Origin of the sequence: Serratia nevei (assembly GCF_024160145.1) — a bacterium.
GTDB lineage: Bacteria > Pseudomonadota > Gammaproteobacteria > Enterobacterales > Enterobacteriaceae > Serratia > Serratia nevei_A.
Window position 1 is genome coordinate 115,344 of the sequence record NZ_JAMYWQ010000002.1, and the last position, 115,343, is coordinate 230,686.

Sequence of the window (115,343 nt, forward strand, 5' to 3'; positions counted from 1 at the left end):
CGCGGGCAACGGCCAGCGAGGAGACACAGCCCGTGGCGGGACCCGAAACGCGCCGCCCTTATCAGGCACGTCCCGCGTTAAGCGTGCCTTTCGTGGCTGCGCAGTCGCCGGCCATGCAACATATCATCGGGCTGATGGAGCAGTTGCTGGAAATTGCGCCGGTCGGGTTGGACGACGACTTTTTCGAACTGGGCGGGCATTCGCTGCTGGTGACGCAGCTGACCTCCCGCTTAGAACGCGATTTCAATGTACATATCGATCTTTTGGCCCTGATGGAAACCCCCAATCCGCGCAGCATCTACGCGCATATCGCGGCACAACTGGGGGGCGAAGACAACCTGGAAACAGCCTGTCAGTAAAGGAGCGAAATGATGAATGTGGCGGTAATAGGTGCAGGCGTAATGGGAACTGGCGTCGCCCATAATATGGCGCAATACGGCATATCAACCACCGTTGTGGATATTTCCCAGGCTCAACTGGATAAATGCCGACAGATGATTGAAGCAAATTTACGCTTATATCATTTTCATCCGCAGCATAAAAAAAGCACCCGCAGTACGGCGGAGATAATGGGGAATATCCGTTTTACCACCGAGTTGGACGACATTGCAGAATGTGACTTGGTGATTGAGAATATCACCGAGGATATCGAGAGAAAAAACGCGCTGTACGCCAGGATGAACACCATCTGCGGCGAATCGACAGTGTTCGGTGTTAATACTTCCGCCATCTCTATCACGGCGTTGTCAAAATTAATTCAGCATCCGGAGAGTGTGGTCGGCGTCCACTTTATGAATCCTGTTCCGCTGATGCATACCGTCGAATTAATCCGCGGCGTGCATACTTCTGAGCGCACGCTGGAAATATTTCACCATTTATTTTCTCAGATGGGGAAAACCGGCATTGTGGTCAATGATTCACCGGGTTTTGTCACTAATCGCGCCATGATGATTTTTGTTAACGAAGCCATATTTATGGTACAGGAGCAGGTCGCTCGCGCCGAGGATATCGACACGCTGTTTAAAACCTGCTTCGGGCACAAGATGGGACCGCTGCAAACCGCCGATTTGATTGGCCTGGACACGATTCTCCAATCGTTGCAGGTGCTGTATGAAAGTTTTAATGATGACAAATATCGCCCCTGTTTCTTGTTAAAGAAAATGGTTGATGCCGGGTGTCTCGGCGCGAAATCGGGGCAGGGGTTTTATCGTTACCAACAGGCGCACGACTAGCAGTTATTCCAAATTAATCTGATAAGGATATGAATATGGAAACGCAAGACATGAAGGCCGCCATTCGGCAATTTCTCTCCCGCTCATTGCGTGGGTATACGTTGAATGACGATGACGATATTTTTTCTCTTGGGCTCGTGCACTCGTTATTTACCGTGCAAATCATTCTTTTTATCGAAAAAACCTTTCAGGTTGAGCTGGAAGTGAGTGAGTTGAAAATAGAGCAGATTGCTACCATAAATAAAATGGTGGAACTCATCCAGCGGCAAACCTGCCTGGAGTAATCTATGACCACTGAAAATTATGAGATTGTCCGGCACGAGGCCGCACTGTTCGCAAAAAAACATCTCGCCACGGTTGCTCAGGATATTGAACGTCAGCAGTTTATTGTGCCCGACATTATTTCGCGCGTGGCGCAGGCCGGGTATTTAGGCGCCTCAATCTCCCAAAAATATGGCGGCCGAGATTACGATTCTTACCAACTGTGCGCCTTGCATGAAGTGATGGCTGGGGTACACGGTTCGTTAGAAAATCTCATTACCGTGACCGGCATGGTCAGCACGCCGCTGCAACGCGCGGGCAGCGCAGCGCAAAAGGCCTATTACTTGCCAAAGCTTGCAACGGGGGAACTGATCGGCGCCATTGCCCTCACTGAACCGAATATCGGCAGTGACCTGATGAACGTGGAGACGGAATTGCAGCAGGACGGCGATGGTTGGCGGCTGAGCGGCAAAAAGAAATGGATCACACTAGGGCAGATTGCGGATTTCTTTATCGTTTTGACCCGTTGCGGCAATCAGTTAGCGACGGTGCTTGTCGATCGCGACACCGACGGTTTCACCATCACACCGCTCAGCGATATGTTGGGGTTACGCGGCAATATGTTGGCGGAGCTGCATTTTAATGATTGTCGTCTGAAAGCCGACGCGTTGCTCGGCTCGTTCACCTCAGGGGTGCCGCTGGCGGTGAATTTTGCACTCAATGAAGGGCGATTCACTACCGCTTGCGGCAGCCTGGGATTATGTCAGGCCGCGGTGGACGTGGCGGCGCGCTACATCCGCCAACGTAAACAGTTCAAGCGGCGGTTGTTTTCCCACGGCATTGTCCAGCACCTGTTTACCTCCATGCTGACCCAGACACGCAGCGCGCAACTGATGTGTTTCAGTGCGGCGGAATACCGCGAAACGCTGCACACGGCCATGATGAACCAAACGCTGATGGCTAAGTATGTCGCCTCTAAAGCGGCGGTGGACGTGACCGGGAATGCGGTGCAACTGCTGGGCGCGAACGGCTGCCATGCCGACTATGCCGTCGAGCGTTACTACCGCGACGCCAAAATCATGGAGATTATCGAAGGGACATCGCAAATCCATGAAATCCAAATTGCGACGAATTACATGATGGGGAGTAAAGCATGACGCAGGATGTCGCGCTGCTGTTTCCCGGTTCCGGTTCGCAATATGTGGGCATGGCACGGCGGTTGTATGAGCGCTATCCGCAGGTGCGCACGTTGTTTGACGAAGCCAGCCAGATTGCGGAACGGGACATGGCGGCGCTGTGCCTTTCGGGTACCTTGGTGCAACTTGCCGAGCCGACGGCGATGGCGCTCGCTATCTATACCACCAGCGTGGCCCACTTCGTCGCGTGGCAGCAGTTTTTGGCGCAAACCGGTACCGATGTCAACCTTCGTTATATGTTGGGTCACAGTTTGGGCGAATATGCTGCGCTGACCTGTAGCGGCGCGCTGAGCTTTTCCCAGGCGCTGGCCCTGGTGGCAATGCGCAGCCGTTTAGCCGGTGAGATCGCCCGCGAGATGGACGCGGGTACCACCATCATCAAGCAGGGGAATCAGGCGTTGGTGGAGGCTGCGTGCGAGGCGGCGGAGCGCGAAACCGGACAGCAGGTAGGCATCGCCTGTTTCAATTCGGCGCAACAGTTTATGTTGTCTGGGCAAAACGCGGCCATTATCGCCGCCGAGCAATACCTGCTGGATCATGATCGCCAGGTCGAAGTGGTGCCGCTGATTGGCGGTGTTCCTTACCACAGCCCGCTATTGCAACCTTACGGGCAGCAGCTGCGCCAGGCGCTGGAACGCTGCGACTGGCGGCGTCCGTGCTGCCCAGTGATCGCCAATGTCAGTGCTCAACCCTATCCCGATACGGCCACGCCAACGCAATGGCTGGAACAACAACTGTCCCAACCCGTGCAGTGGCAGCGTTCTCTCACCTACCTGACAGGGCAATCGGTACCGATCGCGATAGAGATCGGTCCGCAAAGCGTGCTGAAAAATCTGCTGTTGGAGAATCGCTATCCAGCGCAGGTTTACGCGTTTGACGACCGTCAGGATCGCGCGCGGCTGGCACAGGAACTGGGGGACGGCACGGCAGCGCAGACCGATCCGCAAGCCGTGCGCCGCCAGCGCATCACGCTGCTCACCAACGCCTTGACGGCCACACGCCACCACCGCGCCGCCGATGCGGCCGCCAGCGCGCAATTGAAGGCGTTGCTCAGCCGTTTTTTTGAGCGCATCCAGCAGATTGAACAGCGCGGCACCTCCAGCGAGGAGGACATCGCTTTTCTGCATGAACTTCTTGAACAGGGATTTCAACTCAAAGGCAGCAGTCAGGCGGAAATCGACGCCTGCCAAGCGCGGTTGGCTGCCGACAACGGCGGACTGGCATAACCCGTCACGCCATCCTACGCACTTATCTCGCTTTGAAGGCCAGAGTTATGGAACAGCAAGGGACAACGGGGCAGTCGACCACCGACGACCAAACGATAGTCGACTATCTGTATCGTATCGCCGGTGAATATGGGGAAAAGTCCGCCGTGTTGATGGACGACGCGGCGCTGACCTATCGCGAACTCAACGCACGCTCTAACCAACTGGCGCATTATTTGCGCGGGCAGGGGATCGGCGAAGACAGCGTGGTGGCGATCCACCTGCCGCGCGGCATGGCAATGCTGATCGCCATTTTCGCCATTGTAAAGGCCGGCGGCGCCTATTTGCCGCTGGCGCATAATGCGCCGCGTAGCCGCATTGAAAACATCCTGAGCAACAGCGCAGCCGCTTGTCTGATCGGTACGGACGATGGCGATCGCTGGCCGATTCCTCGCGTCGAGGTCGACAGCGCGGCGGTCAGTGCTATGCCGACGAGGGATCTGCGTTATCGGCCGCACGCGCGGCAACTGGCGTATATCATCTACACCTCCGGCTCCACCGGCGTCCCCAAAGGGGTGGCGACGGAACATGCCGCGCTGCTTAACCGCATTGTCTGGATGCAGAGCGTCTATCCCATCACGTCGCGGGACGTGCTGTTCCAGAAAACGGTGTACACCTTTGACGTCTCCGTCTGGGAAATGTTCTGGTGGGCGATGTATGGCGCATCTGTGGTGCTGTTACCGTCCGGATTGGAGAGCGATCCGCGTACTTTGGTGCGGCTGATTCAGCGTCACCGCGTGTCGGTTGTACACTTTGTCCCTTCGATGTTGAACCTGTTTGTCGAGTATCTGGAGATAAAACGGGATCCGCGCTTGATCGCCTCGTTGCGATCGGTGTTCGCCAGTGGTGAGAAACTCACTGTCCACAGCGTGGCGCGCTTTTATCAATCGGTGGCACAGGGCGACCTGATTAATCTCTATGGCCCGACTGAAGCGGCTATCGATGTCAGCCATCACCGCTGCCAGCGCGAGTACGACTACGAAGACATCCCTATCGGTCAGGCGATTGACGGTTGCCGACTCTACGTGCTGGATGAGCAAGGCAACCCGGTGGCGGACGGCGAAGAGGGAGAGCTTTATCTCGCCGGTATCGGGCTGGCGCGGGGTTATCTCAACAATGCAGCGCTGACCGATCGCTATTTTACCGTGCATCCGACCCTGTGCCATTTAGGGCAGCCGGAGCGGCTGTATAAAACCGGCGACCTGGTGTGGCGCGACGGACAAAGCCAACAGGTTTATTACATCGGGCGCAATGATTTTCAGATTAAAATAAGAGGGTTACGTGTTGAGTTGGGCGAAATCGAGGCCCATGCGATGCGTTTGCCGGAGGTGCGGCAGGCGGCAGTGGTGGCGGACCAGGACGATCCCGACAATCAGCTGATTTACGCCTTTGTCGTCAGTAGCGCGCGGCTCAATTTGGAGGCCTTGCTGGATGCATTGGCCAAAAACCTGCCGGCTTACATGCTGCCGAACCGTCTGTTGGCGTTGTCAGCGTTACCGCTCTCCGCCAATGGCAAGTGCTGTCGTAAAACGCTGCTCGGCTTGGCGCGCGCGCACTCAGCCAGTTGCGTCGATCTGTGTGAGACACCCGCAGTGCGCTACCTGCCGCTGTCATCGGCGCAAGCGTCTATGTGGTTTATGCAACAGTTGGCGCCGCACACCGCGCTGTACAATAACCCCGCCGCCTTGCTGCTTGAAGGGGAACTGGATCGCACGCGGATGGACGGCGCGATCCGTCAGCTGATGAGCCGGCATTCGCTGTTGCGCGCCATGGCGGAAACCCACAATGGGCAACCGGTATTGGCGGTGCCTCAGGCCGTTTCGTCGCCGGCGCTGCTGACGATAGTGCCGCTGCCTTCGGTGGACGATAATAACGCGTTACAGGCGTTGATTAACCAGCGCGCGGCACAACCCATGCTCTTGACGCCGGGCACACCGCTATGCCGGTTTGAACTGTTGACGATCGATAACGCGCGTAGCGTGCTGTTGATTCATTTGCACCACATCATCAGCGATGGCTGGTCGAAAGGCGTTCTACTACGCGAGTTGCAGGCAGCGTATAACGGCGAGTCCACGGCGCAAGAACCGCCGCTGGAGTATAGCGATTACCTGGCGCAACAAGAGGAATGGCGCCAGAGTGACGCGTATCAGGACGCGATGCGCTACTGGCAAGACACCCTGACGGGCACGCTGCCGATTCTCGATATCCCCACCGATCGGCCGCGTCAGACGGTGGCGCGCTACCGAGGGGCATTTGTCACCTTTGCATTGCCTGACAGCGCCTGCGAGCAGGTGGTGGTGGCAGCGCGTGCGCAGCGCGTGTCGTTGTATAACTATCTGTTGGCCGCCTTTGTGCTCCTGTTGCATCGTAATGCGCGTCAGCAGGAATATATCGTCGGTATGCCGATTGCCGCGCGGCTGGCGCAAGAACAGGAGCAGATGATCGCGCCGCTGGTCAACGTGCTGCCGCTGCGTTTGCCTCTTGACGAGGCGGCACCGTTTTCCGCGTGGGTGCAGACGGTCAGAGGTATTCTGTTCGCCGCTTTCAGGCACCAGCGCCTCGAATTCACCGACATCGCGCGTGCATTGAATGTGGAGCGTAGCGCCGGACATTTCCCGGTGTATCAATGCATGTTCCAACTCGACAATATGCCGCTGGCGATCCCGACGCTAAACGGCGTCAACGTCACTCCGCTACTGTTGGATACCGGTGCATCTCAGGTGGATATTTCGCTGAGTATGCAGCATATCGATGGGCGCATCACCGGTACCTTCGAATATGACGCCGGGTTGTACAGCGCGGAGCGTATTCGGCATTTGGTGGCGCAGTGGGGGGAACTGTTGGATGAAGCAAACCGCCAGCCCACGCTGTCAATCCGCGATCTGATCCGCGTCACCCCCCGGGAGCACGCTTGGCTGGCGCGGCACAACGCCACTGAAGTTGCGCTGCCGCCCGTGGATAATCTGCTGGCGCTGGTGCTGCCGCACTGCCGGCAGCGCCCCACTCACGTGGCGTTGCGCCACGGTGACAACGCCATGACCTATGGCGAACTGCAACAGGCCACGATGCAGATGCGTGCCTGGCTGAGCGCGCAGGGCATACAACGCGGAGAATCTGTCGCGCTGCTGCTGCCGTTTTGCTTCGAGTTGATAATCGCGCAATTGGCGATCCTCTCTCTTGGGGCGAGTTATGTGCCGCTGGATGGCGATGCGCCAGAGGCTCGCAACGCCCTGATTTTGGCTCAGGCAACGCCGCGCATGCTGCTGGTGGCGCAACCGCAGAAGGCCCCTCATGGGCTGACGATACCCTGGGCGGTGATGCCCGGTTGGCGCAGCCTGTTGGCAGAAATGCAGAGCTTGCCGGTTACCGTTGCGCCAGCGGCGTTGGAAAATGACGCGGTGGTGATCTTCACCTCAGGTACCACTGGGCAACCCAAAGGCGTCCGGCTCAGCCAACGTAATCTGGTCAACCTGGTGGCTTCCTTTATCTCCAGCTATCAGGTGATGCACCAGGATGTTCTGCTACCCATTACTTCCGTCGCGTCCGCCAGCTTTGTCGGGGAGGTGCTGCCGCTGCTCGCCGCCGGCGGTACCCTGATATTGGCGAAAAAAGCGCAGAGTCTGGACAGCGATGCGCTCATTGCGCTGCTGGCATCGCAGCGGGTGACGATCCTGAGTACCACCCCATCGCTCTCCGCCAGCCTCTCCGTCCTGGCTAAGGCGATGGGATCGCTGCGCCTGTTTCTGTGCGGCGGTGAGGCGCTGGAGTATGGGCAGATTGCGCCGTTGCTGCCGAGCATGACGGTGGTTAACGGTTATGGCCTGACCGAAAGCGGTATCTGCTCGACCTACTATCCCGTCGCACCGCGTACGGCGCAAGAAACGGGGCCACTGCCTATTGGCCGCCCGATCCAGAATACTCAAGCGTATGTGGTGGATGCGGATAACCGCCTGGTACCGCCGGGCGCCTGCGGCGAACTCTGTTTCTCCGGTCTGGGTATCTCCCCCGGCTACCTTAATGCACAACAGGATCCCGCGCGTTTTGTTGAGTTGCCGGAACATGCCGGCGTGCGGGTGTTGAAAACCGGCGATCGTGCCCGTTGGGCAACAGACGGGATGTTGTTCTATCTCGGCAGACAGGATCGCCAAGTGCAGATCCGTGGGCACCGGGTGGAGCTGGGCGACATCGAAAGCCTGCTGAAACAGCATCCGGATATTGCCGATGCGTGGGTCGATGTGCGCAGCAATGCGGCAGCGACGCAGCTGTTGGTGGCCTTCTATTGCAGCATCAACGGTGTGGCGCTGGATGCGCAGCAACTGCGCGTGTGGCTTAGCCTGCGGCTACCGTTGCATATGCTGCCGTTGCTCTACGTGCCGCTGAGCGCCATGCCGCTTGGCGTGAACGGCAAAATCGATCCCCACCGTTTGCCGCAGGTAGACCTGCGACAGGTGGCAGGGCCGGGCGAGTATGTCCCTCCGGCGACCGAACTGGAACAGCGTCTGGCGGCGATCTGGCAGCAATTGCTTGGCATCGAGCGTGTCGGCACCACCACCAATTTCTTCGATCTCGGCGGACACTCGCTTCTGCTGGTACAGATGCAGCAGCACATTGGGCAGCAGTGCGGCCAGCGCGTGGCGTTGGTCGATCTGTTGCGCTTCACCACCATCAAACGCTTGGCGGAATTTCTGCTGGCCCCGGACGCAGCGCAAGGGACCACGGGAGATCAGACGCAGCAACGTGCGGCACAACAGCGTTCGGCCTTTGGTCGGGCGCGCTGGGCTGCCACAACCGATAGTCATCACTGATCCCGCTGAATGGAACGCGTGACAAACCTGAATACAGGGGAAAGCAACATGGCAGAGAATGATTTTGGTGTGGCCATCATTGGGATGGCGGGGCGTTTCCCTCAAGCCGATACCGTACAGGCGTTTTGGGAAAATCTGCTGGCGAGCCGAGAGTGTATCTCCTTCTACAGCGATGAGGAGCTGCTGAAGATGGGGATCAGCCCCGAATTTGTTCAGCACCCTGACTACGTCAAGGCCAAGGGGGAGGTGGCGGACATCGATAAATTTGATGCCGCCTTCTTCGGTATCGCGCCCCGAGAGGCGGAGCTGATGGATCCTCAGCACCGCGTCCTGTTGGAAACCGCGTGGGCAGCCTTCGAGGATGCGGGCTATGTGGCCGCCGATTATCCGGGGGATGTGGGCATTTTCGCCGGCAAAAGTATGGATTCCTACTTGATGCTGAACTTGATGCCGCACTTCAAACGCGTTTTTTCTTCCGGCAGTTTGCAGGCGGCCATTGGCAACGACAAAGACAGTATTACCACCACCATCGCCTATCACCTCAATCTGCGAGGCCCGGCGATCACAGTACAGACCTCCTCGTCGACATCCCTGGTGGCGGTGTGTGTGGCCTGTCAAAGCCTGTTGACTTGGCAGTGCGACATGGCGATTGCCGGCGGTGTGACGCTGGGGCCGCCGGCAAAAACCGGCTACTTGTCGCAGGAGGGCGGGATCACCGCCGCCGATGGCCACTGTCGGGCGTTTTCCGATAACAGCAGCGGGTTCGTGCCCGGCACCGGCGCAGGGCTGGTGGTGTTGAAGCGCGTCGACGAAGCGTTGCGTGATGGCGATAACATCTATGCGGTCATCAAAGGGTTTGCCGTTAACAACGACGGCTCGGAGAAGATCAGCTATACCGCGCCGAGCGTGGACGCTCAGGCGCGCGCCATTGCTCAGGCACAGCGGTTGGCGGGGTTGGCGCCGCAGGATATCACTTACGTGGAAGCCCACGGTACCGGGACACGTCTGGGCGATCCGGTTGAGTTTTCCGCGCTGAGCCGTGCCTTTGCGGGCGCGCCGCAAAAGCAGTACTGTGCGTTGGGGTCGGTAAAAACCAATATCGGCCATCTGGATACGGCGGCGGGCGTCACGGGTTTGATAAAAACCGCGCTGGCGGTGCAGCAGGGCAAAATTCCCGCCACGTTGCACTTTGAGCGGCCCAATGCACAGATCGATCTGACCAATAGCCCGTTTTACATCAATACCACCTGTCAACCGTGGCAGCCGGAAAACGGCATGCGTCGCGCGGGCGTCACCTCGCTCGGCATGGGGGGCACCAATGCCCACGTTGTGCTGGAGCAAGCGCCCGCCGTTGACCTGCAAGCGCGAGCGCCTGTACCTGCCTACAGTATATTGCCGTTCTCCGCCAAAACCGACAGTGCCTTATCCTCGGGACTGGCGCGTTTTGCCGATTTTCTGCAACGTGAATCGCTGCCGGATCGGCGGGACATGGCCTGGACGCTCACCCAGGGACGCAAAACCTTCACACACCGCGCCGCGCTCGTAACGGACGATCTGCACGCTGCCGGGACGCTGTTGCAGCAGACCGCGACAGCACCGTTCGCCCGTGGCGTGGCACAGACGCAGTCTGGGCTGGGGATGCTGTTTTCCGGGCAGGGCAGCCAATATCAGCGCATGGGCCATCAGCTCTATCAGGCTTGGCCGGTCTACGCAGAGGCCTTCGACCGTTGCGCGGCGTTACTTGAGCGTGAATACCGACTGGATATCCGCCATGAACTGTTCAGCGCAGAAATCTCGTTAGCCCAGGGCGAACGCCTGGCGCAAACCCGCCTCACGCAACCGCTGCTGTTCAGCGTCGAGTATGCCTTGGCGCAATTGTGGCTCAGTTGGGGCATCACGCCGACGGTGATGATCGGCCATTCGCTGGGTGAATGGGTGGCGGCGACGTTGGCTGGCGTGTTCTCTTTGGAGGATGCGCTGCGCTTGGTGGCGCGTCGGGCTGAACTGATGCATCAAGCGCCAACCGGTGCCATGTTGATGGTGGCGCTCCCGGAAGCGCAGATGAGCGCCCTGATTTCTGCCCCGCTGGCGCTCGCCGCGGTTAACGCCCCTAACTATTCGGTTATCGCCGGGCCTGAGGCGGCGATCCTCGCTGTTAGCCAGCGTCTGACGCAGCAGAACATCATCAACAAACGGTTGCACACCTCCCACGCCTTCCATTCCAGCATGATGCAAGACGCGGCGCAGGCGCTACGTCAGGCATTTAAGAACGTGCGTCTGAACCCGCCGACGCTCGCCATCATCTCTACCGCAACCGGCGAACTCGTCAGCGCTGACACCCTCACTACGCCGGACTACTGGACGGAACAGATGTTGATGCCGGTGCAGTTTTCCGCGGCACTGCGGCTGGCCCAGGCGACGTTTGATGTCGACTTTCTGGAGATTGGGCCGGGGGCCACCCTGACCCGGCTGGCCAACGGTCATGAATTGGGCGATCGCCTCGCGGTCAGCGCGCTGCCGGCAGGCGCCCACAACGGCGAGGAGCACAAACATATCTTAGATACCGTGGCTTCGCTCTGGGTGCGAGGCCACAACATAGACTGGTCTGCGTTTGCAGGCGACCAACCGCGCCGTGTCTCGTTACCGACCTACGCCTTCGACAAAACCCGTTACTGGGTCGACAGCCCGGAAGAGCAGGGGCTCACCGTAACGCCGGTGGCGGACGCGGGGGATATCGCCTCTGCTGAACAGCCGGCGCACCGTCAGCCGCGTCCAGCGTTTGCGGTGCCTTACGCGGCGCCAGAGAGCGAGACGCAGCGCGGCTTGGTGGCGATCTGTGAAGCATTGCTGGGGATTGACGGCTTGGGCATTGACGACAACTTTTTCGAAGCCGGCGGGCACTCGCTGATGCTGGGCATGTTGCTGGCGCAGGTGCAGGAACGGTTCGCCGTCACGCTTTCCTTTATCGACCTGATGGAGGATGCCAGCGTGCGCGCTTTAGCGCAGTTGGTCGAGCGAGAGCAGCAGGACGATGGGGAGTCCACGCTTGCCGCGCTGGTTAACGACATGGTTAACGAGTGATGTCGGCAATGATGTTCAACGCAGCGATAAGGAAAGGACGGTCATGACGATACAGCATGCCGCGTTAGCGCGAACGCTCCCGGCGGATAAAAAGGAGAGGTTACTACGACAGTTGGCGCAATCCGGCGTGTCGCCTAGCCGTATTCCCATCATCAAGGCGGATCCGGCGCAGGCGATCCCGCTGTCGTTTAATCAGGAACGGTTATGGTTTTTGCAGCAATACGACAACGCCGCCATCAACTACAACCTGTATGTGGTGTATCGTTTGCACGGCGTGGTGGATATACCGAGGCTCACGCAGGCATTGCGCCGTGTGCAGGCGCGCCACGCCATCCTGCGCACCCGTATAGTGGTGCGCAACGATCGGCCTTGCCAGGTGATCGATGATGCGCCTGCGCTGATCTTCGATACGGTCACGTTAGCAGCGCAGGCTCCGGATTCAGCGCGAGACGCGGCGATCCAGCGGGTGACAAACACTCGGTTCGATCTGGCGCATGGCCCGCTGTGGGGGGTAACACAGATCGTTCAGCCCGGACAGGATAGTCATCTGGTGTTTTGCGTGCACCATATCGTCATCGACGGTATCTCGCTGCGGCTGTTGTTTGATGAGTTACAGCAGCAGTATGCACGATTGCTCGCCGGTGATGAGACGTCGTTGCCGCCGTTGCCGCTGCAATATGCCGATTATGCCTGCTGGCAGCGCGAATGGTTCCAGGACACCCTGCTGGCGACCGAACTTGCCCACTGGCGCGCGCGTTTGCAGGATGCGCCTCTCCTGTCGACCTTCCCGTCGCTGCATCCGCGCCCGGCGCAACCCTCTGCGCATGGCGCCCGGTTCAGCATCACCCTGGATGCAGCATTAAGCCGCGCGTTGAAACGGGTCGCCAGCGCGCAAGAAACGACGCCGTTCGTACTGATGCTGACCGCCTTCCAACTGGTGCTGATGCGTTACGCCCAGCAACAACGGCTGGTGATGGGCACGCCGGTATCGGGACGCATTCGCCCGGAGTTGCAGAACAGCATCGGCTACTATGCCAGCACCGCGGTTATCTGCACCGATTTTAGCGGGGTTGAGGTGGGGCGCGACGCGCTCCAGCGCGTGAAGGCCAGCGTGAAAGAAACGTTGGGACGCCAGCAACTGCCGTTTGAAAGCTTGGTGAATGCGCTGGATCTCCCGCGCAGTCTTTCCCATTCGCCGTTGTTCCAGATCCTGTATATCTATCATAACCACGTGACCCCACGCGCTTTTCCCTTGGCCGGCGCGCACTGGGAGCAGGTGACGTATCACAATCAGGCCGTCAAGTACGACATGACGGTCGAGGTGTTCCAAAACGATGCCACGTTCGACGTCGCCTTTGAGTTCAATCTGGGGCTTTACGATGCCGACGTGGTTCAGCAGATTGCCGAGGCGCTGCGCCAGCATTGTTTGGCGCTGACCTCCTCACTGGAGGTGCCGATCGCGGCGATCCCTCTGCAGGCACCGGAGGCCGCAACGCCCCAACGCGACCCGCTCAATGCCACTGACGTCCTGTGGCCCGCGCCGCAGGATGTGCTGCGCATCATCGAACAGCGCTGCGTGCAACACCCAACGCAACTGGCTATACAGCAGCACAATGGCACACTGACGTACGCCGCACTCTGGGCGCGCGTGCAGGCCATCGCGGCGCGTTTTCAGGCGCAGGGCATACAACCGGGCGATCGGGTCGGCGTACTGTTGCCGCGCCACAGCGATGTCATTGCCACCCTGTTGGCGACGTGGTACGTGGGGGCGTGCTACGTGCCGTTCGATCTCCGTCAGCCCCCGGCGCGTTTGCAACGCCTCATGCAACGCGCTCGTCTGGCCTGTCTGGTGGTGCGTCAACCGGGAGAATGGGGGGAAACGGCACAGCTGTCGTTGCCGGAATCGATGCAGGACACGCCGAACGTGGCCCTGCTTCCCGCACCTTGCGCTCTGTTGCCGGATACGCAGGCCTATCTGTTGTTTACCTCCGGTAGCACCGGCGAACCTAAAGGCGTGCGTGTTGTTCACCGCGGATTGCTGAACCTGCTGTTGGATATGCAACGTACCTTTGCTGTAGGCCCGAACGATCGGCTGCTCTCTGTGACGACGCCCACGTTTGATATTTCGTTCCTGGAGTATCTGTTGCCGCTGATCTCCGGCGCGAGCCTCTACCTGACGGAGGCTGAACGCGCGGCGGACAGCTTCCGTATGATTTCGTTGATTGCCGACTATCAACCAACGTTGATGCAGGCGACGCCCTCATTCTGGCACGGGCTGCTGACGGCGGGGTGGCGTGGCGACCCGCAACTGTGTGTACTGGCGGGCGGTGAAGCGCTGCCGACGAAGGTGGCGGAAGAACTGCTGCGCGGTTGTGGCGCGCTGTGGAACCTCTACGGTCCCACCGAAACCACCATTTGGTCGCTGAAAGCGCAGATCACCCAAGCCGAATACATCACCCTCGGCGTGCCCATCGCCAATACCCGTGTGTACATTCTGGACGAGGAGGGCCATCCGGTGCCGCGAGGCGTTGACGGCGAGCTTTATATCGCCGGGGATGGGGTGGCGCACGGCTATGATGGACAGCCTGAGCTGAGCGCACAGCGCTTCTTGTCAGAACCGGGGTATCACGGCGGCAGGATGTTCCGCACCGGCGATCTGGTCAGGTGCGATGTGCGGGGGCAGCTGTGTTTTGTGGGGCGCAAAGATAGTCAGATCAAACTGCGCGGTTATCGTATTGAGTTAGGCGAGATCGAACGGACGCTGGCGCGACACCCGCACGTGGACGGTGCGGTGGTGGCCTGCATTGAAAGCGCGCCGTTACACAAAGCACTGGCGGCGTTTATTGTCACCAGCGCGCCCCTCTCGCTGTTCGAACAACTGAAAAACGATCTCCGGCAGCAACTGCCAGATTACATGGTGCCGACGCTGTGGCAGAGGGTGACCGCTTTCCCGAACACCGCCAATGGAAAAATCGATCGTAAGCGGTTGGCGGCGGATTTCGTGGCCGAGGAGCCCCTCGCGCCGCCGCCAGCGCTGAGCGACGCGGAACAGGCGTTGTTGGCGCTGTGGAGGCGCTATTTACCGATAACAAACGCAGGACCTGAGTGCGATTTCTTCCGTTTAGGGGGGCACTCCTTGCTGGCGGTGGCGCTGGTGGCCGAGGTCAACCGTACCTTTCACTGTGCCTTGACCCTTAAGGACATTTTCCATTACTCCACGCTGCGGGCGTTGAGTGCGCGTATCGTACAGCAATCTACGACAGACGCAGCCGCGCCTCAGGATGGCTGGGTGATGGCGCACGATCCCGAGCATCGTCATCAACCTTTCCCGTTGACGGATGTTCAGCGCGCTTACTGGCTTGGACGACAGGCGGGTGCCACCTCGGTCGCGACCCACGTCTACCATGAGTTTGACGTCGAGCACTTTGACGTTGCGCGCTTTACCCAGGCGGTGAATGCGCTGATCGCCCGCCATGAAATGCTGCGTGCGCGGGTACTCCCCGACGGTACTCAGCAGATTCTGGCGCAGGTGCCGACGTATCAGCTCGAACAGCGCGATCTGCGTGCCTTGCCCCCCGGCGCGCATCATGATGCCTTGATGGCGATCCGCGATCGACTATCGCACCACGTGCATCCTGCGGAGCATTGGCCGCTGTTTGATTTCAGCTACTCGGCTTGCACGGCGCGGCAGGGCCGCTTGCATTTCAGTCTCGATCTGCTGATCGCCGATGCCCTGAGTATGCGTACGCTACAGCAGGAGTTGATGACGCTGTACCGCGATCCCCATGCGTCGCTGCCGCGGCTGCCGTTCTCTTTCCGTGATTACGTGCAGGCGCTGTTGGCAGAGCAGGCGGGTGAAGCCTATGCGCGCGATCGGGCCTATTGGCAACAGGCGCTGCCGCAGCTGTATGGCCCTCCAGCACTGCCCGTTCAGGGCGATCTGGCACAGTTGCCGGCGATCAGGTTCGTGCGTCGTCATCATCGGTTGTCGGCCCACGATTGGGGCGCGTTGAGCGCGCTGGCCCAGCGCGCGCGCATCACCAAGACGGCGCTGTTGCTGACGGTCTTTAGCCAGGTATTGGCGCGTTGGAGCCTTAGCCCGACATTTACGCTCAATCTGACGTTGTTCAATCGCCCACTGGGCTACCCCAACGCTGAGGCGGTCATTGGTGATTTTACCGCTGTCAGCCTACTGAATGTCTGTTACGACAGTCAGCAGGCTTATGCCCACAACGCCCAGCGTATTCAGGCGCAACTGTGGGAAGATCTCGAACACCGTCGTTTCAGTGGGATCCGCGCCAGCGAGGCGCTGATCCGCAGCGGCCGTTTCCCCGCGCCGATGCCGGTCGTGTTCACCAGTATGGTGGATACCCACGAGGAGACGCCTGCGCAGGCCGCGCAGGACACAACCCGCTTTACCCTGTGTCCGGATGCCAATATTACCCAAACGCCGCAGGTGTGGCTCGATCATCAGGTGATGGAGCAGGCCGGGGAGTTGCATTTCAACTGGGATGCGGTCGCACAACTGTTTGATGCCTCGCTGCTGGATCAGATGTTTGGCGCCTATTGCCATGCGCTACAGGCGCTGGTTACTGCGCCGCAAGGTTGGCGGGTGCCGAACAGTTCGCTGGCGCTGCCCGCCGTTTGTGCACCGGTCACGCAGGCCCCTGCGCCGACGGCGCTGTTACATCACGGGCTTTTGCGTCAGGCGGCACTGACGCCACAGGCGACCGCGCTCATCAGCCCTGCCCGCGAACTGACCTACTGCCAACTGTCGACGGCGGCGGATAATGTGGCCGGCGCCCTGTTCGCGCTGGGCGTACGGCACGGCGATCGCGTGGCGGTGGTGATGGAAAAAGGCTGGCAGCAGATCGCCGCCGTGCACGGCATCTTGCGACTGGGAGCCGTCTACCTGCCGGTGGACCCGGCGCTGCCGCCACAGCGTCGCCAGCTGTTGCTGACGGCGGGCGAGGTGCGGGTGCAGGTGACGCAGCCGGGCCTTGCCGCGCTGGCGCCGTCGCTGCCCGCGCTGGCCATCGACGACGGGATGCTGGACGCGCCCGCCACGCCGCTGCCGTCAGTGGCGGCGGAGGCCACGGATCTGGCCTATATCATTTTCACTTCCGGCTCCACCGGTACGCCGAAAGGGGTGATGCTCGACCACCGCGCCGCCATGAACACGCTGGAGGACATCAACGAACGCTTTGGCCTCAACGCGCAGGATCGGCTGTTCGGGCTGTCGTCGTTGAGTTTTGACCTGTCGGTGTACGACGCCTTCGCACCTTTTATGGTGGGCGCGGCGCTGGTGCTGCCGGAGGCGGGGCGAGAGAAAGATCCGCGTCATTGGCAGGCGGTGATGGCGCATGGCCGCGTGAGCGTCTGGAACGCGGTGCCTGCGCTGATGCAGATGCTGTGTGAATACCACGGCGGCGATCGGGCGTGCTATCCGACGTTGCGTTTGGCGCTGCTGAGCGGCGACTGGATCCCGCTGACGTTGCCGGGGCAGATGCGCGAGCGGCTCAATGAAAAGATGGCGATCATTAGTCTGGGCGGTGCGACCGAATGCGCCATCTGGTCGGTGTACTACCCGATAGCTGAGGTGGAGCCGGCGTGGAGCGGCATTCCCTACGGCCGTGGACTGCGCAACCAGCCAATGTACGTGTTGAATGCGCAGTTGGAGGAGTGTCCGGTCGGCGTGGAAGGGGAGATCTGCATCGGTGGTATGGGGCTGGCGCAAGGCTACCTGAACGACGCGGAGAAAACCGCGGCGAGCTTTGTGTGGCGGGAGGCGAGCGGCGAGCGAGTGTATCGCACCGGGGATCGCGGGCGCTATTTTGCCGATGGGCAAATTGCCTTTTTGGGGCGCAACGATACCCAAGTGAAGGTGAACGGTTTCCGCGTCGAACTGGGCGAAGTCAAAAGCCATCTTGAACGGCTTGACCGCGTGGGGAGCGCAGCCGTGGTGTGCCATCAAGGGCAACTGCACGCCTTTATCACCGCTGCAGAAAATGAAGATGTCGACGACCTGTTGGCGCACGTCCGCGCGCAGTTAGCCGCGCAACTGCCGTACTACCTGTTGCCCCAACATCTCTTTCTTCTCAACGTGCTGCCGATGACCGGCAACGGCAAAATTGACCAGGCGGCACTGGCCCACGAGGTTACCCAACGTATGTCGCAATCTACACCACAGGAGACGGCAACTCTCGCGCACGCCTCGCCCTGTGAACAGCAGGTGGCCGCACTCTGGTGCGAGGTACTGCAACGAGAGCGGATCGGACTGAACGACAACTTTTTTGAAGCGGGGGGCGGCTCGATTCAGATCGTGCTGTTGCACCGCCGCATCGAGGAAATTTTCAAGGTCACGGTACCCATTGCCGAGCTGTTTCGCTTAACCACCGTGAAAAAAATCGCCGGTTATTTGCAGGCTACGCTGGACGGTGCACAGATGGTGAATCAGACGCAGCAGCGTGACGTCTCCCAATCCCGCGCCCAACAGCGGCTTGTACGCCGTCACCAGCGTCAACGTTAAGGAAAAACTGATGACTTACAGTGAAAGCGATATCGCCATCGTCGGCATGAACTGCCGCTACCCCGGCGTACACAGCGTTGCTGAGTTCGAAACGGTGCTGCGTACCGGACGCAACATTTTGGCGCCGAAAGTGACCCCGTGTGACGGCTACAATCAGATCACGCTGAACAATGTGTATGAGCGTATGGCGGAGTTCGACGCCGGCTTTTTCGGCTACAGCCGCGCGGAAGCGGAAATCATGGATCCGCAGCAGCGTGTGTTTCTGACCTGCGCTTGGGAGATGTTTGAACAAAGCGGTTACCACCCGCAGGAGCATGACGTGCGCGTCGGCCTCTATGCGGGCGTGAGCACCAGCTTCTATTTGCTTACCCACCTGATGAGCAACCCGGACAAGCTCGCGCAACTCGGCGGTCTGCAGATCATGGTCGGCAATGACAAAGATCATTTGACGTCCCAACTGGCTTACCGCCTGAACACCACCGGTCCTTGCGTGACGGTTCAGGCCAGCTGCGCCACCTCGCTGGTGGCCGTTCATCTGGCCTGCGAGGGCCTGCTGAGCGGACAGTGCGATATGGCGCTGGCGGGGGGCGTCACGTTCCGCATGGAGGATCAGCGCGGCTATGACTCGCGTGGCGATGGACTGCAAGCGGAAGATGGCCTGATCCACACCTTCGACGCGCAGGCTAGCGGTACGGTGTACAGCAGCGGTTTGGGCATGGTGCTGCTCAAGCGGGCTACGGACGCGCAGGCGCAAGGGGATAACATCCTTGCCGTCATCAAGGGCAGTGCCATCAACAACGACGGCGGCGCGCGCGGCGGCTATACCGTGCCGGGCGTTGAGGGTCAGGAAGCGGTGATGATTGAGGCGCAAAGCCTGGCAGGGGTGACGCCGCAGCAAATTCAGTATCTGGAACTTCACGGCAGTGGCACCCCGTTAGGCGACGCTATCGAATTTGCGGCCATCAAACGCGCGTTTGGAGCGGCAGCGCCGAGCGCGACGCCGTGGCGTCTGGGGGCGGTGAAACCCAACGTGGGCCACGTGGAGATGGCATCCGGCGTCACCGGACTCATCAAAACGGTGCTGAGCCTCACTAACCGGGTGTTTTATCCCACGCTGAATTTTCAACGGGCCAACCCGCAACTGGAGCTGGAGCGCAGCCCGTTTGAGGTGGTTTCCCGTTTGACGCCTTGGCCGGAAAGCGCCACGCCACGCACAGCCGGCGTGAGCGCGTTCGGATTGGGCGGCACCAACGCGCATTTGGTGGTGCAAGCCCCATTGCCGATGCCGCAGACTTTGGCGCAGCAGGCGGGGCCTGTTGCCGTCTCGCTCTCGGCAAAATCCCCCGACGCGTTGGAACAGCTGCAGAACGCTTTGCTGGCGGAGCTGGCCGCGCATCCGGAGACGCGCTTACAAGACGTGGCTTACACCTTGCGTCACGGGCGCCTCTCCGCCCCGGTACGCAAGTGGGTCATCGCGGAGGATTGCGCCCAGTTAGCCCGACAGTTCCACGACGCACCGGCGGTGACGGCAACCTCCGGCAGCACGATTAGCTGGCGGTTGGGGCACCGTTTTTCTGTCGAACCCGATACGCTCAGTGACTGGCTGGCGTGTTCTGAGGCGTTGTCCCGGACCGTGGGACAACTGTTGGACCATTTTCCGCTCGAAGCGGCCCGCCTGCGCGATCTCACGCCCGCGCAACGGACGTTTATCAGTCAATATGCGCTGATCGCGCTGATTGAAGAACGGGAAACGTTGAATGCGGCGCCGCACGGCGTCGGCGACGGTTGCTATGCAGCTGCCGTACTGCGTGGTGACTGTACGCTGGCGCAGGCATGGCGCGGGTTGAATGCGGGCCAACCGCCTGACGATGGGCCGACGGTTCCCTCTGCGCAACCCGGCGTTTTGTCTCTGACGCTGGACGACGCGGCGGGGGATGCCAACCGCGCAGTGTTACAGGCGCTGGGGCAGCTATGGTTGGCGGGCGTTAGCCTGGATTGGCGCTGGGTGGATGCGGCGGAGCGTATGCGGGGCAGTCAACGAATCGTCCTGCCGGGGACGGTCTTTGCGCCGCAACGCTATTGGGTCGAGGCCGTGCGGCCTGCCACGTCTCTTCAGGTATCGTCGAACGCCGTATCCTGCACCTCAAAATCCGAGATTGTCGCTGCGGTGACGGCGATGTGGGAACGCACGCTCGGCGTCAGCATTGACGATCCCCATGCCAGCTTCTTCGAACTGGGTGGGCACTCGCTGTTAGCTTCAACCATTTTGTATGATATTCAGCAACATTACGGCACCACCTGCACGCTAAGCGCATTCTTTGCCGATCCCACCATCGAGGGATTAAGCCGTTATCTGCTCGAACAAGACGGCAGTGAGGTAGAGGTTTCCGCGTTGCCTGACCCGGTATTTGCTCCTGACCAGCAGCATCTGCCTTTTCCGCTGACGGACGTGCAGCAAGCCTATTGGGTTGGGCGGCGCAAATCCCTGGGGCTGGGCAATATTTCGACCCATATCTATGTCGAATATGAACTACAAGGGCTGGATGAAACGGCGTTCAACCGTGCGCTCAATGCCGTGATTGCGCGGCACGGCATGTTACGCGCCATTGTCAGCGATGACGGTATGCAGCAGGTCTTGCCAGACGTGCCGGAATACCACGTTGCCTTCCATACCACTCCGTGCGAGGACGCGTTTCAACAGCGTTGCTGCGCACTGCGTGACACCCTCTCGCATCAGATCATTGATTGCAGTTGCTGGCCCCTGTTTCAAATGGAAGTCGTGGTCGATCCGCAGCAAAAAGCCCGGCTGCATGTCTCTATCGATCTGCTGGTGGCCGATGCGTGGAGTCTGGAGCTGTTTATCCGGGAACTGGCGTATCACTATCGCCATCCGCAGGCGGCGTTGCCTGCGCTGACGTACAGTTTCCGCGACTATGTGCTGACCTTGAAATCCTACGAGAAAACGCCGCAGTTTGAACGGGCGCGTGACTACTGGCGCGCCCGCGTCGAGACCCTGCCGCCGGGGCCACGCTTACCGCTGCGCATCGATCCCGCGAAGCTGGATAACCCCACGTTCGTGCGCCGTAGCCATCGCCTGCCGCGAGCCATCTGGCAACGCTTGAAAACGCAGGCGGGCCAAATGGGTATCACGCCTACTACGTTGCTGCTCACGGGGTTTGCTCAAGTGCTGGCGCGCTTTAGCGCCTCGCCGCACTTTAGCCTTAACCTGACGCTGTTCAATCGTTTGCCGCTGCATGCGGATATCAATCACCTGATGGGTGACTTTACGGCACTGACGCAGCTGGAGATTGACCTGTCGCAGGGAGAAACCTTGCAGGCACGGGCCAACGCGATCCACGCCCAGCTGTGGCGCGATTTGGATAACCGTTTGTTTGGCGGTATCCAGGTCTCCCGCCTGCTGGTGCAAACCCATCGCGATCCGGCGAAATCGGTGATTCCTATCGTGTTCACCAGCCTGCTCAATCAGGACGAGGCGCGCTGGGAAACGGACGATACGCTGTTCAGCCAGTCGCAGGATGATCAGTACAGCGTCTCGCAGACGCCGCAGGTGTGGCTCGATCATCAGGTGATGGAGCGCAACGGAGAATTGCATTTCAACTGGGACGTCGTGGAGCAGTTGTTTGAACCGGCGCTGATGGATCAGATGTTCCAGTGTTATCGCCAACTGCTGCACACACTGGCGCAGCGACCACAATGCTGGCAAGAGACGCAAGACGTGCTGGCGCTGCCCGCCGTTTGCGCACCGGTCACGCAGGTTCCCGCGCCGACGGCGCTGTTGCATCACGGGCTTTTGCGTCAGGCGGCACTGACGCCACAGGCGACCGCGCTCATCAGCCCGGCCCGCGAACTGACCTACTGCCAACTGTCGACGGCGGCGGATAATGTGGCCGGCGCCCTGTTCGCGCTGGGCGTACGGCACGGCGATCGCGTGGCGGTGGTGATGGAAAAAGGCTGGCAGCAGATCGCCGCCGTGCACGGCATCTTGCGACTGGGTGCCGTCTACCTGCCGGTGGACCCGGCGCTGCCGCCACAGCGTCGCCAGCTGTTGCTGACGGCGGGCGAGGTGCGGGTGCAGGTGACGCAGCCGGGCCTTGCCGCGCTGGCGCCGTCGCTGCCCGCGCTGGCCATCGACGACGGGATGCTGGACGCGCCCGCCGCGCCGCTGCCGGCAGTGGCGGCGGAGGCCACGGATCTGGCCTATATCATTTTCACTTCCGGCTCCACCGGTACGCCGAAAGGGGTGATGCTCGACCACCGCGCCGCCATGAACACGCTGGAGGACATCAACGAACGCTTTGGCCTCAACGCGCAGGATCGGCTGTTCGGGCTGTCGTCGTTGAGTTTTGACCTGTCGGTGTACGACGCCTTCGCACCTTTTATGGTGGGCGCGGCGCTGGTGCTGCCGGAGGCGGGGCGAGAGAAAGATCCGCGTCATTGGCAGGCGGTGATGGCGCATGGCCGCGTGAGCGTCTGGAACGCGGTGCCTGCGCTGATGCAGATGCTGTGTGAATACCACGGCGGCGATCGGGCGTGCTATCCGACGTTGCGTTTGGCGCTGCTGAGCGGCGACTGGATCCCACTGACGTTGCCGGGGCAGATGCGCGAGCGGCTCAATGAAAAGATGGCGATCATCAGTCTGGGCGGTGCGACCGAATGCGCCATCTGGTCGGTGTACTACCCGATAGCTGAGGTGGAGCCGGCGTGGAGCGGCATTCCCTACGGCCGTGGACTGCGCAACCAGCCAATGTACGTGTTGAATGCGCAGCTGGAGGAGTGTCCGGTCGGCGTGGAAGGGGAGATCTGCATCGGTGGTATGGGGCTGGCGCAAGGCTACCTGAACGACGCGGAGAAAACCGCGGCGAGCTTTGTGTGGCGGGAGGCGAGCGGCGAGCGAGTGTATCGCACCGGGGATCGCGGGCGCTATTTTGCCGATGGGCAAATTGCCTTTTTGGGGCGCAACGATACCCAAGTGAAGGTGAACGGTTTCCGCGTCGAATTAGGTGAGATCGAGCGCTGCATTGCTCGCCATCCTGATGTAGAGCAGTCGGTGGTGGTGGCGGTGGGCAATGCGCAACATCGTCGGCTGGTCGCTTTTGCCAAACTGCACGATCGCCACAAAGCGCAGGCATTGCACGCCAGGGAGGCCGAGGCCGCAGCGCTGGAGCAGGGCATTATTGTGAATCCGGCGCAGCGCCTGGCGTTCAAGCTCAAGGAATCGCATATTCGCGTGCTGAATGGTCCGGGCATTGCGTTGACGGTACCTGCGGATAGCGCACGTTACATCAAACGCCGCAGTTATCGCCATTTCAGCGGACAAAAAACCACGCTGGCACAGTTGGGGCAACTGCTGTCGGGCTTGGGGCAGATGCGTTTGCCTGGTCTGCCTTTTGCCAAGTATGCCTATGCGTCCGCCGGGGGGTTATACCCGGTGCAAACCTACGTGTACCTGCATCCTGAAAAAATCGAAGAAGGGGTTTCCGGTATTTACTACTTCAACCCGCGTGAGGGCAGCCTGATGCCGGTGGCGCCAGAGGTGGTGTTGAACAGCGCTTTCCACGCCGGTCCCAATCAGTCTATTGCCGATCGGGCGGCATTCACGCTGTTTATGGTGGCCGATATGGCGGCGATCGCGCCGCTCTATGGACAAGAGGCCGGTTGGCACTTCTCAGTGATGGAAGCCGGCACCCTTTGCCATTTACTGGAGGACGATGCGCCGCGTTACGGATTGGGGCTGTGTCAACTGGGGATGGCGGACTTTTCCGCGGTGGCATCGCACTTCCAACTATCGCCGCACCATCGCTATGTCCATTGCACCGTGGGGGGCGCGCTAGGGCAAGATGCGGGCAGTGCCGCCGCCTTGATGCGCGATTTCTCCACCTATGAGAAACCGAGCGAAACTGCCGCGCCGGTGGACATGCAGGGCTACAAAGACGCCATGCTTCACAGCCTGCGTCAGCAACTGCCTGACTATATGCTGCCGAGCAACGTGGTGCTGGCGACCGATTTTCCCTTGACCGCCAACGGCAAGTTGGATCGGCAAAAGTTGCAGCTGCAGGGCGAACAAATCGCCCACCAGCGCGACGGCGTGGCCCCTATTCAGGCGGACGGCGCGCTGCAACAGCGGCTGGTGGCGCTCTGGCAGGAGGTGCTCGGGGTGAGCGACGTGTCGGTCGAGGACGATTTCTTCTCGCTGGGGGGCAGTTCTATCGAGTTAGTGCGTATTCAGCAGGCGCTGGAGGCTCTTATCGGGCAGGAGATCCCCATTGTCGACCTGTTCCGTCTGCCAACCATTGCGGATGTAGCGCGTTATCTCAATGACCAACGGCACAACCTGCCCGAAGCCAGCGATGTCGTGCTGGCACAGGCCGAGGCGTCGCAGGTCGGTGCCGCGCGCGAGAATCTGGCGCGGCGGCGTAAGCGCGCTCAACAGGGAGGAAAGGGCGATGAGTGAGCAGAGCTACCGTAGTGCAGGGACGCTGTTGGCGCAGTTGGCGTCCGGGGAAACAACCTCCGTGGCGTTGGTGAATCACTATTTTGCTCGCATGGCGCAATTTAACGAGCCGTTGAACGCGGTGGTGCAGCATCACCATGCGTTGGCGCTGGAGGCCGCCGCGCGCGCCGATCGCGAGCGGCTGGAGGGGCGCGCGACGGGCGTGCTGCACGGATTGCCCTGCACCGTTAAGGAATCGTTTGATGTACAGGGGTGGTTAACCACATCCGGCGCCCGCCATCTGAAAGATAACCGGGCGACGCAGGATGCTCCTTCTATCGCGCGCCTGCGCGCCGCCGGGGCGATCCTGATGGGCAAAACCAATGTGCCGATGATGACCGCAGATTGGCAAACCTATAACGATCTGTACGGCACCACCCATAACCTGTGGGATAGGCAACGTTCACCTGGCGGATCGTCCGGGGGGGCGGCGGTGGCGCTGGCGGCGGATTTCACCCCCGTGGAATTTGGCAGCGATCTGTTTGGCTCAATGCGCATTCCCGCACACTACACCGGCGTTTATGCCCATCGCTGTAGCCTGGGGTTGATGTCGGTCAGAGGACATGTGCCCGGCGGTGGCCCGCAAGCGACGAATGAGCCGGATCTCTCGACGGCGGGGCCCATGGCGCGCAGCGCGGCGGATCTGCGTCTGATGATGCGCGCGCTGAGCGCATTCTGGGTGGAACCGCCGCGTATTCCCGATTTTAGCCGTTATCAGGCCAAAGCAAACTACCGCGTGTGCACGTGGTTTGGTGCACCCCACCATGAGATAGACCAACAGGTCGCACAGCGTTTTCAATCATTTATCGACAGGTTACGCGCACAGCCAGGCGTGGAGGTTGATGACGCTATGCCCGCCGACATCGATCCCGACGCGCTGTTTGATATGGCTGTCAAACTCAGCGGCCGACTGGTAGGCACGGCGCTCAATGGACGCCAGCGCCTGACCGCCGGGCTGGCGGCGCTGGGCTTCAAGCTGGTGGGCAAGCTGGCGGATGTGCCTGAGGGGATGGCGAGCTATTACCAGGGCATGCTGAACGACAGCGACGAACAGCTGCACACAGACAAACTCCGCCGCGAATACAGCCGGGTGATAGAAACCCTTTTCGCCCGTTATGACGTGTTGTTGACACCCGTCAGCCCGGTGCTGGCCTTTGCGCACATGCAGCAGCCGGTGCGTAAGCGCAAGCTTATCGTCAACGGCGAACCGCAGGATTACAACGAACATCTGTTCTGGAACATGTTGGCAACGGTTTTTGGTTTGCCTGCCACCGTCTACCCATTGGCGAAAACGACGGATGAACTGCCGTGCGGCATACAAATCATCTCCGGGCATTTTCACGATGATGTGACGATTAACTTTGCGGAGTTCTGCGAAAGCATCAGTGGCGGATTCACGGCGCCGGATGGGTATTAAAGGCAGATATCGGTGACTGCGTCGCTAAAGGTGCGGCGCTTTTAATGAATAAGGAGCAGGTATGACGGTGAATAAGCTTGAGCCAGACAGCGGCACGCCGAACGATGAGCGGTTCGCGGTGGCGGGGATGTTTGACGGCTCGCTGTACAGATTACTCCTGCGCATGGCGTTGCCGATGTTTGTCGGTATGTTGACGCAGGTGACCTATGCCATTGCCGATATTTTTTGGCTGAGCCACATTGATGTCGCCAACAGCGGCATCATTGCTGGCGTGGGGCTGATTTTTCCCGTGGGGATGGGGTTATTTGCCATCGCCAACGGCATTCAAATCGGTATGGGATCGTTGCTGTCCCGCACCATCGGCATGCAGCGGTTGGATCGGGCGCAGCAGATTTTGTCGGTCGGTATCACCATCGCGCTATTTTTCGCGGTCGTGATCGCCGTGCTCGGCTATGTTTATGCGCAACCGCTACTGCGCGCGCTGGGGGCCACGGAGAGCATCATCGGCTACGCGGCGGACTTCTATTACTACTCGCTGCCGACCGTGTTCAGCATCATGTTGATTGGCGTCATGATGGGGTTGTTTCAGGGCGCGGGCAAGATCATGGTCATCATGAAGGCCTCGTTGCTGGGGGCGCTGGTGAATATCGTGCTCGATCCCATCATGATCTTTGTGTTCGATTTTGGCGTGAAAGGGGTGGCGTTGGCGTCGTTGCTGGCGCAACTGAGTGTGGTCGTCTATTTCCTCTACGCATTGATGGGGCTGCGCCTCGGGCTGAGCGTACGCATTGCATTACGGCCATTCTCCTGGCAAACCTACCGGGAGTTTCTCTCCGTCGGCTTGGCGCAGATGCTGATGCAACTGATCATTTCGATCGGCATCGTGATTTATAATTTTTTCATTGTCAGGTTGGACGTCAACGCGATGGCGGCATTTACGCTGACTGGTCGTATCGACTATTTCATCATGACGCCGATGCTGGCGATCGCCGCCGCGCTGCTGACCGTGGTGGGGCAGAACTGGGGGCGCGGCAATGTTACCCGCACGCTGGATGCCTATTGGGCCGCCGTCGCGCTGGCCTTCTCGATCGTACTGGTACTGGCCGTCGCGCATATTGTGCTGGCACCCTGGATCTATCCCCTGTTTACCCACGTTGGCGCCGTCAGTGACTACGCGGTGCTGCAAACTCGCATCATGGCGCTGGCGCTGCCCTTTATCGCTGTCAGCATGTTGGCCAGCGAGTATTATCAGGCTATCGCCAAGCCATGGTATTCGGTGTTGCTGACGCTGATGCGTCACGTGTTTATTTCTGTCCCCGCCGTATACCTGCTGGCGTTTGTGTTGGATATGCGTATTACCGGCGTCTATTTTGGGGCGATGAGCGGCACTTTCGTGGCTGCGTTGTTGGCATGGCGTCTGCTGCGGATTTCACCGCGCCTGCTGCGATGGAATCAGGAGACAGTACGCGCCCAGCACCCTGATATGGAGGTGGCGCCATGACGCTGGGCAACCCGTTGTTGTGGCCACAGCAACAGTGCCACATCATTGACCAACTGTATCCTCATAGCGGCGTAAACACCATTGGCGGTGTGGTCGCCATTGAGGGGATTGTCGATCTGCCCCGGCTGCACGCGGCCATCCAGTCCGCCATTCGGCAATTTGATGCGTTGCGCATGTGGTTTGTCATGGGTGAGGGCGGTGAGGTGGTCAGTCAGGTGCAGCCTTATCGCTGGCGTGATATCCGCCATTTGACCTTTGCCCCGGACAGTGCTGAGCAGCGCTCACGCTCGGCGGCGAGCGAGGCATTCGTCGATAAATGGCTCAGCCAGCCGTTTACGCCGCTGGACAACGATCTGTTTGAGTTCGTCACCTTTACGTGCGGCGAGCAGCACAGCGGCTATTTCTTTAAAGCCCACCATGGCATTGCCGATGGTTGGTCAATGGCGCTGTTGTCAAACCACGTCAAAAGAGCGTATGAACAGCCGGACACAGCGGATGATGCGCCGCCAGCCTATAGTGCATTTTTGGCGCAGCAGCAGTCTTATCAAAGGTCGTCGCGCTTCGCCGTCGATCGCGACTGGTGGCGTGGTTATATCGACGAATACCGCGACTGCTTTCCGGACAATTCCCCCATCGTCGCTACTGAGGGCATCATTTGTTCCACCTGGCTCGAACCGGCCATGATTAACCGCCTCTACGGGCTGTGCGATCGTTATCGGTGTACGCTTAACACACTGTTTATCGCGCTGTTCGCCCTCTATCGCGCCAGAGTATGGGGGGAAGAAAAAGGCGTGTTAGGCGTGCCGTTAGCCAACCGGCATTCTCGCGAGGCGCGACGTTGCTTTGGCATGTTTACCAATCATCTGTCGCTGGCTTATCGACTGACGCGTACGGTTCGCTTCAGTGAACTGGTCGCCTTTTTCCAACGCGAACTGGAACGCGGTTTTAAACACAGTAAATACCCCATTACCTTATTCAATCAGGATTTGGCGGAACGCGGTGGCGGACAGCTGCGGGCATTTGATTATTGCGTTAACTATTATAACTTTACCTATGAACGCCACATCGCGGGAGCCGCGCAGTACGTGGAGAGTTACTACAGCGGCGCGCAGTCCTACAAACTACAGATTGTTTTGCAAACTGTTAATAATCATAAAGAAAGCCTTAGGTTAAGTCTGGAGGCACTGCGCAGCGCCTTCGCACCGCGCCAACTGACCGCGATAAAAAATGGCCTGCTGGATTTGGTCACGGCACTGGATGCACAGCCCGACGCCCGTTTAGGCGAGCTCGACGTCTATCCTGCACCGCGCATCGCGTTGGTGGGCGGCGCAACCCGGCCCTTGTTTCCGTCCCTGTTTGCGGCACAGGTTGTGGAACACGGCGATCGCACGGCGTTGTTCGATAATGAACAGTCTTTGACCTACCGGCAACTGGACGAAGGCGTTGAGCAGGTGGCGCATTATCTACGCCAGCTCGGGATCGGGCGCGGTCAGGTGGTGGGGATTGCAGCCGAACACAGCGCACAAACGGTGATGGCCATTTACGGTGTCTTGCGCTGTGGCGCGGCGTTTCTGCCACTCAATCCCGGGTTGCCAACGGCGCGCCTGCACGCCATGTGCTGTAAAGCGCAGGTGGCGCATATCCTTTACGATCCGGCGATGCAGGAACTGGCGCAGGCACTGGCGTTTCCCGCGACCAGTTTGACCGTGGCCTCAATGACCCCGGTGCTTGCTAGCGAGCCTTGGTCCGTCATTGAGCCGCAGGATCTGGCCTATGTGCTGTTTACCTCCGGATCGACCGGCGAGCCTAAAGGAGTGCAGGTCTCTCATGGCAATCTGGCTAACTATCTCCATTTCGCCGCCGAACGTTACTTTACAGCGCAGGACCGGGCTGCGCTCTACTCTTCGTTGTCCTTCGATTTGACCATCACCACGCTGTTCGCCCCCTTGTGTGTGGGCGCGAGCATCAGCGTTTGTCGTCACGCTGAGAGTGAAGCACTGCTGCGTATGGCCGTGGCTGAACAGCCCAACTCGGCTATCAAACTTACACCTGCGCACCTGCAGCTGTTGTGTGTGGCTGGCATCGGCAGCGATCGGATTCGTACCCTAGTGGTAGGCGGGGAGGATTTCAAACGGGATCTGGCGCGTAAGGCGGCCGATCTCTTTCCTCAGGCCGCGATCTATAACGAATATGGGCCGACAGAAGCCACGGTCGGCTGCATGATCTATCGCTACACCGGGCAGGAAGCTGAGTCTTCGTTGCCCATCGGTGTGGCGATCGACGGCTGTCAGGTGGCGATTTGCTCCCCCTGGGGTTGCCCGGTGCCGGAAGGCGAGGCTGGCGAATTGGTGATTTACGGCGCGTCAGTGACGCAGGGATATATCGACGCGCCGCAACAAACGGCCGCAGCCTACCTTAATGATGCCAATGGGGTGACGATCGGTTACCGCAGCGGCGATATCGGCTACGCCATGGCCCCCGATATGCTGGCTTATCAGGGGCGCGATGACGATCAGATCAAAATCAACGGTTACCGCATTGAGCTGCGCGAAATCGAACAAGCGCTGTTGAGCGCGCCTCAGGTGGAAAGTGCGGCGGTGGCGGTGATTGATGATGCGCAGGGGCTGCACAGCGGGTTGCTGGCCTGCGTGACGCCGTCATCCGTTGATGTGGCGGCCGTGATGCAACACCTGCGGCAACAATTGCCTACCTACATGCAGCCCCGGCAGTGTTGCGCCATCGCCCAACTGCCGCTGTCGCTCAATGGCAAGGTGGACGTGCGCCAGATAGCCGCCGTGGCCCGAAGCGCCGCGCCTGCGCCGGGTGGCGAGCCGCAAGGGGACACGGCGATAAGGCGTGCGGTGCGGGCCTGCGTGGAGGGGGCGCTGGAACAAACCGCGTTCGAGGATGACGAAAACCTCTATGTCCTGGGATTGGACTCCATCAAGAGTATCCAGATTGCGGCGCAGCTCAGACGCCACGGCAGGACTATGCCGGCGGTACAGGTGATGGAGTGTGGCACGGTGAACGCCATCTGCGTCTTTCTCGCCAATCATGCAACGGCACCTCAATCCACGCAGCATGACCCCAACACCCGCATCGATCTGCCCGCGTTGCGTTGGTTTGAGCAGTTGGCGTTGCCTGTGCCTGATGTTTATAACCATGTCATTGTGCTGCAAGCGTTGCCAGGCTGCCCGATTGAACAGTTACACAACAGGCTGCATGCGTTAATCCAGCAGCAGCCCGCCTTGCGCAGTGCGCTCGACGCTGATGGACGGTTGCGGGTATGCGATCCTGATGCGTGCTATCCCAACGGGGCGCTAACGGAATACCCGCCGGGGCAGTGGACGTTGGCGGCGGTGATCGCTCAGTGCAATAGTGCGCTCGATGTGACAAGCGGCCGCGTCTTCACGGCTGCCCTGCTGCGGGCCCCGCAGCCGGCGTCCAGCCGATTGGTGCTGTGTGCCCATCACCTGTGCGTGGATATGCACTCTTGGTATCTGATCCTCAGCGCGCTGGATGCCGCCAACACCGTCAATGGCGTCAGCAACAGCGGCCTCCTGCACTGGAACGACTATCTGGCGAGCAAAACGGTAGACGTCGGCACGCACGACAACTGGCGCGCGGTATGCCAAACGCCGCCGCCGCATTTCCCGTCCGTGTCACCGGTGGATGACGCATTGCCTCGTACGCGCGCCTGGCGTGAAGACTTTCGTCACCCCTGCGTCGGCAGGCTGTTTGAATCCCGTGGAGATACCGCGTACAGCGCTGAAACCTATGTGCTGACGGCGCTGGCGCTGGCGCTGCGTCACTACAGCGATGAGGCGTGTTGCCGCATCGAGATGGAAGGGATGGGGCGCGGTTGCTGGCCCGATGAGCCTGATGTTGCGGACACGGTTGGGTGGTTCACCATGTTTTATCCTTGGGTGATCCCACTGCATGGCGATGTGGCGACACTGTTGCCTGCGATCGCTGCCGATTTGGCAACACGCACGCACGGCGGGGGAGATTATGGCCTGCTGCAAATGCGCCATGCGCCGGAGAGCCTTCATGCGCAAGGCGTCCGAGTGAACTACATCGGCGTACAGGCGCAACCTCCACTCCGCCATTTTCATATTGATCATTTGCATAGCGACATCTATACCGCGCCGGAGAACGCACTTGGCTGCGCGCTGGAGTGGAATATTGCGCGCTCGGCGGCGGATGGCCTCTCCTTCCACTGCCGTTACGATCCTGCGCGCATTGCGTTAAATGACGTGCAACTGCTGCTGACGCGTTACAAGAACAGCCTCACTGCGCTGGATGCCTGGTTACGCCAACACTGCGCCACGCCGACGGGCACACCGACGCTGTGGGCGCTATGAACACGATGCCAACCCTTAAGGAACAAACAATGGCAAAGGACGAATTTACCTGCGGCCCGTTGGACGTTGCCATTATTGGCATGAGCGGCCGTTTTTCCGGTGCGGAATCAGTGCCGGAGTGGTGGGACAAACTGTTGGCAGGCGAGGCGCTTACCCAGCCGACATACACTGCAGATGACAGCGGGAACCCTTGGATTAGGTTGCGCAATATGATTGCCGATCCCTATGACTTCGATGCGGCATTCTTCAATATTCCGCCCGGCGAAGCCCTGTTGATGGATCCGCAGCAACGGGTGTTTCTGGAGTGCTGTTACAACGCGCTCGAGCATGCGGGCTATATTCCCACGCAGCTTAAGCGGGTTGGCGTCTATGGAGCGGCCTATGCCAATAACTATTTTATCGACCGCGTCTATCCGTACCTGAAGAAGAGCGGAGATCGCCGCTATCTACAGGCGCAGATTGGCAACGAAAAGGATTACCTGTGCGCCCAGGTTGCCTACAAGCTGGGGTTTACCGGACCGGCGGTGAGCGTACAGACCGCTTGTTCCAGCTCGTTGGTGGCGGCGCATCTGGCGTGTGAAGGACTATTGGCTTTTCAAGCCGATGTCGCGTTGGCAGGTGGTGTCACCCTGGGCTTTTTACAGGCGGATGGCTACAGCCCGCAAGGCGATAAGCTGGTGTCGCAAGACGGACACTGCGCCCCTTTTAGCGCCGACGCGACCGGCACCGTATACAGCAGTGGTGCGGGCGTGGTGGTGCTGAAACGTCTCGAGGATGCGCTGCGCGATCGGGACAGGGTGTATGCGGTGATCAAGGGGGGCGCGGTGAATAACGACGGCGCGCGCCGATTGGGGTTTGTCGCCCCCAGCGTTGAGGGGCAGGTGGAGGTGATCAACACGGCGCTTGCCGCCGCCGAAGTCGCGCCGACCGATATCGCACTGATCGAAACGCACGGTACCGGCACCCCGTTGGGCGATGAGATTGAGTTGGAAGCGCTGTATCGGGTTTTCGCACCGGCATGTGCGCCGCACAGCATTCAACTGGGTGCGGTAAAAGCCAACCTGGGGCATTTGGGGGTCGCCTCCGGTATCGTCAGCTTAATGAAAACCGCACTGACGCTGCATACCGGCGTAGTTCCCTCGCAGATCAACCTGGTACATAAGCATAAAAGGCTGTTGCAGCCGAGCTCGCCATTTTATCTCAGTGATTTAGTGACATCTGTACCGCAAACGAAACGGATTCATGCTGCCGTCAGTTCATTCGGGCTGGGGGGAACCAACGCACAGTTGATTTTGCAAAACTGGTGTGAGACGCCTGCACAAGTGGCGCAATGTAATGAGCGCCGCCTGTTTTTCTTTAGCGCCAAAACGGCATCGGCACTTAGACAACAGCTGGATGTTCATCACCATGCGCTGGCGACCTATGCCGAGGAAGATAAGGATCGCGTCGCCTACACGCTCTCGCAGCGTCGGGCGCATTTTCCGTATCGCTGCGCGTTGGCAGCGCACAGCCTGGCGGCGTTGTGCGCAAGTCTGGCGGAGCGGCGGCATGCCGACATGCCTTTTACGCCCATCAGTGCGGAAAACACCGTGGTGTTCCTCTATCCGGACCGGGACGATGCGCTGGAGAGTACCATGGCATACCTGCTTGCACGTCAACCTGACTTGCGCCGACGGCACCAGCGCTTATCCCACGACGTTGCGCAAATCTACGTGCCGGCAGATTGGACACCCGCGTTGCGCCAGTTTATCCAGCAGGTGAGCCTTAGCGAATGGCTGATCGGACAGGGGATCTCGCCGGTGCAGCACATCGGCTACCAGACGGGCGCAGCGGCGGCGCAGTATGTTGCGCGCACCCTATCACTGGATAACGTCGTTCAGCAGGTGATCGCGGCTGAGACGACACCGGGACAGATGTTGGCCGACAACAGCGACCTGCGCGAAACATTGGCCAATCTGGCGCTGACAGCGGGAACGCTGATGCTGGAAATCGGTCGTGCGGGGACGTTTTCCGCGTTGTATCACCAGCATGCGCAGTGGGTGGGGCAAACGGTGTTTTTCCCCGTGCTGGATACGGATACGCCTGAGGATGTTTTGCCGTTGTTGGCGGCGCTGTGGCAGCGAGGTGCAACGGTTCGCTTACCGGAAATGCATACCGCGCAGACTATCGGTTTACCCGGTTATTCGTTTGATCGCATCCGGTACGAAATTCAGGCCAGCGAAGCGGAGGAAAGCGCTACGTTGCCGGTGAGTTATTTATCAGTCAGCGATTTTGTGGAAAAAACCTGGCGTTCGTTGTTATGCATCGATCGTTATGACGAACAAACGGTCATTTTCGAATACGGTGCAACCTCGATGCACATTATTTCTTTCGTCAATAGCTGCAACCACATTTATAAAATCGGACTGTCCGCCGCCGATATCTACGCCAGACCCGGTATCCGCGAGCACAGTGAATATATCTCCAAATGTGTTGATGATGTTTTATAGGGCGTTCACAGGATGACAACGATGGGACACATTAAACGTAAAGTGTTATATCGCCTCGGGTGCTGCGTGCTGCTGTTTATTTCTGCCATGGGCGCGCTGGCGCAAGAACATGATCCCGTCGGTGCGCAAGATGAGCGCCTGGCGGCATTAATTCACCAGCGGATGCTGGAGGCCAAGGTTCCGGCGCTTTCCGTGAGTGTGACCATTGCGGGGGCGCGTGAGCGATTTGTCTACGGTTTTGCCGACGTGGCCGGCAAAAAAGCGAATGCGCTCGACGAGGTGTATGAGCTGGGATCGATGAGTAAGGCGTTCACCGGGCTGGTTTTGCAATCGCTGATGCGGGAGGGCAAACTCCGGCAGGAGGATGACATCGCTACTTATCTTCCTGGTATGCGTTTGAATTATCAGGGAAAACCTATCACCCTGACCGTGGCTGATTTCCTTTATCATACGTCGGGCTTGCCCTTTTCGACACTGGCCAGGTTGGAAACGCCTATGCCGGGGATCGCTGTGGCGCAGCAACTGCGCGACGAGAATTTGCTGTTTGCGCCAGGTACGCAGTTTTACTATGCCTCTGCTAACTATGACGTGTTGGGGGCGGTCATTGAAAAAGTGACGGGAAAAACGTTTGCAGAGGCCATTGCAGAACGCATCACGCTGCCGCTGGGAATGTCCTCCACTGTGGCGGCGAGTGGCGACGTGACCATCGCCAACAAGGCGAACGGCTATAAACTGGGATTCGGCAAACCCGTTCTGTTCTCTGCCCCCCTTGCCCGTAATCATGTTCCTGCCGCCTATATTCATAGCACGCTACCGGATATGGAGATATGGATAGATGCATGGTTGCGGAGAAATGCCGTGCCAGCCACGTTGCGTGACGCGATGGATAACAGCTGGCGGGGTAATAGCGATGTCCCTTTCACCGCAGATAACCGGATATTATATGCCAGCGGCTGGTTTATCGACCAGAATCAAGGCCCTTACATCAGCCACGGAGGGCAGAATCCGAATTTTTCTTCCTGTATTGCATTGCGGCCGGAGCAGCAGATTGGCATTGTTGCGCTGGCAAATATGAATTCGAACCTGATATTGCAACTCTGTGCGGATATCGATAATTATCTGCGCATTAACAAGTACGCTGACGGCACCGGTGATGCGATTGCCGCCGGCGACACCCTCTTTACCTACCTCGCGTTGTTGCTGTGTTTCTTGGTGGCGGCGGCGGTGGTGCGCGTGGCTTACCGTCTTTATCGCGCAACTGCCCGCAGCGCTGGAAAACAGCGGCGCCTACGCTTACGCGTGCGCGACTACGCCATCACCTTGGCGGTGCCCGTGTTCGTGGCCGCCGTGCTCTGTGCCGCACCGGGCGTATTTTCTCCAGGACTCGACTGGCGTTTTATCCTGCTATGGGGGCCATTGAGCGTGTTGGCGCTGCCAATTGGGATTGTTCTGTTGGCTTTCGTCTTGACATTAAATCATCAAATTAAACGAATTTTATTACACAGCAAGGAGCGGGGTGATGAGTAATATCAGTTTGTATTGTTTGCCATATTCAGGCGGATCTGCCGCCATGTACTATAAATGGCGTAGCGTGCTGTCGGACAATATCACCTTGCGGCCTTTAGAGCCTGCGGGGCGGGGTACGAGAATACGCCAGCCGCTATGCTCTACGATGGCGGACGCTGTCGCTGACCTCTATCAGCAATTTGCGAAGCACGATACGGGTGTGGAGTACGCTATTTTCGGACATAGCCTGGGCAGTATTATGGCTTTCGAATTGGTGCATTATATTCTCGAACATGGGCATGATATGCCACGCGCGCTGTTTTTTTCCGGCTGCCGCCCGCCCGATAGGGTCTCTCACGAGACAATACTGCATACCTTGCCCGATCAGGCATTTATGGAAGAGATCGCCAAACTCGGAGGAACGCCGGTTGATGTCTTTCGCAATAAAGAGTTGATGGCGATTTTCACACCCATTATCAAAAATGATTATCGGCTCTATGAACAGTATGCCTTTCAGACCAAAGCACGTACGTTAACCTGCCCGATCGTGCTATTTCACGGCGATGGTGACAGCCTGATCATGCAGGATGAATTACCCGCGTGGAAAAAATTCACCACGCAAGAGACGCGGACTATTATATTTCCTGGTGCCGATCATTTTTTTGTCGATAAACAGTTTAAACAGGTAGTGGATTATGTTAATCAGACCTTGAATCACTAGAAATAGCTGTGTAACCGATTTTTAACTATATAGGGAGTATGGTATATGGCTGTGCCGGAATCAAAAGATGAGTTAATTAAAGCCATTAATAATAACTACTCGTTATTAAATAAGAAACTGGAGTCTATTGCGCCCAAGCTTGCCTTTGAATCTCTGTTGGAGGGGCACGTCAAGGGAACTACGATCAGCGTGGCGAATCTGGTTTCTTATCTGATTGGTTGGGGAGATCTGGTGCTGCACTGGCATGAGCAGGAGGCAAAGGGGGAAACCATCGTTTTTCCTGAAGAGGGGTATAAATGGAATGAGTTAGGGCGTTTGGCACAGAAATTCTACCGCGACTATGGGGACATCACGGAATATGGCGCCTTATTGTTACGGTTAAAGGAAAACAAACAGCAACTCGTGACTTTGATCGAGCAGTTCAGTAACGACGAACTTTACGGTAAGCCTTGGTATAATCAATGGACGCGAGGACGAATGATTCAATTTAATACTGCATCACCCTATAAAAATGCTACCGGAAGAATAAATAAGCTGAAAAAACAATTGGCTATATGATTAGGCTGGGGACTTTGATGGGCCCCGGCTATCTTCAACGGCCAAAAGATGCGTCATGCTTAGAGCGCACCTTATGTGATAGATGATCAAGCCTTATATTTGAATGGACCGAACCCGGCTATCGGGTTCGGTTTTTTCCGCATTAATCATTCCACCGCTGTTGATTCTGGCCGCCTTATGCTGCCGCGGAAAAATTTCGCGTTGGATAAAGAGGTAGGCTGGCCATTCCATTATCGAACTGAAATGACCTCAACTCACAACACCAGTTACGCCGGATGTGGATCGAAAGGCAGCAAAAAGCCCGCTCGGGTTTCCCTGAGCGGGCTTCTCTAAATATGGCTCCTCTGACTGGACTCGAACCAGTGACATACGGATTAACAGTCCGCCGTTCTACCGACTGAACTACAGAGGAATCGTTGGAACGGGGCGAATAATAGCGGGGCGGTTGCGGCTTGTAAAGCGTGAAAACGCCTGATGCGTTCGTTTGCTGCAAGATTGCCCAACCTGCTGCTTTTTCTCGCTTTTGTCGCTTATCCCGCGCGCAGTGCCCCCGGATGGCCCGTTGTTCGGGGCCGTTGCTTGCCTGTGGTGCAACGCCTGCCCTGCGTTGTGGCGCGCGCCGCCCGGCGAACGGCCGTTGACCACCTGATATCCCGTCTCCGTGGCCGTTTACCGACTCTGGCCCGGATCTTGCTGCGGTGCCTGACCGGATTTCGGCATTCTCAATTTAGCGGCTCGCTGGAGGCACTATGAATTTCAGACGTCTGAAGTACTTCGTGAAAATCGTTGATATCGGCAGCCTGACCCAGGCGGCGGAGGTATTGCACATCGCCCAGCCGGCGCTCAGCCAGCAGCTGGCGACGCTGGAAGGGGAGCTGAAACAACAGCTGCTGATCCGCACCAAGCGCGGGGTGCAGCCGACCGAGGCCGGCAATATTCTCTATGCCCACGCGCAGACCATTCTGCGCCAGTGCGAGCAGGCGCAGAGTGCGGTCAACAGCGCCGGGCAGGCGATGAGCGGCCAGGTATCTCTCGGTTTGGCGTCGGGCAGCACCGCGGCGCAGCTGGCGCTGCCGCTGCTGCAAAGCCTGCGCGATCAGCAACCGGGTATCCTGCTCAGCCTGCATGAAAACAGCGGCGCGGCGCTGGCCGGCCAGGTGGCCAATCAGATGCTGGACATGGCGATGGTCTACGGCGCCAAGATGCCCGCCGGGCTGCACGCCATCGCGTTGATGCGCGAAGATCTCTATCTGGTGGCGACGCGCGCGGTGCCGCATCCCGGCAACAGCGTCGAGTTGCTGGACGTGGCGCGGCTGAACCTGTTCCTGCCGCGCGAGGGCGATGCGGTGCGCAATCAGCTGGAAGAAGCGATGGCGCTGCGCAAGCTGGCGATCAACGTGGTGGGGGAGATCGAATCCTCGGGCGCGCTGAGCGCCGCGATCGCCGGCGGGCTGGGGGCGACCGTGCTGCCGGAATCGGTGGCGCGCGCGATGATCGGCCCGGCCAAGGCCTGGATGGCGCGCATCAATGCGCCGACGATGTCGGTGCCGCTGGCGCTGTGCATGTCGGGTCAACAGGCGCTGTCCGCCCCGGCGCTGCTGGTCAAAGACCTGCTGCTGTCGATCGCCGGCGGCCGCAGCCAGGAGAAACGCGCGCTGGCGCTGGTGCGTTGAGGAAAAAACGGCCCGCCGCAGCGGGCCTGAGAACCGTTATCGGAACGGCGGTTCGTTGAAGGTGCGCAGCTTGCGCGAGTGCAGACGATCGCCCTCGGCGCGCAGCAGATCGATGGCGCAGATGCCGATCTGCAGGTGCTCGGAGATCGCCCCTTCGTAGAAGCGGTTGGCCTGGCCCGGCAGTTTTATTTCGCCGTGCAGCGGTTTGTCGGAGACGCACAGCAGCGTGCCGTACGGCACCCGGAAGCGGTAGCCCTGGGCGGCGATGGTGGCGCTCTCCATGTCGACCGCCACCGCGCGGCTGAGGTTGAAGCGCCGCGCCGAAGCGGAATAGCGCAGCTCCCAGTTGCGATCGTCGGTGGTGACCACGGTGCCGGTGCGCAGGCGTTGTTTGACCTCTTCGCCGGGCATGCCGCTGACCATTTTGGTGGCATCGTACAGGGCGCGCTGCACTTCGGCGATGCTCGGGATCGGGATATCCGGCGGCAGCACCGCATCCAGCACGTGATCGTCGCGCAGATAGGCGTGGGCCAGCACATAATCGCCGATCGACTGGCTTTCGCGCAGGCCGCCGCAGTGGCCGATCATCAGCCAGGCGCTCGGGCGCAGCACCGCCAGGTGATCGCAGATGGTTTTGGCGTTGGACGGGCCGACGCCGATGTTGATCAACGTGATGCCCTGGCCGGTGCGCGAAATCAGGTGATAGGCCGGCATCTGGTGGTTTTTCCACGCCAGATCGGACACCGCCTGCTCCGGGGCGCTGGTTTCCGGCGTGATGTAGGTGCCGCCGGCGCTGGAGAGCGCGATGTACGGGCTGGCCGGATCGGCGATCTGGGCGCAGGCCCAGCGCACGAACTCATCCACATAGCGGGTGTAGTTGGTGAACAGCACGAACGGCTGGAAGTGTTCCACCGGGGTGCCGGTGTAGTGCCGCAGCCGCGCCAGCGAGAAATCCGCGCGCAGCGCATCAAAATGCGACAGCGGGAAATGGTTGTCGGTGGTGTGGTACAGGCCGTCGGCGGTTTCGTCACCGATCTGCGCCAGCTCGGTGGTGGGGAAATGCTGCGCGATGCCGGCGCTCATCGAGCGATCGAGCGCCAGGCTGGAGCCGTCGATCACGTAAGGGAACGGGATCTCCTGCTGCGACGGCGCCACTTCGATATGGGCGGCGTAATCGTGCTCCAGCATCGCCAGCTGTTCGGCCAGATAGTGGCGGAACAGCTGCGGCCGGGTCACGGTGGTGCTGTAGCTGCCGGGATGGGTGAAGCGGCCGTAGGCGCGGGTTTTGCTCGGGCCGGATTGCTGCCCGTCCCAGCTGACGCGCAGCTCGGGATACACGAACAGCCCGGCGGCGCGCGCCTGCGCATCCGGCAGCGTGCCGTGGCTGATAAAGTCGCCGACCGCCTGACGCAGCGCGTCTACCGCGGCGTCATACAGGGCTTCCAGTTGATCGAGTGCCTGATCGGCGCTGAGGCCGCTGCGAGGTGGGGCATAGCTCATACTTTCTCCTTGGATGTCCCGGCTCGGTGGCGGGGTTGCGGCGTTTTACCGTCACAGGTTAGCCGAAGAAGGGCGTAAAAGCTTGGTCGAAATGACGGGCGCGGCAAAGAAAATACCGCGCCCGTGGAGGCGTGGGGATCAGGAGGCGGGGTCGGCCGCCTCGACCTTCAGCGACACCAGGCCGATGCCCAGCATCTTCGGCGTGAAGCCGCCGCTGGCGCTCTCTTTCGGCTCGGTGGGGGCCGGCGGGGTAATGCTGATCTTCTGCGCGCCGCGCGGGTTGTCGAAGCGCAGGGTGACGGTGCTGTCCTGTTCGCCGAGCGACACGAAGCGCTCTTCGTCGCCGACGCGCACCGAAATCGGTTCGCCGACGTTATTGCCGTAGGCGCGGGCGCGCAGCACCAGATCGAAGCGCTTCGGCAGCGGATCGACGTAATCGATGTCGACCGCCGGCGCCAGGTTGGCGTCGGACCAGCGGCCCCACTCCTCGACGCCGGAAACGCCGGTGATGGCTTTCACCTGTTCCGGCATGCCGGGCAGCATGAACTCGATGCTGTCTGCCCGGTACTTCATCGCCGCGTCGTCCACCTGCAGGCGAGCGACGGCGTTTTGATAATCGGCGACGCTGTCCGCCGCCGGGGCGGTAAAGCTCACCTTGCCGCGCAAGCGTTCGCCGCTGGCCTGCACGATCTGCGGCGGCGAGGCCAGGGTGCCGGAGGCCACGCAGATGTCGGTGCTCAGCGCCAGCTGCGGCGCCCAGACCCGCCCGATCTCATAGCATTTATCGACCCAGACGAATTTTTCCCCCGCGCCCAGCCCGGCCAGCTGTTTGCGCAGCGGGGTGGAAAGGTAGACATTGAACATCGGTTCGATGCGGTTATCGCCCACCCGCAGAATGAACGGCACCTTGTAGGTGACGCCGGAGAAGCTGAAGCTGCGCCGGCGCGTATCCACGCTGTAGTCGCTGATGCGGTTCGGCAGGCCCCACTGGTTGATCACCGCCGGTTTCCAGCCGTTGATCTTCTCTTCGATGTTCAGGAACACCGTGGACAGCGACGGCGCCGACAGGCTGCTGCGGCCGAGGCCGATGTAGTTGTCGCCGCCCATCACGTCCAGCACCGTGGCGCCGTTGTCCAGCGTGCTGCGCTTCTCGTTGCGCGGTTCCGCCAGCGGCCGGGTGCCGTCGATGATAAAGAACAGGTTGCGGCGCTTCTGTTTGGTCAGGATATCGTAGGCGGTGTTGTTCATCGCCAGATGATCGGAGGACACCACGATCACGGTGTTGCTGAAATAGGGCGAGCGTTTGATCTTGTCGATCAGCGCGGCGATGTGTTGCTGGCTGCAGGCCACCGCGCTCAGCGAGCGGTTTTCTTTATTCTGCCAGGCGTAACTCTTTTTGCTGCAGCCGGCGGAGATAAAGCCGTCCGGGTGATGGGTGTCGACGGTCAGGGTAAACAGCGAGAAGGGTTGGCGCTGCTTGGACAGTTCGACGAACTTGCCGTACACCACGTCCAGCACGCTGTCGTCGTACCAGCCCCAGTCGTTTTTGTAGCTCGGATCGGCGACCTGTTCGCGCAGCTCTTTGAAGCCGTAAACGTGGTCGAAGCCGTGGGATTTCAGGAAGGTGTCTTTACCGGCGAACGCCAGCTCGGCGCCCTGATAGAAATAGTTGCTGTAGCCGGCGGCCTTCAGCACGTCGCCCAGACAGATATTCTCCGGGTAGAAGGTGGAGACCGCGCTGGAGGCGTTGCCGTCGAAGGGCGCGAACAGCGGAATGCCGCACTGCGAGGCGACCATGCCGGCGATGGTGTAACCGGTGCCCGGCAGCTGCTGGGTGTTGCTGAAATCGATGCTGTCGGCGCGCAGGGCGTTCAGCTCGTCGGCCAGGCCGGGAAACAGCTCGGTATCGAAGTAGGTGCGCTCCAGGCTCTCGGCATAGATATACACCAGGTTCGGTCGCTTGCCCTGTACGGTCTTTTTCGGCGCCTTGTAGTAGGTGGTGAAATCGGCGGTATCGCCGACGATCTGGCTCTTGACCAGCAGCGAGATGTCCTGAAACGCCGGGGTGGTGCCGACCGAAAACAGCGCCAGCAGCACGGCGACGACGCTGTAGGCCACGCTGCTGCCTTTGGCCTTGCGGCGCAGCAGGCTGCGGGCCAGCACCGCGAAGATAAGCCCCAACGCCGCCAGCAGGCCGATAAACGGCAGCACGTATTTGCTGATGCCCGCGCCTTTGAGGCTGCTGGTGACGGTGTAAATCACCGCGTCGGTGATGCCGTCGCCGGTGAAGTAGTTGCTGGCGATCAGGATGACGTTCAGCACCAGATAGCTGCCGAGCAGCGTCAGCAAAATGGAGAACCACCAGCGGTTGGCGGCGGCCCGGGTGCGATAAATCAAAATCGACGCTAAGAAAAGCACAAACGACACTACTGCAGAAACCATCCGTCGAACCTTGTCTGGAGGAGGAAAAACGTGACGTCATGAGGGCTTGCGCCGTCAGATAACGCGATATAGCGTGTTGAATGCGGCAGGGGCAATGCGACGGCGCCGCGATATGCGCCGGGAATACCTAGCTTTATGACGATACTGTGACAATGCCCCATTATAGAGGCTTCGCGGGGTAAAAAAAGCAAAAAGCCCGCCAGAGCGTGCTCTGCGGGCTGGCGGCCGTTTTACGAAGGCAAAGGCGGCGCGTGCGGTTCTATTAGACGCGGCGCGGGCCGTCGCCGATCAGGACGCTGAGCACTTCTGCGGCTTCGGCGTTTTTCGCGGCGGGTTTGGCCAACTGGGCCGTTGTCAGCGCCTGGATGCGGCAGGAGTAGGATTCTTTGTCTGTTAAGGTAATAAAGAGTACCCGTTCATATTCTTTATTGACTTCAATGGTTAACCCCATCGGGCAGGTTAACAGCACCAGCCCGGTCGGGCCGGCTTCGACAGAGAAAGTAATATTATATTGGTAAGTGGTTTTCGTGTCTTTTTTCTTCTCCCAGAAGATCCAGGCGCTGTCTTTGGTTTCGTTCAGCCCGACGTAGGCGCCTTCAATGGCTGATTGAAGCTGTTGGGCTGGGGCGGGAGCCAATACGATGCCCAGAACCGTTTTGATCGTCGACAGCACCATTTCGGTCATGACGGAGGTTTTTGCGTCAGACGTTTCTTTTTTAATGTCGGTATAATTAGTGACTGAAAGCTCAGGGTGTTGTTTGACCAGCTCGATGGCTTTCTGCACATCGAATCGTAGCGAGTCGTTTTCGGCGGGAACCAGCGCGCCCTGGAAAAGGGATGCCGTTTTCAATGCCAAAGTTAAAACGGCCGGGTCGGTAATTGAAATGATATTGTCGAAATTATTACCATCGGCAACCAATCGAATAAACAGATTTCTGGTTATTACCGGGCTGCTGATTGACGTTTTCTTTTTATCCAACATGTTAATTTCCTCTCGCATAGGGTTGATGGTTTCACGAAATATTTCGTGAAACAGATGCTGTCTATTTTCAAATTTCAACTTCATAGATTTATTGGCTTTTCAGCATGAGAGCGGGAGATTGCGTTATGAAATAATTATTTTCTCACATAAGCGAGAAAACCGTGCTGCGTATATCACTTCGGGTGTCGAAATAATGGCGTGAAATCTCCTTGCTCGGACAGTAAGTATTAATTGTTGGTGCGAGTTTATTCAACGTTAGCGGGTATTATATTTTGGTATATAAGAACGCGGTTTGTCTGTGGGATATTATTAGTAGATAAAACAATCGTGGTTTTTTAATCAAAATTAATTATTAGTGTGGATGGTTTTTTGCAGGTGATTATTTTAACGGATACCGTTTCGACGATTACGTTTAATCGTCGAATGCTGAGAGAATCATTTTTCGAGGCGGGTATTTTCAGGTGAGCGCATGTGACCGTGAAACGGCGTTTTACGGGCGCCTGGCCCCGTCGCTCGGTTTTAGCGGAGCGATGGGGTCACCGCCGGCGGGCACCGCGCGCCGGCGTGACAATCTCAACGCAATTCGACGGCGTATGCTTCGACCGGCGTGATTTTCTTGATCAGCTTGTTGTCGAACAGGAACTGTTCGTAAGCCTGGTAGCGTGCCCGATCCAGCTTGGCCGGATCGCGGGCGAACAGCGGCAGGCTGGCTTGCCACGCCTGTTTGTTCAGCTCGGTATTCAGCTCCGGGTGCGCCTTGGCGAACGCCAGCCAGGTCTCCTGCGGGTGCGCGTGCAGGTAGTCGCTGCCTTGCTTCAACGCGGCGAGGAACTTGCGGATTTTCGGCTCGTTCACCGCATCGCGGTGGGCGACGATGATCAGCTCGTCGTAGGCCGGCACGCCGTAATCTTCAACGTTGAACACCACCGGCGTCTTGCCCTGCAGCTTCAGCTCCAGCGCTTCGATGTTGCGGTAGCCGCCGATCACCGCATCCACCTGGCCCGCCAGCAGGGCGCTGGTCAGCTGGAAGTTGACGTTGATGAGCTTGATGTCCTGCGGCTTGAGGTGTTCGTGTTCGACCATGGTGGCCAGCGTTGCCTGCTCGATGCCGCTGACCGAGTAACCCACCGTTTTGCCCTTGAGATCCGCCGGTGAGGTGATGTTTTTATCCAGCGCGATCACCGTATTCAGCGGCGTGTCGATCAGCGTGCCGACGCGCATCAGCGGCAGGCCCTGATCGGCGAAGAAATGCAGCTGCGGCTGATAGGTGATGGCGAGGTCGGCCTGTTTGGCGGCCACCAGCCGCGGCGGCAGCGCCGGATCGGACGGCGGCACGATCTTGACGTCCAGCCCTGCGGCCTTGAAGGCGCCGATCTGCTCGGCCACCATAATCGGCGCGTGATCGGGGTTGATGTACCAGTCGAGCACCAGCGTCAGCTTTTCGGCCGCGCCGGCCGGGCCGGTGATGGCGGCGCCGAGCAGCAGCCCGCAAACGGTTTGTTTGATCATGGTCGTTCCTTTATCCCTGGTTATGGTTGCAATCATCAGTCGTTTTCCGGCGCCCAGGCGATCAGGCGCCGCAGCAGCGCATCCACCGCGGCCCACAGCAGCACGGTCATCAGCACCAGAATAAACAGCGCGGCGAAGCAGACCTCGGTCTGCATGCGCGCGTTGGCGTTCAGCATCACGTAGCCCAGCCCTTCGGCCGAGCCAACCCATTCGCCGATGATGGCGCCGATCGGCGCGACGGCGGCGGCCATGCGCAGGCCGGAGCCGAAGGCCGGCAGCGCCGCCATCAGCCGCACGTGCCGCAGCTGCGCCCAGCGCGAAGCGCGCATCGTGCGCGCCAGATCGAGATAGTCGTTGTTGACCCGGCGCAGCCCGTCGAAAAAGGCCGACACTACCGGGAAGAAGATCACCAGCACCGCCATCGCTACCTTGGCGCTCATGCCGAAGCCGAACCACAGCACCAGCAGCGGGGCCAGGGCGAACACCGGTATCGCCTGGCTGGTGAGCACCAGCGGCATCAGCCAGCGTTGCAGGCGCGGCGAGAAGATCATGCACAGCGCCAGCGCCGCGCCGAGCAGCACGCCCAGCGCCAGCCCGCTGACGATCTCCGAAGCGGTGACCAGCGTGTGCCAGGCGAGATAGCCGCGTCCGTCCCACAGCGCCTGCGCCACCGCGCTCGGCGTGGGCAGCAGAAAGGCCGGAATGCCGCTTTGCGCCGCCAGCCACCACAGCAGCAGCAGGCCGACGAACACCGTCAGCCCGCGCCGCAGGCGGGTGAGGCCAGGTTCCTGGTTGAGGTTCATTGTGCCGCCCTCACCAGCTGCTGCAGCAGTTCGGCCTGGCTTTTCAGCAGGTCGGCGTCATCCGGCGCGCGCGGCGGTTGCCCGCTGATGCGGTGGGTATCGTCGAGGCCCAGCGGCCAGGGCGACAGCACCAGCAGCCGGTGGCTCAGGCGGCAGGCCTCCATCGGATCGTGGGTGATCAGCAACACGGTGTTTTGCGCCAGCAGTTCGGCGGCCAGGCTCTGGATCTCGGCGCGGGTAATGGCGTCCAGCGCGGAAAAAGGTTCGTCCATCAGCACGATCGGTTGGCGTTCGTAGAGCGTGCGGGCGATGGCGGCGCGCTGGCGCATGCCGCCGGACAGCGCGGCGGGCAGGCTGCGGCCATGCGCGGCCAGGCCCACGCGCTCCAGCAGGTGCGCCGCCCACGCCCGGTCCGGCGTTTCGCCGCGCAGCCGCGAGCCGAGGGCGACGTTCTCTTCGACGGTCAGCCACGGATAGAGCAGGTCTTTTTGCCCCATGTAGGCGATGCGCCCGGCGATCGGCAGGCCGTCGCTGCCGGTCACCGTGCCCGAGCTGGCCCGTTCCAGGCCGGCGATGATCTTCAGCAGGCTGGTTTTGCCGGCGCCGCTGGCGCCGAGCAGGGCGACGAAGCTGCCGCCGGCGATGTCGAAGCTCAGCCGGTCGAAGACGATTTGCTGACCGAAACGCAGGCTGAGATCCCGCACCTGGATGCCGGGCGGGAGACGCGGGGAGGTCATGAGGCGTTCAGCCCCATCTGCCAAAATGCCGATTCCAGCTGGGTGGCGGTGGTGAAAATCTGCGCCAGCTCGGTGAAGCGGCCTGGTGCGCCGCGCTGGTGGCCGACGGTTTCCAGCAGCTCGATGGCGGCACGCACGCCGGCCAGATAGCCCTCGTCGCCGTAGTTGCGGATCCAGGAGGCATAAGGATTGCCCTCCATCTTGGTGGCGGGGTCGTGCAGCAGCCGCAGGCCGATTTCGGCATAGCCGGCCACGCAGGGCAGCAGGCTGGCCAGCAGATCGAGGGCGTCGCCGGCATGGCCGACATCCAACACGTAACGGGTGTAGTTCATGGTCTCCGCCGCTTCCGGCTGGGCGGCGATCTGCGCTTCGCTCAGCCCCCATTCGGCGCAGTAAGCCACGTGCAGCGGCAGTTCGGCGACGATGCCGTTGAGCGAGGCGGTGGCGGCACGCATCTCCGGCAGAGTGCGCAGCTTGCTGACCAGCAGCGCGTAGGCGCGGGCGAAGTGCAGCAGGAACAGGTAGTCCTGGGTCAGGTAGCGGCGAAAAGCGCGTTCGGGCAAGGTGCCGGCGGCCAGCTGCTGCAGAAACGGGTGATCAACGTAATCTTGCCAGTGGCTGCCGGCATGTTGGCGCAGCCGGCCGTAAAGACCGCTTTCGAACAGGGTGGTGATGGACATGGGACCTCCTTGAGTCAGTGGAGATCCGGGCACGCTGGGGTATGAACAGGCAACGGGTGAGAGCGTTGTTGCCTAACCGTCCCTTCGCTGGCATGACCCAGATCAGGTTCAAAGGGTTCGGCTTGCGCCATCTCAGCCCGTAACAGGACACCCCTCGGAGCTGCTTGTTATACGACATTTGTTTTTTGATTACAATCGCCGGGCGCTGCGGCGGCAATCGGTTCGTTTAGTGCGATCGGGGGCGATTTTGCTGGCGCAGAGCGCGCGATTTTTGTCACTGTAGGCCGATGATTTTGCCTTTGAGGACGATTCCCGATGAAAAAGATTGGTTTTCTCTCGTTTGGCCACTGGTCGCCTTCCGCCCAGTCCGGCACCCGTTCCGCGGCGGATGCACTGCTGCAGTCCATCGATCTGGCGGTCGCCGCCGAAGATCTGGGGGCGGACGGCGCCTATTTTCGCGTGCACCACTTCGCGCGCCAGCTGGGGTCGCCGTTCCCGCTGCTGGCCGCCATCGGCGCCAAAACCCAACGCATCGAAATCGGCACCGGCGTGATCGACATGCGTTATGAAAACCCGCTGTACATGGTGGAAGACGCCGGTGCGGCGGATCTGATCGCCGGCGGGCGGCTGCAGCTCGGCATCAGCCGCGGCTCGCCGGAGCAGGTGATCGACGGCTGGCGCTATTTCGGCCATGCCCCGGCCGACGGCGAGAGCGACGCGGACATGGCCCGCCGCCATACCGAAGTGTTCCTGGAAGCGCTGCGCGGAGAAGGGTTCGCCGAACCCAACCCGCAGCCGATGTTCCCGAATCCACCCGGGCTGCTGCGGCCGGAGCCGTTTTCCGCCGGGCTGCGCGATCGCATCTGGTGGGGCGCGGGTTCGAACGCCACCGCCGTCTGGGCGGCGAAGCTCGGCATGCACCTGCAAAGCTCGACGCTCAAGAACGACGAGACCGGAGAACCCTTCCACATCCAGCAGGCCAAGCAGATCCGCGCCTACCGCGCCGCCTGGCAAGAGGCCGGCCACACGCATGAGCCGCGGGTTTCCGTGAGCCGCAGCATCTTCGCGCTGGTGGATCAGCGGGATCGCAACTACTTCGGCGGCGGCGGCAAGGAGGGCGATCAGCTCGGATATATCGACGCGCAGACCCGGGCGATCTTCGGCCGCAGCTATGCCGCCGAGCCGGACGTGCTGATCGAGCAGCTGGCGCAGGACGAGGCCATCGCCGAAGCGGATACGCTGCTGCTGACCGTGCCTAACCAGCTGGGCGTGGATTACAACGCTCACGTCATCGAATCGATTTTAACCCATGTCGCGCCGGCGCTCGGCTGGCGCTAAACGGAGGAGTGGCATGTCACGCATTTTCATTACCGGCTCGGTTGACGGGCTGGGCCGCGCCGCCGCGCAAACGCTGTTGGACGAAGGGCATCAGGTGATTTTGCATGCGCGTGAGCCCGGCCGTTTGGACGCGGTGCGCGATCTGCTGGATCGCGGTGCGCAGGCGGCGATCGGCGATCTGTCCGATGTGCAGCAGATCCGGCAGCTTGCCGAGCAGGTCAACCACCTCGGCCGCCCGGACGCGGTGATCCACAACGCCGGTATGTTTACCGGGCCGCAGGTGATGCCGGTGAACGTGATTGCGCCCTACCTGCTGACGGCCCTGATCGAACGCCCCAAGCGCATCGTCTACCTGAGCAGCAGCATGCACTTTGACGGCGTGCCGCAACTGAACGGCGTAGACTGGCTCGGCGGCGCAGCGGGTTCCTATTCGGACAGCAAGCTGTTCGTTACCGCGCTGGCCGCCGCCGTGGCGCGCCTGTGGCCTGACGTGATCAGCAGCGCGGTCGATCCCGGCTGGGTGCCGACCAAAATGGGCGGCGCGGATGCGCCCGACGATCTGGCGCTGGGGCATGTGACGCAGGCGTGGTTGGTGACCAGCGATGAGCCGCAGGCCCTGGTGTCCGGCGGCTATTGGCACCATCAGCAGCGCCTCGAACCCCACGCGGCGGTACACGACGAGGCGTTTCAAACGGCGCTGCTGGTGCAGTTGGCGCGCGCCGGCGGGGTGAAGCTGCCGCAGGCTTGAGGGCAGTGCTTGGTTGGCCCGTCGGCGCTTGCCGGCGGGCTTTTTTATGCCCGCAGGGTGAACCGGCGAGGCTTTTCTTATACAGTGGCTGTCTGGCCTGTTTTGTTCGTTCTTCTTATTATCGCCATGCATACATTCCTGATTATCGTCCCTGAAGGGGGCATGCTGTTCGAAGCGGCGGGCATCGCCGATATCCTGATGCAGGCCAATCGCCTGAGCCCTGCCGAAGCGCCGCTGTATCAGATCGCGGTCGCCACCACGCAATCCCATCGGGTGGTACACGGCCTGTCCGGGCTGAGCCTGTTGGCCGATCATCGTCTGGCGGATCTCGATCCGGCCCTGCCGCGCGATACCGTGATTGTTGCCGGTAAAGGGGCGAGCGAAGAAGAGGGCGCCCTGGTGGCGGATTGGCTGCGCCGCGCGGCCCCGCAGGTGCGCCGTATCGCTTCGGTCTGCGGCGGGGCGCTGCTGCTGGCCGAAGCCGGATTGCTGGACGGGCGGCGAGCGACTACCCACTGGCGGCTGGCGGAAACGTTGCAGGCGCGCTTTCCGCGGGTGCAGGTCGAGAACGGCCCGATCTACGTGCAGGACGGGCCGATTTGGACCTCCGGCGGCGTCAGCTCCGGCTTCGACCTGACGTTGGCGCTGGTGGAGGATGACTACGGCTTCGTGCAGGCGCGCGAAGTGGCGCAGGATCTGGTGATGTTTCTGCGTCGCCCCGGTGGGCAGGCGCAGTTCAGCCGCTACCCGCTCAACCAGGCCAAATCGCCGGGCCCGATCCGCGACCTGCAGTCCTGGATCCTGGAAAACCTCGCCGACGATCTCAGCGTCGATCGGTTGGCCGAACGCGTGGCGATGAGCCCGCGCAACTTTACCCGGGTGTTCACCCGCGAGACGGGCATTTCTCCCGCCAAATTCGTCGAAGAAGGGCGGTTGCATACCGCCAGGCAGCGCCTCGAGCAGAGTGCGGAGGGCATCGAACAGATCGCGCTGGCCACCGGCTTCGGCAACGGCCTTAACCTGCGGCGGGTGTTTGAGCGCAAACTGCAGCTGACCCCGAGCGAATACCGCGAACGCTTCCACGCGCGCAATTTGGCGTAAATTGATCGTTAAACGTCATTTACGCCGCCGCGGGGCAGGGCTAGATTTGAGGCAAAGCCCAAAACGAGGAGAGCATCATGGTGAAAGTAGGCATTAACGGCTTCGGCAGGATCGGGCGCAACGTGCTGCGCGCGGCGCTGGGGCGCAGCGATTTTGAAGTGGTGGCGATCAACGATCTGACGGACAGCAAGACGCTGGCGCATCTGCTGAAATACGACACGCTTTCCGGCACGCTGGCGGCCAGGGTGGAAGCCGGCGACAACCAGCTGCTGCTGGACGGCCGGCCGATCCAGGTGTTTTCGCAGCGCGATCCCGCCGAGATCCCCTGGAGCAGCGTGGGCGTGGACGTGGTGATCGAAGCGACGGGCTTCTTTACCGACAAGACCAAGGCGGAAGTGCACATCACGCACGGCGGCGCCAAGCGGGTGATTATCTCGGCGCCGGCCAAGAACGACGACATCACCATCGTCATGGGCGTTAACGACCAGCTCTACGATCCGGCGCTGCATAAAGTGGTCAGCAACGGCAGCTGCACCACCAACGGGCTGGCGCCCGCCGCGCAGGTGCTGCATCAGGCCTTCGGCATCGAATACGGGCTGATGAACACCACCCACGCCTATACCAACAGCCAGGCGCTGCACGATCAGCCGGAAAAGGATCTGCGCGGCGCGCGGGCGGCGGCGGAGTCGATCGTGCCTTACTCCAGCGGCGCGGCCAAGGCGCTCGGCAAGGTGATCCCGGATCTGGACGGCCGCCTGACCGGTTACTCGCTGCGGGTGCCGGTGCCGGTCGTCTCGATCGTCGATCTGACGGTGACGCTGAAACGCCCGGCGACGGTGGAGGAAATCAACGCCGCTTTCCGCGCGGCGGCGGCCTCCGGCCCGCTGAAAGGAATTTTGGGCTACAGCGATGAACCGCTGGTGTCGAGCGACTACCGGGGCGATGCGCGCTCGTCGATTATCGATGGTTTGTCTACGCTGGTCATCGGCGGCAACCTGGTGAAAGTGCTCGCCTGGTATGACAACGAATGGGGCTTCTCCAATCGCTTGGTCGATTTGGCGCTGCTGATGGAAAAACGCGGGCTGTAAACGCCCGATAGCAAAAAGCCCGCTTAAGTTTCCTTAAGCGGGCTTCTCTAAATATGGCTCCTCTGACTGGACTCGAACCAGTGACATACGGATTAACAGTCCGCCGTTCTACCGACTGAACTACAGAGGAATCGTGTGAACGGGGCGCATGATATCCAGCGGCCCCGGGTGTGTCAACGCTAAATTGCCTTGAGTGGTGCGACTGCTCGGTATCTGAGCAATGCGCCCGTCAATCAGCCCATTGCGCGTCGTTTTCTGCCTGGCTGCGCAGCAGGCGCGCCAGCGGATCCTGGCGGTAGAAGCGGCAAAAGTGCTGATACAGCGCCGGGAAGCGCTCGGCCAGCAGCTCGGGGGCGCTGAAGAAATACTCCGACAGCACGGCGAAGCACTCGGCCGCATCGGTGGCGGCGTAAGCATCCATGCTGGCGGCCTCTTCGCCGACCATGTCGATCTCGTCCTGCAGGCTTTCCATCGCGGCGTGCAGATCGTGCTCCCAGGCAGCCACTTCGCGCAGCGGGATCGGCGGCACGCCGGTGGCGACGCCGCCGTTGCGCATATCCAGTTTGTGCACCGCTTCGTGGATCACCAGATTGAAACCGGAGAGATCGAAAGAGTCCTGCACGTCTTGCCAATTGAGCACGATCGGCCCCTGTTCCCAGCTTTGGCCGGACTGCACCACCGGCCCCGAGTGCACCAGGCCAATTTCGTCCTGCCATTCGTCTTCCACCACGAACGGGGTGGGGTAGAGCAGAATTTCATTGAAGCCGTCGAGGCACTCCGCGCCGAGCTCCAGCACCGGCAGGGCGAACAGCAGGGCGATGCGCGCCTGCATTTGTGAAGTGAGCTGCAGCCCCTGCAACGGCACGATGCGCTTTTGCTGCAAAATCTGCCCGGCAACGGCCACCAGCCGCTGCCGCTCCTGCTCATTCAGCGGCGAGAGCAGCGGGATCGCCAACGCGTCCTGCCACTGGGCCTGAGTGTCTGCCTGGGGTTGAGAGGGTTGAGTCGCTTTCCACGGCCATTTAATCATCAGGTTGCTCGTAAAGTCGTCACTTGAACGTTCAGCGGTATGCTAATGCTGTAAAAATGCCGCAAAAGCGGGCATGATAGCAAGCGTTGTCAGGAGAGATGCCGGAGCGGCTGAACGGACCAGTCTCGAAAACTGGAGTAGGGGCAACTCTACCGGGGGTTCAAATCCCCCTCTCTCCGCCATTATTCAATCACTTACGAATAAATCTTTCAACGATCCCCATCACAGTAAAACCACCGTTGTTATCGGCTGTTGTCCCTCATTTCCTTTTCCCGACCCTTTTCCGATGTTATCAAACCGTCTCTTCGTCTTACCGTTTGTCATGTTGCGAACGATAGGGCGGATTTGACGCCGCCCGTTGCTGACAGGATTGACTCACTCACTAAACCCGATGCCCACTTGATATTTCGCGTGCCTGATTACTTGTCCGGTAGCGCATAGGCAATAATGTAGTCGCCGCGCATCGTTGATTGGCGTGCGCCCCCTGCATTAATGACAATGTACTGTTTGCCGGTTTTCGGCGAGAGGTAAGTCATCGGGCCGGATTGGCTCCCTACCGGCAAGCGCGACTTCCAAATCTCTTTACCGTTGGCGGTATCAAAGGCGCGTAAATAGAAATCCTGCGTGCCGGCGAAAAACAGGAGGCCCGACTGCGTCGACAGCGGCGCGCCCAGCGTTGGCATGCCGATAGGGATCGGCATATGCATGCTGATGCCGAGCGGCCCGGTATCCTCGACGGTTCCGACAGGGACCTGCCACACCAATTTGCCGGTAGTCAGGTCAACGGCGGACATCGTGCCGAACGGCGGTTTCTGGCAGGGGATCCCCAGCGGGGAGAGGAACCGTTCTCGCATGGCCCCGAACGGGGTACCCTCCATCGGGACTATCCCCATTTCAATACCGCTGGCGTTGGTCGGAACCTTATCCCTCGGCACCAGATAATGCGCCAACCCCAGACGCATGTCGTTAACGAACATCAGGTTATTGTGCGGATCCACGGAGACGCTGCCCCAGTTCATCCCTCCCAGGGACCCCGGATATTGAAGGGCGCGGTCTTCACCCGGCGGGGTGAAAATGCCTTGATAGCGCATTTCTTTAAACTGAATGCGGCATAGCAGCAGGTCAATCGGCGTAGCGCCCCACATATCCGACTCTTTCAGTTGTTCATTGCCAATCATCGGCATTCCCACCGAGTACGGCTGGGTGGGGGAATAGCGTTCACCCTTGATAACCCCCTTCGGCACAGGGCGTTCCTCAACTTGTGCGACGGGCTCGCCGGTCACGCGGTTGAGCATGAAAATCATGCCTTGCTTGCTGGTTTGCACCAGAACCGGCGTAATACCGCCGTTGCCGTTGGGCAAATCGAACAAGAGTGGCTGTGAGGGCAGATCGAAGTCCCACAAATCGTGGTGGGTCGTCTGATAGTGCCAGCGAACTTTGCCGGTAGCGGCGTCCAGGGCGACAACGGCGGAGCTGTATTTGTCGTCCAGCGCGCTGCGAGCGCCACCGAAAAAATCTGGCGTCGCATTGCCTGTGGGTAAATAGATTAGGTTCAACTGCTTGTCATAGGACATGGCTGACCAGACATTCGGCGTGCTGCGAGTATAGGTTTGCCCCTCCGGCGGCAGGCCGCTCCGTTCAGGATTGCCCGGATCCCATGCCCACACGAGTTTGCCGGAGTGGACATCATAAGCTCGCACAACACCGGGAGGTTCGTCAGTGGAAAAGTTATCCGCTACGCGTCCCCCCACAACGACGACTTCTCCGGCCACCAGCGGCGTGGAGGTTTGTTGATAATAGCCCGGTTTGATTTCGCCCATGCCACTGCCGAGATCGACGGTACCGCGATCGCCAAAGGTATCGCACAATTTCCCCGTGTCGGCATCAAGGGCGATGAGCCGGGCGTCAATCGTGGGCAGGAACAAACGGCGCGAACAGCGCGCGGGTGGGCGACTCGGGGGGGATATCTCTGGTGTGGCGTGATTCTCATGGTAACCCAGGCCCCGGCAGCGCTGCCAATTCGGCGAGGCGGCTTGCGGATCGAAACGCCATTTTTCTTTTCCGCTATCCACATCTAAAGCCAGCACTTTACTGTATGGGGTGCAGACATAAAGCGTGTCGCCGACCTGCAAAGGCGTATTCTGATCTTCCGCACCCGAACCCTTGCTTACGGGAATATCGCCGGTATGGGCAGTCCAGGCCACCTGCAATCGGGCAACGTTCCGTTTGTTTATTTGGTCAAGTGCGGCGAAGCGATCGCCGTAAGGGGTATTTCCCCAGTGCTCCCAATTCTTTTGTTGCTCGCCGGCGGCTACCGGAAACACGGGGATGGCTTTCGTCGCGCTGACCAGCGGTTGGGGTCTGAACATCCACCCAAAGCTGACGCCCAGTCCGATCGCCAGGATTGCCGCTAAACCGCAAGCCGGGCCTGTGTTGGCCGAAGGACCGGGCATCAATGGCCAGGCGATAGCGCAAAGAAACGCTAAAACGCCGAGGGTGAAAAGGCGCGAGAACAGCGGCCAGTAATGCCAGCCGGCATCGGTGAGCGCCCAAAACAGGGAGGCGGCGAAGGCGATCGCGTACAGGATGAGGCCGCTGCGACGGCGGCGGGCAATCAGTATGGCGGCGATAGTCATCGCCAGACCCATCGTCACGAAATAAAACGTTCCGCCGACGAAGGCCAATCGGGCGCCGAGAAGGCAGATTGCCAAGCCGATAATGAACATCAATCCGGCAAGAAACCACAGGAGGTACTTTTTCCCGTCCCGGGTCCTATGCGCTTTTTGCATATGAGCTCCTTAGTGACTGTTCTCTGAGGTGGTTGAGTAAGGGGAATGAGGTGGCGTTTTTCGTCGGATGGTGGTGCGTCTTCCGGCTCAGGCGTCGTGCGCTTGCAGCCGGAAAGCCTCTGTTCCGGAGAAGGGAAGGGAGGACATGCCATCCCTGTCCAATCATCGCTTTTCAAACGGGGGCGTTCAGCGAATATCATTTGAACGCGCGTCAAGGCAGGTCGTATACCTATGCCCTGCCGTTTGTCGAACTTGATGACGTCCTTTGGCGACGATCATCGCCACCGTCAGCAACGCCGGCAGCGCCAGGACGGTGAAAATGGTGCTGAAGCTCCAGCCGAGCGCCAGCATTTCAGCCCCGGCCAGCGCGCTTAATATGGCGCCCAAACGACCGATGCCGTGCATCCAGCTGGAGCCGGTGGCCCGCGCCTCGGTGGGATAAAAACTGGCCGACAGCGCGTTCATGCCGGTGTTGGCTCCCCCGATGCAGAATCCAATAGCCATCGCGCAGCCTCCCATCAAAACGGGGTAGCCCATCGCCGGCCCCATAAGCAGAGTGAACAGCGCCCCCATCCCATAAATGGACGCCAAAGCGCGATGCGGTTCGGATCTGTCCATCAGCCAGCCGGAGAACAGCGAACCCAGCGTGCCGCCGGCCTGAAACAGTGCGGTGATGATCGCCGCTTGCGTGACGTTGAAGCCGCCGTCTTTAATGAGCAGCGGCAGCCAACTGCCCAACGTATAGAACAGAAACAGCGCGGCAAAATACGATCCCCACAGCATTAAACTGCCGAAGCGGTACTGCGTGCTCACTACTAATTTGATGGGAGGTGCGCAGGCCTGGTTTGGCGCGGGCAGTATGACTGTGCTGTATCGAAGATCGAGGTCGGGTGCCAGTTTCGCCAAAATTCGCTGAATTCCGCCGTTTGCTGCCCGTTTCGCCACCAGGAAGCAAACCGATTCGGGTAACGCCACGATCAGCAAGGGAACGAACAGAACCGGCAAAACGCCGCCGAGCAGCAGCACGGCGTGCCAACCAAAACGCGGCATCAGCCAAGAGGCTGCAAACCCGCCGAACGCCGCGCCGAAGGTGAATCCGCAGAAGACGACGGTGATTAAGAAAGCGCGGCGCCTGGCAGGCGCGAATTCCGCGACCAGCGTGCCGACATTCGGCATGGCGGCCCCCAACCCCAGCCCAGTGAGCAGGCGGAATATCATCATCTGCTCCATGTTTTGAGAAAATGCCGTCGCCAGTGTCCAGATGCCAAAAAAGAATACGCTGTTAATGATGACCACTTTGCGGCCGAATCGGTCTGAAAGCGGGCCGGAAAGCATCGCGCCCAACGACAGGCCAATCAATGCCGCGCTGATCACCAGGCCCAGCTCGCGGTTAGTAATCTGCCAGTCCGCTTTCAGCTCGGGAGCAATGAACCCCATGATGGCGATATCGAATCCATCCAGAGCAATGATGCAAAAGCCGAGCAACACGACCCTCTTTTGCCATTTTCCTAAGGGACGACCGTCGATCAGCGCCCGTACATTGATTGCTTTGTTTTCCGCCATGAGGATGCTCCGGTGCAAGAGTTGAGAGCCATCACTATAGGCAGCCGCTGGGGAGACGATAAATGGCGATTATCGAAATAATGTGCGTTTATCGGTCACTTTTGGGGCGGTGTGACGCCAAATGGATGTTAACATTTTGTTGTGAAAAGGGATTGGGATGGGAAATACGGCGTTGGAGGCAGATGAGGAGTGTGAGCAGGATCATTAACCTTTTCAGTCATATGACACAATAAGCGGGCCACAATGGCCCGCAGAGGCTAACGCATGGCGGTCAGTCGCACCGGCGCATTGGCGGCGCCGAAGCCGCGGTAGCCGCCCCGACGTTCCAGTAGCTCGAAGAAGAAGCGTCCTTTCTCATAGGCGACGGTATAGACGTGGAGTAACTCTCCACCTTGATCGTCGCGATCGTAGAGCACATTGAACGCTTGCAGCTGCGAAAGGAAAACGGGATCAAGATCGAAACGCGCTCTGAGATCTTGATAGTAGTTATCGGGGATGCGCAGCGTTTTTAATCCGCGCTGCTGCGCCGCTTTCACTACGCTGAACAAATCCGCGCAGCCAAAGGCGACATGCTGTAATCCCGCGCCCTGATAGGTGGTTAATGCATGGGCGATTTGGGTTTCCTTGCTCACCGACATATTCAGCGGCAGCCGGATGGCGTCGTTGGGGCTGCGCAACACGCGGCTGCGGACCAAACCCAGCGGATCGGGCAATTCCCATTCGTTGTCCTGCACAAAACCCGGCACGCTGCGCAGAAACATGATCCAGTTGCCGCAAGAGTCGTCCGACAGCGCTATCGCCAGGTGATCGATGCTCTGTAGCCCGGGTTGTGGCGCGCTGCGATGGGTCAGATGAAAGTCGTTATGATAAATATCGTGCCTGGGGTCTTCGTCCGCTTCCACCAGATAGATTAGGCTGCCGTCCGGCGCGCACAGGGCGGGAATCTGCCGCTCGTTGGGGCCGGTGTCTCCTTGCCAGAGGGCATAACCATAGTCTTGCGCCCGCCGCAGTAAACGTTCTACGCCGCGAACCCGCCATGCAACGGCGCAAAGGGAAATGCCGTGCAAATGATAATAGCCGCTGGCCTGACTTTCCGGCTGGGCATTCAGAATGACGTTCACTTTGCCGCTGCGATAGAGGGTGACGCTTTTGGTGCGGTGTTCTCCGGCGTGAACCAAGCCCAGCTGGGTCAGCCATTGGCCCATCGCCAGCCCGTCGTTGTGTGAGACGGCAAATTCGATAAACTCCAGCGCCAGCAAGGGGGGATGCGCCTCTGAATGAAATAATGAACGTTCTATGAGCGAAGCCATCGCGTTGGGCAGCAGAGGCTGTTTGGCCAGCCAGTCATAGGTTTGTTCCTCCAGCCACAACAACGACCGGAAACCGTCCTGTGCCGTGGGCAGCACCGGCGAGGCGCGGAAACCATCGTTAAATATCTCCAACGACCAGGCGCCGCGGTAGCCATGAGCGGAAAGCTGAGTCATAAACTGGGCCAGATTCAGTTCTCCTTGTCCGGGGAAACAGCGAAAATGGCGGCTCCAGGCGAGCACGTCCATCTTCAAGAGCGGCGCATCCGCCAGTTGGACAAACACAATTTTTTCGGGTGGCACTTCATCGAGGCCGTCAAGGTTATCGCCGCGCGACAAGATGTGAAAACTATCGAGAATGAGCCCCAACGCCGGATGGTCTACGGCCTTAACCCGCGCCCAGGCGTCCCGCCACATATTCACGTGACGTCCCCATGCCAGTGATTCATAACCGACAGTAATATCATACTCGGCGGCCAATTCCGCCAACGCGCGCAGATCGCTCACTTGAGTGGCCATGTCGTCGCTGCTGTCGGGTGAGACATTGCTGCAGAGCAACATGCGCGTGCAGCCCAATTGCTGCATGACTTCAAATTTGCGAGCCGCCCGGGAAAGGTTCTGCGCCAGCTTTTCGCGCGGGCCTCCTTCGAAGTCCCGAAACGGCTGAAACAGTAAAATTTCCAGACCCAGCTCGGCGCACAGATCACGAATTTGCGCCGGTGAACCAGGGTAATAGACCAGATCGTTATCGAAGATTTCGACGCCATCAAAGCCTGCGGCGGCAATGGCCCGCAGTTTTTCCGGCAGCGAGCCCGATACCGAGACCGTAGCGATAGAACGTTTCATTATTGCCTCCAGTTAAGCGGTCATGGGTTGACCTTAAAGCGACCATTCAGTGGTGAGGCGAACCACCGACGGGAATTGAAACCTGTTATGGACCAAATGAAATGTTTCGTCAATTCGCAACATTACATGATTTTTAGTTATATAAAGCGATCAATTTTATCACTTTACTTTTACATATTGCGCTTCCTACACTCTGTCGTCATGTACCCGAAAAAAATAAGGATACCAGGATGAAAAGTGAGTGGACGGCTCGTGAACTGGTGCATCGCGATTACAGCCATCATCCGCCGGCGCTGGCGCCGCTGTACAAAACCAGCGTGCTGCGATCGCCGCGCAATGCGTTAATCTCATTGCAAAACTCGCTGTCTGAACTGACTGCTCCCGTCTTCACGCCAGGGGATGTCAGCCCGATTGATAACGATCTGATCCTGAACTACGCCAAAGACGGCTTACCGATCGGCGAGCGGATCATCGTGCATGGATTTGTGAGAGATGCCTTCGGCGCGCCGGTGCGCAACGCGCTGGTCGAGGTCTGGCAGGCCAATGCGGGAGGGCGCTATCGTCACAAGAAAGATCAGTATCTGGCGCCCATCGATCCCAACTTTGGCGGCTGCGGCAGAATGTTGACGGACGAGAAAGGGTATTATTGCTTCCGTACGATCAAGCCGGGCCCGTATCCCTGGCGCAATCAGGTCAGCGACTGGCGTCCGGCGCATATTCACTTCTCGCTCTCCGGCGAGGCGTTTGCGCAGCGGTTGATCACGCAGATGTATTTCGAAGGCGATCCGTTGCTCGTTCGCTGCCCCATCTTGCAGTCGGTAGGCAGTAATGATGCGATGCGCACGCTGATTGCCGAGCTGGATATGCACGCCGCCGTGCCGTTGGACAGCCTGGCTTACCGCTTCGATCTGGTGCTGCGGGGCCATCGGGCCACGTGGTTTGAAAACCGTACACAGGGAGCGGAGTGATGAAAACATATTTGCCTGAAACGGCCTCGCAAACCGCCGGGCCTTATGTGCACATCGGTTTGGCGCCGCATGCCGCCGGCTTTGATATTTTCGAGCGTAATTTCACCCATGTGTTGACGCAACCGGAGACGCGCGGCGAACGCATCGTGGTGGAGGGGCATGTCTATGACGGCTCCGGCACGCCGGTTCGGGATGCGTTGGTTGAAGTCTGGCAGGCCAACGCCGCCGGTCGATACCAGCATCCCGCCGACGGCCAACGAGATAAACCCGACGATCCCGCTTTTCGCGGCTGGGGGCGAACCTGTTCGGATTTCACCAGTGGCCTGTGGCAATTTGAGACGATTAAACCGGGGCGAGTGATGGGGCGCGACGGTCGCCTGATGGCGCCTCATCTCAATTTATGGATCGTGGCCCGCGGTATCAATATCGGGTTGAATACGCGCCTTTACTTTGCCGACGAGCAGGCGGCGAACGCCGAAGATCCGGTGTTGAATCTGATTGAGTGGGAAAAACGGCGCGGCACGTTATTGGCGCAAAGGCGTCAGCGTGGTGACCAGACGGTATACCATTTCGATATCTGGTTACAGGGCGAGAACGAGACCGTTTTTTTTGATATTTGACCTCCGTTCGCCCTGAGAATGGGCTTGCTGCGGCGGCGGCAAGTTAATACTATAAATCATGAACATGACCTCTCGGTTTAGCCAACGCATACGTCTGCGTCACCTGCACGCCTTTGTCGCTACCGCGCAGCAGGGGACGTTGGTGCGCGCCGCACAGCAATTGGGCCTCACGCAGCCCGCACTCTCCAAAACGCTCAACGAACTGGAAAACTTAGCCGGCGAGCGCCTGTTTTCGCGCAACCGGCAGGGGGCGGAACTGACCGCCGCCGGGGCGCGTTTCCTGCAGGATGCGGAGCGCGTTTTGGATGCGCTGAACGTGTTGGGGCGTACGGTCGCATCGGACAGCGAGACGCTGCCGGCACCGTTGCATATCGGCGCACTTCCTACCACGGTGGTGAGTCTGGTCGCGCCGGTCGTGGTGGGTTTGCAACAGCAATCCCCAGGCTGGCGCATGCAGGTCTCGACGCTGGCCAACGATGCGTTGATCATGGCGGTGAGGTCCGGGCAATTAACCTTAGGGATAGGGCGCATGTCAGATCCCTCTCGCCTGGAAGGGCTCAATTTCGAGCTGTTGTACCATGAAACGCTGCGGCTGGTGGTTTCTCCCCACCATCCGCTGCTGCATGCGGATGTCACGCTGGCGGAGGCCTTGAGTTGGCCATTGGTGATCTCACCACGGGGGACCGTACCACGCCAGAATGCGGAGGCGCTCATTGTCAGCCAGGGTCTGACCGTGCCCGAAGGATGCGTCGAGACCTTGTCGATCACCCTGGCGCGCTGCCTGACGCAGCAGTATGGCTATGTTTGGCTGGTGCCTTACGGCGCGGTGCGTGACGATCTGTTCAGCAATTACCTGCGTGCGCTGCCGTTGCCTACTCAGGGAATGGCAGAGCCGTTAGGCATCATTACCCGACAAGAGGCGTTCACGCCCCCTGAGCAGCAGCGCCTGGTCGCAGCGCTGCGTCAGAGAGTACTGGATGTGCCGGTATAAACGACTGTTTTATTCGACCGGTGGCTGCCCGGCATCGTGTTCGGCAAAGACGGATTGCGCCAGATGAAAGGCGGCGTTCGAGGCGGGTAAGCCGCAGTAAAGCGCTGCATGCATCAGGACTTCTTTGAGCTCTTCGCGCGTAACACCGTTGTTGAAGGCGGCACGTATATGCATTTTCAGTTCAGCTTCGCGATTTAAGGCGATCAACATCGCGATGGTGAGCAAGCTGCGGGTATGGCGCGACAGGCCCTGACGCGTCCACATTTCTCCCCAGGCGTAGCGAGTGATGAAATGTTGAAACTCCTCGTTGAATGGCGTCAGCGCCGCGAGGGTATTATCGACATGCTCATCGCCCAATACGGCTCTGCGCATCGTCATGCCTTGCTGATAGCGCTGCCGCTGCGTGAGCTGTTCCTCCAAAAAGGCCCGGAAAGTGCGATTAAATGCCCGCCAGGCCTCGACGCTGGAAAGGTGGGAGGCGGGCAAGATGACGAATTGAGCGCCGGGAATGCCCGCCACTAACGCTTTTGCATCATCGACAGTGGTTACCGCGTCGTCATGTCCGGCGATAATCAGCGTCGGAACGAGAATACCTTCCAGCTCGGCGCGCAAATCGGCGTTTGCCAGCGCTTCGCAGCAAGCAGCATAACTGTCGGGATCGCACGCGGTGAGCTGTTTCAACAATGTTTGCACCCTGGCGTGGGCGGATTGGCAAAATGCCGGCGTGAACCAGCGTGATGCTGCGCCATCGCTGACGGCGGACATCCCGGACTGGCGCACCTGCGCGGCGCGTTGTCGCCAATTCGCCGCCGTCCCGATTTTTGCTGCGCTATTGGCGAGGGTCAACGTCAGCAAGCGCTCGGGATGAAAACGCGCCAGCCATAATCCCGTTAACCCACCCATAGAGATACCGCAAAAATGGACGCGCTCAATCGCCAGCGCGTCCAGCAATGACAGAACCTGGCTGCCCAGTTGCGCCAACGAGCCGGGTTGTTCACCGGGCGGTGATGCGCCGTGGCCGGCAACGTCGTATCGCAAGATACGATAGTGAGAGATGAGTGCGTCGCGCTGCGGTTGCCACATTGCCAATGTCGTCCCCAGCGAATTGCTAAACAGAACGACCGGGGCGTTTTCGGGCCCTTCCAGGACATAATTCAACATCATTGCTCCTTCTCGGCCATTGCCAGAACTTGTTGAATGAAACGCTGTGCGCTGCCTGTGGCATTGGCCGGATCGAGTAACGTCTCCAGAGCTTCCCGGCTGAGTCGGGAAGAGACTTCCGCATCGGCGCACAGTAGGGTTAACAGGGATTGCTGCGTTTCCTGAGCCTGGCGACAACATTCCGCTATATGCCGGTGCGCCTGTTGGCGGCCGAGAAGAGGGGCTAAGGCCAGGGAAACTGATTCGGCCATGTTCAGCCCCTGGGTCAGCGCCAGATTGCGCCGCATAGCCGCTTCATGCACCTCCAGGCCGTTGATGAGGTCAAGGCTTTGCGCCAATGTCGCTCCACTCAGCACCAGGAGTTGCGGCAGACTTTGCCACTCGGCCTGCCAGCCTCCCAGCGCGCGTTCGTGCTCTTGCACCAGGCCGGCATATAACCCCGACATCAGGGCAGGCAAGCGGTTAGCCGCGCTGAGAATGGCGGCGCAAAGTACCGGATTACGCTTATGCGGCATGGTAGAGGAACCGCCGCGACCCGGGGCGGACGGCTCGCTGATTTCAGCGACCTCGGTTTGCATCAACAGGGACATGTCGCGCGCCAGCTTGCCAAGCGTTCCCGTGAGTCCGGCATACCAACTTGCCAGTTCCAGCAAGCGGTCGCGTTGGGTATGCCACGGCGTGGCGCTGCGCGGCAGCGCCAGCGCTTCCGCCAGCGCCTGCTCGACGCGCTCTCCCTGCTTACCGAGTGAGGCGAGCGTGCCGGCGGCACCGCCGAATTGCAGCGTGAGCACGCGTGGCCGCATCTCGGCCAGACGCACCCGAAAGCGCAGCAGGGCATCCAGCGTGCCGGCCAACTTCAGTCCCAGCGTTGTGGGTAACGCGTGTTGCAGCCAGGTGCGGCCGACCATTAACGTTGCGCAATGCCGCCGGCATTGCGCCGTCAGCGCCGCAATCAACTGATTGAGCAGCGTTTCGGTTTGGCTGAGCGCGCTGCGCAGTTGCAGCACCAGCCCGCTGTCCATCGCATCCTGACTGGTTGCCCCCCAGTGAACGAAACGCGCTGCCTCCGGCGAGCTTTGAGCCACCAGCGCCGTCAACTGTTTAACGAGCGGAATCGCTAAATTGCCCGCCAATCCGGCGGCCTGCGCCAGCGCGGCGGCGTCGAGTTTCTCCGCCCGGCAGTGGCTGCGTATGATTCGAGCCGACTCGGCATCGATCAGTCTGGCCGAGGCCAGAGCCTGCGCCAGGCCGGCTTCGAAATCGAGCATGCCCTGTAGCAGGGCCGTATCGCTGAAGCAGGGCGTCAAGGGTGACGTCATAAACATTGCGCTATAGAGTGACATTGTTATACCCGTTCCAGAATCAAGGCGACGCCTTGCCCAACACCTACGCACATGGTGCACAGGGCAAAGCGCCCGCCGGTGCGACGCAGCTGATAAGCGGCGGTCATGGCCAGCCTGCCGCCGGATGCACCCAAGGGGTGGCCCAGCGCGATGGCGCCGCCGTTAGGGTTGACCTGTTCCGCGTCATCCGGTAACCCCAGGGTGCGCGTCACGGCCAGCGCCTGGGCGGCAAAGGCTTCATTCAATTCGATGACGTCCATTTGCGCCAGGCTCAAACCGGTTTGCGCCAGTACCTTGCGGACCGCGGGTACCGGCCCGTAACCCATGATGCGCGGTTCTACGCCGCAGGCTGACATGGCGACCACCCGCGCCAGCGGGGCGAGTCCATACTGCACCGAGGCCTGCTCGCTGGCAATGAGCAGGGCGCTGGCGCCGTCGTTGATGCCCGATGCGTTGCCGGCGGTGACGCTCCCCTCGGCGTGTACGACGCCCTTCAGAGCAGCCAGCGCAGCCAAAGAGGTGCTGCGGGGATGTTCGTCGCGCATGATGCAAAGCGGTTCGCCTTTGCGCTGGGGAATGCTGACGGGGATCAGTTCCTCATCAAACAGGCCCAGCGCCTGAGCGCGGGCGGTGCGCTGTTGGCTGCGCAACGCGAAGGCGTCTTGATCGGCGCGGCTGATGGTGAAATCGCGAGCCACATTTTCGGCGGTTTCAGGCATGGTGTCGACACCGAACTGAGCGCGCATTTGCGGGTTGATAAAGCGCCATCCCATGGTCGTATCTTCCATTTTCAACGACCGACTGAAAGCGCTGTCCGCTTTGCCTGTGACAAACGGCGCGCGTGACATGCTTTCCACGCCGCCCGCGATGATAATCTCCGCTTCGCCGCATTTAATGGCGCGTGCCGCGGCTCCTACCGCGTCCAATCCCGAGCCGCACAGGCGATTGAGGGTGGTGCCCGGCACGGAGTGGGGCAACCCTGCTAACAGCAGCGCCATTCGCGCCACGTTGCGGTTGTCTTCGCCGGCCTGGTTGGCGCAACCCAAGATAACGTCATCAATGGCCTGCGGTTCCAACTGTGGCAGTCTGGCAAGCAGCGCCTTCAGGGGCAGGGCGGCCAAATCGTCGGCGCGCAGAGCGGATAAGGCGCCACCGTAACGGCCAAAGGGCGTACGAACAGCATCGCAGATAAAAGCCTGTTGCATGGCGATTTCCTCAAGCGGGGGTCAATTCGGATTGCAGTAAACGTATCGGGGTTAACGCTTGCAGCGCGTTAAAGGTGAGCCCCGGACACAGCTCCAGCACCAGCGGGCCGTCCCGCGTAATCTCAACGATCGCCATATCCGTATAAATACGGCTGACGCAACCTAGCCCGGTCAACGGATAGCTGCACCGTTCCACCAGCTTGCATTCGCCGGCCTTGGTCAGGTAATCCATCATCACATAGACTTTGCGCGCGCCGATGGCCAGATCCATGGCGCCGCCCACCGCTGGGATCGCGTCTTCGGCGCCGGTGCTCCAGTTGGCCAGATCGCCGCTGGCTGACACCTGATAAGCCCCCATCACGCAGATATCGAGATGGCCGCCGCGCATCATGGTAAAAGAGTCGGCATGATGGAAATAACAGCCGCCGGGCAGCAGTGTCACCAGCTCTTTACCGGCGTTGATGAGTTCCGGGTCCTCTTCGCCCGGTGCGGGCGACGGCCCCATGCCGAGCAGGCCGTTTTCGCTGTGCAGGATCACTTCCTTGTCGGCGGGCAGGTAGTTGGCGATCCGCGTGGGCAGCCCGATCCCGAGGTTGACATAGGATCCTTCCGGAATATCGTGCGCTACCCGTTGGGCTAGCTGGTCACGGGTTAATTTTTGCATGTAGAACTCCTCAGGCTGAGATGGAAATGCTCGCGGGGTGTGCCACCGCCACCAGGCGCTGTACGAAGATGCCCGGTGTTATCACGTTTTCCGGATCCAGCGTGCCCAACGGAACCAATTCAGCGACCTGCGCTATCGTTGTGGCGGCGGCCATCGCCATTACCGGACCAAAATTACGTGCGGCTTTGCGGTAAACCAGATTGCCCCAGCGGTCGCCCCGATGGGCCTTTATCAAGGCGAAATCAGCCTTCAAGGGCGTTTCAAACACGTAATGGCGTCCGTCGATTTCACGCGTTTCTTTGCCCTGCGCCAGCGGCGTGCCAAAGGCCGTTGGGGTGAAAATGCCGCCTAATCCGCTGCCGGCGGCCTGCATGCGGGCGGCAAGGTTGCCCTGCGGCACCAGTTCCAGTTCGATCGCGCCGCGGCGATAAAGATCGTCGAAGACCCACGAATCGACCTGGCGCGGGAAGGAACAAATCATCTTTCGCACGCAGCCGGCCTTGAGCAGCGCCGCGAGGCCGCTGTCGCCGTTGCCGGCGTTATTGCTGATTACCGTTAGCTCGCGGGCACCGCGTTCAATCAAGGCACCGATCAGTTCCAGCGGCTGTCCCGCAGGGCCAAAGCCGCCAATCATGATGCTCGCGCCGTCCGGGATGACAGACACGGCGTCTTCCAGGGTGGACACACTTTTATCGATCATCGTTTGTTCCTTTCATTCAGCGCCCGCGGGGGACTGCTTATCGTTAATGGGAAAGTAGATCGTCCTTCTCAGGCAAACAATACCGATTATCGAAAAAGTGTGCGATTATCGGCTATTGTTCGAGGGGTATGCACAGGGTGTGATCGTCGGCACACCGATATTTCAGGCAAACAGTGAGGTAGCGAGAATGGAAAAAGAACAGGAAATTACGCGCAGCAGCACCGATCCCTGGAAGGGGGATCCCGACTTTATGGCCTCTTTGGCGCGTGGATTGGAAGTCTTGCAGGCTTTTACGCCGCAACGGCGGTTGATGTCGGTATCGCAGATTAGCCAGCGTACCGGCATTCCGCGCGCGGCGGTGCGCCGCTGTCTTTATACGCTGAGTAAGCTGGGCTTTGTGTTCGCGGAAGACGGTAAGAACTATGAGCTGCGCCCGCGCGTTTTATCGCTGGGTCATAACTGGCTGGCGGCTTCTCCATTGGCCAACGCCGCGCAGCCGGTGTTGAGACAACTCAGCCAAACGCTCAATGAATCCTGTTCCATGGCCATATTGGACGGTGATGATATTCTTTATATTGCCCGCGCATCGACTTCGCGGATCATGACCATCGATTTGCACGTCGGCAGCCGTTTACCTGCCAGCACGACGTCGATGGGGCGGGTGTTGCTAAGCGGGCTCGCCAATGAGCCATTAAATGACTATTTGGCGCGGTTGACGCAACTGCGCTACACCAGTCATACCCTGGTGAGCGTCAGTGCGCTGCGAGAAGAGCTTGCACGCGTACGTCAGCAAGGATACGCCATTAACGATCAGGAGCTGGAGATTGGCTTGCGTTCACTGGCGGTGCCGCTCACCACGCCGGACGGCCGCATCGCCGCAGCGTTGAACGTCGGTGTGCACGCCGGCCAGGTTTCCGCCGAGAGGTTGTATCAGCACCACTTGCCGTTGTTGCGCATGGCCGCTGCCGAGATATCGTTGCTGTTACACGACTAAGTGACGGTGGATGCCGTCTGATTGGGGTAATGGCCGGTTTTTTATCGCTTCAGGAGAGTAGTGCAGTGTTGTACTGTTGCCCGTGGGTAAGGTAATTTGCTGATGGCAATGATGACTGACGTGGGGGCCAACGGACATGAACGAAAAAATCGACTATCACATCGAGAAATACCATTTCGCGCCGTTGGATGAGGCCCCCAGGCTCGCGCACCAGTGGCGCGAGGTGCTGAACGAGTGCCGCGAGACGCAGGCCGGGGCGGAAGAACGCCTGCGCATTGCGCTGCTCAACGTGGATTACGTGACCAGTTTTGAATTGCCTTTCCGTTTATTGCTGGTGCGGGCACCGCAGCTGATCGCCGACCTACGCGACGAACTGCAGCTCAGCCAAAAAAATGTGGTGTTCAACGGCAAACGTTTCGGCTGCGTCTACAGCTTGAAAAGCGATTTGAGCGGCGTGCCGGAGGCCTTTCAGTACAGCCTGTCGACCCGCATTCACCGCCGGGCGCCGTCGGGCGCGGACGCGCTGCCATACCGGGAAATCGCCAAAACGCTGAAGGCGCCGCGTGAGCGTCTCAGGCTGGCGCTGGAGCAAGGGCTGCCGGTCACGGCGCTGGATGGATTGTTCTGGTTCGGCATCCAGCGCATCGCCGCAGAAGTGCGCAGGCTAAGAAAAGCCGGCATGGCGATCGTGACGGCGGAAACCGAGATCTTCGACACCCTGACCGGCACGACGCGCAAGGTTCCGGTATACCACCTGGCCGAGCGTTAATTGTCGTTTCAGCAGAGAGGAGGTTCACATAGGAACTTCCTTATCATGGTGCCGCTTAGCGATAGGCTTCATTGCGCGCGATCGCGTATCTGCCGCTGCCCAGCAGCAGGATGGCGAGCCCGCCCATAAAGAACACCAGTTCATTTTCAATGCCCCAGGCGCCGACGTCGGTGACGCTGAATACCTTGCCGGTGCCCACCATCAAAAACGCCACCACCAGCGTAAAGGCGTAAACCAGCGCGGCAGGGCGGGTGAACAGCCCCAAAATGATCAGTATCGGCGCCAGGATCTCCCCCACATACACGCCGTAGGCGATGAAGGCGGGTAGCCCGTGATCCTGCAACGCTCCGGCGATCCAGCCGACGCCGTGCTGAATTTTCGCCACGCCGTGAAACAGCATCAGCCCGCCAAAGGTCAGTCTGAGCGCCAACTTGCCGACGTCCGGGCGATCAAAAAGGCGCGTGAATGCCGCATTCAGTGACTTAACCATGGCCTTTTCTCCTGAATAGGAATGATTTTCAATCAATATATCAGCAAGGCGAATGCGAAATATGTCCTGGATCAGTAAAACGGCGGGCTTTACGCCGAATCACCGGGCGAGGCTTGCACGGCAACCCAGGTTGTCCCTGTGGCCAAAATCGCGGTAAAATGCAGCAGTTGACCTTATCGTACGCTATCAGGCCGCCGTACTCGCTATGAAAATGCGCAAACCGCGCCGCCCACCCGGGCGGTGGATCTATTACATCCTGCATGAAGACATGCTGTGGCCCTGCCCGGTCAAATGGGAGTGGGAGAGCGGCTATAACGCCTGGCTGCCGTTTTACTATTCCCCCACGCTGGAGTTCGTTGCCGGCAACCCTGCCCGCGCCACCAAGGTCAGCAACGGCCGGCGTTAAGCGTGCTGCTCACCTTGCCGCCCGGCATCCGCTCACCTAAGATCATCTCATTACCCACAGTTTTTCCGGGAGCTCCCATGGCTACTCTGTTTCGCACTTCTCTTTGCGGCGCGGTGGCGTTACTGCTGCTTGCGGGTTGTCAGCAGACGGCGCATAAGCCGGTGCCGCCAGTGCAGGCGCAGTTGGATCATATCGCGTCGATGCTGGCCGGCGGGCACTTCCTGCGCGTGGACTGCGGGCGCAGCGATGTGCCGGACGATGTGAAACTGCAACGTACCGCGATGCGGGCGGCACAGCACCGCGGCTGGGATACGCAGGCGGCAGGGTATCGGCAGCTGCCGGCGCTCACCCAGGCGCGTTATCTGACTCTGCAACAGGATAATCAACTGCTGACGGACAAATGCGCCACGCTCAGCCGTAGCACCGCGCGCTTTATCGCGGCGGCGCAGGCCGATCAGGAAGACTACATGAAGTAACGCTGCGGCTCGCCTTCCGGGCGCTCGCCATGGGCGCCCAAAAATTCTTTGCAGGATAACGATTTATCGCTCATCATTTGAAATGATGTTTCACTTTCATCCATCGAGCCCACCTTGAATCTGTATGCCGCCTTGCGCCGGCGCGTGGAAAATACGCGCTGGTACGCCAAACGGAAAAGCTACCGCGTGTTGCTCTGGCGCGAAATCACGCCGCTGGCGGTGCCTATTTTTTTGGAGAATGCCTGCGTTCTGCTGATGGGGGTGCTCAGCACCTTTCTGGTGAGTTGGCTGGGCAAAGAGGCGATGGCCGGAGTGGGGCTGGCGGACAGCTTCAATATGGTGCTCATCGCCTTTTTCGCGGCGGTGGATCTTGGCACCACCGTGGTGGTGGCCTTCAGCCTCGGCAAGCGGGAGCGCCGGCGGGCGCGCGCGGCGGCGCGCCAGTCGCTGGTGCTGATGACCGGCGTGGCGCTGCTGTTGGCGCTGGGCATCCATCTGGCGGGCGAACCGATCATCGATGTGATCGCCGGGGCGGCCTCGCCGGAGGTGAAGGCGCTGGCGCTTTCTTACCTGCAGACCACGGTGTGGAGCTACCCGGCGGCGGCGATTGCGCTGATTGGCAGCGGTGCGTTGCGCGGCGCGGGCAACACCAAAATCCCGCTGCTGATCAACGGCGGCATGAATATTCTTAATATCATCATCAGCAGCATCCTGATTTACGGCATGCCGGGCTGGCACGGGTTGGGTTTCGTCGGTGCCGGGCTGGGGCTGACGATTTCCCGCTATATCGGCGCCATTGCCATTCTCTATGTGCTGGCGATCGGTTTTAACCCGGCGCTGCACATCACGCTGAAAAGCTATTTCACGCCGCTGAAGATGAGCATCCTGTGGGAAGTGCTGGGGATCGGCATTCCCGCCAGCGTCGAATCGGTGCTGTTCAACGGCGGCAAGCTGTTGACGCAGATGTTCGTCGCCGGCATGGGCACCAACGTGATCGCCGGTAACTTCATCGCCTTCTCTATCGCTTCGCTGATCAACTTACCGGGCAACGCGCTGGGATCGGCCTCGACCATCATCGTCGGCCGGCGGCTCGGCAAAGGCGAGATAGGCCAGGCGGAAAGGCAGCTGCACCATATTTTCTGGCTGTCGACCCTCGGGCTGACCGTCATCGCCTGGGGCACGGCGCCGCTGGCCGGCGTCTTTGCCGCGTTTTATACCTCGCAGGATGATGTGAAAACGGTGGTGAAAACCCTGATTTGGCTCAACGCCGCCTTTATGCCGATCTGGGCCGCTTCCTGGGTGTTGCCCGCCGGGCTGAAAGGCGCGCGCGACGCCCGTTTCGCCATGTGGGTGACGATGCTTGGCATGTGGGGCTGCCGCGTGGTGGCCGGTTATGCGCTGGGCATTGAACTGGGCATGGGCGTGGTGGGCGTCTGGCTGGGGATGTTCCTCGATTGGGCGGTGCGCGGCGCTTTGTTTTACTGGCGCATGGTCAGCGGGCGCTGGCTGTGGAAATATCCGCGGGTCAGGCGCACGGACGCCGGATAGTCTCGCCCGCGCGAAGCCTGCCGGTAGCCTGAGGGACTCCGGCAGAAAAAGCGCGTTCAGAGGGAAGGGTACCAGCGCAACGACTTATTGACCGGCCCCGGCGTGACCAACACTTTGCCCCGGCCGGCCAGATTCAACAGCAGGTTGCGCGCCTGATAGATGGTGATGTCGTTAGACTCGGCCAGCTGGCGAGTGGTGGGCCACTCGCCGGGGGGCGGAGGGGCCGCGCCGTTGGCCACAGGGCAGAGACGGTGCAGCGTGGTTAATAAATGCTGCTGCAGGTTTTGTAATTCTTGTTGTTTTGGCGTGCGTTTTATCATGTCAGCCTCCCTTAAGCTTCAGCCGAGTTTTGATATAACGGTAAGCGTCTCTCGGAAAATAATGCCCTGTTCCGGCAATATCCATCTTGAACCGGTCGCGAACGCCTGACTGAACCCGATATTTCCGCTGCGATAAACCCGCGGCGTTCACGTATCGGGAGCGGTAACGGGGTGGCCAAATGCTCAGCCTGCTGTATGTAATGGCTGTAATTCATCTCTTTTCTCCATGGTTTACTGCCCGGCGCCGGTTTTTACCAGACCGAATTGATAAGCCTCCCTTTCCTTTTCCGAATCATTATAACGCAAATAGAAAAAAGGAGATCAATAATGTCGTGTGATATATATTTTACGAGATAATTGACTGACGTTGTTAATTTTACGATCTGTTGTCTCGCAAAAATATATTTGCTCTGGGGTTTTTGGGCTTATATTTCGTATTTATTGCTTTTGCCGGAAATGACTTTTCAAGTTGCCGCGGTTTTTGTAACAATATTTGGGCCAAGACAAGCGAATGAGTTAAATCTTAGTGTAATTTCCATGATGGGTAGTAAATTTTCACGGAAATTTACAGATTTGATTTTTTTCTTTCTCGCCAGCGTGATTTTCGCTGAGTACCTAAAATGGGTGATGATGAAATAAAATCCACGATTTAATTGTCGTGAGGGTTTGCTTTGGCTGCGGGTAATACCGTTTTAATTCTGGATTGTATAAATAACTGTTAAAGGAACGGGAGCGATCCTGCGCTTTTTACATAAATTAAAGGAATAAGTGAATTATGAAACTGAACAAAATCATGCTGGCAGCGGCTCTGGCGTTTGGCGTTTCTTCTCTGGCGCATGCCGCCGACCAGGGGCATGGCAAAGTGACGTTTACCGGTTCCATTATTGATGCGCCTTGCTCCATTTCTCCTGAGACCGTGGATCAGACTGTGGATATGGGGCAGGTTTCCAACGTTGCGTTGAAAAATGGCGGTAAATCAGCGCCACGCCAGTTCGATATCAAGCTGGAACAGTGTGACAACTCGACGCTGAAGACCGTCACGACCACCTTCGAAGGCAAAGCCTCTGCCGCCAACAAGGATCTGCTGGGCATCGTCGGCACCGCCAGCGGCGCCAGCATCGCCATCACCGACACCGCCAGCAACCCGATCAAACTGGGCACCGCCACGGCTCCGCATAACCTGGGCGCCGGCACCAACACGCTGCGCTTTGCGGCTTACCTGCAGGGCGACGGCGCTTCCGCCAGCGTGGTTCCGGGTGATTTCACCGCCGTGGCCGACTTCAAGCTGGCTTACCAGTAAGCCTGCGCCATTGGCGTGATTTTTTGCATGCGGGGGGCTCCCCGCATGCATTTTCCCAAGATGGAAGGGCCGTTGTCAGGAGGTTCAGTGCGCCGATTTATTCACCCTTTAGTGTCTCCTTGCATATTGATGGCCACGCTGATGAGTCCGGCCGTACCAGCGGTGCCCGGCTCTCAAGGATGGGGGCGCGTAAATATGCAAGGAGCCATTATTGATACCGCTTGCGCGATCGCCGCCGGCAGCCGCGAACAGACTATCGATATGGCCGTGATGCCGACGGGAAATATGATGCGTGATGGTTTGGGCAATACACATGCCTTCACCATTGAATTAATCAACTGCACGCTTGAACGCCCGAAACCGAATTTACCGGACTGGCGGCAGTTTCAGGTGGTTTTCGACGGTGATGCCGAGGGCGATTTATTCGGCGTACACGGCGAAGCGAAAGGCATTGCGCTGCAAATATCCGATGAGCTGGGAAATATTGCCGCGCCCGGCCGGCCGTTGCCGCTTGGCGATATAACGCCAGGCAGTATGTCGCTTAATTATTCCATAAAGCTGGTTGCCAATAATCAACCGATACGCGCAGGGGATTATTTTTCTGCCGTGCGTTTTAAGCTGGATTATTACTGAGCGCTGCGATTGCGGCGAGCCGCAACGCCAGAATTATACGATATAAGGTTAGGGATATGATGTTGTCGCCTGCTGGGAAGCTATTTCGTTTTCAGGTGCTGGGGTTATGTATCACGCTGGCGCTGGGAAGTTCATCAACGTGGGTATATGCCGAAGACGGTATTCAGTTTAATGCCGACATTTTGGACGTGAACGATCGCAAAAATATCGACCTAAGCCAATTTTCCCGCAGTGGATACATCATGCCAGGAAGTTACGGCATGGTGGTTCATCTCAATAAAAGCGAGTTACCCGAGCAGAAAATCCCTTTTTATCCGCCGGACAACGAACCTGACGGCAGCCGCGCCTGCGTCGGCAAAGCGCTGGTTGATCAGTTGGGGCTGAAATCGGCGGCGATGCAAACGCTCACCTGGTGGCATCAGGGGGAGTGCCTGGATGAGTCCAGCCTGAAAGGCATGGTGTCGCGCGGCGATCTGGCGACGGGCGCGCTGTATTTAAGCGTGCCGCAGGCCTACCTGGAATACAGCTCGGAGGACTGGGATCCGCCGTCGCGTTGGGATGAGGGCATTCCGGGCCTGCTGTTCGATTACAACGTCAACGCCCAGAGCCGGCAGCAGCAGCAGGGCGGCACGCGCGGGTACAGCGTCAGCGGCAACGGCACCGCCGGCGCCAACCTCGGCGCCTGGCGCCTGCGCGCCGATTGGCAGGGGCAGGTGAACCATCAGACCGGCAGCGGGCAATCGACCGACAAACGGTTGGACTGGAGCCGCTACTACGCCTATCGGGCCGTTTCCGCGCTGCGCTCACGCCTGACGTTGGGCGAGGATTATCTGGATTCGGGCATTTTCGACAGCTTCCGCTTCTCCGGCGTGAGCCTGGTGTCGGACGACAATATGCTGCCCCCAAACCTGCGCGGCTATGCGCCTGAGGTGGTCGGGGTCGCCAAGACCAACGCCAAGGTGACGATCAGCCAGCAGGGGCGGGTGATCTATGAAACTCAGGTGGCTGCGGGGCCGTTTCGCATTCAGGACATCAACGACGCCATCAGCGGCGAGCTGGACGTGCGGGTGGAGGAGCAGGATGGCAGCGTGCAGGCGTTCAAGGTCAACACCGCCAGTATTCCGTACCTGACGCGCCCCGGCTCGTGGCGCTTCAAGCTGGCCGCCGGCAAACCTTCGGACTGGCAGCACCATTCGCGCGGGCCGCTGTTCGGCACCGGCGAGTTCTCCTGGGGCGTCAGCAACGGGTGGTCGCTGTATGGCGGGGCGCTGCTGGGCGGCGACTATAACGCGCTGTCGCTGGGGATAGGCCGCGATCTGATGATGTTCGGCGCGCTGTCGTTCGACGCCACCCAGTCGCGGGCGCGGTTGCCGCAGCGGGATGAGACGCTGAGCGGCGGCTCTTATCGCGTGAGTTATTCGAAAACCTTCGACGAGCTGGACAGCCAGGTCACCTTCGCAGGCTATCGCTTCTCGGAGGAGGACTTCATGAGCATGGGCGAATACCTCGATGCGCGCTATTACGGCAGCCGGGTCGGCAACAACAAGGAGATGTACACCATCACCTTCAACAAGCAGTTCCGCGACTGGGGGCTGAGCAGCTATCTCAACTACAGCCACCAGACCTATTGGGATCGTCCGTCCAACGATCGTTACAACCTGACGCTGTCGCGCTATTTCGATCTCGGCGAGATAAAAAACCTGAATCTGTCGCTGTCGGCCTACCGCAACCGCTACAACGAAACCAACGACGACGGCGTGTACCTGTCGCTGTCGATGCCGTGGGGCAACGGCGCCACGCTCAGCTACAACAGCACGGTGAACCGCAACGATAACACGAACCGGGTGGGGTACTACCAGCGAGTCGATGAGCACAACAACTATCAGCTGAGTGCCGGCAGCTCGCGCCGCGGCGCCAACCTGAGCGGCTACTACAACCACGAGGGCGATGCGGCGCGCCTGAGCGCCAACGCCAGCTATCAGGAAGGACGCTACAGCGCCGTGGGGCTGTCCGCGCAGGGCGGCATGACGCTGACGCCGGAAGGCGGCGCGTTGCACCGCGTCGGCATGATTGGCGGCACGCGCCTGCTGCTGGACACCAACGGCGTGGCCGGGGTGCCGGTGCGCGGCTACGGCAGCACCGTCAGCACCAACCGCTTCGGCAAGGCGGTGGTGGCGGACGTCAACAGCTACTACCGCAACAAGGCCAGCATCGATCTGGACAAGCTGGGCGACAACGCCGAAGCCACCCGCTCGGTGGTGCAGGCCACCCTGACCGAAGGCGCGATCGGCTACCGTCAGTTTGACGTCATCGCCGGCGAGAAGGCAATGGCGATCGTCAAACTGGCGGACGGCAGCACGCCGCCGTTCGGCGCCACGGTGCTGAACGCCCGTAAACAAGAAACCGGCATCGTCAACGACGGCGGCAGCGTCTACCTGAGCGGCATCAACGCCGGCGAGATCATGACGCTTCACTGGAGCGGCGCGGCGCAGTGTCAGGTGCAGCTGCCTGCCACGCTGCCGGCCGACATGCTCACCCGTACGCTGCTGCTGCCTTGCCGGCCGATCGCCGCGGCGCCGGCGGAGCCGGTTGAATAAATTCATCATCCTGAATTTGGAGTTATCGACAACATGCAAACTTTTTCTCTGAAAACCGCGGCGGCGCTCGTGCTGCTGGGCGCCACGGTGTCGCAGCACGCGCAGGCGGCGATCGCGCTCGACCGCACCCGGGTGATCTTCGACGGCGGCCAGAACTCGGTCAGCCTCAATCTCAGCAACCAGAACAAACAGCTGCCGTACCTGGCGCAGGGCTGGCTGGAGGACGAGCAGGGCAACAAGATCCAGAGCCCGCTGGTGGTGTTGCCGCCGGTGCAGCGCATCGAGCCGGGCAAACCGAGCCAGATCAAGATCCAGGCGCTGCCGGCGGCCAAACAGCTGCCGCAGGACCGCGAGACGCTGTACTACTTCAACCTGCGCGAGATACCGCCGAAGAGCAACAAGCCCAATACGCTGCAGATCGCGCTGCAGACGCGCATCAAGCTGTTCTACCGCCCGGCGGCGATCGTGCCGAGCCGTACCGACATGGCGACGCCGTGGCAGGAGCAGCTGACGCTGACGAGGCAAGGAGAGCGTTACCAGGTCAATAACCCGACGCCGTACTACATCACCATCGTCGATGCGGGCAGCAAAAAGGGTGGCGAGGGCGTGAAGGGGTTTGAGCCCTTCATGATCGCGCCGAAAAGCCAGGCGCGCCTGACCGTCGGCGCAGCGGCGCTGGGCGGCAGCCCGGTGCTGACCTACATCAACGATTACGGCGGCCGGCCGCAGCTGAGCTTCAGCTGCAGCGGCACGAGCTGCAAGGTGGTGCCGGAGAAGCGGACGGCTTCATAACCCGCGCTGTGAGCCATTCAGGGGTAAAGGATGAAACGAGAACGGAAAAAAACCGGCGCAGGCGCGTTGCTGCTGGCACTCAGTCTGGGCGTGATAGCGATGCCGCCAGCGCAGGCCGACGAGGTGGACAACTGGCAGGTAGAGGGCGCCAATGGCGTGCTGCAGGTGTACGGCGCGCTGACGGAGAGCGCCTGCCGGCTGGAGATGACCAGCGCGCGGCAGGACATCTGGCTGGGTGAAACCGGCACCGCACGGTTGCGGCAGGTCGGCGATCGCGGGCAGCCGGTGGCGTTCGAGCTGCGCTTGCAGGATTGTCTGCGCACCCCGGGCGGCCAGCGTGATGCGCGCACCGGCGCGTTGACCTGGGCGCCGAATCAGCCGGCGGTGACGGTCAGCTTCGGCTCGACGGCGGACAGCGACAACCCGCAGCTGGTGAAAGCGCAGGGTACCTCCGGGCTGGGGCTGCGCCTGCTGGACGGCCGCGGCCGCGACGTTCGTCTGGGCAGCCGCGGGCAACCGCTGCTGTTGACGCCGGGGCAAGATGCATTGAGCTACAGCGTGACGCCGGAGCGAACCGCGGCGCCGCTGATGGCCGGCGCGTATCGGGCGACGGTGGATTTTAGGCTGAGTTATGACTGAGGCGAGGCGATGGCACAGAAGATAACGCGTTGCCGGGCAGCGTTCTGGCTGGCGGGGATGCTGGCGCTGGGCCAACTGCCGGCGCAGGCAACGACGGTGAACGTGCGGGTCACCGTGCTTTCGCCCCCCTGCATCATCAACGGCGGGCGCCCGATTGAGGTGGACTTTGGCGATGAGGTGATGACCACCCGCATCGACGGCGCCAATTATCGGCGGGCGGTGAATTACACGCTGACGTGCAGCGGGCAGAGCAGCAACGGGCTTAAGCTGCAGGTGCAGGGGGCGGCGAGCGGTTTCGACGGCCAGCTGCTGCGTACCAGCAAGGACGGACTTGGCATTGCGCTGCTGAACGGCGGCCGCCGCTGGCCGGTCAATCAATGGCTGAGCTTTACCTATCCGGCCGCGCCGACGCTTGAGGCGGTGCCGGTGAAATCGGCTTCCGCCAGGCTGACGGCGGGCGAGTTCACCGCCGGCGCAACCATGAAGGTGGATTACCAGTAACGCGGGAGCAAAGAGCATGAAACAACGTTTTACGGCGAGCGTGCTGCTGTGCGCCGCGATGGCGTGCCCTTTCGCCTGGGCGGAAAAAACGGTCGACATGCAGTTTCGCGGCACGCTGATCGCGCCGCCGCCCTGCACCCTTAACGACGACGGGATCATCGACGTGGACTTCGGCGATCGCGTCGGCATCAACAAGGTTGATGGCGTGAACTACCGACAAACCATCGGCTACCGCATTCGCTGCGAACCGGGGATCGGCAAATGGGACATGTTGCTGAGCCTGACCGGCACCGCCGCGACGTTCGACGAAGCGGCGGTGCAAACCAATCGGCGCTCTCTGGGGATCCGCATTTACCAGAACGCCCAACCGTTCAAAGTGGGCAGCGCACTGCCCGTCGATCCCGCCAAACCGCCGGTGCTGGAAGCGGTGCCGGTCGGCAAACAGGGCGAAGCTTTGACGGAAGGCGCATTCGAGGCCGCGGCGACGCTGCGGGCCGACTACCAATGAACAAGGAGGCGCGCGTGAAGACAATACAAGCCCGCCGCCGGCCAGGCGGCCACGGAGCCATCGGCCTGCTGTTGCTGACGCTGGGCGTGAACGGCGCGGCGCACGCGGTGGACAACCTGCGCATGCACGGAGCGCTGGTGGCGGAGCCTTGCGTCATCCAGCCGGGCGACGAGGACGTCGAGCTGGATTTCGGCACGCTGGTCGACAAATACCTGTACCTGAACCAGCGCACGCAGGGGCAACCGTTCGAGCTGCGGCTGACGGAGTGCGATCTCAGCCTGGGCAAGACGGTCTCGATCACCTTCAAAGGCACGGAGAATGCGCAGCTGCCGGGGCTTCTGGCGCTGGCGGCGAGCAGCCAGGCGCGCGGGATCGCCATCGGCATGGAGACGCCGCAGGGGCAGCCGTTACCGCTCAACAGCGCCGGCGGCAAGTACCCGTTGCAGAACGGCAGCAAGGTTATCGGCGTACAGGCTTATGTGCGCGGCGAACCGGAAGCGATCGCGAAGCGAGCCATCGGTCGCGGCGCTTTCAGCGCCATTGCGACTTTCAGTCTGGATTACCAATGAGCGCCGGGCTCCGGCACCACAGAATAAGGATATGACGCGATGCAGCGTGTTCACTTCAGAGGGATGTACTTACTGCTTGGTCTGCTGCCGGGGCTGTGCTCGGCGCAAATATACTCCTATGTAACCAAAAGCACCGGCTCCCCCAGCGACGCAGCCTATGAGTATGTGCTTGAGAGCTGGGATACGGACGATTCGTCGCCCAATCCCTGTTACCAGCAAAGTATGTGCGCTGTGGGGATCAACCATCGCCACACCAGCGCCAATACCGGCGGCAGCACAGCGGTCACGCCTTCAGCTTCTATCGTCGGGTCGGGGCGCTACCCACAGATCACCCAATTGAGAACGATGGGTGAACTCAGCCGCCTTTACCAGAGCATTCACCCGTTGCCGATCGTCGGTAAAACTTCGCACCAGGGCGATCCCATCACTCAGGAGTGTGTCGGGCTGTTTTATACCACCTCGTCCTCCTCCGCCGTTGAAGGCAACAGCGCCCGGCTGATGCCGAGCAGCGTTTGCGGCATCGCGCCACCGCCGGTCGGGGTGTGCGGCATCGATGAGCAACAGCTCGATCTGAACCACGGGGTGTTGCCGGATACCGAACTGGTGGGCAACACGGCGCGCGGCAGCCTGCGCGTGGTGTGTTCGCAGAAGATGAACATCGTCATGTATATCCGCGTCGGCAGCAATGGCCGCCTGGATCTGGGGAACTCCGGCGTTTACAGCACGCTGCGCATCAATGGCGCTCTGGGCAACCAAGGTTACCAGTTCACCGCGGATCCGCGCGGGGTCACGGTGCCAATTACTTCCACGCTCGGCGTGACCGGCACGGTCAAGGCCGGCGATTACTCGGGGCAATCGGTCGCCATTCTGGCGCTGCCGTAGCCGCATTACCCCCGCCGCGTGCCGGTGCGATGCCGCGTTATGTCGTTGAGCCGCCCGCCTTTGGGGGGATGGCTCACGCTCGGTGGCGGCCGGAAAGGATTATTTTAAAGGGAGTGTGCCGATGGAAAGCACCATCACTCTGGCGTTTATCGATAATGACCGTTTCTTTATCGAAGGATTGCAGCGGCTGCTGCTGGCGTATTTTTCGCGCCGCGGCATGCGGGTTCAACTGCTGGACGCCGCACAGGCGCACCGGGCGGATATGGTGTTCCAGTCCGTGGAGCGAGACTGGCAGGCGCGTTTCTGCCTGTGTTCAGTGAGCGGCAGCCGACCGATCAACTTTACGCTGCGTGAGCCGGGCGATATTCGCTGGCGCGATAAGCCGCGTTGCATCAGCGAAGCGGGGGTGATCTTCCGCAATGACTCGCCGGGCAGCGTAGTCGGACAGCTGGACCTGGCGCTGGCGGGGATGGCGGCGCGGGCGCACGGCGGTGAAGCGCGCCGGTGTCATTGGTGTGAACGGCTGCGCATTACCCGCCGTGAGCAGGACGTGATGCGCTATCTGGCCTGTGAATTGCCGCAGACCACCATTGCGCGCAACCTGCACCTGAGCGTGAAAACCGTCAGCAATCACAAACAGGCGGCGATGAGAAAACTGGGTTTCAAACGCAACGCGGATCTCTACCACTGGCTGCGAATGGGCGGGTTGAAAACCGTAGAGCGGCCGCGAGGGTGAGGGCGCGGCTCAGGCGCCAGACCTGCGCCTGAGCCGCTGCGGCGTCAATACAGCAGCGTCATCGCGCTGAAGAACAGCAGCGTCAAGACGATGATGACGACGTTTTGCACGGCTTTGCGCACCAGCCTGCCGGCGCTCAGGCGGCTGTCGATGGCGTAGAGCAGCGGCACCATCAGCAGCACGTAGGCGAACATCAGCATGGCGGTAAAGGGTTGCAGATTCATGCTGGCTTCTCCTGTGTGCCATCATGGCCGATCAGGTGTACCAGCACGGCCTCTGTTTGATGGGGAAGCCCGACAAAGGGCGAATTGACGGGGGGAACCGGCTCGAACGGCAGGCCGGCGCGCCGCGTCTTCACCGCCGCTTGCAGGATCTTCTTTTGGTGTCTTTGCGTGTGGTCGACCATGCGCCTCCGAAATAGGGCCGCCCGCAGGCGGCCGACTGCCGTTTTGTTCATTAAGCTGGAGAAGGATTGCGGGCCACTGCCGGGGCCACATACGCATAATATTGCGAATGATAATTATTATCAATAATGAAGATAAAAAAATTAAGGGTATTGCGGGGGCGCATCAGGCGGGGCGTAAAAAGAAAAAGCACGCCTTGCGGCGTGCTTTACAGGGTATTACCGGTGGCGGTTACTTCTGATCGGGCAGCGCGTAAGCGATCACATAGTCGCCCAGCTTGGTGCCGAAGGAACCGTGGCCGCCGGCGAAGATCAGCACGTACTGCTTGCCGTTGACCTCATAGGTCATCGGCGTCGCCTGGCCGCCGGCCGGCAGGCGCGCTTCCCACAGTTTCTCACCGTTGGTCACGCTGAAGGCGCGCAGGTAGTTGTCTGCGGTGGCGCCGATGAAGAACACGTTACCGGCGGTGGTCACCGGGCCGCCCAGCATCGGCATGCCCATTTTGAACGGCAGCGGCAGCGGTGAGCTGTCGCGCACGGTGCCGATGCGTTTTTTCCACACGATGTCGTTGGTTTTCAGATCCACGGCGGAAATGTAACCCCAGGCCGGCTGTTTGCACGGCAGGCCGAACGGTGACAGGAACGGGTTGAGGGTGACGCCGAACGGCACGCCATACTGCGGCTGGATACCGGTTTCGGTGCCGCTGCCGCCTTTGTCGCCTTCCGGCGGCTCAATCGGGTTGCCCGGGCCGCGTGGGATCAGTTTGGATACGAACGGCAGCGCAATCGGGTTGGCGATGGCGATTTCGCGATCGGTATCGACGGCCAGGCCGCCCCACTCGAACATGCCGAGGTTACCCGGGAATACCAGCGTGCCCTGCTCGGAAGGCGGGGTGAAAGTGCCTTCGTAACGCAGGCTGTGGAACATCACGCGGCAGACCAGCTGGTCATAGATGGTCGCGCCCCACATGTCTGCACCGGTCAGTTTCTTCTCGGGGCGGAAGGTCAGCTCGGAGAACGGCTGGGTCGGTGACAGGCGATCGCCTTTGGCCGGGCCCTGCGGTACCGGTTTCTCCGGCGCCGGCACCACCAGTTCGCCGTTGGTGCGGTTCAGCACGAAGATGTTGCCGGTTTTGGTCGGCACATAGATGACCGGCACTTTTTTACCGCTCTTGTCGGTAATGTCCGCCAGGGTCGGCTGCGCCGGCACGTCCATATCCCACAGGTCATGGTGTACCGTCTGATAGAACCAGACCAGCTTGCCGGTAGAGGCGTTCAGCGCCAACAGGCCGCTGGCGTAACGCTCCATTTCCGGGGTGCGATCGCCGCCCCAGATGTCCGGCGTGGCGACGCCCATCGGCAGATAGACGATATCCAGCTTGGCGTCATAGGCGGCCGGCGCCCAGGAGTTCGGCGAGTTAGGCGTGAAGTGATGTTCGTCCGTCGGGATGGCGTTCGGATCTTTCGCGCCCGGATCGAAGGCCCACAGCAGCTTGCCGTTGTTGACGTCGAAGCCGCGGATCACGCCGGAAGGTTCGCGGTTGGAGTAGTTGTCGGTCACCGCGCCGGCGACGACGATCACGTTATCGGTGATCACCGGCGGCGAAGTCGGCTCGTAATGGCCCGGCGTCGCATACGGCATATTGCTCTGCAGGTTCAGCTCGCCGTTGTTGGCGAAGTCCGGGCACGGTTTGCCGGTGTCGGCGTCCAGCGCGAACAGGCGTCCGTCGTTGACCGGCAGAATGATGCGGCGTGCGCACATCGCCGGTGCAGCATCGCCGGCAGCGCCCGCGGCAGCGGCGGTTTCGTGGTAAGACACGCCGCGGCAGGTGATGTGCTGGAAGGTCGGGTTGTACTTCAGCTGCGGATCGAATTTCCACTTCTCTTTACCGGTGGCGGCGTCCAGCGCGAACAGCTTCTGGTGCGGCGTACACATGTAAAGGGTGTCGCGGATCTTGATCGGCGTGACTTCGTTGGTGATCTCACCAGGATCGTTGGCGGTCTTCAGATCGCCGGTCTGGAAACGCCAAACCTCTTGCAACTGGCCGACGTTTTTGTCGTTGATCTGGCTCAGCGGCGAGTAACGGGTGCCTTCCTGGGTGCGGCCATAGGCCGGCCAGTCGGCGCCGGTGGCGTCTTTTGGCTGTACCTGCGCGGCATCGAGGGTGCCGTTGATCTCTTGCGGATCGTTGAACACGGCATAGGCCAGCGCAATGACGGTGATGACCAGCGCCGCGCTCAGCGCGCCGTAGGCGAATTTGCCGTTGGCCACCAGCTTGCGGTAGATAAACGGCAGCACCAGCCACAGGCCGAAGAAGAAGGTGACGTCAAGACGCGGTGTCAGCGCCCAGAAGTCTGGCCCGACTTCCCACAGGGCCCAAAGGGTGGTGCCCAACAGGAACACGGCGTACAGCAGCAGCGCGGTGGCGCGGCGGCGGAACAGCAGCCAGGAGGTCGCCAGCAGCACCAGCCCGGCGATGACGTAATACAGCGAACCGCCCAACTTGGCCAGCCAGATGCCGCCGCCGAGCAGATACAGCCCGCTCAGGGCGGCAAACAGCGCCGTTATGACGATAAGCGGCGATAGTGACGCTTTATTTTGCATAGCAATACCCTTACCAAAAATGAAAGTCCCCGATTTAGAGATTAAGCCAAATCGGAAAAAACACGCGGTTTCTCCCTAATATTTCAGCGGGAAGCCGCTAGGGTGACGTAAAACCCATCCCGTCTTTTAACCTTAAGGTGCTTTGCCTTATTCAAAGCGGTAAGACAAGGTGGCACCGCCACCCCAGTTGCGACCCGGCGCCGGCTCGAAATAGCGGCCGTTGCCTTCGTTGACGATCACCGAACCGACGTAACGGCGATCGAACACATTGTCGACCCGGCTGAACACGTCCAGCGCCCAGCGGTTCCAGGTAAAGCGATAGCCGGCGTTTACGCCGGCCACGGTGTAAGAGGGGGCCTGCGCGCTGTTGGCGTCGTTGGCCTGAATGTCGCTCATGTAGCGCAGTTCCGCGCCGGCGTGCCAGCCTTCCGGCGGCGCCCAACCCAGCGAGGCGTAGCCCATGTTGCGCGCGATGCCCGGCAGGCGATTGCCGGCGGGGGTACAGCCGGATTTTCCGCACATATCGCTGCGGTAGGTGGCGTCCAGCAGCGTCCAGGCCATATGCAGGCGCCAGTCCAGCGCAAACTCTTGATCCAGCGCCAGCTCCATGCCGCGCCGCCGGGTTTTGCCGGCGTTGGCATAGCTGGTGCGTCCGCCGCTGCTTTCTGCCACCACCAGCTCGTTGTCGGTATCCGTCTGGAACAGGGCCGCGCTCACCAGGCCGTTGCCGAGGCGCAGTTTGCTGCCCAGTTCGACGGTGTCGCTGGTGGACGGCTGCAGGCCGATGTTGAGGCCTGACTGGCCGTCGGGACGGTAGGAGAGCTCGTTGATGGTGGGGGTTTCAAAGCCGCGGCCGGCGGAGAGATAAACATTCCATGCCGGGCTGATCTTATAGTTGAGCGAGCCCATCGGCAGCCACTGGTGGTAGCGTTTGCTGCCGCTGTCGTCGCCGTTGCGCGGCGTGATGTAATAGTCGGTCGAGTCGAAGCTGACCGTGCTGTAGCGCAGGCCGGCGTCCAGCGTCCAGTGCGGCGTCAGTTGCCAGGAGGTTTGCAGGTAAGGATCCAGGTTCCAGATGCGGTTCTTCTCGTTGCGCCGCTGGTCGCCTTTCTCGCCGTAGTCCACTGTGCCGTCTCGCAGAATAAAGTTTTCGAACCCCTGGCGGCGTTCGGTCATGGTTTCATAATCCAGACCGCCGATCAGTGTTACCGGTAACGATGCGAGAGTATCCTCATGCTTCCAGCGAGTGTCAATGCCCTGATATTTTCTTTCCAGCACGATCACCCCGCCGGCGTGGGTGGGATTGAGTTGCGGCCCCATCGGGATTGATTGGTATTGCGTGGTGTGGCGCTCGCCGTGGTAGGCGGTCAGGGTCAGTTCGTCGCGCTCGCTCATCTGGCGCTGATAGCGCAGGCCTGCCTGGGTCTGGTCGAGCGATTTACGGGTGTTGAATTGATCCGCGCGCGGCGCCTGGCGCGGGTTTTCCTTCCATTCCGCCTCGGTCAGGCCGCCCGGATCGCCGGCGTCGATGGAGACGCTGTTGAACATCAGCGTCAGGGTGCTGACGTCGTCCAACCGCACGCCGAGCTTGCTGTTGCCGAGGTTTTTCCGCGCGGCGCTATGATCGCGGTAGCCCTGGGTGGTAAAGCGGGTGCCGGAGATGGCGTAGTTGACGTCGCCGGCCTGGGTGCCGTCGCCGGTGGCGCCGGTCGCTTTCACCCCGTAGCGCCAGGTGTTGTCGCTGCCGAAATAGCCGCCGGCTTCCAGCGTCGGCGGCTGGGTGCCGGTAATGGTGTCGATGTTGATCACCCCGCCCGAGGCGTTGCCGTACAGTGCGGAATAGGGGCCGCGCAGCACCTCGATGCGCTCGACGGAATTGATGTCGATGTTGGAGGTTTGCCCCTGGCCGTCGGGCATGGTGGCGGGAATGCCGTCGACGTACAGGCGTACGCCGCGCACGCCGAACATCGAACGGCTGCCGAACCCGCGCACCGAAAGTTGCAGATCCTGCGCATAGTTTTGCCGGTTCTGGATCTGCAGGCCCGGCACGCTGCCGAGGTTTTCCGACAGGTTAATTTGCGGCGCGGCGTTACGCAGGTCTTCGCCGTCGATCACGCTGACGGAGACCGGCGACCCCAGCTCGGTCAATCCGGTGGGTTGCGCCATCACCACCAGGGTGTCGCTGTCTTTTTGATCCGCCGCCAGGGCCGAGCCGATACAGATCGGCTGCAGCAATAACAGGGTTGCCGGGGTCAAGACGGGACGTTTTTTATTCATCAGATAATTCTGCCAATAATGCTGAAAGCGTTGCCCGCAAGGGGGCGAAAATAGCCATTTTTGACTCCCTGTACTGGCATTCAATGGGAAGGAAACTGCATCCTGCAAAGAGTATAGGATATTCCGACATCGTGCGCTTTGGAATAGCGCAGCAGAGAGATACTTATTTTTAATTAAGAACATTCTCTGTTTAATTGCGATGATTTGGGTGTCTTTAAATTAGGTTTATCTATATTAGGCATAGTCATATTCATATTTTCTATTTGTTATTTCACTTGTCATTTTAATTTATTTATCCGGTGAATTCCATCACCCTTACTCATTGATTTTTCATTGATCAATATAATTCATGTGATTGTTTTTATTGGTTTTTTTATTTTTATTTTTGTGTCTTTATTTTTTATAAAAATGAAATAATATTCGCAATTACGTTTTTAGCTTTTCGGTTAACAACTCACTCGTATAACGACCGCGATATTTATGCCATGCATAAATGTCGGCTTATTTATTTTGGGAATGATATTAAAAGGGAATTGATTTATGAACGTGCTCATCGCTTCACCCTATACCCACACGTTTTGGAATGAGTACGTGCTCAATCCACACTCCTGCGAGTACAACCTGGTGTTGGATCAGACGATTGAGGGCGAGTTGGACGTCGACCGATTGCGCGCGGCGATCGACGGGGTTTGCCGGGATTATATTCTGTTTCACCACGTTTTGGATGACAGTTCCTCGCCACTGCGCTGGGTAAAGACGGCGAAAAAAATTGCGTTGGAAACGCTCGATGCCGATTGCGATGTCGGTAAGCTAATCAACACGCCGTTCGATCTGCGGGAAGGGCCGCTGTGCCGCTTCTACCTGATTGAGCTGGCCCCTCAACGCTATAACCTGATCATCGTCGTTCATCACATCCTGATCGACGGCCTGTCGGGGCATGAGTTCTACAGCGCCGTTTCCGACTATTACAATCGCGGCGCGGCGATGACGCCGCCGCAGGCGGATGAAGCGGACATCTGCACATTGTACCGGCGCTATGAGGCGGATATCGCGAGGTTGAAGCACGAGTTCGGTTCAGCGTCATTCTGGGGTGAACTGCTGGCTGAATGCGCTCCGCGCGTGGCGTTGCCTTATCTCCCCGGCGCAACCCCCGAAGCGTCCGGCGCCGGTGAAGTGCGCTTTAGGTTACCGTTCGCCGAGTGGCAAGCGCTGAAATCCGGCGTCAGGTATGCCAATCCTTTCCTGATATTCAAAACGCTGTGGGCGTTGCTGATCGCCCGCCAATCCGCGCAGGAAACGGTGCATATCGGGTATCCCGTCGCGCCGGAGGGCGGCAAGGCGCTGTTCTTCGGCGCACAGGTCAATACCGCCGTGTTCCCCTTGACCCTTGCCCCGGAGGCTACGTTCAATCAGCTGTACCGCGCGACGCTGGCCTACAGCAAAGCGCTCAGGGCGGCAGGCAAGCTGCGGCACAGCCAGTTACCGGTTTATGACATGCTGAGCCTCAGCCCGGTGCGCCAGCTGAACGTCAATTTTACCCAGGCTTACCTGAAAGATGCGCCGCTGGCGCTCGACGGTTGTCGCATCGGCGTCAATCATCGCTTCAACGTCGATCTGGCCGGTTCGGAGCTGCTGCTGGAGTATCAGCCTACCGAGCAGGCCTTTGAGTTTCGCCTGCGTTACCGCCCCGATTTGTTCGACGCGACCCAGATGACGGAGATGGCGGAGCAGTATCTCTGGCTGTTGCAGCGCACGTTAACCGAACCGGACGCGCCGATTGCCGCTTGGCCGCAGCTGACGGCGCAACAGGTTTTACGCTGCCGCGACGCCTGGGAGAGCGGGCCTGCAACGGCCGACGCGGAAGCGACGCTGCTCGAGGGCCTGGCCAGACAGGTGCGCCGCCACCCGGAGCGCATCGCCCTGACCGACGCCAAAGGTTCGCTCAGTTACCGCCAACTGGCGCAGCGCAGCGATCGCCTGGCGCTGTGGCTGCGGGCGGAATATCAACGGCTGCGCGGTGTGGATATGCCGCCGGAGACGTTGATCCCGCTGTATTTGCAGCGCAGCGCGGAGGCGGTGGTGGCGATGCTGGCCATCATGAAGGCCGGCGGTGCCTATGTGCCGCTGGATCCTGCCGCGCCGGCGCAGCGGCTGGATTATATCCTGCAAGAGGTGAACAGCCCGATCGTCTTGACCGAAAAGGCATTGCAGGCGGCGGCGCAGCGATTGGCGCCGGACGGTCTTTGCCTGTCGGCGGATGAACCGCTCGTCGACGCGGATGCCGCAGCCTTGCCGAGTGTGGATGCCCGGCAGTTGGCCTACGTGATTTACACTTCCGGCACTACCGGGCGGCCGAAAGGCACGTTGTGCGAACACCGGGGCGCCGCCAATATGGTGCGGGGCCATACGCAGCGTTTGTTGCGCAATGAGCCGGATGCGCTCAACTGCCTGCAGTTTGCGTCGTTGGCGTTTGACGCGCACGTCTTCGAAGTGTTCGTGGCCCTGGACAACGGTCACCGGTTGTTCATCGCGAGCGAAGCGCAGCGGCGGGATCCGGTGTTGTTGTGCGAACAGATGGCGGCCTGGGGCATCGAGGCCTGCTTCCTGCCGCCGGCGCTGCTTGGCACCTTGCCTGAACTTCCGGCTTCGGTGCGCTATCTCGCGACCGGCGGTGAGGCGACCGCGCAAGGGGCGCTCGACCATTACCTGGCCTGCGGCATGCAGGTCGCGAATATGTATGGCCCGACCGAGGCCTCGGTCAGCGCCAGCCTGAATATCTATCGCCGCAACGGCGCGCGCAATATCGGCCATGCCATCGTCAATATGCATTGTTATGTTGTTGACGAGAAAGATAATTTACTGCCATTGGGCGTGGAGGGCGAGCTGTGCCTGGCCGGCGTGGGGTTGGCGCGGGGATACCTGAACCTGCCGGCGCTGACGGCGTCCACGTTCGTTGCCAACCCTTTTGAACTGCGTGAACCGTACCGGCGTTTGTACCGCACCGGCGACAGGGTGCGGCGCCTGGCCGACGGCGGTCTGGAGTATCTCGGGCGGCACGATCAGCAAATCAAGATCAACGGCTATCGCATCGAATTGGGCGAAATAGAAATGCAGCTGCGCGCGCTGCCTGAGGTGGCCGAGGCGGTAGTGACTCTGCGTCCCGGCACGACGGATCAACTGGCGGCCTGGTATGTACCGCAAGCTGGCGCGGAGCCGGAGGCCGGCGACATCTTGCAACGCCTGGCGGCGCAGCTGCCGCACTACATGTTGCCGTCGGCGATGCGGGCGCTGGCGGCGCTGCCGCTGACGGTAAGCCGCAAGGTCGATTACCGGGCATTGCCGGAACCGCTGCCGGTCGAACCGCAAACGGCGTTTCGCCGGCCGGGCACGCCGCTGGAGACTCACCTGTCGGCGCTGTTCCATCGGCTGCTGGGTGGCAATGTCGGCGTGGACGACAACTTCTTCCGCCTCGGCGGCAACTCCATTATGGCCATCAGGCTGTGCCACGAAGTGAATAAACTGCCGGGGGCAAAGATCTCGGTGCTGACGTTGAATCAGCATCCGACGGTGGCCGCGTTGAGCGAGCACATCGCCGGCCAACGGCAGGCGCCGCCGGATGAGCTGCCCATCCTCCCCGGCGGGCTGCGGGAGGCGCCGCTATCGCTTCAGCAGTCGCGGTTGTGGTTTGTTCAGCAACTGTCGGTGAATGCCACGCATTATCTGTCGCCGGTGCTGCTGCGGCTGTCGCCGGAAATCGATGACGAACGCTTTGCGGCGTGTCTGCAGGCGATCGTCGAGCGCCACCAGATCTTGCGTAGTCTGATCCGCCAGAATGATCGGGGCGAAGCCAGTCAGTGGGTCAGCGACACCGTGCTGCCGGTACCTTTGCTGACGCTGAGCGCCGATGAATTTGACGCTGCGCTGACGCAAGCCTGCAGCCAGCCGATGGATTTGACGCGCGAGCTGCCGCTGTGCGCCACGCGCTACCGTTACCGCGATGCGGCGGATCGGGAAACGACCGTTTGCCTGTTGGTGTTCCATCACATCGTCTTTGACGGCTGGTCGCTTGAGGTGCTGTTGCAGGAACTGGACGCGCGCTATCGGGGAGAGTGGCGCGCGCCGACGGAGCCGGCGTTGCAATACCTCGACTATGCGTGCTGGCAACAAGCGCCGGAAAATGTGCAGCGCCGGGCGGACGAATTGGCCTTTTGGCGGCAAGCGCTGGCAGGTTGCCAACAACTCGATCTGCCGTTGGACTTTTTGCGGCCGGCGGTGTTCGACGAGCGCGGCGACAACAGCGAAGTGCCGTTGCCGGCGGCGCTGGTGAAGGCGCTGGATGCGCTGGCGCGCAGAGAGGGGGTGACGCTGCATGCGGTGATGCTGGCGGGGTTCATGCTGCTGCTGTCCCGCTACAGCGGGCAGAACGATGTCATGGTCGGCACGCCGCTGGCGAACCGTAATCGCCCTGAGCTGGAGGACTTGATTGGGTTCTTCGTCAATACGCTGCCTTTACGCCGGCAGCTCGATCCGCGTCATCGCGTCGCCGAGTTTGTGCGGCAGGTTGCGGCCACGACGCTGCAGGCGCAGCAGCATCAGACGCTGTCGCTGGAAGCGCTGGTGGACGACCTGGCGCTGCCGCGCGATTTTTCGCGCCACCCGCTGTTCCAGGTCATGTTCGCGCTGGAGAGCGAGGGGGGCGCACAGGCGCGCCCGGATTGGCTGTCGGTGATCGATCTGAGCGCTTATGAGCGCACCGCCAAGTTTGATCTCACGCTCACGCTGACGCCACAGGGGGAGCAGATGTGCGCGCGCTTCAACTTCGCTTCGGCGCTGTTCAGCAAAGCATCGATGGATCGGCTGGCCGGCTACTATCTCGCCGTATTGCAGCAGATGGCCTGCCACGACGACTGGCCGCTGGAAAATATCCGTCTGCAACCGCAAAGCCAGGCGCTGCCAACGGCGCCTGCTTTCGGCTATGCGTTTGAGCGCAGCCTGCAACAGGATTTCGTACAGCATGCGCGACGCAATCCGCAGGCCGTGGCGGTTGTCGACGAGCAGGGGGCGATGACTTACGGCGAGCTGCACGAGGCGGCGCTGACGCTGGCCACTCAGCTGCGCGTGCAAGGACGGATGACCGGCGACGCCATCGCCGTCATCGCCGACAAAGGGCGCCGGCAGCCGGTAGCCCTGCTGGCGGCGCTGATGTGCGGTAAGGCGTTCTTGCCGATGGAGGCGGCATGGCCACCGCAGCGGCGGCTGAAAGTGATGGCGCAGGCCGGCATCAATACGCTGCTCAGCGATGCACCCTGGGCCTGCGCCGAGATCAACCTGATCGAACTGAATGCCGCAGGGTTGGCGGCGCAGCTGCCGCTGCCGGAGCAGCGCCTGCCGGCGCTGGATGCCGGGCCTGACAGCCTGGCCTATATCATTTTCACCTCAGGATCGACCGGCACACCGAAAGGCGTGGCGATCGAACATCGCAGCGCGGTGAATATGCTGGAAGGTGTGCGGCGGTATTTCGGCCTCAACGAGCGGGATCGCAGCCTGGCGCTCAGCGCGTTGAGCTTCGATCTGGCGATCTTCGACATTTTCAGCCCGCTGAGCGCCGGCGGTGCGGTCGTGATGCCGGCCGAACGGGACAGGAACAATCCGCAGGCCTGGTATCAATTGATGATGGCTCATCGGGTGACGCAATGGCTGAGCGCACCGGCGCTGATGGAGCTGTTGCTGGATTATGTGAACGGCGCGGGGTTAACGGCAGGGCCCGCACCGGCGCTGCGTGCGGTGATGGTGGGAGGGGACTGGATCGCCACCTCGCTGCCGGAGCGTTGCCTGGCCTGGGCGCCGCACGGCCGTTTTTGCAGCGCCGGCGGCGCTACGGAGGCGGCGATCTTCACCATGCTGTACGAGGTCCCGCGCGGTCAGAACATTCGGTCGGTCAGCATTCCTTACGGCAAACCGTTGCCGCACCAGCGTTGCTATATCCTGGACGCCGGGGGACGGCCCGCCGCGCCGGGGGTGCGAGGGGAGATCTATCTGGCGGGTGAGGGGCTGGCGCGCGGGTATTACGGCGATCCGCAACGCACCGCCGAGAGTTTCTTCTGGCATGACGAGCTGCAGGAGCGGGTGTACCGCACCGGCGACGCGGGCCGATGGCTGGAGGATGGCAACGTGGAGTTCATGGGGCGCCTCGATCAGCAGATCAAGCTGAACGGCTATCGCATCGAACTGGGGGAGATAGAACATGCGGTGCTCGCCTATCCGGGCGTGACCGCCTGTTGCTGCGTGCTCGTCACGCAACCGCAGCCCTGCCTGGCCGCGTACTACGTTGCCGATGAGACGATCGCCCCCCAGGCGCTGGCTCAGCACTTGAGCAGCCAACTGCCTCCGTACATGGTGCCGCAGGCGCTGATGCAGCTGGCGCAGCTGCCGCTGACCGAAAACGGCAAGATAGCGCGGCAGGCCTTGCCGCAGCCGGAAAGGGCGGCGCGTGAGTTCGTCGCGGCGCAGGGCGAATGGGAGAACGCCTGTCTGGCGGTGTGGCGCGATTTGCTGCAGCGGCAGGATATCGGCGTGGAGGACAACTTCTTCTCGCTGGGGGGCAACTCTCTTCTGGCTATTCAGGCCTGTTATCAGATCGGCCGGCGGCTCGCGCGTGAGGTAACGCTGAGCGAGCTGGGGCGGTTCCCGACGATCCGTTCGCTGTGTCGTGCATTGCAGCAACAGGAGCAGGGCACCGCGCCGGTGTCGATCCCGCCGCTGCGGCAACGCGAGTATCCGCTCTCTTCTTCACAGCTGCAGCTGTGGTTTATCGAGAATCTGAACGGCGGTGGCAATCTTTACCATGTGCCGATGCTGTTCCGTCTCGGCGACGAGGTGTGTCTGGCGGCTTACGAGCGCAGTTTGCAGGCGGTCGTCGCCCGGCATCAGGTTTTACACAGCCTGATTGTTCAGATGCCCTCCCAAAGCGCCATCGCCCGCGCCTGTGAACTGACGCTTTCGCTGGAGCGCGTGACGCTGGAGGCGGCGCACTGGCCGGACAGGCTGCGGCAGGATATCGACCGGCCGTTCGCGCTGGGGGCGGAATTGCCGATCAGGGCGGCCGTTTATCGGGTTGCGCAGCCGGATGGCGGGTGGGTGAATTACAGCCTGATTCTGGTGCATCACCTGGCGTTTGACGGCTGGTCGCAGCCGGTGCTGTTGCAGGAGCTGGACGTGCTGTATCAGGCGCAGCGGCAGGGGCGAGAGGCCGGGCTGGCGGCGTTGCCGTTGCATTATGGCGACTATGCCGTCTGGCAGCGGCGCTGGCTGGATTCCGCTCAGGCGGATGAGGCGAAAGCGTATTGGCGTCATGCCCTGGCGGGGTGGCAGGCGCTGGAAATGCCGCTTGATTTCGTGCGGCCGGCTCGCTTCGACCATCGTGGCGCCAACCACGTCATCGCGCTGCCGGAGGCGCTGGTGGCGCAGGCGGCGCAGTTCGCCCGGCGGCAGGGCGTCACGCCGTTTGCGCTGTATCTTGCGGCCTTTAATTTGCTGCTCGGTTACTTCAGCGGCCAGCAAGATATTCTGGTCGGTACGCCGGTCGCCAACCGGCCGGTGGCAGAGACCCGCTCAGCGATCGGATTCTTCGTCAATACGCTGCCGCTACGCTCGCAAATAGACGATGCGGCGTCGTTGAACGATTATGTGCATCGCGTCTTTGACGGCGTGCTGCAGGCGCAGCGGCATCAGAATTTGCCGTTGGATCAGCTGATCGAGCTGCTGCAGGTGCCGCGCGATCTGTCGCGCCATCCGCTGTTCCAGGCGCTGTTCGCGCTGGAGGAGGTGGGGGCCGCGCCGGCCTGGCTGGCGCCGCAGGATCTGCTGGCGCACTACCAGGCGGCCAAATTCGATTTGACGCTGAGCATCCAGTCGGCGCCGCAGGGCGGGCGGGCGATCTTCAACTATGCCACCGCGATGTTTGCACCGGCTACGCTGGCGCTGCTGGGGGAGTATTATCTGACGATCCTCACGCAGATCGTCAATCACGGGGAGCAGCGCGTCAGCCAGTTGGCGCTGATCTCGGAGAGTGAAATGGCGCGGCAGCGCGCCTTTCATCAATCCTGTCCGCCGGCCTACGATTTCGAACGCGCCATCCATCATGACTTCATCCGTCAGGCTGAGCGCGATCCGCAGCGGGTGGCGATCGTCGATGAATGGGGCGAGCTGAGCTACGGTGAGCTGTATCGGCGGGCGCTGACGCTGTCGTTGCAGCTGCGTGAGCACGCGGACATGCGCGCCGAGACCATCGCGGTGATGGTGGACAAAGGGCGGGCGCAAATCATTGCGGTGCTGGCGATCCTGATGGCCGGCAAGGCCTATTTGCCGCTGGACGGCGCCTGGCCGGAACGCCGCCGCCTGGATATCGTCGCGCAGTCGCAGACCCGGGTGATTCTGAGCAGCCGGGAGTGGGGGGCCAGCGGCGAGGCCAGGCTGTTGACGATCGATCCGCAGGGGGCCGTCATGGCGTTACCGCCGGCTCCGCCGGGCGAGGCTGTTTTGCCGGCACCTTCCGCGCTGGCTTATGTGATCTTCACCTCCGGCTCTACCGGCGCGCCGAAGGGGGTGGCGATAGAACATCGCGGCGCGGTGAACAGCATCATCGATACGTTGCACCAGCTGGAACTCGGCGCGGACGATCGCGGGTTGGCGCTCAGCGCGTTGAGTTTCGACATTTCGGTGTTCGATATTTTCGGCCTGCTGTCGGTGGGGGGCGCCATCGTGATGCCGTCCGAAACCGAACGCTACCAGCCTGAGGCCTGGCATCGGCTGTTGATGACCCAGGGCGTAACCTTCTGGAACTCCGCACCTTCGGTGATGACGCTGCTGGTGGAGCAGTTGGAGTCCGCCGCGTTGCAGGCGCAGTGGCCGCAGCTGCGCAATGTGGTGCTGGTGGGCGAGGTGATCTCCCGCCAACTGCCGGCGCGCATTCGCCAATGGCGGCCAGGGTGCCGGATCGTCAGCGCCGGGGGCGCGACCGAGAGCTCCATTTGGTCGATCCTGTACGACATCCCGGAAACGCCGATTCAGGCCCCCAGCGTGCCTTACGGCCAGGCGATGGCGCATCAGCGCTTTTACGTGCTGGATCGCCATCAGCGCGTGCTGCCGCCCTGCTTGCCGGGAGAGCAATACATCGGTGGGGCCGGCGTGGCGCGCGGCTATTACCGCAATCCGTCGCTGACCGATGAGAAATTCATCTACCATCCGGCGCTGGGGGAGCGGCTTTATCGCACCGGCGATGCCGGCCGCTATTTGCCGGACGGCAATCTGGAGTTCCTCGGCCGTATGGATTTTCAGGTGAAAATCAATGGCTATCGCGTTGAGCTAGGGGAGGTCGAGCAGTGTGCGCTGGCGTTCGGCGCGATCAAATCCTGCTGCGCCGTCGTGCTGTCGGAGGCGCATCGGCAGCGGCTGGCGCTGTATTACGTCAGCGAAGCACCGTTGGATGAATCGGCGCTGCTGGCCTTTATGAGCGGGCAATTACCGTTGTACATGCTGCCTGCGGCGCTGATGCGGCTGGAAGCACTGCCGTACAACTCCAGCGGCAAACTGGATCGCAAGGCGTTGCCTGCGCCGGCGGCGAGCGAACCGCAGGCCTATGTCGCTCCCGCGAACGAGCTGGAACAGCGGCTGTGCGCGCTGTGGCAGGCGGCGCTGCAGTGCGGGCCGGTCGGCATGACGGACGATTTCTTCCTGCTGGGCGGCACCTCGATCAAAGCGATTTCCCTGTGTGTCGGCATGAGCGAACTGATGGCCGCGCCGGTGCCGGTGGTGCAGCTGTTGCAAAGCCGCACCCTGAAAAACCTGCTGGCCGCCAACGGACGCCGCCTGGTCTTGCCGCTTACCCCTTGGACAGAGGGGGCGCCCGTTGTATGGATGATCCACCCGGCGCTGGTGGGAGCGGAGGCGTTTCACGCTTTCGCTCAGCCGTTGCGGGGGCGATTCAACTGCTATGGCGTCGATAACCATAACCTTTACCATCAACCGGCGATCGACTCGCTCGGCGATCTGGCCGAACGGTATCTGAACGACATGATCGCCGCCGGCCTGCTGCAAGACGCCGGGCCGGTGCGCATGCTCGGTTGGTCGCTGGGGGGCATCATCGCGCTGGAGATTGCCGCCCGCCTGGAGGCGCGCGGCTGCCGTAACGTGCAGCTGTATCTGCTGGACAGTTTCTACCGGCAGGCCACGGCGGAGTTGCCTTTGGAGCAGCTGTTGCCGGCGCTCGGCATCGAGGGCGAGGCGGCAAGACGCGCCATGGCCGCAGGGCAGGCGGAACGACGGCTGTCTGAGGGGAAACTGAGCCGCAGGCTGCAAACCACGAAGGTGACGTTGTTCAAGGCGACGGAGGGTAACCCGCAGTTGCCGGAAGCGGTCACGGCGCCGCTGCTGGCGGTGGAAGATAATGGGCTTGGTGCCGCCTGCGATCGGCTGCAGGTCATCCCGCTGGCCTGTCACCACCATAACATCCTGCTGTGTGAGGAGGAGATCGGGCAAGCGCTCAACGATGACATTTGATTCATGAGCCTGGCTCATAAGCCCAAGCGTATTTTGCCCCATAGTCAGCGCGGCATTCGTCTTTTACAGTCATTGCACCAGACCGGCTCTGCATCAGGCGGGCCGGTATCAATCAGCGGGAGAATGACGATGCAAACACGCAAATTGGGCCGTGAAGGGTTAGAAGTGTCGGCGTTGGGGTTAGGCTGCATGGGGTTGAGTTTTGGCTATGGCCCGGCTACCGACAAGCGGCAGGCGATCGATCTGATCCGCGCTGCGGTGGATGCGGGCGTGACCTTTTTCGATACCGCCGAGATCTATGGCCCGTTCACGAACGAGGAACTGCTGGGGGAAGCGCTGGCGCCGGTGCGCGATCGGGTCGTTATCGCCACCAAGTTCGGTTTCGATCTGCCGCAGCCGGCGGGGCAGCAGGTGTTGAACAGCCGTCCGGAGCACATTCGCCGGGCGGTGGAAGGTTCGCTGCAGCGCCTGCGGGTAGAGACTATCGACCTGCTGTATCAACACCGCGTCGATCCCGAGGTGCCTATCGAGGAGGTGGCCGGCACGGTGCAGCAACTGATCCGTGAAGGCAAAGTGAAGTATTTCGGCCTGTCGGAAGCCGGTGCGCAAACCATTCGGCGAGCTCACGCGGTGCAGCCGGTCTCGGCGCTGCAAAGCGAATATTCGCTGTGGTGGCGCGAGCCGGAGCGTGAAATATTGCCGACGCTGGCAGAGCTGGGCATCGGCCTGGTGCCGTTCAGCCCGCTCGGCAAGGGCTTTCTCACCGGCGCCATTACCGAGAACACCGCCTTCGACAGCGGCGATTTTCGCAACGTGGTGCCACGCTTCAGCGCCGAGGCGCGCCGGGCCAATCAGGCGCTGGTGGATGTGCTGGGGCAGATAGCGCAGCGCAAGGGCGTGACGCCGGCGCAGATCGCTCTGGCCTGGCTGCTGGCGCAGCAGCCGTGGATCGTGCCGATCCCGGGAACCACCAAGCGCCACCGGCTGGAAGAAAATCTGGCGGCGGCGGCGGTGGTGCTGGCGGCGGACGAGCGGGGCGAAATCGAGCGTGCGCTCTCCGCCATCGAAGTCACCGGCGATCGCTATCCGGCGCATTTGCAGCAAAACGTCGGGCGTTAAGCCCGGCGGCGCAACGCGTCGATCAGTAGCGCAAAGGCGGCAGTGTGCTGCCTGCGGCTCGGATAATAGAGGTAATAGCCGGGAAACGGCGGGCACCAGTCGTCCAGCGCCATCTGCAGCCGCCCGTCGGCCAGCGGCTCGGCGACGGTGTCTTCCGGCACGAAGGCGATACCGAGGCCGAGCTGGGCGGCATCGATGCGCTGGCGCAGGCTGTTGAAGGTCAGCTGCCCCTCCACCCGTACTTTGAGCTCTCGGCCATCGCGAGCGAACTCCCAGGCATACAGCCCGCCGAGGGTGGGCAGACGCATGTTGATGCAACGATGATTTTGCAGCGCTTGCGGCGTGGCGGGGTGGCCGTAACGGGCGAAATAGGCGGGCGAAGCGACGGGCACCATGCGCATGTCCGGCCCGATGCGCACCGCGACCATGTCCTTCGCCACCTGTTCCCCCAGCCGGATGCCGGCGTCAAAACGCCCGGCGACGATGTCGGTCAGGCTGTTGTCGACGGTGATTTCCACGTTGATGTCCGGGTAATCGACGAGAAACGTGCGCAGCACCGGCCACAGTACCGCATCCACCGCGTGTTCCCCGGCGGTGATGCGGATGTTGCCGGCGGGGCGATCGCGCATTTCACCCAGCGCGTTCAGCTCGTTTTCTATCTCCGCAAAGTGCGGGCCAATGCTGTTGAGCAGCCGCTCGCCGGCTTCGGTGGGAGCGACGCTACGGGTGGTGCGCGTGAGCAAGCGCAGCGCCAGCCGCTCTTCCAGCCCGCGGATAGCATGGCTGAGCGCCGATTGGGAAACTCCAAGCTGCGCCGCGGCTTTGGTGAAGCTGCGCTCCCTGGCCACCATCAGGAAGGCGATCAGATCGTTAACGTTTTCTTTCAACATACCGGCACCGGAGAACAAAGTTAGGGCGCTGCCGCGCACAGATTAATGAATTGAGCTCATAGCTCCTTGCGTATTTTACCCGCTAGTCGGCGGAAAAACAGGGCGCTATCTTGGCATCACTGACTCACGACTATCAGCGCCGGCTGTGAGAGCCGGCGCGGAGGACACTACAGATGAAAATACAACGCAGCGGTTCGATCCCTTCACAGCGCGGTCCGGCGGATTACTTCACCGGGCAGGTGCGCATCGATGCGCCGTTCGCCGGTGACGCGCCGGCCAGGGTGGGCGGTGCGACCGTCACCTTCGAACCCGGCGCCCGCACCGCCTGGCATACCCATCCGCTCGGCCAGACGCTGATCGTCACCCAGGGGCGCGGCTGGATCCAGGTGTGGGGCGAGACCACGCAGGAAATGCACCCCGGCGATATCGTCTGGATCCCGGCAGGCGTCAAACACTGGCACGGCGCGACGCCGGACACCGCCATGAGCCATATCGCCATCGCCGAAGCCGTGGACGGTAGCCCGGTAACCTGGCTGGAGCCGGTCAGCGAGGCGGAGTATCGGCAATAAGGCTGCTCAGGCCTGGTGGCTCTGCTGGCATCAGGCGCCCAGGCCCCCGAGGCACAGGTACTTGATCTCGAGATAGTCCTCGATGCCGTATTTTGAGCCTTCGCGGCCCAACCCGGAGTGCTTCATGCCGCCGAACGGCGCCACCTCGGTGGAGATCAGCCCTTCGTTGATGCCGACGATGCCGTACTCCAACGCTTCGGCCACGCGCATTACCCGGCCGATGTCGCGGCTGTAGAAGTAAGCGGCCAGGCCGAACGGCGTGTCGTTGGCCAGTTCGATGGCTTCCGCTTCCTGGTTGAAGCGGATCAGGGGCGCCACCGGGCCGAACGTCTCCTCGCGGAAGATTTTCGCCGTGCGCGGCACATCGGTCAGGATAGTCGGGGTGAAGAAATTGCCGCCCAGCGCGTCAGGCTGGCCGCCCAGCAGCACCGATGCGCCGTGCTCGACGGCGTCGGCGATATGCTCGCGCACTTTTTCCACCGCGTCCGGGTTAATCAACGGGCCGATGGTGACGCCATCGTCCATGCCGTTGCCGACTTTCAGCCTGGCGACGGCGGCTTTCAGTTTGGCGGCGAAGGCGTCGTACACGCCGTCCTGCACCAGAAAACGGTTGGTGCAGACGCAGGTCTGGCCGGCGTTGCGGTATTTCGAGGCGACCGCGCCGGCCACGGCGGCGTCCAGATCGGCATCGTCGAATACGATAAACGGCGCGTTGCCGCCCAGCTCCATGCTGGTTTTCTTGATGGTGGGCGCACACTGGGCCAGCAGCTGCGCGCCGACTTCGGTGCTGCCGGTGAAGGAGAGTTTACGCACATCCGGATTGGCGGTGAGTTCGCCGCCGATGCCTTTGCTGGGGCCGGTGATCACGTTGCACACCCCGGCGGGCAGCCCGGCGCGCTCCGCCAGCACGGCGATCGCCAGCGCCGAGAACGGGGTCTGGCTGGCGGGGCGGATCACCCCGGTGCAGCCCGCCGCCCAGCCGGGGCCGGCTTTGCGGGTGATCATCGCCGCCGGGAAGTTCCACGGGGTGATGGCGGCGAACACGCCGATCGGCTCTTTCTGCACGATGATGCGGCGGCCCGCCTGGGGCTGCGGAATAGTGTCGCCGTAGACCCGCTTACCTTCCTCGGCGAACCATTCGATAAAGGAGGCGGCATAGGCGATTTCACCTCGGCTTTCGGCCAGCGGCTTGCCCTGTTCCGCCGTCATGATGCGTGCCAGATCCTCCTGATTTTCCATCATCAGCTCAAACAGCCGCCGCAGCTTGCCGGCGCGCTCTTTGGCGGTCAGCGCACGCCAGGCGGGCAGCGCCTTCTTGGCGGCGGCGATGGCGCGTGCGGTTTCCTCGGCGCCGAAGGCCGGCACATGGCCAACCAACTCGCCGTTGGCGGGGTTATGAATGGCGATCGTGTGGCCTGTTTTGGCCGGCAACCATTGCCCGTCGATGTAATTGGCCTCGCGGAACAGCGTGGGATCCTTGAGGGTAGCGCTGATGCTGGTGCTCATTGGTCTCTTCCTTTGCTGAGTTCAACAGAATGGTCTATCCCATACGGCTACCCTTTACCCTAGCAAACTTTGCCGCCGCCGTTTGCCACCGTGGCGACAAGATGAGCGTTTTCTCCATGCGCACCTTCTGTACAAAAAATATCCGTCATCGGGCCGATACTGAAAGAGCAGGCATATGACCCTTTTCGATGTGATTAAAAGAAAGGAGTGTGCGAATGATGAAATCAGTGGACAGACATCTCGCGGCCTACGGCAGCGAAATGGATTTTTTGGCGTCGAGCATCGCCCTGATGGAATGGCAAGGGCGGCAGATTGACGCCGGGCAGGTGGCCGGCAATATGTCGGAACAGCAAAGCCGCCTGTTCTTTGCGCGGTTGAGTTATTTTCGTCAGCTTTATCAGGCCGCAGCGGCGGCCGAACACAGCCTGTAATCTCCCGATTCAGCCCCGTCTCAGCGGGGCTTTTCATTTCAGCGGTGCCACACCCCGGTCGCCAGCGTCGCCGGCGAATATTCCAGATTACGCCCCCGCCACGGCAACGCCGCCGCAAAGCGCCAGGCGCGGCGAACGTCAAACCGCCAATAGCGTTCCGCCCCTTCAACACCGGGATGCCCTTGCGCCTGCCACAGGATCTGCGTTTGTCCTTGCAGATGCAGCACGTCACCGCGATCGAAATCGATGAACAGCAGCGCCGCCCGCGGTTCGGCCAGCAGGTTGCCCAGCGTATTCATATAGCGGTTGCCGCGAAAGTCCGGCATCCACAGCGTGTCACCTTCCAGATGGATAAAGCCGGGGCGCCCGCCGCGATGAGAAATATCGACGCCGCCCTGCGCCAGTGCCAGGTGCGCGCTGCTGGCGACGAAGCTGGTGTCCGCGGTGCGGATCAGCGCCTGCGCCGCCGCATCGAGCGATGCTAAATGCTCAACCGGCTGTGGCCGGCTCTCCACCGGGTAGAGTTCGCGGCGCTGAATGTACTGCGGGCAGTTGCCGAAGCTTTGGTGAACGACGATCTCCACCCGGTTTTTGTCGGTGCGGCCGACGGTGCCGTTGGCGCGGTTGCGCCGCCGGTTGCTGAAGTCGAGCCCGAGCGCGCCGACCGGTTTGCCGGGCAGCAACAGCGCCTGGGCGGGATCGTCGCTGCGGCGCGGCGCGCTGATGCGCAGGTGCGTGTCATCCGGCGTGCGTAAAAATCCGGGCAGGCCGCTGAACAGAGTGGCGATAGGCCAGCCCTGGTCGTCCAGCGTGGCGACGAACAGGTAGGGCAGCGCGGCGAAAAACGCGCGGTGCTGATCCGGCATCGCGGGGTAGATGCCGCCGCCCACGCGATCGAAACCGGCCAGCGTCTGCGCGCGCAGCTCATCGGGGTGGAACCGTTGCGTGTTCACGGCGTCAGCTCGCCGCCGGTTCCGGCAGGGCCGGCATGGCGAAGAAGCCGGGAAGCGCCGCGATGTTCGCCACCCAGCGCCGTATGGCGGGGTAAGGCGCCAGCGAAATGCCGCCTTCGGCCGCGACCGCCACATAGCTGTAGCAGGCCAGATCGGCGATGGTCGCCTGTTCGCCGGCCAGATAGCCGCGCTCGCTCAGGTGTTGCTCCATCTGCGGCAGAAAACGATCGCTGATTGCCCGCGCCGTCTGATAATCCTCCGGCACGGCGAACTGGGTGATTAATCGGCAGGCCGCCGGGCCGTAGCGGACTTCGCCGGCGGCTTTGGAAAGCCAGGCCTGCACCCGCGCCGCCGCCGCCGGCTGTTCCGGCAGCCAGTGGCTGTCCGGCGCATAGCGTTTCGCCAGATAGACCAGAATGGCGTTGCTGTCGGCCAGCGTCAGATCGCCGTCCTGCAAGACCGGGATCTGGCCGAACGGGTTGAGCCGGCGAAAGGCCGCGCTCTGCCGCACGTCCGCCGAGGCTTCTACCCATTCATAGGGCAGCGCCAGCATGCGCAGCAGCAACGCCACGCGGTGAACGTGGCCGGAAAGCGGGGTGCCGTAGAGGGTAATGGTGGACATGGCGTTTCTCCTCAGTGCTTTTTTTTCAGCATACTCTTGCGGTGAATGAGCGGAATCCGGCAATGTGGAAATTGATAATTTCACTTATCGGAAGAGTCTATGGATCGGTTAGACGAGTTGGCCATCTTTGTGGCGGTGGTGCAGCAGGGCAGCCTGGCGGCCGCCGGGCGCAAACTGCGGCGTTCGGCGCCGGCGATCACCCGGGCGATCGCCGCGCTGGAACAGCGGTTCGGCACCCGGCTGGTGGAACGCACCACCCGGCGGCTGGCACCTACCGAGGCGGGCGTGCGGCTGCTGGAGCGCGCGCAACAGCTGCTGCAGGATTATCAGGCGGTGGTGCAGGATACCGCTGAAGCGCAGCTGAGCGGCTTGCTGCGCGTCACCTCGCCGGTGCAGTTCGGCCGCCGATACGTGGCGCCGGTGGTGATGGCGTTTCTCGATGACTATCCGCAGATGCAGATCGAAATGGTGTTGAACGATCGCAATCTCGATCTGATCGACGAAGGGCTGGATATCGCGGTACGCATCGGTCATCTGCAGGACTCTTCGCGCGTGGCGCGGCGGCTGGGGCAGGTCAGCCGGGTGACGGTCGCCAGCCCGGCTTACCTGGCGCGCTGCGGCGAGCCGCGCTCACCGGCGCAGCTGGCGGAGCATGCCACCATCGTCGGCACCCAGCGGCCGTCGCTGCGCGAATGGCGCTTCGGCCCGCTGGAAAACGGCGAGCGGGTGCGCTTGGCCCCCCGGCTGTTGCTCAACGACGTGGAAGCGCAGCTGCTGGCGGTGCGCGCCGGCAAGGGCATCGCCCGGCTGCTCTCGTATCAGGTGGCGGACGATCTGGCCGCCGGCACGCTGGTGCGGCTGCTGGCGGATCATGAGCCGTTGCCGATGCCGGTACAGCTGGTGGCGCAGCAGGCGCAGCGCATGCCGCTGAAGGTGCGCGCCTTTTGGGATTATGCGTTTGAAAGGCTCAGCGCATTGCCACAAATTCAGCCGGACGGGCGGGGAAAATAAGCGCAAAAAGTTTCATGGGTTAAACTTTTTCGCTGCCGGCGTTGTTTTATTTTACCGGGCGCGCATTGCTGATAGACCCGTCTTGACAATAATGTTGTCGGTGCTAATAGTTAATTCATATCTTAAATAATAAACGAAGTTTAATATATGAAACAACTTGCGGGGAGCTATGACAACGGCGCTGCGGTGGATAATGAAGACGTTATTTTGGCTTCATTCCAGACCCGTAGCGCGGCTATTTATCATCAGGCAAAACATGAAAAGAATATTGCGTATGGCGAAAGCGAACGCGAGACGATTGATTGGCTCTATTCTGCAAAGCAGCACCAGGGGACGTTAATTTTTATTCACGGCGGCTATTGGCAATTCTGCGATAAGGCGGATTTCGCCTTTATCGCCGCCGGGCCGTTGGCGTTGGGTTTTGACGTGGTGCTGGTGGAATATGCGCTGGCGCCGGCGGTTAATCTTGACGCTATTTGTCGCCAGGTGGGGGCGGCGCTTGATGCAATTCAGCGCCGTCTGCCGCCGCACTATGCCCATCCGGTGCATCTGTGCGGCCATTCCGCCGGCGGGCATCTGGCGGCGTTTTGGCAGCAGCATGCGTTGGTGGAGGCGGTCTTTCCCATCAGCGGCCTGTTCGAACTGGCGCCGCTGCAAGAGAGCTATGTCAATCGGGCGCTGCAGCTGACCGCGCGGCAGATTGAAACGCTCAGCCCGGCGCGCCACCTGCCGGCGCGCAGTAAGCCGCTCACGCTGTATTATGGCGCGGCGGAGCTGCCGGAGCTGATCGGTCAGTCACAGCATTATCATGCGGCGCTGCGCCAGCGCGGGTTGCCGGCCGAACTGGTCGCGGTGCCCGGCGCCAATCATTTCACCATCCTGGATGCGTTGTTCGCCGCCGACGGCGCGCTGCTTCGCCAACTTGATCACCACGGGAACCACTGATATGCGCGAGATCGTAGAGACCGGGCTGCCGGATATCGGCCAGCCTTTTTCCTGGGCTACCCGGGGCGGCGGCATGCTGTTTACCGCCCATGGCCCGGTGCGGGCGGACGGCAGCATCGAGACCGGCGCGCCGGAGCAACAGATTACGTTAACCTTCGATAACCTGGCGCAGACGCTGAAGGCGGCGGGCAGCCACAGCGATAAGGTGTTGCAGGTGATCGTTTATCTCACCGACGTCAACGACGTTAAATTGCTCGATGATATTTACCGGAAATACTTTAATTATCCTTATCCCAATCGCTCCACGGTTATTGTTGAAAAACTGGTGGTGCCGGGAATGAAAATAGAAATTACCGTCAGCGCCATCGCCTGATTTAATTTCTCATTAAGTCCGTCTTCATATTAATTCAATAACGAATTAAGGATGCGTCATGTTTAAACAGATTGCACCTTCAGCAGCCGATCCTATTATGTCGCTGATGGAAGCCTATTTGCAGGATCCCAATCCGCAAAAGGTGAATTTAGGCATTGGGCTCTATTACGACCGGCAGGGGAATATTCCGCTGATGCAGGCGGTGGAGGCCGCCGAGCAGCGGTTGCTGGCGCTGCGCCGCCCGCACGGTTATCCGCCGATCGAAGGTTCGCCGCAGTTCGCTCGCCAGGTGCAGGCGCTGCTGTTCGGCGAGCAACAGACGGCCGAGATCGCCACGGTGCAGACCGTCGGCGGCTCCGGTGCGCTAAAGTTGGCGGCGGATTTTTTGCGCCACTTTCTGGCGCGCACTGACATTTGGGTGTCCGATCCCACCTGGGCCAATCACTGGGCGATATTTGAAGGCGCCGGGCTGCGGGTGAATACCTATCCCTACTTTGACGAAGCGGCGGGCGGCCTGCGTTTCGCCGCCATGCTCGACGCGCTGGACAGTCTGCCGCCCGGCAGCGTAGTCCTGTTGCATCCTTGCTGCCATAACCCGACCGGCACCGATCTGACGGCGGAGCAGTGGCGCGCCACGCTCGCCGTGCTGCAGCGACGTAAGCTGCTGCCGCTGTTCGATATCGCCTATCAGGGCTTCGGCGACGGGCTGGAGGAGGACTGCTTGGCGTTGCGCGCAGCGCTGAAAACCGATCTGCCGTTTTTGGTCTGCAACTCGTTTTCCAAAAACGTGGCGCTGTACGGCCAGCGGCTGGGCGCGCTGTCGGTGCGCTGCGCCGATGCGGAAAATGCCGCCGACGTCAAAGGCGCGTTAAAAACGCTGATCCGCCGCAGCTACTCCTGCCCGCCGACGCACGGCAGCCAGATCGTGGAAACCCTGCTCGGCGACGCCGAACTCGGTGAGCTTTGGCGCAATGAGCTGGCGGAAATGCGCGTGCGCATCAAGCAGATGCGTGAGCAGCTGGCCGCCGGCCTGGCGCGGGGCGGCTCTTCGCTGGATCACCGGCGCATACGCGATCAGCGCGGCATGTTCAGCTATACCGGCCTGAACGAAGCGCAGCTGCAGACCCTGCGGCAGCGCTACGCCATCTATCTGGTTTCGCCCGGCCGCATGTGCCTGCCGGGGCTCAACCCCGGCAATATCGACTACGTGACTGCCGCCATTCTCGACGTCACCCGTACCGCCTAACTCCGTTCGGGAGCCCAGCCATGCCACAGATGAATGATTTTGAGCAGATCGCCCGCCGTCAGGGCGGGTTGAACAAGCATCTTACCGCCGGGCAGATGTCGATGCTGGCGATCGGCGGCGCCATCGGCACCGGGCTGTTTCTCGGCAGCGCCTACGCCATTCAGATGGCAGGGCCGTCGGTATTGCTGAGCTACCTGATCGGCGGCGTTATTGCGCTGCTGTTGATGGGCAGCCTGGCAGAAATGACCTCCGAACACCCGACGCCCGGCTCGTTCGGCGACTACGCCGAATTCTATCTCGGCCCGCTGTTCGGCTTTCTGGTGCGTTATTCCTACTGGTCTTGCGTGGTGCTGGCGGTGGGCACCGAAGTTACCGCCATCGGCATGTACATGCAGTTCTGGTTCCCGGCTACGCCGACCTGGCCGTGGGTGCTGCTGTTTTCGGCGGCGGTGATCGTCGTCAACGTGATCGGCGTAAAGTCGTTCGGCCAGGTGGAATACGCGCTGTCCACCGTCAAAGTGACGGCGATCGTGGCGTTCATTCTGATCGGCATCGGCATTCTGGCGTTTTCGGGCAACCCGGCCTACGGCCTGCGCAACCTGACCGCCGGCGGCTTTATGCCGTTTGGCGTCAAGGGCATGTGGTTTGCGGTGATCGTTTCCATTTTCAGCTACCTGAGCATTGAAATGATCGCGGTGGCCGCCGGCGAGGCGAAAAATCCGGTGATAGCGGTGAAGGCAGCGTTCAAGGGCACCATCGTGCGGCTGTTCATCTTCTACATGCTGTCGATCGCGCTGATGCTGGCCATTGTGCCCTGGCGCCAGTCCGGCACCGGCGAAAGCCCGTTCCTGATGGCGATGAACGTGATCCATCTGCCGGCCGCCGCCGGTATTTTCAACTTTATCGTGCTGGTGGCGGCGCTGTCGGCGATGAACAGCCAGCTGTATATCACCACCCGCATGATGTTCTCGCTGTCGCGTGCCGGGCAGGCGCCGGCAGCATTGGGGCGCGTCAGTCGGCGCGGCATTCCGGTCAATGCGCTGGCGATGTCGTGCATCGGCATCGTGGTGTCTATCGTGCTGAGTCTGGTGGCGCCGGAAACCTCGTTCGCCGCCATGATGTCTATTTCGGTGTATGGCGCCTGCTTTACCTGGCTGATGATTTTTGTCACCCACCTGTTCTTCCGCCGCCGGCACCGGCAGACCCACCTGAAGTTCCGTATGTGGGGGTTCCCCTATACCACCTTGCTGGGTGCCGGGCTGATGGCGGCGCTGATGATCTCGACGGCGTTTACCGAATTCTTCCGCATGACGCTGTGGTTCGGTATTCCGTTTACCTTGCTGCTGGTGGTGGCCTACCGCTTCCAGAGCCGCCGCGCGCCTGCACCCGTGCCGCTCAAGGCGCCGGAAGTGGAGTAATGCGGGGAGGGGCTGAGGCGTTTCTCAGCCCCGGGGATTACAGCTGGCTTTTCGGGATCAGCTGGTCACCGAAGCTCAGGCGCTGGCGGCCCGGTTCGATTTCGGTCAGCGGCGCCACTTCGTGCAGCGAAGATTTACAGCGCTGTACCAGATCCTGGTACTCGCGGGTGCCGGCGACCTTCCAGGCCAGTTCCTGTTCGGTCAGATCGCGCAGCACGCGCGCCGGGCTGCCGACCACCAGCTTGTTGGCTTCGATCACCGCTGCGGCTTTGACGAACGCCATCGCGCCGACGATGGTGTTCTCGCCGATCTCCGCGCCGTCCATCACCACCGCATTCATGCCCACCATTGCATTGCGGCGAATGCGGCAGCCGTGCAGGATGGCGCCGTGCCCGATATGGCCGTCTTCTTCCACCACCGTGTCTTGCTGCGGGAAGCCGTGCATCACGCAGTTGTCCTGAATGTTGGCGCCGTCGCAAATCACCAGGCGGCCAAAATCGCCTCGCAGGCTGGCGTTCGGGCCGATGTACACGTGCTTGCCGACGATAACGTCGCCGATCAGTACCGCCGTCGGGTGCACGTAACTGCTGGGGGCAACGACCGGCGTCAGGCCGTCAATCTGATACACAGGCATAGCGTGAGTTCCTTAACATGTAGGGTCGCGCGGCAGGCCGCCGAAGCGCCGATAGTAGCCGGCGGCCGGCGCGGGCAGGGCGCCGATGGTGGTCTCCGCCAGCGCGCTGACGTACTCCGTCGCGGCGCGATCGACCTGCTGATAAAGATTGATGCACAGGTTGCGGGCGATCTGGCCCTCCCACTGCGCGGGCAGCAGCGCGTCCGGCAGCAGCGGATCTTTCAACACCACGCGACGGAAGAAGTGAATCAATAATAGCTTAATCTGGAAACAGCGCAGCGGCGTCAGCGCCGCCGGGTCGACTTCGCGCAGCAGCGCCATCAGCGGCCGGAAGGAGACGATAAACTCGTGATAGCCCGCCGCCACCTCGCTTAGCGACCAGCAGTCGGCCACCAGGTTCTGCAGGGTTTGCTCGGAGCGGTTATAGGGATAATCGGCGCGGAAGTAAATCACCTGCTCGCTGGCGTTTAGCTCGCCGAGCAGCGCCGTCACATCGGTCTGTGCATGGGTGGGGGCGGCCATCAGGTTGCTGGCGATTTGCCCGAATCCGAGCCAGCCCAGCTCTTTTTTCAGCCGCGCGCGCTCGTTTTTTTCGGCGCTTTCCAGCAGCAACAGCTCCCACTTGCCGTCCCAGGCGGGCTGCTCGCGCAGATAGATTTTCGATTCGGCGTGGCGAAACTGGCGCATTCCCTGCTCGGTCACGCGGTAGAAGCTGCGGCGGCCTATTTTCTCCACCGCCAGCCAACCCTCTTTCTGCAGGCGGAACACCGAGGTGCGCACGAAGCGATCGCCGAAGCCGAAGGCCTCCAACAGCGCGCTCAGGCTACCGAGCCACACTTCGCCGCCGCGGTGGCTGAGCGCGTCGCCGTACAGCGAAATGATCAGCGAGGTGCCGCTGATCGGCTGCGCGTCGACGGCATGGCGAATGAACTCATCCAGTTTATGTTCCATATTTTTCCATGGGTTAGCCTTCGATGAGCCATAACATTACCATAATTTTAGGTGGCGTCATCCGTGACGCCGTGCGGCTCAGCGCGGCCGCAGATCGACCACGCGCTGCGCCTTGCCTTCCGAGCGCGGAATATCGCCGCAGTTGGCGATGCTGACGTCGGTGCTGACGCCCACGATCGATTTGATGTGGTGGCGCAGCTGGTGGCAGATGTCGCAACGCTGCTGGTGGCTGAGGCTGAGCGCGGATTCTTTCAGTTCGACGCGCACCGCCAGCGTGTCCAGGTGCCCACTGCGGCTGACCTGCAGCTGGTAGTGCGGCGACAGCTGCTCGAACTGCATGATCTGCTCCTCCACCTGCGACGGGAAGACGTTGACGCCGCGGATGATCAGCATGTCGTCGGAGCGGCCGGTGATCTTGCCCATGCGGCGCATCTGGCGCGCGTCGCCCGGCAGCAGACGAGTGAGATCGCGGGTGCGGTAGCGGATCACCGGCAGCGCTTCTTTGGTCAGGGTGGTGAATACCAGTTCGCCGTGCTCACCGTCCGGCAGGGCGATGCCGGTTTCCGGGCAGATGATCTCCGGCAGGAAATGGTCTTCCCAAATGGTAGGCCCGCCGCCGCTCTCCAGACACTCCATCGCCACGCCCGGCCCCATCACTTCCGACAGGCCGTAAATATCCAGCGCCTTGATGCCCATGCGGGTTTCGATTTCGTGGCGCAGGGCTTCGGTCCAGGGTTCGGCGCCGAACACGCCGAGCCGCAGCGAGCAGCCGCGCGCGTCGCCGCCCATCTTGCGTTCCAGCTCGTCGATCAGCGTCAGGCAATAGGATGGCGTCACCATGATGATGTCGGGTTTGAAATCGAGGATCAGCTGCGCCTGGCGTTCCGTCTGGCCGCCGGACATCGGGATCACCGTCGCGCCGAGCCGCTCCGCGCCGTAGTGCGCGCCGAGGCCGCCGGTGAACAGGCCGTAACCGTAGGCGACGTGCACCTTGTCTTTGGCGGTGGCGCCGCCGGCGCGCAGGCAGCGGGCGACGATATCGGCCCAGTTATCGATGTCGCGCTGGGTGTAGCCCACCACCGTCGGGCGGCCGGTGGTGCCCGAGGAGGCGTGGATGCGCACCACCTGTTCCATCGGCACCGCGAAGGTGTCGAACGGGTAGTTATCGCGCAGATCCTGCTTGGTGGTGTAGGGGAAGCGCGCCAGATCGCTCAGCTGTTTGAGATCGTCGGGGTGCACGCCGGCCTGGTCGAATTTGCGTTGGTACATCGGCACATTGTCGTAGGCGTGGTGCAGCGTCCACTTCAGACGCGCCAACTGCAACGCTTCAATCTCATCGCGCGAGGCGAATTCGATCGTTTCGAGGGGCTGTGGATTTATTGTCATGGTTAGCCTCAGGGGTCAGACACGCTCAATGATCATGGCGATGCCCTGGCCGACGCCGATGCACATGGTGCACAGCGCGTAGCGGCCGGCTCGCCGTTCCAGTTCAAACAGGGCGGCCAGCGCCAGGCGCGCGCCGCTCATGCCCAGCGGATGCCCCAGGGCGATCGCGCCGCCGTTGGGGTTGACCTGCGGGGCATCGTCCGGCAGGCCAAGCTGGCGCATCACCGCCAACGCCTGGGCGGCGAACGCTTCGTTCAGTTCGATGACGTCCATCTGCGCCAGGCTCAGCCCGGCGATTTCCAGCACCTTGCGGGTGGCCGGCAGCGGGCCGATGCCCATCAGCCGCGGCTCCACGCCGCAGGTGGCGGTGGCAACGATGCGTGCGCGCGGCGTCAGCCCCTGGCGCGCCGCCATCGCTTCGGAGGCGACGAGCAGGGCCGCCGCACCGTCATTCAGGCCCGAGGCGTTGCCGGCGGTGACGCTGCCGGGCTGACGGAACGGAGTTTTCAGCGCCTGCAACTGCTCGAAGGTGGTGTCGGGGCGCGGGTGTTCATCCTGGCTGAACAGCGTCACCGCGCCTTTTTTACCGCTGAGGCTGACCGGGGCTATCTCCTGCGCCAGGTGGCCCAGCGCCTGCGCCCGGGCGGCGCGCTGCTGGCTGCGCAGCGCAAAGGCGTCCTGATCGGCGCGGCTGATGTTGAACTGCGCCGCGACGTTTTCGGCGGTCTCCGGCATCGAATCGGTGCCGAACTCGGCCTGCATCCGCGGATTGACGAAGCGCCAGCCGAGGGTGGTGTCGTACAGCTGCGCCTGGCGGCTGAAGGCGCTGTCGGCCTTGCCCATCACCAGCGGCGCGCGGGTCATCGATTCCGCGCCGCCCGCCAGCATCAGTTCGGCATCGCCGGCTTTGATACTGCGCGCTGCCATCGCCAGCGCATCCAGGCCCGAACCGCACAGGCGGTTCACCGTGGTGCCGGACACGTCGACCGGCACGCCGGCCAGCAGCAGCGCCATGCGCGCCAGGTTGCGGTTGTCTTCCCCGGCCTGGTTGGCGCAGCCGAGGATCACGTCGTCCAGCTGCGCCCAATCCACCTGCGGATGGCGTTCCAGCAGCACACGCAGCGGCAGGGCGGCGAGGTCGTCGGCGCGCATCTGGGCCAGCGCGCCGCCATAGCGGCCGATCGGGGTGCGCACACCGTCGCAGATAAATGCCTGATTCATGCCTGATCTCCTAAAATGCGGTGGCCGAGGCGGTGCGCGCGGCCGCGGAACCAGGCGACGGTTTTGCCCCGTTGGTTAACGATTTCGACGTCATACAGCCCGGTGGCTTTGCCCTGATGGCGTACCGCCGCGCTGGCGGTGAGGCGATCGCCGGCCAGCGCCGGGCGGACGAAGTCGATGCTGCAGCCGGAGGCCACCGCCGCCAACCCCTGGCTGTTGCAGGCGTAGGCGAAGGCGGTGTCCGCCAGGCTGAACAGCTGGCCGCCGTGGCAGGTCTGGTGGCCGTTGAGCATCTGCGGGCCGACGGTCATGCTGACCTGCGCGTACCCGGCGTCGACGGCGTCGATGTGCATCCCCATCGCCTGAGCGCAGGTATCTTGCTGGAACATCTGTTCGGCGCAGCGCTGAGCCAGCGCGCGCGGCGTATTGGCGTTCATCGTTCGGCTCCTGGGAAAGCGGCGGGGGAAGCATAGCGGCGCAGCAGCGGCATCGGGCGATAGCGCGCTTCGCCGTAATAACGTTGCAGGTTTTCCAGCGTCGCCAGAATGTGGCGCCAGCCGAGCGCGGCGCCCCAGGCCAGCGGCCCGCGCGGATAGTTGACGCCGCGCAGCATCGCCAGATCGGTATCTTCGGCGCCGGCGACGCCTTTGTTCACCACGTCGAGCGCTTCGTTGGCCAGCATGGCCAGGGTGCGCATCGTCAGCAGGCCGGGGTAATCCGGCAGCGGAATGACCTGCTTGCCGAGGGACTGCAGCAGGCGAATCGCTTTGGCATTGTGTTGCGCCTCGTTTTGCGCCGCGCAGCTAATGGCGATGGCGGAGGCGTGCGCATAGTCGGCACAGAGATCGAACAACACCACGGGTGTTCCACGTTCGTCGGCCAGTTGGCCGGCGGTTTTACCATTGGTTAACATCATTGTAACGTCGTCGATCGTGACGTGTGGGCTGGTCTGGCCAGGTTGTTTGATCGCCCCCGCATTTTCGCTTAACAACTGCGCCAAATCGGCCAGCGAAGACCAGTCGCCGTGCAGCGTAACGCGTTGCGGCAGCGCGACCTGCGCCGGGGGCGCAAAGGCGATCTCGGCGGCGGATCGCTGGGCGTCGTAGCGGTAGAAGCCGCGGCCGGATTTGCGGCCGAGGTGCCCGGCGGCCACCAGTTCCTGCTGCACCAGTGAGGGGGTGAAGCGCGGATCCTGATAGAAGGCCTGATATACCGAGTCGGTCACGGCGTAATTGACGTCCTGGCCGATCAGATCGGTCAACTGCAACGGGCCCATGGCGAAACCGCCGGCGTCGCGCAAGACCGCGTCCAGCGTGGCGGCGTCGGCCACCCGCTCCTCCAGGGCTCGCAGGGTTTCGGCATAGAACGGCCGCGCCACGCGGTTGACGATAAATCCCGGCGTCGAGCGGCACACGACGCTCTGCTTACCCCAGCGCTGCGCCAGGGCCTGCAGCGCGGCGAGGGTCTCGGTGGCGGTCTCCAGACCGCTGACGATCTCCACCAGTTTCATCAGCGGCGCCGGGTTGAAGAAATGCAGCCCGGCCATGCGTGCCGGGTGTTGCAGTGCCCCGGCGATGGCGGTGATCGACAGCGAGGAGGTATTGCTGGCGAACAGCGTCGTGGGTGAGCAGAGCGCCTCCAAATCGCGGAACAGGCCCTGTTTGATCGCCAGATTTTCCGCCACCGCTTCAATCACCAGCGCGCAGTCGGCCAGCTGCTCGAGCGAGTCGGCGCGTTCGAGGCGCGCCAGCAGCGCTTCGGTGGTTGCGGCGTCGGCCTTGCCGCCGTCTACCCGCTGCCGCAGGCGGCGAGCGAGATCGTCGATCGCACGCTGGGCGGCGGCGGGCGCGATATCGAACAGCCGCACCGGGTGGCCGGCGGCGGCGGCCACCTGGGCGATGCCGATGCCCATGGTGCCGGCGCCGATCACCGCCACCTGGCCGTTAAGAAGGGGCGCATTCATGGCTATTTCCCGCTGAAGTTTGGCGTGCGTTTGGCGAAGAACGCGCTGACGCCTTCGCGATAGTCGTCGCTGCGGCCGCCCAGGCGTTGCAGATCGCGCTCCAGATCGAGCTGCTGATCGAGGCTGTTGGTGGCCGAGCTGTAGATGGCTTTCTTGATCAGCCCCAGGCCGTAGGTCGGCTGGGTGGCCAGATGGCGCGCCAGCGTTTGCGTGCGATCGGCCAACTCCGCCGCCGGCACTACCTGCCAAATCATGCCCCACGCCAGCGCCTGTTGGGCGCTGATTTTGTCACCCAGCATGGCCATACCCATCGCGCGGGCATGGCCGGCCAGCCGCGGCAGGAACCAGCTGCCGCCGGAGTCAGGCACCAGTCCCAGACGGCAGAACGACTGAATGAAGCTGGCATTGTCGGCGGCGATGACGATATCGCACGCCAGGGCCAGCGCGGCGCCGGCGCCGGCCGCCACGCCGTTGACCGCGCACACCACCGGCTTCGGCAGGGCGGTCAGGCGGCGGATCAGGGGGTTGTAGAAACGTTCGACCGACAGGCCGAGATCCGGCGCCTGTTGATCGGCACTGACGTTGCGATCGTTGAGATCCTGCCCGGCGCAGAAACCGCGCCCGGCGCCGGCGATCAGCAGGCAGCGCACGCTGTCGTCCCGCTCGGCCTGTGTCAGCGCTTCGCTCAGCTGGCGATGCATCTCGTCGTTAAAGCTGTTGAGCCGGTCCGGCCGGTTGAGGGTCAGCGTCAACACGCCGGCGTCGAGATGGCTGAGAATCATTGCGTTATCCATAAATCAGCGCCCCTGATAGTTTGGCGTACGTTTTTCGAAAAAGGCGGCGATGCCTTCGCGGCGATCGTCGGTGGCGGCCAGGGTG

83 protein-coding genes, 3 tRNA genes and 1 riboswitch (2 of these 87 cut by a window edge) are annotated in these 115,343 nt (G+C 61.0%); of the genes, 50 read left to right on the forward strand and 36 right to left on the reverse strand.

What is annotated here, in order from left to right; genetic code table 11:
• The 16 genes from clbC to clbS form a co-directional block, all read left to right on the forward strand.
• On the forward strand, positions 1–359 hold the 3' portion of the coding sequence (clbC, locus tag M6G53_RS02375) for a colibactin polyketide synthase ClbC (protein WP_253328592.1). 2,233 nt of this gene lie to the left of the window's left edge; 359 of the gene's 2,592 nt are visible here — the last part of the coding sequence; its start codon lies beyond the left edge, outside the window; it ends in the stop codon at positions 357–359.
• Positions 360–368: 9 nt separating this feature from the next.
• Entirely contained in the window at positions 369–1,232 is an 864-nt protein-coding gene (gene clbD / locus M6G53_RS02380; RefSeq protein ID WP_253328593.1) for a colibactin biosynthesis dehydrogenase ClbD, read from the forward strand.
• 35 nt (positions 1,233–1,267) lie between these two features.
• On the forward strand, positions 1,268–1,516 hold the full coding sequence (clbE, locus tag M6G53_RS02385; RefSeq protein WP_253328594.1) for a colibactin biosynthesis aminomalonyl-acyl carrier protein ClbE: 249 nt from the start codon (positions 1,268–1,270) through the stop codon (positions 1,514–1,516).
• Between the two features lie 3 nt (positions 1,517–1,519).
• Positions 1,520–2,650 (forward strand): colibactin biosynthesis dehydrogenase ClbF, encoded by a 1,131-nt coding sequence (gene clbF / locus M6G53_RS02390; protein WP_253328595.1) that lies wholly within the window; start codon positions 1,520–1,522, stop codon positions 2,648–2,650.
• Positions 2,647–3,915, forward strand: a complete 1,269-nt coding sequence (clbG, locus tag M6G53_RS02395) for a colibactin biosynthesis acyltransferase ClbG (protein ID WP_253328596.1) — start codon at positions 2,647–2,649, stop codon at positions 3,913–3,915. Before clbF ends, clbG begins: the two co-directional genes overlap by 4 nt.
• Positions 3,916–3,962: 47 nt before the next feature.
• Positions 3,963–8,759: a colibactin non-ribosomal peptide synthetase ClbH gene (clbH, locus tag M6G53_RS02400; protein WP_253328597.1), complete on the forward strand. Its 4,797-nt coding sequence runs from the start codon at positions 3,963–3,965 to the stop codon at positions 8,757–8,759.
• A 48-nt stretch (positions 8,760–8,807) separates the two neighbouring features.
• The gene (gene clbI, locus M6G53_RS02405; RefSeq protein ID WP_253328598.1) at positions 8,808–11,840 is read left to right on the forward strand and encodes a colibactin polyketide synthase ClbI; all 3,033 of its coding nucleotides are present in this window, start codon (positions 8,808–8,810) and stop codon (positions 11,838–11,840) included.
• 43 nt (positions 11,841–11,883) lie between these two features.
• Entirely contained in the window at positions 11,884–18,369 is a 6,486-nt protein-coding gene (clbJ, locus tag M6G53_RS02410) for a colibactin non-ribosomal peptide synthetase ClbJ (protein ID WP_253328599.1), read from the forward strand.
• A 10-nt stretch (positions 18,370–18,379) separates the two neighbouring features.
• Positions 18,380–24,841, forward strand: a complete 6,462-nt coding sequence (gene clbK, locus M6G53_RS02415) for a colibactin hybrid non-ribosomal peptide synthetase/type I polyketide synthase ClbK (RefSeq protein ID WP_253328601.1) — start codon at positions 18,380–18,382, stop codon at positions 24,839–24,841.
• Complete coding sequence (clbL, locus tag M6G53_RS02420; RefSeq protein WP_253328603.1) at positions 24,834–26,297, forward strand: colibactin biosynthesis amidase ClbL; 1,464 nt, start codon at positions 24,834–24,836, stop codon at positions 26,295–26,297. Before clbK ends, clbL begins: the two co-directional genes overlap by 8 nt.
• A gap of 61 nt (positions 26,298–26,358) precedes the next feature.
• Positions 26,359–27,798: a precolibactin export MATE transporter ClbM gene (clbM, locus tag M6G53_RS02425; RefSeq protein WP_253328605.1), complete on the forward strand. Its 1,440-nt coding sequence runs from the start codon at positions 26,359–26,361 to the stop codon at positions 27,796–27,798.
• Positions 27,795–32,162, forward strand: coding sequence for a colibactin non-ribosomal peptide synthetase ClbN (gene clbN, locus M6G53_RS02430; RefSeq protein ID WP_253328607.1), 4,368 nt, complete (start codon positions 27,795–27,797; stop codon positions 32,160–32,162). The genes clbM and clbN overlap by 4 nt, the downstream gene beginning before the upstream one ends.
• 29 nt (positions 32,163–32,191) lie before the next feature.
• Positions 32,192–34,651, forward strand: a complete 2,460-nt coding sequence (gene clbO / locus M6G53_RS02435) for a colibactin polyketide synthase ClbO (RefSeq protein ID WP_253328609.1) — start codon at positions 32,192–32,194, stop codon at positions 34,649–34,651.
• Between the two features lie 12 nt (positions 34,652–34,663).
• Complete coding sequence (gene clbP / locus M6G53_RS02440) at positions 34,664–36,178, forward strand: precolibactin peptidase ClbP (RefSeq protein ID WP_253328611.1); 1,515 nt, start codon at positions 34,664–34,666, stop codon at positions 36,176–36,178.
• Positions 36,171–36,878, forward strand: a complete 708-nt coding sequence (gene clbQ / locus M6G53_RS02445; RefSeq protein WP_253328613.1) for a colibactin biosynthesis thioesterase ClbQ — start codon at positions 36,171–36,173, stop codon at positions 36,876–36,878. Before clbP ends, clbQ begins: the two co-directional genes overlap by 8 nt.
• 45 nt (positions 36,879–36,923) lie before the next feature.
• Positions 36,924–37,436 carry a colibactin self-protection protein ClbS gene (gene clbS, locus M6G53_RS02450; RefSeq protein ID WP_253328616.1) on the forward strand — a complete coding sequence of 171 codons (513 nt, stop codon included), beginning with the start codon at positions 36,924–36,926 and terminating at the stop codon, positions 37,434–37,436.
• Between the two features lie 336 nt (positions 37,437–37,772).
• On the opposite strand, the gene M6G53_RS02455 is transcribed toward clbS, so the two are convergent.
• A tRNA-Asn gene (locus tag M6G53_RS02455) sits at positions 37,773–37,848 on the reverse strand.
• Between the two features lie 337 nt (positions 37,849–38,185).
• Between M6G53_RS02455 and nac the strand changes: the two genes are divergently transcribed.
• Complete coding sequence (nac, locus tag M6G53_RS02460) at positions 38,186–39,109, forward strand: nitrogen assimilation transcriptional regulator NAC (RefSeq protein ID WP_253328618.1); 924 nt, start codon at positions 38,186–38,188, stop codon at positions 39,107–39,109.
• Between the two features lie 36 nt (positions 39,110–39,145).
• Here nac and M6G53_RS02465 read toward each other — a convergent pair whose 3' ends face one another.
• The 7 genes from M6G53_RS02465 to tenA form a co-directional block, all read right to left on the reverse strand.
• Positions 39,146–40,609: an AMP nucleosidase gene (locus tag M6G53_RS02465; protein ID WP_253328626.1), complete on the reverse strand. Its 1,464-nt coding sequence runs from the start codon at positions 40,607–40,609 to the stop codon at positions 39,146–39,148.
• Between the two features lie 138 nt (positions 40,610–40,747).
• The gene (opgB, locus tag M6G53_RS02470; protein ID WP_253328628.1) at positions 40,748–43,051 is read right to left on the reverse strand and encodes a phosphatidylglycerol--membrane-oligosaccharide glycerophosphotransferase; all 2,304 of its coding nucleotides are present in this window, start codon (positions 43,049–43,051) and stop codon (positions 40,748–40,750) included.
• Positions 43,052–43,313: 262 nt separating this feature from the next.
• Positions 43,314–44,033 (reverse strand): hypothetical protein, encoded by a 720-nt coding sequence (locus M6G53_RS02475; RefSeq protein WP_253328630.1) that lies wholly within the window; start codon positions 44,031–44,033, stop codon positions 43,314–43,316.
• Between the two features lie 573 nt (positions 44,034–44,606).
• The gene (locus M6G53_RS02480; RefSeq protein WP_253328632.1) at positions 44,607–45,542 is read right to left on the reverse strand and encodes an ABC transporter substrate-binding protein; all 936 of its coding nucleotides are present in this window, start codon (positions 45,540–45,542) and stop codon (positions 44,607–44,609) included.
• 35 nt (positions 45,543–45,577) lie between these two features.
• On the reverse strand, positions 45,578–46,345 hold the full coding sequence (locus M6G53_RS02485) for an ABC transporter permease (protein WP_253328634.1): 768 nt from the start codon (positions 46,343–46,345) through the stop codon (positions 45,578–45,580).
• The gene (locus M6G53_RS02490) at positions 46,342–47,082 is read right to left on the reverse strand and encodes an ABC transporter ATP-binding protein (protein WP_253328636.1); all 741 of its coding nucleotides are present in this window, start codon (positions 47,080–47,082) and stop codon (positions 46,342–46,344) included. Before M6G53_RS02490 ends, M6G53_RS02485 begins: the two co-directional genes overlap by 4 nt.
• A complete protein-coding gene (gene tenA / locus M6G53_RS02495; RefSeq protein ID WP_253328638.1) occupies positions 47,079–47,762 on the reverse strand; it encodes a thiaminase II in 684 nt (227 codons plus the stop codon). The genes M6G53_RS02490 and tenA overlap by 4 nt, the downstream gene beginning before the upstream one ends.
• 62 nt (positions 47,763–47,824) lie before the next feature.
• A riboswitch (TPP riboswitch) is annotated at positions 47,825–47,927 on the reverse strand.
• 150 nt (positions 47,928–48,077) lie between these two features.
• Between tenA and M6G53_RS02500 the strand changes: the two genes are divergently transcribed.
• The 4 genes from M6G53_RS02500 to gap all read left to right on the forward strand — a co-directional run bounded on the left by M6G53_RS02500 (position 48,078) and on the right by gap (position 52,037).
• Positions 48,078–49,100, forward strand: a complete 1,023-nt coding sequence (locus tag M6G53_RS02500; protein WP_253328640.1) for an LLM class flavin-dependent oxidoreductase — start codon at positions 48,078–48,080, stop codon at positions 49,098–49,100.
• Between the two features lie 13 nt (positions 49,101–49,113).
• Positions 49,114–49,848: an SDR family NAD(P)-dependent oxidoreductase gene (locus M6G53_RS02505; RefSeq protein ID WP_253328642.1), complete on the forward strand. Its 735-nt coding sequence runs from the start codon at positions 49,114–49,116 to the stop codon at positions 49,846–49,848.
• Between the two features lie 126 nt (positions 49,849–49,974).
• The gene (locus M6G53_RS02510) at positions 49,975–50,949 is read left to right on the forward strand and encodes a GlxA family transcriptional regulator (RefSeq protein ID WP_253328644.1); all 975 of its coding nucleotides are present in this window, start codon (positions 49,975–49,977) and stop codon (positions 50,947–50,949) included.
• A gap of 77 nt (positions 50,950–51,026) precedes the next feature.
• Entirely contained in the window at positions 51,027–52,037 is a 1,011-nt protein-coding gene (gene gap / locus M6G53_RS02515; RefSeq protein ID WP_253328646.1) for a type I glyceraldehyde-3-phosphate dehydrogenase, read from the forward strand.
• Positions 52,038–52,091: 54 nt separating this feature from the next.
• Here gap and M6G53_RS02520 read toward each other — a convergent pair.
• Together M6G53_RS02520 and mtfA are read right to left on the reverse strand one after the other, a co-directional pair.
• Positions 52,092–52,167: transfer RNA gene (locus M6G53_RS02520), tRNA-Asn, on the reverse strand.
• Positions 52,168–52,266: 99 nt separating this feature from the next.
• Positions 52,267–53,067: a DgsA anti-repressor MtfA gene (gene mtfA / locus M6G53_RS02525; protein ID WP_060439574.1), complete on the reverse strand. Its 801-nt coding sequence runs from the start codon at positions 53,065–53,067 to the stop codon at positions 52,267–52,269.
• 92 nt (positions 53,068–53,159) lie between these two features.
• Between mtfA and M6G53_RS02530 the strand changes: the two genes are divergently transcribed.
• Positions 53,160–53,249, forward strand: a tRNA-Ser gene (locus tag M6G53_RS02530).
• 237 nt (positions 53,250–53,486) lie between these two features.
• On the opposite strand, the gene M6G53_RS02535 is transcribed toward M6G53_RS02530, so the two are convergent.
• From M6G53_RS02535 to M6G53_RS02545, 3 genes are all read right to left on the reverse strand, one after another.
• Positions 53,487–55,856, reverse strand: a complete 2,370-nt coding sequence (locus M6G53_RS02535) for a membrane-bound PQQ-dependent dehydrogenase, glucose/quinate/shikimate family (RefSeq protein WP_253328648.1) — start codon at positions 55,854–55,856, stop codon at positions 53,487–53,489.
• A gap of 186 nt (positions 55,857–56,042) precedes the next feature.
• Complete coding sequence (locus M6G53_RS02540) at positions 56,043–57,419, reverse strand: MFS transporter (RefSeq protein WP_253328650.1); 1,377 nt, start codon at positions 57,417–57,419, stop codon at positions 56,043–56,045.
• A gap of 257 nt (positions 57,420–57,676) precedes the next feature.
• Positions 57,677–59,572 carry a bifunctional sugar phosphate isomerase/epimerase/4-hydroxyphenylpyruvate dioxygenase family protein gene (locus tag M6G53_RS02545; RefSeq protein WP_253328652.1) on the reverse strand — a complete coding sequence of 632 codons (1,896 nt, stop codon included), beginning with the start codon at positions 59,570–59,572 and terminating at the stop codon, positions 57,677–57,679.
• 230 nt (positions 59,573–59,802) lie between these two features.
• Between M6G53_RS02545 and pcaH the strand changes: the two genes are divergently transcribed.
• The 3 genes from pcaH to M6G53_RS02560 are packed head-to-tail and all read left to right on the forward strand — an operon-like array spanning position 59,803 to position 62,151.
• The gene (gene pcaH, locus M6G53_RS02550) at positions 59,803–60,540 is read left to right on the forward strand and encodes a protocatechuate 3,4-dioxygenase subunit beta (protein WP_253328654.1); all 738 of its coding nucleotides are present in this window, start codon (positions 59,803–59,805) and stop codon (positions 60,538–60,540) included.
• Complete coding sequence (pcaG, locus tag M6G53_RS02555) at positions 60,540–61,160, forward strand: protocatechuate 3,4-dioxygenase subunit alpha (protein ID WP_253328655.1); 621 nt, start codon at positions 60,540–60,542, stop codon at positions 61,158–61,160. The genes pcaH and pcaG overlap by 1 nt, the downstream gene beginning before the upstream one ends.
• Before the next feature lie 58 nt (positions 61,161–61,218).
• Complete coding sequence (locus M6G53_RS02560; protein WP_253328657.1) at positions 61,219–62,151, forward strand: LysR substrate-binding domain-containing protein; 933 nt, start codon at positions 61,219–61,221, stop codon at positions 62,149–62,151.
• Positions 62,152–62,160: 9 nt separating this feature from the next.
• Here the strand turns inward: M6G53_RS02560 and pcaDC are convergent, their stop codons facing one another.
• The 5 genes from pcaDC to M6G53_RS02590 are packed head-to-tail and all read right to left on the reverse strand — an operon-like array spanning position 62,161 to position 67,224.
• Positions 62,161–63,315: a bifunctional 3-oxoadipate enol-lactonase/4-carboxymuconolactone decarboxylase PcaDC gene (pcaDC, locus tag M6G53_RS25650; protein WP_436286511.1), complete on the reverse strand. Its 1,155-nt coding sequence runs from the start codon at positions 63,313–63,315 to the stop codon at positions 62,161–62,163.
• Positions 63,312–64,655, reverse strand: a complete 1,344-nt coding sequence (locus M6G53_RS02575; RefSeq protein ID WP_253328659.1) for a 3-carboxy-cis,cis-muconate cycloisomerase — start codon at positions 64,653–64,655, stop codon at positions 63,312–63,314. The genes pcaDC and M6G53_RS02575 overlap by 4 nt, the downstream gene beginning before the upstream one ends.
• 2 nt (positions 64,656–64,657) lie before the next feature.
• Complete coding sequence (gene pcaF / locus M6G53_RS02580) at positions 64,658–65,860, reverse strand: 3-oxoadipyl-CoA thiolase (RefSeq protein ID WP_253328661.1); 1,203 nt, start codon at positions 65,858–65,860, stop codon at positions 64,658–64,660.
• 10 nt (positions 65,861–65,870) lie between these two features.
• On the reverse strand, positions 65,871–66,524 hold the full coding sequence (locus M6G53_RS02585) for a 3-oxoacid CoA-transferase subunit B (protein WP_253328669.1): 654 nt from the start codon (positions 66,522–66,524) through the stop codon (positions 65,871–65,873).
• A 10-nt stretch (positions 66,525–66,534) separates the two neighbouring features.
• Positions 66,535–67,224: a 3-oxoacid CoA-transferase subunit A gene (locus tag M6G53_RS02590; RefSeq protein WP_253328671.1), complete on the reverse strand. Its 690-nt coding sequence runs from the start codon at positions 67,222–67,224 to the stop codon at positions 66,535–66,537.
• 187 nt (positions 67,225–67,411) lie between these two features.
• On the opposite strand from M6G53_RS02590, the gene M6G53_RS02595 reads away from it, so the two are divergent.
• Both M6G53_RS02595 and M6G53_RS02600 read left to right on the forward strand, forming a co-directional pair.
• Positions 67,412–68,218, forward strand: coding sequence for an IclR family transcriptional regulator domain-containing protein (locus tag M6G53_RS02595; protein WP_253328673.1), 807 nt, complete (start codon positions 67,412–67,414; stop codon positions 68,216–68,218).
• Positions 68,219–68,354: 136 nt separating this feature from the next.
• Positions 68,355–68,987 (forward strand): ECs1377 family protein, encoded by a 633-nt coding sequence (locus M6G53_RS02600; protein WP_253328675.1) that lies wholly within the window; start codon positions 68,355–68,357, stop codon positions 68,985–68,987.
• 55 nt (positions 68,988–69,042) lie between these two features.
• On the opposite strand, the gene M6G53_RS02605 is transcribed toward M6G53_RS02600, so the two are convergent.
• Complete coding sequence (locus tag M6G53_RS02605; RefSeq protein ID WP_253328677.1) at positions 69,043–69,477, reverse strand: DoxX family protein; 435 nt, start codon at positions 69,475–69,477, stop codon at positions 69,043–69,045.
• Positions 69,478–69,682: 205 nt separating this feature from the next.
• Here M6G53_RS02605 and M6G53_RS02610 point away from each other — a divergent pair, with 205 nt between their 5' ends.
• From M6G53_RS02610 to M6G53_RS02620, 3 genes are all read left to right on the forward strand, one after another.
• The gene (locus M6G53_RS02610) at positions 69,683–69,883 is read left to right on the forward strand and encodes a hypothetical protein (protein ID WP_019453451.1); all 201 of its coding nucleotides are present in this window, start codon (positions 69,683–69,685) and stop codon (positions 69,881–69,883) included.
• A 77-nt stretch (positions 69,884–69,960) separates the two neighbouring features.
• A complete protein-coding gene (gspS, locus tag M6G53_RS02615; protein WP_253328679.1) occupies positions 69,961–70,359 on the forward strand; it encodes a type II secretion system pilot lipoprotein GspS in 399 nt (132 codons plus the stop codon).
• 114 nt (positions 70,360–70,473) lie between these two features.
• Positions 70,474–71,907: an EmmdR/YeeO family multidrug/toxin efflux MATE transporter gene (locus M6G53_RS02620; RefSeq protein WP_253328681.1), complete on the forward strand. Its 1,434-nt coding sequence runs from the start codon at positions 70,474–70,476 to the stop codon at positions 71,905–71,907.
• Between the two features lie 56 nt (positions 71,908–71,963).
• Here M6G53_RS02620 and M6G53_RS02625 read toward each other — a convergent pair whose 3' ends face one another.
• Positions 71,964–72,227, reverse strand: a complete 264-nt coding sequence (locus tag M6G53_RS02625) for a FaeA/PapI family transcriptional regulator (RefSeq protein ID WP_060420478.1) — start codon at positions 72,225–72,227, stop codon at positions 71,964–71,966.
• A gap of 775 nt (positions 72,228–73,002) precedes the next feature.
• Here M6G53_RS02625 and M6G53_RS02630 point away from each other — a divergent pair.
• The 10 genes from M6G53_RS02630 to M6G53_RS02675 all read left to right on the forward strand — a co-directional run bounded on the left by M6G53_RS02630 (position 73,003) and on the right by M6G53_RS02675 (position 81,384).
• Positions 73,003–73,527: a fimbrial protein gene (locus M6G53_RS02630; RefSeq protein ID WP_253328683.1), complete on the forward strand. Its 525-nt coding sequence runs from the start codon at positions 73,003–73,005 to the stop codon at positions 73,525–73,527.
• Between the two features lie 129 nt (positions 73,528–73,656).
• Positions 73,657–74,160: a fimbrial protein gene (locus tag M6G53_RS02635; protein WP_253328934.1), complete on the forward strand. Its 504-nt coding sequence runs from the start codon at positions 73,657–73,659 to the stop codon at positions 74,158–74,160.
• 56 nt (positions 74,161–74,216) lie between these two features.
• Positions 74,217–76,757 (forward strand): outer membrane usher protein, encoded by a 2,541-nt coding sequence (locus M6G53_RS02640; protein WP_253328685.1) that lies wholly within the window; start codon positions 74,217–74,219, stop codon positions 76,755–76,757.
• Between the two features lie 33 nt (positions 76,758–76,790).
• The gene (locus tag M6G53_RS02645) at positions 76,791–77,549 is read left to right on the forward strand and encodes a fimbria/pilus periplasmic chaperone (RefSeq protein WP_253328687.1); all 759 of its coding nucleotides are present in this window, start codon (positions 76,791–76,793) and stop codon (positions 77,547–77,549) included.
• A gap of 30 nt (positions 77,550–77,579) precedes the next feature.
• Entirely contained in the window at positions 77,580–78,188 is a 609-nt protein-coding gene (locus M6G53_RS02650; RefSeq protein ID WP_253328689.1) for a fimbrial protein, read from the forward strand.
• Positions 78,189–78,197: 9 nt separating this feature from the next.
• Positions 78,198–78,689 carry a fimbrial protein gene (locus M6G53_RS02655; protein WP_060420495.1) on the forward strand — a complete coding sequence of 164 codons (492 nt, stop codon included), beginning with the start codon at positions 78,198–78,200 and terminating at the stop codon, positions 78,687–78,689.
• Between the two features lie 16 nt (positions 78,690–78,705).
• Entirely contained in the window at positions 78,706–79,197 is a 492-nt protein-coding gene (locus M6G53_RS02660) for a fimbrial protein (protein ID WP_253328691.1), read from the forward strand.
• 14 nt (positions 79,198–79,211) lie between these two features.
• Complete coding sequence (locus M6G53_RS02665) at positions 79,212–79,766, forward strand: fimbrial protein (RefSeq protein ID WP_436286512.1); 555 nt, start codon at positions 79,212–79,214, stop codon at positions 79,764–79,766.
• Positions 79,767–79,805: 39 nt separating this feature from the next.
• Complete coding sequence (locus M6G53_RS02670) at positions 79,806–80,648, forward strand: MrpH family fimbial adhesin (protein WP_253328692.1); 843 nt, start codon at positions 79,806–79,808, stop codon at positions 80,646–80,648.
• A gap of 121 nt (positions 80,649–80,769) precedes the next feature.
• Positions 80,770–81,384 carry a helix-turn-helix transcriptional regulator gene (locus M6G53_RS02675; protein ID WP_253328694.1) on the forward strand — a complete coding sequence of 205 codons (615 nt, stop codon included), beginning with the start codon at positions 80,770–80,772 and terminating at the stop codon, positions 81,382–81,384.
• A gap of 44 nt (positions 81,385–81,428) precedes the next feature.
• On the opposite strand, the gene M6G53_RS02680 is transcribed toward M6G53_RS02675, so the two are convergent.
• The gene (locus M6G53_RS02680; RefSeq protein WP_253328696.1) at positions 81,429–81,608 is read right to left on the reverse strand and encodes a hypothetical protein; all 180 of its coding nucleotides are present in this window, start codon (positions 81,606–81,608) and stop codon (positions 81,429–81,431) included.
• Positions 81,605–81,790 (reverse strand): hypothetical protein, encoded by a 186-nt coding sequence (locus tag M6G53_RS02685; RefSeq protein ID WP_253328698.1) that lies wholly within the window; start codon positions 81,788–81,790, stop codon positions 81,605–81,607. The genes M6G53_RS02680 and M6G53_RS02685 overlap by 4 nt, the downstream gene beginning before the upstream one ends.
• A gap of 107 nt (positions 81,791–81,897) precedes the next feature.
• Here M6G53_RS02685 and M6G53_RS25490 point away from each other — a divergent pair, with 107 nt between their 5' ends.
• Complete coding sequence (locus tag M6G53_RS25490; protein ID WP_301286094.1) at positions 81,898–82,029, forward strand: hypothetical protein; 132 nt, start codon at positions 81,898–81,900, stop codon at positions 82,027–82,029.
• On the opposite strand, the gene M6G53_RS02690 is transcribed toward M6G53_RS25490, so the two are convergent.
• Together M6G53_RS02690 and pqqU are read right to left on the reverse strand one after the other, a co-directional pair.
• Positions 82,020–84,392: a glucose/quinate/shikimate family membrane-bound PQQ-dependent dehydrogenase gene (locus tag M6G53_RS02690; protein WP_253328700.1), complete on the reverse strand. Its 2,373-nt coding sequence runs from the start codon at positions 84,390–84,392 to the stop codon at positions 82,020–82,022. The genes M6G53_RS25490 and M6G53_RS02690 overlap by 10 nt on opposite strands.
• Before the next feature lie 147 nt (positions 84,393–84,539).
• Positions 84,540–86,669 carry a TonB-dependent receptor PqqU gene (pqqU, locus tag M6G53_RS02695; RefSeq protein ID WP_366519475.1) on the reverse strand — a complete coding sequence of 710 codons (2,130 nt, stop codon included), beginning with the start codon at positions 86,667–86,669 and terminating at the stop codon, positions 84,540–84,542.
• 540 nt (positions 86,670–87,209) lie between these two features.
• Between pqqU and M6G53_RS02700 the strand changes: the two genes are divergently transcribed.
• Both M6G53_RS02700 and M6G53_RS02705 read left to right on the forward strand, forming a co-directional pair.
• A complete protein-coding gene (locus M6G53_RS02700) occupies positions 87,210–97,226 on the forward strand; it encodes a non-ribosomal peptide synthetase (protein WP_253328702.1) in 10,017 nt (3,338 codons plus the stop codon).
• 129 nt (positions 97,227–97,355) lie between these two features.
• A complete protein-coding gene (locus M6G53_RS02705) occupies positions 97,356–98,345 on the forward strand; it encodes an aldo/keto reductase (RefSeq protein WP_253328704.1) in 990 nt (329 codons plus the stop codon).
• Here M6G53_RS02705 and M6G53_RS02710 read toward each other — a convergent pair.
• Entirely contained in the window at positions 98,342–99,235 is an 894-nt protein-coding gene (locus M6G53_RS02710; protein ID WP_253328706.1) for a LysR family transcriptional regulator, read from the reverse strand. The two genes, M6G53_RS02705 and M6G53_RS02710, sit on opposite strands and share 4 nt — an antisense overlap.
• A 173-nt stretch (positions 99,236–99,408) precedes the next feature.
• Between M6G53_RS02710 and M6G53_RS02715 the strand changes: the two genes are divergently transcribed.
• Positions 99,409–99,804, forward strand: a complete 396-nt coding sequence (locus M6G53_RS02715; RefSeq protein ID WP_253328708.1) for a (R)-mandelonitrile lyase — start codon at positions 99,409–99,411, stop codon at positions 99,802–99,804.
• A gap of 30 nt (positions 99,805–99,834) precedes the next feature.
• Here M6G53_RS02715 and gabD read toward each other — a convergent pair whose 3' ends face one another.
• On the reverse strand, positions 99,835–101,310 hold the full coding sequence (gene gabD / locus M6G53_RS02720; protein WP_253328710.1) for an NADP-dependent succinate-semialdehyde dehydrogenase: 1,476 nt from the start codon (positions 101,308–101,310) through the stop codon (positions 99,835–99,837).
• A 215-nt stretch (positions 101,311–101,525) separates the two neighbouring features.
• Between gabD and M6G53_RS02725 the strand changes: the two genes are divergently transcribed.
• A complete protein-coding gene (locus M6G53_RS02725; RefSeq protein WP_049201387.1) occupies positions 101,526–101,741 on the forward strand; it encodes a glycogen synthesis protein in 216 nt (71 codons plus the stop codon).
• A 38-nt stretch (positions 101,742–101,779) separates the two neighbouring features.
• On the opposite strand, the gene M6G53_RS02730 is transcribed toward M6G53_RS02725, so the two are convergent.
• On the reverse strand, positions 101,780–102,694 hold the full coding sequence (locus tag M6G53_RS02730) for a pyridoxamine 5'-phosphate oxidase family protein (protein WP_253328712.1): 915 nt from the start codon (positions 102,692–102,694) through the stop codon (positions 101,780–101,782).
• A 4-nt stretch (positions 102,695–102,698) separates the two neighbouring features.
• On the reverse strand, positions 102,699–103,316 hold the full coding sequence (locus tag M6G53_RS02735; protein WP_253328714.1) for a glutathione S-transferase family protein: 618 nt from the start codon (positions 103,314–103,316) through the stop codon (positions 102,699–102,701).
• Between the two features lie 99 nt (positions 103,317–103,415).
• Between M6G53_RS02735 and M6G53_RS02740 the strand changes: the two genes are divergently transcribed.
• The 5 genes from M6G53_RS02740 (at position 103,416) to M6G53_RS02760 (ending at position 108,309) form a co-directional block, all read left to right on the forward strand.
• Positions 103,416–104,327: a LysR family transcriptional regulator gene (locus M6G53_RS02740; protein WP_253328716.1), complete on the forward strand. Its 912-nt coding sequence runs from the start codon at positions 103,416–103,418 to the stop codon at positions 104,325–104,327.
• A gap of 147 nt (positions 104,328–104,474) precedes the next feature.
• Positions 104,475–105,272: an alpha/beta hydrolase gene (locus M6G53_RS02745; RefSeq protein ID WP_253328718.1), complete on the forward strand. Its 798-nt coding sequence runs from the start codon at positions 104,475–104,477 to the stop codon at positions 105,270–105,272.
• A gap of 1 nt (position 105,273) precedes the next feature.
• Positions 105,274–105,645, forward strand: coding sequence for a RidA family protein (locus M6G53_RS02750; protein WP_197657847.1), 372 nt, complete (start codon positions 105,274–105,276; stop codon positions 105,643–105,645).
• Positions 105,646–105,703: 58 nt separating this feature from the next.
• Positions 105,704–106,891, forward strand: coding sequence for an amino acid aminotransferase (locus M6G53_RS02755; protein WP_253328720.1), 1,188 nt, complete (start codon positions 105,704–105,706; stop codon positions 106,889–106,891).
• A gap of 20 nt (positions 106,892–106,911) precedes the next feature.
• On the forward strand, positions 106,912–108,309 hold the full coding sequence (locus M6G53_RS02760; RefSeq protein WP_253328722.1) for an amino acid permease: 1,398 nt from the start codon (positions 106,912–106,914) through the stop codon (positions 108,307–108,309).
• 37 nt (positions 108,310–108,346) lie between these two features.
• Here the strand turns inward: M6G53_RS02760 and paaY are convergent, their stop codons facing one another.
• From paaY to paaF, 8 genes are all read right to left on the reverse strand, one after another.
• Complete coding sequence (gene paaY / locus M6G53_RS02765; RefSeq protein ID WP_253328724.1) at positions 108,347–108,943, reverse strand: phenylacetic acid degradation protein PaaY; 597 nt, start codon at positions 108,941–108,943, stop codon at positions 108,347–108,349.
• 12 nt (positions 108,944–108,955) lie between these two features.
• The gene (gene paaX, locus M6G53_RS02770) at positions 108,956–109,894 is read right to left on the reverse strand and encodes a phenylacetic acid degradation operon negative regulatory protein PaaX (RefSeq protein WP_253328726.1); all 939 of its coding nucleotides are present in this window, start codon (positions 109,892–109,894) and stop codon (positions 108,956–108,958) included.
• 78 nt (positions 109,895–109,972) lie between these two features.
• On the reverse strand, positions 109,973–111,280 hold the full coding sequence (gene paaK, locus M6G53_RS02775; protein ID WP_253328727.1) for a phenylacetate--CoA ligase PaaK: 1,308 nt from the start codon (positions 111,278–111,280) through the stop codon (positions 109,973–109,975).
• 15 nt (positions 111,281–111,295) lie between these two features.
• Positions 111,296–112,501, reverse strand: a complete 1,206-nt coding sequence (gene pcaF, locus M6G53_RS02780) for a 3-oxoadipyl-CoA thiolase (RefSeq protein WP_253328729.1) — start codon at positions 112,499–112,501, stop codon at positions 111,296–111,298.
• Entirely contained in the window at positions 112,498–112,938 is a 441-nt protein-coding gene (gene paaI, locus M6G53_RS02785) for a hydroxyphenylacetyl-CoA thioesterase PaaI (RefSeq protein ID WP_253328731.1), read from the reverse strand. The genes pcaF (M6G53_RS02780) and paaI overlap by 4 nt, the downstream gene beginning before the upstream one ends.
• Positions 112,935–114,464, reverse strand: a complete 1,530-nt coding sequence (locus M6G53_RS02790; RefSeq protein WP_253328733.1) for a 3-hydroxyacyl-CoA dehydrogenase — start codon at positions 114,462–114,464, stop codon at positions 112,935–112,937. The genes paaI and M6G53_RS02790 overlap by 4 nt, the downstream gene beginning before the upstream one ends.
• Before the next feature lie 2 nt (positions 114,465–114,466).
• Entirely contained in the window at positions 114,467–115,258 is a 792-nt protein-coding gene (gene paaG, locus M6G53_RS02795; protein WP_253328735.1) for a 2-(1,2-epoxy-1,2-dihydrophenyl)acetyl-CoA isomerase PaaG, read from the reverse strand.
• A 3-nt stretch (positions 115,259–115,261) separates the two neighbouring features.
• On the reverse strand, positions 115,262–115,343 hold the end of the coding sequence (paaF, locus tag M6G53_RS02800) for a 2,3-dehydroadipyl-CoA hydratase PaaF (protein ID WP_253328737.1). Its footprint extends 692 nt past the window's final position; 82 of the gene's 774 nt are visible here — the last part of the coding sequence; the start codon falls outside the window, past its right edge — the gene reads right to left on this strand; it ends in the stop codon at positions 115,262–115,264.

What these genes read in the sequence shown, in the direction of transcription:
- clbD (WP_253328593.1), top strand. Translation starts at nt 369, where the DNA reads ATGATGAATGTGGCGGTAATAGGTGCAGGCGTAATGGGAACTGGCGTC.
- clbE (WP_253328594.1), top strand. Translation starts at nt 1,268, where the DNA reads ATGGAAACGCAAGACATGAAGGCCGCCATTCGGCAATTTCTCTCCCGC.
- clbF (WP_253328595.1), top strand. Translation starts at nt 1,520, where the DNA reads ATGACCACTGAAAATTATGAGATTGTCCGGCACGAGGCCGCACTGTTC.
- clbG (WP_253328596.1), top strand. Translation starts at nt 2,647, where the DNA reads ATGACGCAGGATGTCGCGCTGCTGTTTCCCGGTTCCGGTTCGCAATAT.
- clbH (WP_253328597.1), top strand. Translation starts at nt 3,963, where the DNA reads ATGGAACAGCAAGGGACAACGGGGCAGTCGACCACCGACGACCAAACG.
- clbI (WP_253328598.1), top strand. Translation starts at nt 8,808, where the DNA reads ATGGCAGAGAATGATTTTGGTGTGGCCATCATTGGGATGGCGGGGCGT.
- clbJ (WP_253328599.1), top strand. Translation starts at nt 11,884, where the DNA reads ATGACGATACAGCATGCCGCGTTAGCGCGAACGCTCCCGGCGGATAAA.
- clbK (WP_253328601.1), top strand. Translation starts at nt 18,380, where the DNA reads ATGACTTACAGTGAAAGCGATATCGCCATCGTCGGCATGAACTGCCGC.
- clbL (WP_253328603.1), top strand. Translation starts at nt 24,834, where the DNA reads ATGAGTGAGCAGAGCTACCGTAGTGCAGGGACGCTGTTGGCGCAGTTG.
- clbM (WP_253328605.1), top strand. Translation starts at nt 26,359, where the DNA reads ATGACGGTGAATAAGCTTGAGCCAGACAGCGGCACGCCGAACGATGAG.
- clbN (WP_253328607.1), top strand. Translation starts at nt 27,795, where the DNA reads ATGACGCTGGGCAACCCGTTGTTGTGGCCACAGCAACAGTGCCACATC.
- clbO (WP_253328609.1), top strand. Translation starts at nt 32,192, where the DNA reads ATGGCAAAGGACGAATTTACCTGCGGCCCGTTGGACGTTGCCATTATT.
- clbP (WP_253328611.1), top strand. Translation starts at nt 34,664, where the DNA reads ATGACAACGATGGGACACATTAAACGTAAAGTGTTATATCGCCTCGGG.
- clbQ (WP_253328613.1), top strand. Translation starts at nt 36,171, where the DNA reads ATGAGTAATATCAGTTTGTATTGTTTGCCATATTCAGGCGGATCTGCC.
- clbS (WP_253328616.1), top strand. Translation starts at nt 36,924, where the DNA reads ATGGCTGTGCCGGAATCAAAAGATGAGTTAATTAAAGCCATTAATAAT.
- nac (WP_253328618.1), top strand. Translation starts at nt 38,186, where the DNA reads ATGAATTTCAGACGTCTGAAGTACTTCGTGAAAATCGTTGATATCGGC.
- M6G53_RS02465 (WP_253328626.1), bottom strand. Translation starts at nt 40,609, where the DNA reads ATGAGCTATGCCCCACCTCGCAGCGGCCTCAGCGCCGATCAGGCACTC.
- opgB (WP_253328628.1), bottom strand. Translation starts at nt 43,051, where the DNA reads ATGGTTTCTGCAGTAGTGTCGTTTGTGCTTTTCTTAGCGTCGATTTTG.
- M6G53_RS02475 (WP_253328630.1), bottom strand. Translation starts at nt 44,033, where the DNA reads ATGTTGGATAAAAAGAAAACGTCAATCAGCAGCCCGGTAATAACCAGA.
- M6G53_RS02480 (WP_253328632.1), bottom strand. Translation starts at nt 45,542, where the DNA reads ATGATCAAACAAACCGTTTGCGGGCTGCTGCTCGGCGCCGCCATCACC.
- M6G53_RS02485 (WP_253328634.1), bottom strand. Translation starts at nt 46,345, where the DNA reads ATGAACCTCAACCAGGAACCTGGCCTCACCCGCCTGCGGCGCGGGCTG.
- M6G53_RS02490 (WP_253328636.1), bottom strand. Translation starts at nt 47,082, where the DNA reads ATGACCTCCCCGCGTCTCCCGCCCGGCATCCAGGTGCGGGATCTCAGC.
- tenA (WP_253328638.1), bottom strand. Translation starts at nt 47,762, where the DNA reads ATGTCCATCACCACCCTGTTCGAAAGCGGTCTTTACGGCCGGCTGCGC.
- M6G53_RS02500 (WP_253328640.1), top strand. Translation starts at nt 48,078, where the DNA reads ATGAAAAAGATTGGTTTTCTCTCGTTTGGCCACTGGTCGCCTTCCGCC.
- M6G53_RS02505 (WP_253328642.1), top strand. Translation starts at nt 49,114, where the DNA reads ATGTCACGCATTTTCATTACCGGCTCGGTTGACGGGCTGGGCCGCGCC.
- M6G53_RS02510 (WP_253328644.1), top strand. Translation starts at nt 49,975, where the DNA reads ATGCATACATTCCTGATTATCGTCCCTGAAGGGGGCATGCTGTTCGAA.
- gap (WP_253328646.1), top strand. Translation starts at nt 51,027, where the DNA reads ATGGTGAAAGTAGGCATTAACGGCTTCGGCAGGATCGGGCGCAACGTG.
- mtfA (WP_060439574.1), bottom strand. Translation starts at nt 53,067, where the DNA reads ATGATTAAATGGCCGTGGAAAGCGACTCAACCCTCTCAACCCCAGGCA.
- M6G53_RS02535 (WP_253328648.1), bottom strand. Translation starts at nt 55,856, where the DNA reads ATGCAAAAAGCGCATAGGACCCGGGACGGGAAAAAGTACCTCCTGTGG.
- M6G53_RS02540 (WP_253328650.1), bottom strand. Translation starts at nt 57,419, where the DNA reads ATGGCGGAAAACAAAGCAATCAATGTACGGGCGCTGATCGACGGTCGT.
- M6G53_RS02545 (WP_253328652.1), bottom strand. Translation starts at nt 59,572, where the DNA reads ATGAAACGTTCTATCGCTACGGTCTCGGTATCGGGCTCGCTGCCGGAA.
- pcaH (WP_253328654.1), top strand. Translation starts at nt 59,803, where the DNA reads ATGAAAAGTGAGTGGACGGCTCGTGAACTGGTGCATCGCGATTACAGC.
- pcaG (WP_253328655.1), top strand. Translation starts at nt 60,540, where the DNA reads ATGAAAACATATTTGCCTGAAACGGCCTCGCAAACCGCCGGGCCTTAT.
- M6G53_RS02560 (WP_253328657.1), top strand. Translation starts at nt 61,219, where the DNA reads ATGAACATGACCTCTCGGTTTAGCCAACGCATACGTCTGCGTCACCTG.
- pcaDC (WP_436286511.1), bottom strand. Translation starts at nt 63,315, where the DNA reads ATGATGTTGAATTATGTCCTGGAAGGGCCCGAAAACGCCCCGGTCGTT.
- M6G53_RS02575 (WP_253328659.1), bottom strand. Translation starts at nt 64,655, where the DNA reads ATGTCACTCTATAGCGCAATGTTTATGACGTCACCCTTGACGCCCTGC.
- pcaF (WP_253328661.1), bottom strand. Translation starts at nt 65,860, where the DNA reads ATGCAACAGGCTTTTATCTGCGATGCTGTTCGTACGCCCTTTGGCCGT.
- M6G53_RS02585 (WP_253328669.1), bottom strand. Translation starts at nt 66,524, where the DNA reads ATGCAAAAATTAACCCGTGACCAGCTAGCCCAACGGGTAGCGCACGAT.
- M6G53_RS02590 (WP_253328671.1), bottom strand. Translation starts at nt 67,224, where the DNA reads ATGATCGATAAAAGTGTGTCCACCCTGGAAGACGCCGTGTCTGTCATC.
- M6G53_RS02595 (WP_253328673.1), top strand. Translation starts at nt 67,412, where the DNA reads ATGGAAAAAGAACAGGAAATTACGCGCAGCAGCACCGATCCCTGGAAG.
- M6G53_RS02600 (WP_253328675.1), top strand. Translation starts at nt 68,355, where the DNA reads ATGAACGAAAAAATCGACTATCACATCGAGAAATACCATTTCGCGCCG.
- M6G53_RS02605 (WP_253328677.1), bottom strand. Translation starts at nt 69,477, where the DNA reads ATGGTTAAGTCACTGAATGCGGCATTCACGCGCCTTTTTGATCGCCCG.
- M6G53_RS02610 (WP_019453451.1), top strand. Translation starts at nt 69,683, where the DNA reads ATGAAAATGCGCAAACCGCGCCGCCCACCCGGGCGGTGGATCTATTAC.
- gspS (WP_253328679.1), top strand. Translation starts at nt 69,961, where the DNA reads ATGGCTACTCTGTTTCGCACTTCTCTTTGCGGCGCGGTGGCGTTACTG.
- M6G53_RS02625 (WP_060420478.1), bottom strand. Translation starts at nt 72,227, where the DNA reads ATGATAAAACGCACGCCAAAACAACAAGAATTACAAAACCTGCAGCAG.
- M6G53_RS02630 (WP_253328683.1), top strand. Translation starts at nt 73,003, where the DNA reads ATGAAACTGAACAAAATCATGCTGGCAGCGGCTCTGGCGTTTGGCGTT.
- M6G53_RS02635 (WP_253328934.1), top strand. Translation starts at nt 73,657, where the DNA reads ATGGCCACGCTGATGAGTCCGGCCGTACCAGCGGTGCCCGGCTCTCAA.
- M6G53_RS02640 (WP_253328685.1), top strand. Translation starts at nt 74,217, where the DNA reads ATGATGTTGTCGCCTGCTGGGAAGCTATTTCGTTTTCAGGTGCTGGGG.
- M6G53_RS02645 (WP_253328687.1), top strand. Translation starts at nt 76,791, where the DNA reads ATGCAAACTTTTTCTCTGAAAACCGCGGCGGCGCTCGTGCTGCTGGGC.
- M6G53_RS02650 (WP_253328689.1), top strand. Translation starts at nt 77,580, where the DNA reads ATGAAACGAGAACGGAAAAAAACCGGCGCAGGCGCGTTGCTGCTGGCA.
- M6G53_RS02655 (WP_060420495.1), top strand. Translation starts at nt 78,198, where the DNA reads ATGGCACAGAAGATAACGCGTTGCCGGGCAGCGTTCTGGCTGGCGGGG.
- M6G53_RS02660 (WP_253328691.1), top strand. Translation starts at nt 78,706, where the DNA reads ATGAAACAACGTTTTACGGCGAGCGTGCTGCTGTGCGCCGCGATGGCG.
- M6G53_RS02670 (WP_253328692.1), top strand. Translation starts at nt 79,806, where the DNA reads ATGCAGCGTGTTCACTTCAGAGGGATGTACTTACTGCTTGGTCTGCTG.
- M6G53_RS02675 (WP_253328694.1), top strand. Translation starts at nt 80,770, where the DNA reads ATGGAAAGCACCATCACTCTGGCGTTTATCGATAATGACCGTTTCTTT.
- M6G53_RS02680 (WP_253328696.1), bottom strand. Translation starts at nt 81,608, where the DNA reads ATGAATCTGCAACCCTTTACCGCCATGCTGATGTTCGCCTACGTGCTG.
- M6G53_RS02685 (WP_253328698.1), bottom strand. Translation starts at nt 81,790, where the DNA reads ATGGTCGACCACACGCAAAGACACCAAAAGAAGATCCTGCAAGCGGCG.
- M6G53_RS25490 (WP_301286094.1), top strand. Translation starts at nt 81,898, where the DNA reads ATGATAATTATTATCAATAATGAAGATAAAAAAATTAAGGGTATTGCG.
- M6G53_RS02690 (WP_253328700.1), bottom strand. Translation starts at nt 84,392, where the DNA reads ATGCAAAATAAAGCGTCACTATCGCCGCTTATCGTCATAACGGCGCTG.
- pqqU (WP_366519475.1), bottom strand. Translation starts at nt 86,669, where the DNA reads ATGAATAAAAAACGTCCCGTCTTGACCCCGGCAACCCTGTTATTGCTG.
- M6G53_RS02700 (WP_253328702.1), top strand. Translation starts at nt 87,210, where the DNA reads ATGAACGTGCTCATCGCTTCACCCTATACCCACACGTTTTGGAATGAG.
- M6G53_RS02705 (WP_253328704.1), top strand. Translation starts at nt 97,356, where the DNA reads ATGCAAACACGCAAATTGGGCCGTGAAGGGTTAGAAGTGTCGGCGTTG.
- M6G53_RS02710 (WP_253328706.1), bottom strand. Translation starts at nt 99,235, where the DNA reads ATGTTGAAAGAAAACGTTAACGATCTGATCGCCTTCCTGATGGTGGCC.
- M6G53_RS02715 (WP_253328708.1), top strand. Translation starts at nt 99,409, where the DNA reads ATGAAAATACAACGCAGCGGTTCGATCCCTTCACAGCGCGGTCCGGCG.
- gabD (WP_253328710.1), bottom strand. Translation starts at nt 101,310, where the DNA reads ATGAGCACCAGCATCAGCGCTACCCTCAAGGATCCCACGCTGTTCCGC.
- M6G53_RS02725 (WP_049201387.1), top strand. Translation starts at nt 101,526, where the DNA reads ATGATGAAATCAGTGGACAGACATCTCGCGGCCTACGGCAGCGAAATG.
- M6G53_RS02735 (WP_253328714.1), bottom strand. Translation starts at nt 103,316, where the DNA reads ATGTCCACCATTACCCTCTACGGCACCCCGCTTTCCGGCCACGTTCAC.
- M6G53_RS02740 (WP_253328716.1), top strand. Translation starts at nt 103,416, where the DNA reads ATGGATCGGTTAGACGAGTTGGCCATCTTTGTGGCGGTGGTGCAGCAG.
- M6G53_RS02745 (WP_253328718.1), top strand. Translation starts at nt 104,475, where the DNA reads ATGAAACAACTTGCGGGGAGCTATGACAACGGCGCTGCGGTGGATAAT.
- M6G53_RS02750 (WP_197657847.1), top strand. Translation starts at nt 105,274, where the DNA reads ATGCGCGAGATCGTAGAGACCGGGCTGCCGGATATCGGCCAGCCTTTT.
- M6G53_RS02755 (WP_253328720.1), top strand. Translation starts at nt 105,704, where the DNA reads ATGTTTAAACAGATTGCACCTTCAGCAGCCGATCCTATTATGTCGCTG.
- M6G53_RS02760 (WP_253328722.1), top strand. Translation starts at nt 106,912, where the DNA reads ATGCCACAGATGAATGATTTTGAGCAGATCGCCCGCCGTCAGGGCGGG.
- paaY (WP_253328724.1), bottom strand. Translation starts at nt 108,943, where the DNA reads ATGCCTGTGTATCAGATTGACGGCCTGACGCCGGTCGTTGCCCCCAGC.
- paaX (WP_253328726.1), bottom strand. Translation starts at nt 109,894, where the DNA reads ATGGAACATAAACTGGATGAGTTCATTCGCCATGCCGTCGACGCGCAG.
- paaK (WP_253328727.1), bottom strand. Translation starts at nt 111,280, where the DNA reads ATGACAATAAATCCACAGCCCCTCGAAACGATCGAATTCGCCTCGCGC.
- pcaF (WP_253328729.1), bottom strand. Translation starts at nt 112,501, where the DNA reads ATGAATCAGGCATTTATCTGCGACGGTGTGCGCACCCCGATCGGCCGC.
- paaI (WP_253328731.1), bottom strand. Translation starts at nt 112,938, where the DNA reads ATGAACGCCAATACGCCGCGCGCGCTGGCTCAGCGCTGCGCCGAACAG.
- M6G53_RS02790 (WP_253328733.1), bottom strand. Translation starts at nt 114,464, where the DNA reads ATGAATGCGCCCCTTCTTAACGGCCAGGTGGCGGTGATCGGCGCCGGC.
- paaG (WP_253328735.1), bottom strand. Translation starts at nt 115,258, where the DNA reads ATGGATAACGCAATGATTCTCAGCCATCTCGACGCCGGCGTGTTGACG.